Genomic DNA, 115,343 nt, shown 5'->3' on the forward strand with positions numbered 1-115,343 from the left:
GGGTGTCACGCTGGCGCTCCAGCTCGGCGTCGACCGCCGCCGACACCTCCGGGTCCAGCTCGCTGAGGCTCTGGTTGAGCACGGTGTTGTCGGTCGCCATCGGTGGCCTACTCCTCATCCTTGGTCAGAGCCTGGTACTCCTCAGCGGAGAGCAGGTCGGAGGGTTCCTCGGAGACCCGTGCCCGGAACAGCCACCCGTCGCCGTAGGGGGCGGAGTTGACCGTCTCCGGTGCGCCCTCGAGGGCCTCGTTGACCTCGACGACCTCACCGTCAACCGGTGAGTAGATGTCGCTGACGGACTTGGTGGACTCCACCTCGCCGCACGTCTCCCCGGCGGTCACCTCGGTGCCCGCGTCGGGGAGTTCGACGTAGACGATGTCGCCCAGCGACTCGGCGGCGAACTCCGTGATCCCGACGGTGGCGACACCGTCCTCGATCCGGACCCACTCGTGTTTGGCGGTGTAACCCAGCTCCGTGGGAACGCTCACTTCGACTCTCCTTGGAGATATACCTTCATCCTGCCGTGCGCGCGTACGGCGCCCCGGCCCGGCCTACGCCTGGTCACACCCCGTACGTGCCGGTCCCCGGGTCGGGGATCCCGCCGTGGGGGTGGGTGGGCCCCAGGGGTGCGGGGCCCGGGTTGTCACGACTGCCGCTTGTAGAACGGCAGTTCGACCACGTCGACGTCCTCACCGCGTCCGCGCACGTCCACGGTGAACGTGCCGGCCGTGGTGTCGAGGTCGCCGTCCACGTAGGCCATGGCGATGGGGCGGCCCAGGGTGGGCGAGGGCGCGCCACTGGTGATGGTGCCGACGACGGCGCCGTCGCGCAGCACGTCCTGCCCCCTGCGCAGCGGCCGGCGGCCGCGGGAGACGAGGCCGATGAGGCGGCGTTCGCGGGCGGTGCGCGCGGCCTCCTCCAGGGCGGCGCGGCCGACGAAGTCACCCGGCTTGTCGAACTTGACGACGCGGCCGAGTCCGGCGTCGAAGGGGGTGAGGTCGGCGGTGAGCTCCTGCCCGTACAGCGGCATCCCGGCTTCCATCCGCAGGGTGTCGCGCGCGGAGAGTCCGGCGGGGACCAGGCCGTGCTCGGCGCCCGCCGTCATGAGGGCCTTCCACACCTGCGGGGCGCGGTCGGAGGGTCGGACGAAGATCTCGAACCCGTCCTCGCCGGTGTAACCGGTGCGGGCGAGCAGCACGGGCACCCCGGCCACGGTGTGCTCGTAGCCCGCGTAGTAGCGGATCCCGTCGAGGTCGGCGTCGGTGAGCGGGGCCAGGATGTCCACCGCGCGCGGGCCCTGGACGGCGATCAGCGCGTACTCGGCGGACTCGTCGGTGACCTCGACGTCGAAGCCCTTGGCCCGTTCGGTGAGGGCGTCGGCGACCACGGTCACGTTGGCCGCGTTGGCCACGACGAGGTACTCCTCCTCGCCGAGGCGGTAGACGATGAGGTCGTCCAGGACTCCGCCGTCGGCGGCGGTGATCATGGTGTAGCGGGCACGACCGACCTTCACCTTGGACAGGTGACCGACCAGGGCGTGGTCGAGGGCCTCGGCGGCCTGCGGCCCGGTCAGGCGGATCTCGCCCATGTGGGAGAGGTCGAAGAGCCCGGCGGCCTCGCGGACCGCCTTGTGCTCGGCGGTCTCACTGCTGTAGCGCAGGGGCATGAGCCAGCCGGCGAAGTCGACCAGGGTCGCGCCGGACTGTTCGTGGATCTCACGCAGCGCTGTCGCGCGTGGCGCGGACGCGGGCTCTGACATGGGCACTCCCGAGAGGATGGGCGTCTGTCGTGTGTGGCGTTGCCATCCTCCCCCTCTGTCATCTGTGCCTGAGAGCTTCACCGCGCCCTCGGCGTGGCTTGCACCTTCGGCGAGGGACGCGTGTCCCTGCTTTCCAGAGTGGTCTCGCCCGTACGGTCCACTGTGCCTGAGAGGTTGTCATCGGGGAGGGATTGCTCCTTCGGCGGCCCACATTGGCTACGCGGGCGCTCTCCCGTACGGGGTCAGCAACACGATCAGCCTAGCAGTGGCCGCTCCCGGCGCCCAAGGGTGGCCGAGGTCCCACGGCGGCACGCGGGCGAAACCGCCCTACGGCGGGGGCGCAGCCGTTAGCTTGGGTGCGGTGGAACGGGAACCGACGCGTGAGGAGGCGCGCATGGGGGCCGACATCAGGTGGGGGAGACGGACCGCGGTTCCGAGGCGCCGGGCGGTGCTGGCGGTCGCGGCGGGCGCGGTGACCGTTCTGCTGGGGGCCGCGTGCGCCACCCCGGTCCCGGAGACCGCCGGCCACGTCAGCGGCGACGCGCGGCCGGTCGACCGGGCGGGTGGCGACGTCCCGTCGGTGGAGCGTGCGGACCTGGAACGGGTCTTCGAGGAGGCGGGGGTGGCGGGCACCTTCGTCCTCTACGACACGCAGGAGCGGTCGGCGACCGTCGTCGACCCGCGGGAGGCCCACCGCCGCAGTGTGCCCGCGTCCACCTTCAAGCTGGTCAACTCGGTGATCGCGTTGCAGACGGGCGCGGTCGCCGACGTCGACGAGGTCGTCCCCCACGGCGGTGAGCCGCAGCCGGTCCCCGAGTGGGAGCGGGACATGAGCATGCGCGAGGCCCTGCCCGCGTCCAACGTCCCCGTCTACCAGGAGATCGCGCGCCGGGTCGGCCACGACCGGATGGCGACCTGGGTGGACCGGTTCGACTACGGCAACCGCGATATCGGCGGGGCGGAGGCGGTGGACCGGTTCTGGCTGGAGGGGCCGCTGGAGGTCACCCCCATGGAGCAGACCGTGTTCCTGGCGAGCCTGGCTCGGGCGGAGCTGCCGGTGGAGGAGCGGCACCAGCGCGCGGTGCGCGAGATCGCGATGGTCGACGAGATCGGTGACCACTCCCTGTTCGCCAAGACCGGATGGGGCGGGACCGTGGACCCGTCACCGGGCTGGTGGGTCGGCTGGGTCGAGCACGGGGACGATGTGCGCACCTTCGCCCTGCGGATGGACATCGAGGACGAATCCCAGCTGGAGCTGCGTGAGCGGCTCGGCCGGGAGCTTCTGGTCGAACTCGGCGCGCTGCCGCCGGAGGCCGCCGCCTGACGTGTCCGACGGCGGCCCCGTGCCGGAGAGCGGACTCACACGGCGGTCTTGCGGCGCTGGCGCACGGCCTCGGCCAGCTCGGACAGCACGTGCTCGGTGGTCTCCCAGCCCATGCACTTGTCGGTGATCGACTGACCGTAGGTCAGCGCGGCCGGGTCACCCAGCTTCTGGGCGCCCTCCACGATGAAGCTCTCCAACATGACGCCGATGATGCCGGTCTGCCCCCCGGCGACCTGCTCGGCGATGGCGGAGGCGACACCGGGCTGGCGGGTGTGGTCCTTGCCGCTGTTGGCGTGGCTGGCGTCGATCATCAGTCGGCGCGGCAGGCCCGCCCGGCCGATGACGTCGAGCGCGGCCTCGACCGGCTCGGCGGCGAAGTTGGGGCCGCTCCGCCCGCCGCGCAGGATGACGTGGCAGTCGGGGTTGCCGTTGGTGACCACGACCGAGCCGGCGCCGGTCGGGTCGACGCCGAAGAACGTGTGTGAGGCGGCGGCCGCGCCGACGGCGTCCACCGCGACCTGGACGTCGCCGTCGGTGCCGTTCTTGAAGCCGACCGGGGTGCTCAGTCCGCTGCTCAGCTGGCGGTGCACCTGGCTCTCGGTCGTGCGGGCGCCGATCGCGCCCCAGGTCACGGCGTCGGCGATGTACTGCGGTGTGATCGGGTCGAGGAACTCGGTGCCCGCGGGCAGCCCCAGCGAGTTGATGTCCAGCAGGAGCTGACGGGCGGTGCGCAGGCCGTGGTGGACGTCGTAGGTGTCGTTCAGGTGGGGGTCGTTGATCAGGCCCTTCCACCCCACGGTGGTGCGCGGCTTCTCGAAGTACACCCGCATGACCACGCACAGGTCGTCGCGCAGCGAGGGCACGAGTCCGACCAGGCGCCGGGCGTAGTCCATCGCCGACTCGGGGTCGTGGACCGAGCAGGGTCCCACGACCACCAGCAGACGGTCGTCCTCCCCGTCGAGCACGCGCTTGACCTCGGCGCGCGCCTCCTCGACCAGGGAGTTGCGCTCGTGGCCCAGCGGCAGTTCCCTGAGCAGGTCCCCGGGGGCGATGAGTGGCTGGTAACTCGCCACCCGTGTGTCGTTGGTGCTCGGCATCGTGTTCCCCTCGGTCCCTCGGTCGGTGCTGGCTTCGCCGCGACTGACAGTAGCGCGGCCCGGGCCCGGTCGGACGCGCTCGCACGGGGTTCCGGCGTCGATCACGGGATGGGAAACACCACACGGGTGAGACACGAAAAGGTGGTGTCTCATGATGTGGGACGGTAATTCCTGGTCCATTCCGTTCCGGGGGTCGGAGATCAGTCCTTCAGCCCCGGAAGGTCCTCTTCCCAGAACTCGCGCGGGTTGCGCTGGCCGTCGGTGACCGTGCCGCGCTCGGCTTCGGCCTGCCGCAGTTGTACACGTCGGATCTTACCCGAGACGGTCTTCGGCAGATCGGTGAACTCCAGGCGACGCACCCTCTTGTAGGGGGAGAGGCGCTCGCGGGCGTAGGTCAGGATGGCGCGGGCGGTGTCCGCGTCCGGTGGTACGCCCTCGGCCAGGGTGACGTAGGCCTTGGCCACCGACAGACGCAGCGGGTCGGGGGAGGGGACGACCGCCGCCTCGGCGACGAATTCGTGTTCGACGAGCACGCTTTCGAGTTCAAATGGTGAGATGCGGTAATCCGACGCCTTGAACACATCGTCGATCCGGCCGATATAGGTAATGTAGCCGCGGGTGTCCCGGGTGGCGAGGTCACCGGTGTGGTAGAGGCCGAGCCGGGTCACGTCGCGGGTCAGGTCGGTGCCGTCGGCGTACCCCGTCATCACCCCCACCGGATCCCCGGACAGGTCGACGCAGATCTCTCCGGTCTCGGCCCTCTCGTCGGTGGTGGGGTCGGCGAGCACGATGTCGTATCCGGGCAGCGGGCGGCCCATCGACCCCGGTACGACGGACTGCCCCGGAGCGTTGCCGACGAGCATGGTCGTCTCCGTCTGCCCGAACCCGTCGCGGACGGTGATCCCCCAGGCGTCACGCACCCTGTCGACCACCTCCGGGTTGAGCGGCTCGCCCGCGGCGACCGCCTCGCGCAGCCGTACGCGCCAGGAGGCCAGGTCGGTCTGGATGAGCATGCGCCACACCGTGGGCGGCGCGCACATGGTGGTCACGCCGCAGCGGACGACCTGGTCCAGCAGCCGCTCGGCGTCGAACCGGTCCTGGTTCACCACCAGGACGGTCGCCTCGGCGTTCCACGGGGCGAACACGCTGCTGTAGGCGTGCTTGCCCCAGCCGGGCGAGGAGATGTTCAGGTGGATGTCGGCGGGCTGGACGCCGAGCCAGTACATCGTCGACAGGTGACCGACCGGGTAGGAGCGCTGCGAGTGGGAGACCAGTTTGGGCCGGGAGGTCGTGCCGGAGGTGAAGTACAGCAGCAGGGGGTCGTCGGCTCCGGTGGGGTGCGGCGGCGTGAAGTCCAGGGCGGCGTGCTCGGAGTCGGGGTAGCTCAGCCAGCCGTCCATGTACCCGACGCAGATACGCGTCCAGTGGCCGCGCAGGTGCGCGAACTTCTCGGTGTCGGTGGGGGAGCACACCACGTGCGCGACGTCGCCCCGGTCCAGCCGGTCCACGAGGTCGCTCTCGGTGAGCATGGGGGCGGTCGGGCAGACGACGGCGCCGAGTTTGATCGCCGCGAGCGTGGTCTCCCACAGCTCGACCTGGTTGCCGAGCATGAGCATGATCCGGTCACCCGGGTGCACCCCCTGGCCGATCAGCCAGTTGGCCACCTGGTTGGAGCGTTCGGACAGGTGCCGGTAGGTGTACCTGGCCTCGCTCCCGTCCTCCTCGACGATCCACAGCGCGGTGCGGTCGGGGACGGCCTCGGCCAGCGCGTCGAAGTAGTCCAGGGCCCAGTTGAACCGCTCGGACCGGGGCCAGCTGAACTCCCGGTGCGCTCTGGGCTGGTCCTCGCGGTACCGGAGCAGCAGGTCACGGGCGGCCCGGAACTCCGCCGCCCCCGCGGCGGCCCTCTCTTTCGACATCGTCGGCGACCTCCGGTTCGGGAACCACGGACCGGGGCGGGCCCGTCCGCGTGCTCGGCCCGCGTGGGGCGCTGGGAACGCTGTGCCCAGCAGGTCCTACCCGGTAAGCCCGCGGGCGACGCCTGCGGGCAGCGCGCCGTACCATGGGCCGCATGGAGGAACTGCGCGGACACTACGGAACCTGGCGATTCGACGGGGAGACGGTTCGGCTCAGGTTCGACTCGGGGCGCAGGGTCCCCACCCTGCTCAAGCACCTGGGTGAGTGCGCGGTTCCGCTGGCCGCGGTGCGCGAGGTCGAGTTCGACCGGGGCGACCGCAGACGCGGGTGGCGGTTGCGGCTGTGGCTGGTCGACGGCGCCGACCCGTACGCGAACCTGGGCGTGTCCGGCCGGGACGGGACGACCCCGCTGCTGCTCACCGGTCCGCACGACAAGGAGCTGGTCGCCGAGTACGTCGCCGACCAGATCACCTCCGCGGCCGGTCTGGCCCGTGGGACCGCGGACGGTTCCCCCGACCCGCGCGAGGTGGCCCGGGGACTGGTCGCCCGCCTGCCGTTCCAGGCCCGCACGGCCGAGGGCACGGCCACCTTCGACGGCGCCCGCGTCCGGCTCCAGTGGGACGGACTGATGGCCGGTTCGGCCAAGGAGAAGGAGAAGGCGCGGGAGTTCCGGCTCACCGAGATCGCCGAGGCCCGGTGGCTCCCGCCGGTCGACCTGACCGAGGGGCTGCTGCGGATCGACCTGCGCGGCGCGACCGCCCCGGAGGCCACCGACATCGAGCACGACTTGTGCACCCTCGTCTCCCACGGCACCAAGGGCAGTGACGAGACCCTGCTCATGGCGGCGACCATCAACGCCCACCTCGCCCCCTCCCCGGCCCCGGAGGCGGCGGCCCTGCCCGGGGCCGGTCCGGCCCCCTCGGCCGAGCAGGACGTGGAGACGATCCTCGCCACCATCCGCGAACTGGGACGACTCCACGCCGAGGGGCTGCTCACCGACGAGGAGTTCAGCGCCAAGAAGGCCGAACTCCTCGGACGCCTGTGACGGTGCTTCCACAGCCTCCACCACCCGCGACGGAGGGCTCCTTCCGCGGAACCCGGTACGCCCCTCGCCTCTTCGTTCCCGCCGCCGGACGACCGTCCGGCGGCCCGCGACTGGAAAGGTCACCAGCCTTGCGCACCCTGTACCCGCCCATCGAGCCGTACGACTCCGGGATGCTCGACGTCGGCGACGGCAACCGCGTCTACTGGGAGCTGTGCGGCAACCCCGCGGGCAAACCCGCGGTGTTCCTGCACGGCGGCCCCGGCGGCGGCTGCAACCCCGCCCACCGGCGGCTGTTCGATCCGGAGCGGTACCGCGTCCTGCTGTTCGACCAGCGCAACTGCGGCCGGTCCACCCCGCACGCCAGCCGGATGGACTCCGACCTGTCCGCGAACACCACGTGGACGCTGGTCGAGGACATGGAGCGGCTGCGCGAGATGGCCGGCGTGTCGGAGTGGCAGGTGTTCGGCGGGTCCTGGGGCAGCTGCCTGGCGCTGGCCTACGCGCAGACCCACCCCGAACGGGTCAGCGAGCTCGTCCTGCGGGGGATCTTCACCCTGCGCGACGAGGAGCTGCGCTGGTTCTACCAGCAGGGCGCGTCCATGCTGTTCCCGGACCTGTGGGAGTCCTACCTCGCGCCGATCCCCGAGGAGGAGCGCGACGACCTCATCGCGGCCTACGCGCGGCGCCTCAACGACCCCGACCGCGACGTGCGCCTGACGGCCGCCCGCGCCTGGAGTGTGTGGGAGGGCTCCACGGTCACCCTGCTGCCCAACGAGGAGCTCCGGAGCCAGCACGCCGACGAGGACTACGCGCTGGCGTTCGCGCGGATCGAGAACCACTTCTTCTCCAACCGCGGTTTCCTGACCCCGAACCAGCTCATCGACGGGGCGGAGAAGATCCGGCACATCCCCGGGGTGATCGTGCAGGGGCGCTATGACGTCTGCACACCGGTCCACACCGCCTACGACCTGCACAGGGCCTGGCCGGAGGCGGAGTTCCACATCGTCGACGACGCCGGGCACGCCTACAACGAGCCCGGCATCCTCGACCGGCTCATCGAGGCCACGGACCGCTTCGCCGGGTAGCGGACCGGCCGGAGACCGGGGGTTCACCTCCCGGCCCCGGCCGCGGCCGTCAGTACCGGGCGTCGGCGGTGCAGTCCGCCTCCAGGAGGTCGACGGAGTTGAACATGCCCAGCTCCGCCAACTGCTGGCGCCCCTGACGGCGGGACAGGTTCCATGAGGCGAAGCCCCTGCCCTCGGGGGCCTCCAGCCGGTCCCGGAGCCCCAGCAGGGCGCAGTCCCGGTCGTCGCCCGCCAACTCCATGAGCCCGGGGACCGCGTCGGCGGACAGGTCCCCCAGGTACTCGGTGTCCACGGTGGCCAGGTCGAGGTCCTGGTGGCTCTCGGCGATGCGCAGGTCCGGGTTCCCGTAGGCGAACACGGTCAGCGCGACCGCGGAGAGGGCGACGGTGGCGCGCGGGAGCCAGGCGGTGGAGCGGCCGAGCGTGTTGGCCAGACCCGCCACCATGACCAGGACGAACACGGCGCCGCTCCACAGGATCCATGCCTCGGCGCTGGCCCGCATGCGCGTCAGTCCGAAGGTGTCGATGTAGAGCTGGAGCCGCATCATCGCCGAGACGAGGATGACGAGAGTGAGCAGGCACAGCAGACCGAGCAGGGCGTTGCGCACGGTGCGGGCGGTCGCCTCGCGGGCCGGGACCACCGCCGTGACCAGGGCGATGACGCCCAGGACCAGGAAGCTGACCACGACGAGCTGGAAGAACCCCTGCCGTGCGTACTCGGCGTAGACGAGTCCGGTGACCGACTGGACGTAGTCGTCGCCGCCGAACATCACCGCTCCCTGGACCACGACGAACGCCGTGAACAGCGCGATGAGGGAGCCGAGCGGGATGCTCCACACCCAGGTCGGCCAAGTGGGGCCGGAGGAGGCGGTGGTCGCCTCCGGAGGCGCGACCGGTACGTAACGCGGCGTGGGGCGCCGCCGGGCGGCCAGGACGGCCGACCCCGTGAACAGGACGGCCAGGGCGGCGCCGAACAGGTCGGAGACGACCGTTCCGAGGTTCACGTTCTCGAACGGGCGGGCCAGGTAGCTGGCGAACACGGGGTCGGCGAAGGAGAAGAGCACGCCGAAGACGGTCAGCAGCACGGCGGTGACGGCCGTGGTGAGCACGGCGGGACCCACGAGCCCCCGGCCGCGGCCGGAGCGCAGGGGGCCGAGCAGGAAGCGCGGGCTCGCCGGGAGGTGCCGGAGCAGTGCCAGGCTCCCGGCGACCACGCCGACGGGGCCGCGCCGTGCGGCCGGGCTGTGGAGGGCGAAGGCCAGCGAGGCCAGGAGGAAGGCGCCGGTCAGGGTCCAGGCGAGGACCCAGCCCGCGTCGCGGAGGGCGGCGGTGGCCAGCAGGACGGCGGCGAGCACGCCGAAGACCGCCGACCAGGCGCGGCCGTGGCGTTCGGGTTCCGGATCGGGGACCGGCACCAGCACGGGTTGGGGGGCCGGGGCGGCCGCCCGGTGGGGAGGTCGCCCCGGGTGCGGCGGCCAGGGGGTGTGTTCCCGCCCGGAGCCGTGCGTCTGGGGGTGGTGCGGCGGGTTCGTTCGGCCGTCCTCGTCGGCCGTGTCGGGCGCACCGGCCGTCCGGGGACCCTCGGTCTCCTCGGTCCCCGTGCCCGTGTGCTCCGGGGATCCGATGGGCGCCCGCGCTTCGGGGTCGTCGTGGCGGGCGGGCTCCGGCCCCCTCCGTGGCCCGTCGGTCCGGCCCCCCTCGGGGGCGGCGGTCGCGTCCGGCTCCGCGGCCTGTCGGGAGCTGTCCTGTTCACGCTCCTCCCGGGGCTCGGCGGCCCCGTTCGGGTCCCCGGACGCCTCCGTCTCCTCCGGTCCGCTCTCCGTGACGGCGGGCCGCGCCGTGAGGGCGGCCAGCGCCGTCAGCCCCGCCACCACACCGGTGATGACCAGCCCGATCCCCGGGCGGTTCAGCGTGGCCAACAGCGCGGCGACGACACCGACCGCCAGTACCGCGAAGGGCAGCCAGCCCGGTGCCCGGGGCAGCGGGGGCCTCGGTCTGAGGTAGGGCGGATGGACGCTCGGACCGTAGGGCGGGTACTCCGACGGCGGTGTCCCCGGGGGGTGGGGTCCCGGCCGTTGTTCTTCTGCCGTGTCCTTGTGCGCGGTCACCGTGCTCCTCTCCTCGGAACGGGGCTCGGCGGCCTCGTTGGGATCGTCGGAGGTAGGACCACGGAGGCGGCGGGAAGGTTCACACGACACACCGCAGGAGCCCTCCGCGAGGGGCCGCGGGACCCGTGGGCCGGGGCACGGAGCGGCACTAGAGTCGAGGCACCCGCAATCCGCGTGAGGAAGGGACAGCCATGCGAGTCGAGGTCGACTTCGACCAGTGCGAGAGCAACGCCCTGTGCGTGGGGGCGGCCCCCGAGGTCTTCGAGGTACGCGACGACGACTACCTCTACCTGCTGGCCGAGGAGCCGTCCGCCGACCTGCACGAGAAGGTGCGTGAGGCCGCGCGCCTGTGCCCCAAGCAGGCCATCACCGTGAAGGAGTAGCCCCCGCGGCGGTCAGCGCCTCGTCCCACGTCGTGGGCTTCTCCAGCAGGCCCCGGTAGCGCATGGTGCGGGGCGTTGACCGCAGCCCCAGCACCCCGGTGAGCATCCCGCCCCGGCCCAGGAAGGCGACGAACTTCCGGTCCTCCGGGGAGCCGTGCACGAAGGCGACCTCATCGGCGGGCGCTCCCTGGCCCAGGAGCTGGATCTTCATCTTGTATTGGTCCGACCAGAAGTAGGGGACCGGGGTGAAGGGGGTTCGGCCGCCACCCGCGAGGAGGTTGCGCGCCGCCGCCGCGCCCTGCTGGCTGGCGTTCGTCCAGTGCTCCAGCCGGATCCGGCCTCCGTAGCGCGGGTGCGGCCAGTTCGCCAGGTCGCCGACGGCGTACACGCCGGGCACCGACGCGGCGGAGAACTCGTCGCAGACCACCGCGCCGTCGGGGAGCAGCTCCACGCCCGAACCGCGCAGCCACTCGGTGTTCAGCCGGACGCCCAGCCCGGCCACCACGAGGGACGCCTCGATCGACGACCCGTCCGCCAACCGGACGCGTTCGACGCGGTCGGCGCCCTCGAACCCGGTCACGCCGACCCCGAGCCGCACGTCGACCCCGTTCTCCCGGTGCAGTTCGGTCAGGACCCGACCGATCCTCGGGTCGATCACCCGGGTCAGCGGCGTCGGCGCCGCCTCCACCAGGGTCACCTCCATGCCCACGGCGCGGGCGCTGGCCGCCACCTCCGCGCCGACGAACCCCGCCCCGACGACCACGAGGCGGCCACCCGAGTCGAAGGCCGCGCGTACGGCCTCGGCGTCGTCGAGGGTGCGCAGGACGTGCACACCGTCCAGGGCCGTGTCGGGGCGCCGGGCCCGCGCACCGCTGGCGATGACGAGGCCGTCGTAGCGCACGGTCCCGGCGCCCTCCGGCCCGGCCACCTCGACCTCGCGCGTTCGGGTGTCGAGCCCGACCGCGCGGGTGCCCAGGCGAAGGTCCAGGCCCAGGGCGTCCACGTCGGCGTCGTCGCGCAACCGGAGGGCCCGGTGGCCCACGAGCCAGCCGGGTCCGCCGTTGGACGGGTCCATCCCGACCCCGGTCAGGACCTCCTTGGACAGCGGGGGCCGCGAGTAGGGGCGGTACGGTTCCTCGCCGACCAGCGTGAGCCGTCCGTCGAAGCCCTGCTCCCGCAGTGCCTCCGCGGCGTGCAGCCCCGCCATACCGGCGCCGACGATGACGATGTCCTTGAGGGTGTCCGGCACTGTGGTGCCCTTCCGAGGTCGAGTCCCACCGGGGGGTCGGATGTCCGGTCTACAGCGCGCGGACCTCCCCGACGGGCGCGCCGCCGCCGTGGATCTCGACGCGCAGCCGATCCTGGACGGGGGAGACGTCCACGCCGACGGTGCGCAGCGCGTCGAGTGCGACCAGGGTACGCGCCCGCTCCTCGGCGTCGCCGTCGCTGATCTTGACCGCGACGGTCTCTCCGGTGGGCGCGCCGATGAGGTGCACCCCGTCCGCGCCGATCTTTGCCACCATCCCCGGGACCCGGGTCATCAGCTCGGTGTCGATCCGGTCGGCGCCCGACACGTACTCCGGGTGGGCGCTCATGGCGTCGGTGACGGCGCGTTCGAGGCTGCCCTCGGGGGCGGTGCGCATGCGCCACAGGCCACGGGCGAGCCCGACCAGGGAGACGGCGAGCTGGGGCGCTCCGCAGCCGTCGACGGCGGTGTGCGCCACACGCTCCTCGGTCAGCTCCTCGATCGTCTCGCGGACGAGGACCTGGAGGGGGTGCTCCGGGTCGAGGTAGTCGTCGGTGCTCCAGCCCTGTCGGACGCAGGCGGAGAGCATGCCCGCGTGCTTGCCGGAGCAGTTCATCAGGAGGCGTTCGGGTTCGCGGCCCGCCCGCAGGAACGCGTGGCGGGCGGCCCGTCCGCCGGGGATGTCCGCGGGGCACCGCAGCGCGTCGGGGGTGAGCCCGGCCTTGGCGAGGATGCGCTCGGCCTCGGCGGCGTGCAGGTCCTCCCCGCCGTGGCTGCCCGCGGCGATGGCCAGGGAGGGGCCCTCCAGCGGGGCGCCCGCGCGCAGCATGGCCAGGGCCTGGAAGGGCTTGGCGGCGGAGCGGGGGAACATCGGCTGGTGGACGGGGCCGCGCGCGAGCGCGATCCGTCCGGCGGCGGACAGCGCGACCACCGCGCCGTAGTGCACGCTCTCGCGCATGCCGGAACGGATGACCTCGGCGAGGGGCACGTACTCCGGGTGCGGGCTCAGCGTCGGCCGTGGGCTCTGCGCCGAAGGCGTCGGTCGGGGGCCGTGGAGGTCGACGGGCGGTCGGGGCATACGGGCTCTCCTCGCCGTTGAGGTTCGGGTACGCGGGGAGTGTCCATCGGTGGACACGACTAAGAACGTTACATAACGCACCTTTCTTCCGGTTGTGGGGTGGGATCGACCACCCTCATCGGCCCCCTGTCCCCGCTCACCCGGGCGCCCCGGCCGTGTCGGGACCGGGCGGCTCCGCGGACGACCGTGGTACCGGTGCGCACGGGGAGTAAGGTCGGTTCGAGCACGGGCCGGCCCGAACGCCGGTGGGTCGGCGGTGACGAGGAAGTGGAGCACGCGATGGGAACGCTGCGGATGGGCGCGCTGACCCGGAGGCGGGTCGGCCTGCGGGCGGCGGACCTGGAGTACGCGGTGCTCGACACCGAGACGACGGGACTGGACCCGAGCGCGGGCGCCCGCGTCGTCGAGATCGCCGTGGTGCGTATGCGCGGCGACGGAGCGGTGGTCGAGGAGTTCAACACGCTGGTGGACCCGTGCGCGCCGGTGAGCGGGCGTGAGTTCCACGGCATCGGCGACAGCGACACCGTCGGCGCCCCCACCTCGGCCCAACTGGTCCCCAAGCTGACCGGACTCCTCTCCGGCGCGGTCGTGGTCAGCCACAACCTGGACTTCGAACAGCGCTTCCTGGCCTCCGAGCTGGTCCCGGCGGGGCTCCCCGCCGGCCAGTCCGGCCTGTGCACGCTGCGCGCCCTGCGCTCCCAGCTCGACCTGCGCCGGTACTCGCTCGCCCGGGCCTCCCACGCGCTCAGCGGGGACTGGCCGACCGGTCAGCACACCGCCTTGGGGGACGCTCGGGCCTGCGCCAAGCTGCTCGCGGAACTGCTGGCCAACGCCCCCGGTGAACTCCGCTACAGCGGCCCCGAACCGCGGGCCCTCCCGGTCCCCGGGGCGGGGTCCGCCGCCCCGGTGCGGTGGAAACCGCGCACGAACGGGGCGCCCGGCGGGCTCGCGCCGCTGCGCCCCTGGCCGTCGTGCTGGCGGGCGGTGGAGCTGGACGCGAAGCTGTGCGGCGGCGCGTTCGACGTCCGGGCCCGGACGGAGGCGGAGTCGGCCGCCCGTCGTGACAGTCGCCTGCGTGCGCGGCTGGCCACGGTCGCGGCGGTGACGGGCGGGGCGGCCGCCACGGCGGTCGGCGGTCTGCTCGTGCGCATGGCGGGGGAGGCCGGCGGCCTCAGAGGCCGGAGAGGGTGAGGAAGAACGCCACGATCAGCGCGCTGCCTCCGACCGCCGTGCACAGGGCGCGTCCCTGCTCGGTGAGCCGTGCCGAGACCAGCCGGATCCGGGACGCCGCGTAACGGGGCACCTTGTTGAACAGGGCGAGCGACACCAGGACGGCGCCGAACAGGATCAGCACGAGGGACACGTCGGGGAGGGCCTCACGACTCGACGGGGTGGTCGGGCGCCCGGGAGGGGCGGGCAGCCCGATTCTCGCCGAAGACACCGACACGTCGCGACTCGGTCCCTCTGGGCGTGGTTGCCCGATCGGGTTACGGACCCGCCCTTATCGCGCTGTGATCACGAACTCATACCGTGAGTCACGGTGCGTGTGGATTTCGGCAAGATCGTGTCGACGGTTTCGGACGCCACCCCCAGTGCCCGGAGGACGAACCGGGTGACGAGCGCGTGGGTCTCGTCCAGGTCGATCTCACCGCTGACGAGCGGGATCCGTTGGGATCCCACCATGGACAGGGTGAGCCGGGCGGTCGCCTCGGCGGGCAGCGGGTCGAACTCGCCCGCAGCGGCGCCCTCCTCCAGGATTCCGGTGAGCAGGCGCTGCATGGGCGCCACGTGCGCGGCGAGCGCCTGGTAGGCGTCCGGGCCGAGGCTGGCCCCGAGTTCGGCCGCCGGCGGATGCGGATGGGCGACGATGCCTTCGAGCTGGAGGCGGACGAACGCGGAGACCCGGCGCGCCGCCGACACCCCCGAGGGCAGTTCGCGCTCGTACTGCTCGACGAACGCGTTGCTGACCTCCTCGGTGAAGGCCAACAGCAGCGTCGCCTTGTCCGGGAAGTAGTTGTACAGGGCCGTGCGGGTGATGCCTGCGGCGTTGGCCACGTGGGTCATGGAGACGCGGTCGATCCCCTGTGACCGGATCAGCTCGTCGACGGCCGCCATGATGCGCTCCCGCGTGCGGGCACGGTGCGCGGCGATGGTCGGTGCCGTGATCTTGGGCATCCTCCTATGGTGTCACGCGTGGAGGTCACCGCGGTGCGTGCCGCGGGGGCGGTCGGGTGCTCCGGCACGGTCGTCGCAGGGGCGGAGAGGGCGTTCTCCTACCGCGCTCCCCACGTGCGTCCCAGGTCGGCCAGGACCTCGGTGTTGAGCTGGTAGGCCAGGCGGGTCTCGCGGACGAGCCGGTCGGCGGCGGCCGGGTCCAGGCCCAGGGCGTCGAGGCGTTGGCGGTAGTCGGAGCGGAACCGGGGCAGGCTGCCGAGTTCGTCGAAGACGTAGAAGGACAGGCCCTCGTGCGTGAGTCCGTAGGCCCTGGCGGCCACCTGGCGGATGAACTGGCCGCCGGACACGTCGCCCATGTACCGCGTGTAGTGGTGGGCGACGAACCCCTCGGGGTGGTCGGCCATCTGCTCGATGCGGGCCACGTAGGTGCGGGTGGGCGGGCTGGGGGAGATCCGGTCGCGCCACCCGGGGCCGAGGAGGTGTTCCAGGTCGCGCACGAGCGCGGGGACGCGCGGCAGACCGGGCCACTGGAAGCGGCCCGCCACCGGGTCGTCCGCCAGCGCGCGGCCGAGGTCCTCCAGGGCCGCGTAGGCGAAGTAGTGCTGGGCGACCATCGCGGTGTAGCCGTCGATCGGGAGCGTGCCGCCCAGGAGGGCCCGGGTGAACCCGTGGTACTCCGCCGCCTCGTGGTCCTGCCAGGTCGCGGCCTTGAGCCGTTCGGAGAACGGGACCCCGGCGTCCTGGGACGTAGTGGCCTGGACCGTCGTGCTCATCCGGGTCGTCCGCCTTCCGTGTGGAGAATTTCATGACATGATGTCACCAAGATGGGAGGGCGTGTCAAGAGGTATATGACGAGGTGTCAGATAAATTGCCCATACACGCCCGTACCGAGCGGAACATCACATCCGGCACGTTCCCCTGCACGCGCCGATGCGCGTGCCGAAACCCCTTGCAGGCGGGCCTGCACGTGCACCGCCGAGCGGTTTCGGCGGCCGCCGCGTGCGACGCGGGGACGGCCTCCGAACGCGCCTCCGTTGGATGTGTCTCGTCACGCTCGCTGGTCAACAGGTCGCTGTGGCGTTTATCGTTTGGTTGTCGTGCGGGTCCGAACCGCCGGGAAGACCCGAGGTGTCCAACCCCGGGACACGCGGCGCGACAGCGCCCCACGGGCCAGCAGACCAAAGGCGATGAGTGGATACCAGGAGAACAGGGCACGATCCCGTGACGGTGATCGGCGACGAGGCGGCCAGCACCGCCACCACACACGGCGCCGCCGCGCATGACGGCGCCGCCCTCGGTGATGGCACCGCCCCGCCCCACCGTCTGGAGGCGCCGGTCGAATCGGTGGACGTCCTGCTCGTCGAGGACGACCCGGGTGACGCCCTCCTCGCCGAGGAACTGCTCGCCGACACCCCCCTGACCACGCGCATCACGTGGGTCCCCACCCTCGCGGACGCCCGCGCGCCCCTCAAGGACTTCCGCGGCTGCGTCCTGCTCGACCTCAACCTCCCCGACGCCCAGGGCCTGGACCTGCTGCGCGAGGTGCTCCAGAGCGCGCCCTCGGCCGCCGTCGTCGTCCTCACCGGTCTCGACGACGAACACGAGGGCGTGGCCGCAGTCGCCGCCGGTGCCCAGGACTACCTGGTCAAGGGCCAGGTCGACGGTTCCCTCCTCGGTCGCAGCCTGCGCTACTCCCTGGAGCGCCGCCGCGCCGACGAGAACGCCCGGCAACTGCACGAGGCCCGCATGCGCGCCCGTGAGAACACACGCCTCGAACGCGGCCTGCTGCCCCAGGTCCTGCTCCAGAGTTCACCCCTGAGCCACCGCGCCTACTACCGGCCGGGCCGCAAGCGCGCCGTGGTCGGCGGTGACTTCTACGACGCGGTCGAGAAGAACGGCACCACGCACGTCATCATCGGCGACGTCAGCGGCCACGGCCCCGACGAGGCGGCCCTCGGAGTGAGCCTGCGCATCGCCTGGCGCACCCTCGTCATGGCCGGCGTCGCCGAGGAGCGCGTCCTGCCGAACCTGGAGGAGATCCTGGTCAGCGAGCGGGCCCAGGAGGAGATGTACGCGACGCTGTGCATGGCCAGCCTCGACACCGGCACCGACCGCGTCCGGGTCCGCGTTCTCGGCCACCCGCCGCCCCTGGTCGTCCAGGACGGCTCGGTCGTGGAGACCCAGGCCTCCCCGCAGCCGCCGCTGGGCGTCTTCCCCGTCGAACAGGCCGACGTCGACGAGGTCGTCCTGCCGGTGGGCGCGAGCATGCTCTTCTACACCGACGGCCTCGTCGACGCCTACGACGGAGGCCCGCCCGCGCGCCTGGAGGTCGCGGGCCTGCGCCGGATGATCAGCGGCGTCCTCGACCAGGGGGTGCCCCTGAACCTCCTGCCCGAACACGTGGTGGACGAGGCCGAGCGCAGCAACGGCGGACCGCTCCAGGACGACGTGGCGATGCTGCTCATCACGCACGGCGCTGACGGGGCCGCGGAGTGAGCCGTACCGAGGAGGCGGCCGTGGAATCCGAGGGGAACGAGCCCCGCCGCTCCCCGGGAACACCGGTCGGCGGAGTCCTGTTCGTGGACGGCGTACCGCGCGGCCTGGCCGGGCCGCGGGCCTCCTGGAGCCTGCGCCGCCGTGTCACCAGCCTGCTGACCGTGGTCGCGGTCGTGCTGGTCACGGCCGTGTCGGTGATCACGCTGGCCGCGCTCAACGCCCGTGACTCGCTCACGTTGCAGGTGGACTCGCTGACACCGACCGTGAACGCCGTCGAACAGACCCGCTCGGCCTACCTCAGCCAGGACCACGCCCTGCGCGGCTACATCCTCACCCAGGACCGCGAGTTCCTGGAGCCCTACATGGCGGCCAACGTCACCCTGCTGGACAACCGCGCCGACCTCGCCCGCCTGGCCGAGGACAACCCCGCCGTGGCCTCCAACATCGAGGACCTGCTCGCCGCCGGGGAGCAGTGGACCACGGAGTTCGCCGAGCCCGTCCTGGAGCAGGTGAGCAACGGGGAGACACCCTCCCAGGAGGACCTCCAGAACGGCCGGGTGCTCTTCCTGGAGCTCAACCGCGTCAGCGACGCCACCGACCAACAGCTCCGCAGCGAGATCGACGAGGCCCGCACCGGGTTGACGACGGCCACGCAGCAGGTCGTCGCGCTGCTGGTCCTGGTCGGTCTGGTCGTGGTGTTCCTGTCGGTGTTCCTGTGGGTCATGCTCCAGCAATGGGTGCTGCGCCCCCTGGAGGAACTCGCCGGGCACATGCGGCAGGTGTCGGAGGGATACTACGCCCACCGCATCAGCCTGCACGGGCCGCCGGAGATCGTCCGGCTCGGCCAGGACGTGGACGCCATGCGCGAACGCATCGTGCACGACCTCGACGCGGTGGCCAGCGCGCGCCGCGCCCTCCAGGAGCAGTCCACGCTGCTGGAACACCAGGCCGAGGAACTGCGCCGCTCCAACCTGGAACTCGAACAGTTCGCCTACGTCGCCTCCCACGACCTCCAGGAGCCGCTGCGCAAGGTGGCGAGCTTCTGCCAGCTGCTGCAACGCCGCTACCACGGGCAGCTGGACGAGCGCGCCGACTCCTACATCGACTTCGCGGTCGAGGGAGCCAAGCGCATGCAGACCCTGATCAACGACCTGCTGGCCTTCTCCAGGGTCGGCCGGACCAAGGACTTCGCCTCCGTGGACCTGGACGTGGCGCTGGGCGACGCGCTCAGCAGCCTGTCGACCAGGTTGGAGGAGGCGGGAGCCGAGGTCACGAGCGACCCCCTGCCCACGGTCCAGGGCGACCGCACCCTGCTCACCCAGGTGTTCTTCAACCTGGTGGGCAACGCCGTGAAGTTCCGCGCCGAGGAGGACCCGCGGGTCCACATCAGCGTCGAGCGCAGCGGCGACGAGTGGGTGTTCTGCTGCGCCGACAACGGGATCGGGATCGAACCGCAGTACGCCGAGCGCATCTTCGTGATCTTCCAGCGGTTGCATACCCGTGACAAGTACACGGGAACGGGCATCGGCCTGGCGATGTGCAAGAAGATCGTGGAGTTCCACGGCGGTCGGATCTGGTTGGACGTCGACGACGGGTCGCAGGACACCGGTCGGACCGGAACGCGCATATGCTGGTCCCTGCCCGCGGACCCCGACGAGGACGTGACGGCCGACACGGCGGGAACCGTCGAGGACGTCGACGACGATATCGGGGACGAGGGTGCGGAGGACGCCGGAGCCACGACCGCGGACACGGACGTGGACCCGGCGCCGGCGGCCGCGCGGCGGCCCGTGGGTACCGACGCCTCCGGAGCGGGCGGAGCCGGGTCGGGCGCAGAGCCCGGCCGAACGCCGTCCGTCCGGTCCGTCACCGATGGCGGTACGGTTCCCCCCGGTGACGGGGCGGGGCCCTGAGCAGGGGTCTGGAAGCTTGAGCGAGGTCATGTTGGTGCATCCGATAGAGGTGCTGCTGGTCGAGGACGATCCCGGGGACGTCCTCATGACCAAGGAGGCGTTCGAGGAACACAAGCTGGGCAACCGGCTGCACGTGGTCTCGGACGGCGTGGAGGCCCTGCGGTTCCTGCGCCGGGAGGGCGAGTACGCCGACGCACCCCGCCCGCACCTGATCCTGCTCGACCTCAACCTCCCCCGCAAGGACGGCCGCGAGGTCCTGGAGGAGGTCAAGGCCGACGACGCGCTGGCGCACATCCCCATCGTGGTGCTGACGACCTCCGAGGCCGAGGAGGACGTGCTGCGCAGCTACCGCCTGCACGCCAACGCCTACGTGCCCAAGCCGGTGGACTTCGAGCAGTTCATCAAGGTGGTCCGCCAGATCGACGACTTCTTCGTCACCGTGGTGCGCCTGCCCAAGGGGTAGGCGGTGTGCGTCCTGGCCTCCGCTTCGGACCGTGGCCGGGCACCCGAAAGGCCGGGGGTCCTTCATCCTTGGCGGCGCCTGACGCTCGTTCCTCGCCAGCGGCTCGCCTCGTCTCGCGGAACCCGGGCGGCGCCCGGACGACAATCCCCGGGAGCGGCGGAGGCCCACAAGGGCACGGCTTCGGGTCTCCTGGGACGCCAGGCGGGTGAGCTGCGCGGTTTTTCGTTACGGTAAGGGGTATGAGCTTGCCGGAACCGCGTGACCCCGCCGGGCCGTACCGCGTCAGCCTCGTGTGCCTGGGGAACATCTGCCGATCGCCCATGGCCGAGAAGGTCCTGGCCGCCGACCTCGAACGGGCGGGTCTGGGCGACCTCGTCGCCGTGGACAGCTTCGGGACGGGCGACTGGCACGTGGGCGGGGGCATGGACCCGCGCGCCGCCTCCACCCTGCGCGTCCACGGGTACCTGACCGACCACACGGCCAGGCAGTTCACCCCGTCCCTGCTCGCCGAACGGGACCTGGTCCTGGCCCTGGACCTGGACAACCTGGAGGACCTGCGCGCGGTGGTGAGCGAACGGGGTGAGGAGTTCGGCTTCTCCGCCGACCGCCTGCGCCTGTTCCGGTCGTTCACGCCGGGGGCCGGACCCAACCCCGAGGTGCCCGACCCGTACTACGGCGGCGACGACGGCTTCACGGCCGTCCTCAGCATGGTCGAAGCCGCCGCCAAGGGCCTGACCGGTGAACTCGTCGTCCGGCTGCGCGGGTAGCCCGGGTGGACGGAGAGCCGATCGTGTGCCCCGTCGGCGGCGGTGACGGTGACGGGGACCGGGAGGAGCGCCGCCGGGACCCGGTCACCGGAACGATGGCCGAACGCCTGACCGCGCTGCTGGGCCGGGGCGTCCGCCGTGCCGCGCGGGCCGGCAGCAGCCATGACTGGGAGATCTCCTACGCCGAACTCACCGACGGCACCCGGCTGTTCGTCAAGTCCCTGCCGCGGGGGGCGCCGGCCAGCGGGGTGCTCACGGCCGAGGCGCGCGGTCTGGAGTGGTTGGGGCACGGGCCCGGGTCACCCGTGATCGACGTCGTGGCCTGGGACGAGCGCATCCTCGTCCTGCCGTGGGTGGCGGAGCGCGAACCCTCGGCCCCCGCCGCCGAGCGGTTGGGCCGCCAACTCGCCGGGATGCACCTGACCGGCGCCGACCACTTCGGGGCGGCCTGGCCCGGCTACATCGGCCCGCTGCCCATGGACCACACCCCCTCCTCCGACTGGCCGCGCTTCTACGCCGAGCAGCGGCTCCGCCCCTACCTGCGCCGGGCCGTCGACCAGGGAACGCTGACCCCCTCCGACGGCCGGCTCGTCGAGCGGGTGGTCGAGGCCGTCCCCGACCTGGCCGGGACCCCCGAACCCCCCGCCCGCGTGCACGGCGACCTGTGGAACGGCAACGTCATCTGGCGGGACGGGGGAGCGGTGCTGGTCGACCCCGCCGCGCACGGCGGCCACCGGGAGGGCGACCTGGCCATGCTCGCGCTGTTCGGACTGCCCTTCCTGGACCGGGTGCGGGACGCCTACAACGAGGTGGCGCCGCTGGCCGACGGTTGGCGCTCCCGGGTGGCGCTGCACCAGCTCCACCCCCTCCTGGTGCACGTGTGCCTGTTCGGCGCCGCGTACCGGACCACCGTCCTGGAGGCCGCGCGGGCGGCGCTGCGCGGCTGCTGACCGCGCTTGTTCCGGTCCTCCGTGTTTCGCTTCGGACCGTGTTCGGGCGCTCGAAGGGCGGCTCCCCGGGGCTCTCAGCCCTTGACGCTGCCCGCGAGCAGGCCGCGGACGAAGTAGCGCTGGAGGAGGAAGAAGACGGTCAGCGGTACGACCATCGCCACGAAGGCGCCCGCCGTGAGCCGGTGCCAGTCCTCGCCCCGGGTTCCAGCCAGTTCGGCGAGCTGCACGGTGAGCGGGGCGGTGGCGCTGTCGCCCCCGGTGAAGATGAGGGCGACCAGCAGGTCGTTCCACACCCACAGGAACTGGAAGATCCCCAGGGACACCAGGGCCGGGGTGAGCAGGGGCAGCACGATCCGCAGGAAGATCCTGCCGTGCCCGGCTCCGTCCACGCGCGCCGCGTCGAACAGGGAGCGCGGCAGTTGCGCGACGAAGTTGTGCAGCAGGAAGATCCCCAGCGGCAGACCGAAGATCGTGTGCGCCACCCAGACGTTGGTGAACGCCATGGCCCCGGTGAGTTCCCAGGCGGGCAGGACCTGGACCCCGCCCACGCTCACGCCCTGGGAGAAGAACCGCAGGAGCGGCACCAGGGACATCTGGAGCGGGACGATCTGGAGGGCGAAGACGCCCAGGTAGATCCAGTCCCGGCCGCGGAAGTCGATCCAGGCCAGCGCGTAGGCGGCGAGCGCCGCCAGGCCCAGGACGAACAGCGTCGAGGGCAGGGTGATGACGATGGAGTTGACGAGGTGGCTGGCGAGCCGCCCGTCGCCCGCGGACCCGAACAGGACGTCCCGGTAGTTGTCCAGGGTCACCTCAGGGGAGGCCGGGAACGTCCACCAGCCGGTCGTGCGGATCTGTTCGGCGGGCCGGAAGGAGGAGACGAACAGCCCGGCGGTCGGTACGGTCCAGAGCACGGCGATCACCATCGCCGCCGCGCTGGCCGTCGCTCCGCTCAGCCGGGCGCGCACACGGGACGCGGGACCGCCGGTGCGTGAGGCGGCCGTGCGCTTCGGCGCCCGTTCCGCCGTGGGCGAGGCGGTGGGGGTGGTGGCCTGGGTCATGAGAGCTCCCTCGCCTTGCGCGTGCGTCGGATCTGCACGATCACCAGCGGGATGACCAGGAGGAAGAGGAAGACCGCCAGAGCCGAGCCCTGGCCCACCTGCCCCTGCTGGAAGGCCTGGCTGTACATCTCGTTGGCGATCACGCTGGTGCCGTAGTTGCCGCCCGTCATGGTGCGGACGATGTCGAAGATCTTCAGGGTCTGCACCGTGATGGTGACGAGGACGACCAGCAGCGTCGGCCACACGGTCGGCAGGGTGATCCGGGTGAACAGCTGCCAGGGGCCCGCGCCGTCGATCCGGGCCGCCTCGACCATCTCCGCCGGGATCGCCTTGATGGCGGCGGACAGGACCACCATGGCGAACCCCGCCTGGACCCAGATGAGGACCAGGATGAGGAGGAAGGTGTTGACCGGCTGCTCCAGCAGCCACAGCCGCGGCTGCCCGCCGAACCACACGATGATCTGGTTGAACAGCCCGTACTGCTCCTGGTCGGCGGGCCGGTAGGCGAAGACGAACCGCCAGATGATGCCCGCGCCGACGAACGAGATCGCCATCGGCATGAAGACCAGGGACTTGGCGACCGGCTCGAACCGGGAGCGGTCGACCAGGACCGCGTAGACGAGTCCGATGGCGGTGGCCAGGAGGGGGGCGAACAGCACCCAGAGCAGGGTGTTGCGCAGGACCAGCAGGATCTCCGGCCGCTGGAACATCCAGACGTAGTTGGCCAGTCCGACGAACTCCGTTCCGGAGCGGTCGTGGAGGGACAGCACGGTGGTGCGCACCACCGGATAGAGCAGTCCGCCGACGAGCAGGATCAGCGCGGGCGCGAGGAAGACGACGGCCTGCCAGCGGTCGCGTTTGGTGCGGGGGACGTCGAGGAGGACGAGCACCAGGCCGATGACGCCGAGGAAGGCGGCGATCCCGATGAGCATCCACACGATCTTGGGCAGCTCGTCGAGGAGCGAGAACTCCATGAAAGCCTCTTGTCGGTGCCGGGGCCCGGGATCCGGGCGAGGCCGGATCCCGGGCGGGGGAGTGCGGGCGGAGGCGGCCCCGGTGGGCCGTGTCGGGGCGTCCTACCAGGCGGACTCCACGGACTCCAGGACGTCGGAGGTGGGGGTTCCGGTCACCCAGTCGACCATGCCGCCCCAGAACACGTCGGTGCCGACGGCCGAGGGCATGGAGTCGCTGGCGTCGAAGTAGAACACGGTGTCGGGGTCGGTCAGGACCTCCTGGGTGAACCGGTCGGTCGGATCGGTCAGGGTGGCGGGGTCGAGGTCCCGGTGGGCGGACACCCAGGCGCCCTCGGAGGCGCGGCTGTCGGCGTACTCGGCCGTGGACAGGTACTCGTGGACGGCGTTGACCTCGGGGCGGTCGCTGAAGGGGACGGCGAACTCGCCGCCGCCCATGACGGGCACCTCGGCGCCCTCCTCCAGCGGGGGCAGGACGAACCCGTAGACGTCGCCGTCTTCGGCGATCTCGACGTCCTCGTCGAAGTTGGCCGCGTAGAAGGAGCCCATCAGGTAGAGGCCGCACCCTCCGTCGAGCAGCGGGAGCCCGGCCTCCTGGAAGGAGGTGACGGCGATGCTGTCCGGTCCGCCGAAGGTGCCGTTGACGTACTCCTCGTCGAGGAGGATGTCGCCGGTCAGGTCGAAGGCCTCCTCGATCTCGGGGGCGTCGAAGGGGATGTCGTGGGAGATCCAGTCCTCGTACACGTCGCCGCCGGAGGTGCGCAGCAGCACGTTCTCGATCCAGTCGGTGCCGGGCCAGCCGGTGGCGTCCCCGGACTCGAAGCCCACGCACCACGGCTTGGTGCCGGAGGCGGCGATGTCCTCGGTGAGCGCCATCATCTCGTCCCAGGTCCGGGGGACCTCGTAGCCGTTCTCGGCGAAGAACGTGGGGGAGTACCAGACCATCGACTTCATGTTGGCGCCGTAGGGGGAGCCGTACAGCTGCCCGTCGACCGTGGCGTAGCTGCGCCAGTCCTCGCCCCAACCGGCCTCGACGTTGGCGCGAACGCCGTCGGAGACGGGGAGGGCGTGGCCGTCCTCGACCACGCGCTGGAGCAGACCGGGCTGGGGGATGAGCGCGAGGTCGGGGGCGTTGCCGCCGTCCAGGCGGATGGGCAGCTGGGCCTCGAACTCGCCGCTGCCCTCGTAGTCGATGGTGATCCCGGTGCAGGCGGAGAACTCCTCCCAGGAGCGCCGCATCCGCTCGGCCTCCTCGTCCCGGATCGAGGCGTAGATGGTGACCGTGCCGCCGATGTCCGTCCACTGCTCGAAGGGAGAGCAGTCCATACCGGAGGTGTCGACGGTGCCGCCGCCGCCCTCACCGCTGAGGTAGCCGCACCCTGAGGCGAGGAGGACCGCGCAGCCGGCCGCCAGGAGCGCGCGGCCTCTCGGTGTACTGCTCCGTGTGTGTCGCATGGCAACCCTTCCGTCGTCCGCCCGCGGGCGCCCGGTGGCGAACGACCACATCGGTGTGGCGTAGGTCATCTGTTGATGATGAAAGTCCCCTCTTGTCCACATGTCCAGACTTGTCGCAAAAACTTGCGTAACAATACGAAAACTTGCGACCCGATCTTGCTGGATCCCCGCGTGTCACCGGGTCGTAGATTGGGGGCATGTCTGACGCATCCCACCGCCCCGGACCGGGCGCACACGACGGACCCGAGCTGCACGTCGCGCTGGTCGGTTACGGGAAGGGCGGCGAGGTCTTCCACGCGCCGATCATCGATGCGGTCCCGGGGCTGCGCCTGTCCGCCGTGGTCACCAAGGACCCCGGACGCCGCGCGGCCGCCGAGGCCCGCTACCCGGGGGTCACTGTCTACCCGACCGCCGCCGACCTGTGGGCGGACGCGGACCGGTACGAGATCGCGGTCGTGACCACCCCCAACCACACCCACGCCCCGCTGGCGAGGGCCGCTCTGGAGGCGGGGTTGGCGGTGGTGGTCGACAAGCCGTTCGCGCTCACCGCAGGCGAGGCGCGGGAGCTGACCGACCTGGCCGAGCGGCTCGAACAGGTGCTCACCGTGTACCAGAACCGGCGCTGGGACGCCGACTTCCTGACGCTGTGGCGGCTGGTCGAGGAGGGTGCGCTGGGGCGGGTGCACCGGTTCGAGTCGAGGTTCGAGCGCTGGCGTCCCGAGGCCAGGGGAACGTGGCGGGACAGCGGGTCGGTCGCTGACGGCGCCGGGATCCTGTACGACCTGGGGCCGCACCTGATCGACCAGGCGGTCAACCTGTTCGGCCCGGTCGCCTCGGTCTACGCCGAGGTCGACGCCCTGCGCGACGGGGTCGGGGCGGACGACGACGTGTTCCTCGCGCTCACACACGAACGGGGCACCCGCTCCCACCTGTGGATGAGCGCGCTGGCCGCCCAGACCGGGCCGCGTTTCCGGGTGCTCGGGGACGAGGCGGCGTTCACCAGCCACGGGATGGACGGCCAGGAGGACCGTCTGGGAGCGGGTGAGCGCCCGGACGCGCCGGACTGGGGCGTGCAGCCGGAGGAGGCGTGGGGAACCCTCGGGGCGGACGGTCGGGTCCGGCGGGTGCCCGGCGCCAGGGGCGCCTACCCGGAGTTCTACGCGGCGGTGCGGGACGCGGTCGGCGAGGGTGAGCCGCCGCCGGTCGACCCGCACGAGGTGATCCACGGGCTGGAGGTCATCGAGGCGGCCCGGCGCAGCGCCGAGACGGGGGCGGTGGTCGCGCCGAGCTCCGGGTGATCCGGCCGCGGGCGGGGCTCCTCAGCCGCGGCCGTCCGCGCCGAGCGCGGCGTCGACGAACTCGGCGAGGAAGTCCGCCAGGGCCCGCTCGGCCTCCGGATCACCCGGGTCCGTGCCGAGGACCATCCTGGACAGCTGGGGGAGCATGTTCGGCAGGGCGGCGATGCCGATCAGGAGAAGGAGGGTGCGCCGGGTGCGGTCCGAGGGCGGCTCGCCCAGGGCCTCGGCCAGCTGCTCGACCTTGCGGGCGTAGGCGGGCGCGCGCTCGTCCTCCCCGGGCAGTCGGCGGTCACCGTAGTACAGCGACTCCCACAGCAGGAGCCGCAGCAGGTCGGGGTGGTCGCGATGGTACTCGTGGACGTGCCTGACGTACTCGGCGGGGCCGGTGTCGTCCAGGGACACCACCTCGGCGAGCTCTTGGCGGGCCCCCTCGATGACGCGCTCGAAGAGTTTCTCCTTGCTGCCGAAGTACGCGTAGATGCGCTGCTTGTTGACCCCCGCCCGCTCCGCGATCCGATCGACCCGGGCGCCGCTGATGCCATGGGCGGTGAACTCCCGCCGGGCGGCGTTCAGGAGGAGCGCACGGGTGGTTTCGGTGCGTGTCATGCTCCCATGGTAGCCGGGTGCCAACCGGTTGGTTGCCCTCTCGCGGGTCACGGGTCCCCCGTCCGGAGGCGGAGGGCGGGCTTTGGCTCTATGTTGGAGGGAGGTTACCCCAGCGTTTCGTGCGAAGGAGCAGTGCCGTGGCCCAGGTCCTCGTGGTGGCGGACGACCTCACCGGAGCCAACGCCACCGGTGCCCGGTTCGCGCGGACCGGGATGCGCGTGGCCACGGTGACACCCGAGCACGTGAGCCGGGTGGAAGGCGACTACGACGTGGTCGTGGCCAACCTGGACAGCCGCCACGTACCCGCCGAGCAGGCCGCCGACCTGGTGACCGACGTGGTTGAGGCGGTGTGGCCGGTGGGGCTGGTGGTCAAGCGGACCGACAGCACGCTGCGGGGCAACATCGGGGCCGAACTGGAGGCCACCTACGACGCCGTACGCGAGCGGGTGCCCGCCGGGACCCGTGTGCGGGTCCTGTTCACCCCGGCGTTCCCCGGATCCGGGCGGATCACGGAGGACGGGGTGCAGCTGCTCAACGGCCAACCGCTGGAGCGCACCGACCTCGCCCTGGACCCGCTGACCCCGATGACCACCAGCGTGGTGGCCGACATCCTCGCCGCCCAGACCGACCTGCCGGTGCGGCACGTGCCGGTCCGGCAGGTCACGCAGACGATGCTCACCGCCGAGCTCCTCGCGGGCGACGAACCCGTGGTGCTGTGCGACGCGAGCACCGAACAGCACCTGACCGACATCGCCGAGGCCGCCGCCGAGGCGCACCACACAGAGGGCGTCGTGTGGGTGTCGGCCGACCCGGGGCCCACGGGGGCGCTGCTGGCCTACGCCCTGCGGCTGCGCGGGCAGGCGGGGTCGCGCGGGCCGCTGCTCGGGGTGGCGGGCAGCACCACCGACCTGACGCGCCGCCAGCTCGCCACGGTCGCGCGGACCGGCGCGGTGCGGTTCGTCGATCTGGACGCGGTCGCCCTCAGCGACCCCGACGGCGACCACGCCGAGACGGTCGCCGAGGAGCTGGCCGAGCAGCTGTCCTCCTCCGGCTTCCCCGAGCTGTGCGTACTGCGCGTGGTGACGACCGCCGAGCGTGTACGGGAACTGCCGGTCCAGGACCGGGCCGAGTTGCCGGGGCGGATCGCGCGCCTGGTGGCCGGCGTCATCCACGACATCGCCGACACCACGGGAGCCCAGGCACTGCCCAGCGGGCTGTACCTGACCGGGGGCGACTTGACCGCCAGTCTGCTGGACGAGCTGGACGTGCACGCGGTGGACGTGGGCGGTGAGGTGGTGCCGTTGGCGGTGCACGGCCACCTCAGCGGCGGGCCGCTGGACGGGACGCCGCTGGTGGCCAAGGGCGGTCTGGTGGGCGACGACATCACCCTGGTCGAGTGCCTGGCCAAGCTGCGCCGCGCGGTCCAGACGCGCCTGCACCAGGTGCACTCGGAGGTGTCGGAACACGTGGCGCCGATGCTCACGAGGGATCCGGCCTGAGGGGTGGGGCGCGGCGATCCCCCGCGGCCGTTCCCGGGAGGGGGCCTTCGGGACTCCCGGTGCGGATCCGGGAGGCACCCCACGCACCTCCCGGACCCCGCGGCGCCGGAAGGCGGCTCAGGCCCCCTCCGGCGCCGCCTCCAGGTGGTCGGCGACCAGCTTCTCCAAGAGTTCGGCCAGCGCCTCGGGCGCCTCCAGCGGTCCCATGTGGCCGACCCCCGGGATCTCGACCACGGGGCCGTCGGCGCCCGGGATGAGGTCGACCATGTGGTGCGCGTGCCACGGCGGCGTGAACTTGTCCTCGCCCCCGGCCACGACGACGGTCGGGGCGGTGATCCGGCGCGCGGAGTCGTCCAGCTCCAGGGTCGCCAGCACCCTGCCCCAGCGGCCGCGCGCCACGGGCTCGCACGCGTGCACCATCCGGGCGGTCAGCCGCCTGGCGCGGCGGTCCGCGCGCCCTCCCAGGACCAGGTGGGCCAGCGCCGCCGCCGTGACCGGGTTGGCCGGGCCCATGGGCAGCGTCGTGCGCAGGAACGCCTGCGCGCCCAGGTACCCCAGCACACCGGGCAGCGGGAACGCCGTGGAGCGCCTGACCAACTGCGTGCACCCGGTGTTGGTGAGCAGGACGGCCGCCGCCCGGTCCGCGAACGCCGCGCGCGGACCGGCCGCCATGACGGTCATACCGCCGATGCTGTGCCCCGCGACGACCGCTCTGCGCCCCTCCGGGACGGTGGCCTCCAGCACGGCGCACAGGTCGTCGGCGAGCTTGTCCGTGCCGTACCCGGCCTTGGTGAGGGGGGTCTGACTGCGCCCGTGTCCGCGCTGGTCGTACAGCACCACGCGCAGACCGGGGTCCAGCGCGCGCACCACCGGCCCCCAGGACGCCAGCGACGTGGCCCAGCAGTGGGCGAGGACCACGGTCGGGCCGTCCTCGGGACCGCGCACCTCGACGTGCAGTCGGGTGTGGTCGGCGGAGCGCACGGTGAGTTCCCGGGCCTGGCCCGGGTGTCGGGTCGCCATCGGGGGACACCTCTCGATCGGGGGTCGGGGAGGGGGATGTTCCTACGGATGTCAGTCGTCGAGCGTGACGTCCGGAACGGGGAACGGCGGCGTGCCCGCCCCGCTGATCGGATGCCCTCCCCAGAGGTTGGGCTCGTCCAGGTCACCGACGCCCTCGTGGCCGTCCGGGGTCCGGACCCGGACGGTGCGCACCCCGCTCTCGAAGGCCGCGGTCACCCCGGGGTGGGCGGACAGCCGTCCCTTCCAGCGGTAGTCGCCGGTCAGCGGGGAGAAGTGGCCCGCCAGGTGGGCGTCGACCTCGACGGCGGACCCCTCCTCGGAGCCGTCTTCCGTCAGGACGATCGTCACCGGCCCCCGGTACTCCTCTTCCTCGTCGCCGAACCCGCTCATCGTCTCTGCCTCCTCACGCCGGGACGGGGGTCCTGCGGGCCCCGCGTGCGCGGCTCAGCCTCAGGTCGTAGTTGTGGGGGTCGAACCACCGGGTCCGCAGCGCGTAGCTCCAGGTGAAGGACGGCCACAGCGTCGTGTTGCGGCCCTCCTCGTTCAGGTACCAGCTGTCGCAGCCGCCGGACACCCACACGGTGCCCTCCATCGCCTTGGCGACCATGTCGTTGTAGGCGCGCTGGGCCTCGGGGCGCACCTCCATCCGGTCGATCCGGTTGCGGCACGCGTACCTGAGCGCCCGCATCGTGTACCGGATCTGGGCCTCGATCATGAACACCTGGGAGGTGTGACCGAGCCCGGTGTTCGGTCCGGCGAGGATGAAGGCGTTGGGGAACCCGGCGACGGTGGTCCCGCGGAACGCCTGGGCCGTGCTGCCCCAGTGCTCGGCCAGGGAGACCCCGTCGGCGTCGAACATCCGGTGCGCGATCGGGGGGTCGGTGACGTGGAACCCGGTGCCGAGGATGATCGTGTCGACCTCGTGCTCGGTCTCCCGGCCGGAGGTGTCGCGGGTGACGACCGCGTTCGGCCGCACCTCGACGATCCCGTCGGTGACGACGTCCACGTTGGGCTGGGCCAGCGCGGGGTAGTAGTCGTTGGACATGAGGATGCGCTTGCAGCCGGCCCGGAAGTCCGGGGTGAGCTTGGCGCGCAGTTCCGGGTCCTTGACGCTGCGGTTGATGTTGGCCCGGCCGAGCCGTTCCACCAGGCCGAGGAGCCTGGGGTTCTTCGCGAAGCCGAAGACGTAGTTCTCCCGCCCCCAGTAGATGCCCTTGCGTGCGATCTGCTGGGTGAGGGGGATGTTGCGGTACAGCCAGCTCTCCAGTTTGGTGATGTCGCGGTCGTGGCGGAACATCACCCACGGCGCGGTGCGCTGGAAGAGGGAGAGCGCGGCCACCTTCGGCTGGATCCTGGGCACGAACTGGATCGCCGACGCCCCGGTCCCGATCACGGCCACCCGGCGGCCGGTCAGGTCGTGGTCGTGGTCCCAGTCGGCCGAGTGGAACAGGGTCCCCTCGAAGGAGTCCAGGCCCTTGATGTCCGGGAAGGACGGGTCGGCGAGCGGTCCGGCTCCGCTGACCAGGAACTGGGCGGTCACGGTGCCGCCGCTCGTCTCGATCCGCCACCGGTTGCGTCGCGGCTCCCAGTGAGCGGCCTCGACGTCGTGCCCGTAGCGGACGTGGCGGTCGACGCCGTACTCGCCCGCGACCCGCTTCAGGTACTCCCAGATCTCCGGCTGGGGGGAGAACGAGCGGCTCCACCCGGGGTTGGGCGCGAAGGAGAAGGAGTACAGGTGCGAGGGGACGTCGCAGGCGGCACCGGGGTAGGAGTTGTCCCGCCACGTGCCGCCGACGTCGTCGGCGCGTTCCAGGACCACGAAATCGGTCAGGCCCGCCTGCCTGAGGCGGACGGCCATGCCGATCCCGGCGAAGCCGGTCCCGATGACGGCCACCCGGAAGTGCGGTGGTTCTTCGGTCACGTTCTGGTCCCTTCGTGCGAACCGGATCGGTCCTGCTGTCGGGTCGGGGTGGGGGTGCCCCGGGGACGCGGCGCGTTCGTCCCCGGGGCGTCGGTCCCTCGGAGGCGTGGCGCGGTTCGCCTCCGAGGGAGCGCGGCTCCCGGGAGAGGGTCATCGCGCCGCGGGCGTCCGTCGGGGTCCACCCCGCCGCGGAGCGGCTCCTGGGCGGTGGTGGGGTGACGTGCGGGCGCGTGAGTCCCCGGGAGGTGGGAGCCGACGCCGGAGGACGTGGCGCGTTTCGTTCTCCGGCGCCGGCGTTCGCGGGCCCGGTCAGCGACCGAGCAGTCCGGCCTTCCTCCAGAAGTACTTTCCGAGGCCGGAGATGGCGCCGGCGGTGGTCAGGGTTCCGACGACCTTGCGGGCAGCCCAGGTCTTGGTGTCGATCCAGTGCGGGTTGGCCTTGGCGGCCCGGTACGCCTCCTTGGGGTCCAGTCCGACCTGCTCGTAGACCTTCGGGTTGATCAGCCGCGTGGCGGAGTAGTAGGTGACCAGGCCGAGCATGAGACGGCTGTAGGCCCTGTTGAGGGGGCCGCGCCTGGCCCAGTCGCGGGCGAACTCCTCTCGGGCGTAGCGCATGTGCCGCGCCTCCTCCACCACGTGGATCCGGGAGACGGAGCGCACCAGGGGCAGGACCTGCTCGTCCGGGATGGCCTCACGCTGGAGCTGGTCGAGAACCTCCTCGACGAACAGCGCTCCGGCGAAGATCAGCGGCCCGTGCGCGATCGCCTTGAACACCCTCCCGAGGTGGTAGGCGACCGGATCGAGCCGGTAGGTGTGCCAGCCGAGCTTGCCCACCATCTTGGCGAACATGACGGTGTGGCGGCACTCGTCGGCGATCTCGGTGTAGGCGTACTGGACGTGGTTGGTGGTGGGGTCGTTGTGGTAGGCGTGCCGCACCAGCATCTGCATGAGGATGGTCTCGAACCAGATGCCGATGGTGGCGACGGAGGCGATCTCCAGGCGGCTGAGCTCCTTGCGCTTCTCCTCGCTCAGCTGGTCCCACAGGGGCGTGCCGTAGATGGAGATGCGCTCGGGGCGGATGGCCCACATGTCGGGGTCGACGGGGGCGTCCCAGTCGATCTCGACGAGCGGGTCGAACGAAGCCTTGGCCGAACCGCGCAGCAGGCGCTTGGCGATGTCCTCGCGGTCGGTGAGCTTGGGTTTGGCGGGGGTCTGGGTGGTCATCTCGTCCCTCCTCAGGACACGTTCGGCCGGGGGTTGGCACCGTCGTGACGGGCGTGGAGTCCCTGGGCGATCTCCGCGTCGCCGAAGGCCCCGTCCGCGAGGAGCAGGCCCAACTGGAGCGACACGATCCGTTCGGTCGTGCCGGGGAAGTGCCGGGTCAGGTGGAGCGCGACCGCGCCGAGACCGGTGGAGGCCACGTCTCGCGGGGCCCGCCTGGCTCCGGCGGCCCGGACCACCGACATGACGGTGTCCCGTTCCCGTTCGGCGGGGACGAGGCCGTCCAGCGCGACACCGGTGGCCCGGGAGCTGTCGTGGATGGGGGTGTCGACGTAGCCGGGGTAGACGGTGGTGACCCCGACGTGGGTGCCGTACTCCGCGCGGAGGCAGTCGGCGTAGGCGGCGAGGGCCCGCTTGGAGACCGTGTAGGCCCCGGCGAAGGGCAGCTGGAGGTTGGCCAGCAGGGACGAGGTGAGGATGACCCGTCCCCCGCCCTCGACCAGCGCGGGCATCGCGGCGGAGGTGACCCGCCAGGCGCCGAGCAGGTTGACCTCCAGCGCCTGGTGCACGTGGACGTCGGGCTCCCGGCCGATGTCGACCGCCGGGCCGATGCCCGCGTAGTGGATCAGCAGGTCGAGGCGGCCGCCGAGCTGCTCGACGGCCTCGGCGACCGAGGAGCGGACCTGCTCGTCGTCGGTGATGTCGCAGCCGATGACACCGGGGGCGGGCTTGCGGTCGAGGCCGACGACGTTCACCCCGAGGTGACGGAGGACGGCCACGGTGGCGCTGCCGAACGCTCCGGAGGCGCCGGTGACGATGGCGTTCTGGCCGGGGAGCCGTCGCAGGTGGCGCGGCAGGGGGGTCGTCATGTGATCTCCTCCACAGTCATTGCCGGAACGTTACAACGAGCATTGTCACAATGCAATGGGGTGAGACGGGAAATTTACTTGCGAGTAGCTTCGGCGGGTCGCGGGGGAGCCGTGGAGGTGAACGGGACGGCGCGGGGTCGGCGACCCGGGAACGCCCGCCCAGAGGCGCAGTCGTGGCCGGGTGGAGGCGGCAACCGGCCGACAGCGCGTGCGGCGGTCTCTAGGCTTGGACCCATGGCCGAATACCGCATTGACGAACTCGCCCGGCTCGCGGACACGACGGTGCGCAACGTCCGGGTCTACCAGGACCGGGGACTGCTCGCTCCGCCCCGCAAACAGGGACGCGTGGGTATCTACTCGGAGGCGCACCTGGCACGCCTGCGGCTGATCGGCCAGCTACTGCGGCGCGGGTACACGTTCGCCAACATCGGCGAGATGTTCGCGGTCTGGGAGCGCGGCGGCGGCCTCTCCGACATCCTCGGCTTCGAGTCGGCCATCGGGGACGCCTGGAGTGACGAGATCGCCGACTACGTCACCGTGGGCGAGCTGCGCGACCTCTTCGGCAAGGGTGTGACGCCCCGGACGATAAAGCGGGCCATCGACCTGCGGGTGCTCGAACGCGACGGGCTGCGCTTCCGTGTCCCGAGCCCGCGCCTGCTGCACGCCGGGGCCGAGCTGGTCCGGATGGGGATGAGCGTGGACTCGGTCCTCGACATAGCGGAGAACCTGCGCGCCAAGGTCGGCGACGTCGCCGAACACATGGTCCGCCTGGTCGCCGAGCACATCCTGGCCGAGTACGCGCCGCTGACGGTGATACAGACCGGCAGCGAGGAGGTCGCGGAGATCGCCGAACTGATCCGCCGGGTGCGCCCGCTCGCCCAGCAGGCCGTGGACGCGGTCCTGGCCCAGGAGATGGCGGAGAAGATGAACGACGTGATGGGCGAGCACTTCGCCCTGGCGATGGAGCACATGCGCGGAGAGCCGGGCGGCCACCCCAAGGAGGACGGCCCCGCGGGGCCCGCCTGAGCACTCGTGCGCCGGGGCCGCCCGGCCGGTCGGCGCCGGGCGCCTCCTCAGGCGGGTCGGGGCGGAACGGTCCCTCAGGAGCCGCCCCCGCCCTCGGCGGCGGCGCCTTCCCCGGACGCGTCCCGATCGGTCGGGGACCCCTCGCCCCCGTCCGCTCCGCGCACCACCGACAGCGGGAGCGGGGTGGTGTAGCGCAGCTCCGCGAAGGCGCCCGCCGGGACCGCGGGCGCGTGCGGGAACACCGGACGCAGCCGCCGGTACGGCTCCCCCTGCGCGGGTCGGGGGTCCTGCTCACCCTTGTTCGGCCACAGCGACATGGCGCGCTCGGCCTGGGCGGTGATGGTCAGCGACGGGTTCACCCCGAGGTTGGCGGTGACCGCCGCGCCGTCCACGACGTGGATCCCGGGGTGCCCGTACAGCCGGTGGTAGGGGTCGATCACACCGTTGTCCGGACCGTCCCCGATCGGACAGCCGCCCAGGAAGTGCGCGGTCATCGGGATGTTGAACACGTCGCCGACGGTGCCGCCGGGGTAGCCGTCGATCCGCTCGGCGAGCCGGGTGGCGGCCTCCTGGCCCTCCGGGATCCAGGTCGGGTTCGGCTCTCCGTGGCCCTGGCGCGAGGTCAGCTTCTTGCGTCCGCCGAGCAGGCCGCGCCTGACCGAGGTCGTCAGCGAGTTGTCCAGGGACTGCATGACCAGGCCGATGATGATCCGCTCCGACCAGCGCCGGTTGGAGAGGCTGCGGGCGAAGACGTAGGGGTGGCGTGCGGCCCGGCCCAGGAAGCGCAGCCAGCGCGGCGCCCTCCCCCCGCCCGGCACCTGGATCGTGGTGAGCAGGCCCATCGCGTTGGAGCCCTTGCCGTAGCGGACCGGTTCGATGTGGGTGTTCTCGTTGGGGTGGATGGAGGAGGTGATCGCCACCCCCCGGGTCAGGTCCTCGGGCGGCGGCACGTGGCGGCTCATCGCGCCCACGAGCGCCTCGGAGTTGGTCCGGGTCAGCGTTCCGAGCCTGGCGGACAGGCGGGGCAGCAGCCCGGCGTCGCGCATCCGGTGCAGGAGGGTCTGCGTGTTGTACGTCCCGGCGGCCACCACGACCTGCCCGGCGGTGAACGTGCGGGCGTTCTCCCGGCGACGCGGCGCGTCGGTGCGGACGGTGTCGACGGCGAAACCGCCGCCGGGCAGTTCCCGCAGCCGCTCGACGGTGGTCAGCGGGTGGACCTCGGCGCCCGCGCGTTCGGCGAAGTACAGGTAGTTCTCGGTGAGGGTGTTCTTCGCGCCGTGGCGGCAGCCGGTCATGCACTCGCCGCACTCCGTGCACGCCCGCCGCTCGGGGCCCGCGCCGCCGAAGTAGGGGTCGCCGACGGACTCGCCCGGCGCGGCCTCGTTGCCGTCGCCGTCCGCACCGTCGCCGAAGCACACGCCGACGGGGGTCAGGCGGAAGGTGTGACCCACGCCCATCTCCTCGGCGACCGCCTTCAGGTGGACGTCGGAGGGGGTGACGGTCGGGTTGGTGCGGACGCCGAGCATGCGCCGGGCCTGGTCGTAGAAGGGGGCGAGCTCCGACTTCCAGTCGGTGATGTGCCGCCACTGCGGATCCTCGAAGAACGCGTCCATCGGGTGGTAGAGCGTGTTCGCGTAGTTGAGCGAACCGCCGCCGACACCGGCTCCGGCGAGGATCATGACGTCGCGCAGCAGGTGGATGCGTTGGATGCCGTACATACCCAGCCGCGGCGCCCAGAGGAAGTTGCGCACGTCCCAGGAGGACGACGGCAGTGTTTCCGGGGTGAAACGGCGCCCGGCCTCCAGGACGCCGACGCGGTAGCCCTTCTCGGTGAGCCGGAGGGCGCTCACCGAGCCGCCGAAGCCGGAGCCGACCACGATGACGTCGTAGTCATGGGGGTCCGTGGCGTGCTCGGTGGAGCGGGCGGGCGGTGGTGCGTTGCGCTCTGCGGACACTGAGGCCTCTTTCAGTTCGGGTGTCGCGGTCCCGTAGTGCGCCGGATACGAGTCTGCAACATCGAATACGCCATCTAGAAATGTGACATTTTCTATTGTAACGTTCGTCACTACCGCCGAGTAGGTGTGTTCCATGTAACACGCGAGGCGCGCGTCGGCGCAACACACGTTCCCCCTCGCCGCCCCGGGCGGCGAAACCCTGGAGGTTGCAGATGCCCAAGCCTTCCGATGAGGCGCTCCAGGCGTCTCAGGACGCGCCTGAGCAGTACGACGGTGGCGGAGGCACACGGTGGCGGAGGTTCGCCCTCATCGCCGTGCCCGGTCTGACGGCCGCCGCCGTCCTCGGCGGGATGACGACGCAGGGGCTCCTGGCCGCCTCGTTCGCCGTCTCCGGTGACAGCTTCAAGATGTCCGCTGACCAGCTCACCGGACAGGGATTCACCCAGTACGGCGACGTCGCCGAGTCCGTCGACGGCTCCGGCCGCGCCGTCGGACTGTCCACGGTCAACACCGCCGACCTGGAGAACCTGTGCATGTCCTCCCTGTGGGACCTGGGCATCGGCGAGGCCACCCTGGTGATCACCGCCGGTGAGACGGACCCGGTCCACGGCACCGACCTGGTGCTCGACCTCGAACAGCTGCGCGGCAACGCCGAGTTCGACCAGATCGAGATCGGCCGCGACGCCAGCACACTGGACAAGGCCGAGGGCGGCCAGGGCCCGGCGGGCGGGTTCGGCCTCCAGGCGGACGAGATCCGGGTGGCGGACGTGGAGCTGACCACCTGGGCCGTCACCTCCGGCTCCCTGCGGTTGAGCGGCCTCAACCTGGCAGTCCTCCCGGGCAACCACGAGTGCTTCTGATCCCATGGCCCACGCACTCGACGCGCTCGGCACGGTCTGGGGACGGTTCCGTTCCTGGCGGCGCACCCGACCGTTCTGGGGCGGCCTGCTGCTCGTCGCCGCGGGTGCGGAGCTGTTGGTCGCACCCGCCGCGCAGAGCCTGATCCTGCCGATCGACCTGATCATCTACGCCGGCATCGCCGGTGTCTCGGGCACCCTCATCGGTGTCCTGCTGATCGCGATCGGGGTGCTCAGCTGGCTCCAGCCGGTGCAGCACACCTTCTTCGGGCTGGTCGGGCTCCTGCTGGCGCTCGTGTCCTTCGTGACGTCCAACTTCGGTGGGTTCGTCATCGGGATGCTGCTCGGCATCGTCGGCGCCTCGCTCGTCTTCGCGTGGGCACCACGCGTGCGGCGGCGACCACCTGGTCGCCGCCGCACGCGGCCCCGCCGCCGTGCCGACACGCCGACCGGGGAGGAGCCCGGACAGGACATCGCGGACACCGACGCGGAGGACGGGGGTGAGGAGGGCGGTGCCGACGGGGCCGTCTCCCCGGGCGGGACCCGCCCCCTGGCCGCCCTCGCGCTGCCGCTCGTGTTCACCCTGACCGTCACGGCCGCCCAGGCGCCCGCCGACTGGCCCTGGGACTGGTTCCTCCCGTCGGGGGACGAGGAGGAGCAACCCTCCGACCCTCCCGCCGACGGCGCCTCCCCCACGGACACCCCCTCTGGAGACCCCTCCGCGGAGCCGACGGCCGACCCCACCGACGAGGCCCCCGACGGGACACCGGAGGGACCCGGTGACCGCGAGGACCCGGCCGACCCCCCGGCGGAGGACGGGAACGAGGACGAGGCTGAGGAGGAGGAGACCGAGGGCGCTGAGGACGCCGACCCGTCCGACTGCCCGATGGTGACCGGCCGGACCGGTGTGGCCGAGACCGAGGAGCAACTCCTGTCGGCCGTCCGCGCCTGCCAGGCCGCGGCGGAGGAGGGCGACCTCCCGGACGTCGCGGTCGAGGCGGACTACGACTGCTTCTCCGGCGCGACCAGCACCGGCGGCCTGACGGCGGACCGCCTCACGATGAGCGGGGCCAGTTACGAGGGGGTCGTGGAGTGTCCCACCGCGGACGGCCCCCGCCGTTACCTCCGGCTCTCCATGAACCGGGCGAACCTGCGCGGCGCCGAGCTGTGGTTCGAGGACGCCGGGGCCCGGATGAGCCTCGGACTGCCCACCCTGATCATGGAGGGCAGCGTGGAGATGCACGTCACCCGCATGCACGTGCGCATCCTGGGCATCCCGCTCACCTTCACCCCGGACTTCCCGCCCCCGCTGCTGCTCCCGTACATGATCGTCACCGACGTCGACGTGGCCAACCCGATGGCCAGCACCGACCTGATGACCATCCCCGGCTTCGACGGCCGGTACAACGGGGCCTGAGGCCCGGCGTCGACGGGGGCGCCGCGACCGGCGCCCCCGTCGACCACTCACCAGGAGTCGGCGATCAGACGGCTGGGCCGCCCCACGTGCGACACGTACAGCGCGTCCCTGGCGCGCGTCGCGGCGACGAACAGCAGCGTCCGCTCCTGCTGGAAGGTGTGCTCCAGGGCGACCTGGTCGCCGTCGGCCGCCTCGATGGCCGCCTTCGGGGGAAGCAGGTGGTCGCTCACCCCCACCAGGGCCACACAGCGGAACTCCTGTCCCTTGAGCTGGTGCATGGTGCCGACCCGCACCGCCTCGCCGCCGTCAGGACCCTCCAGCGGCGCGGTGCGCACGTCGCGCGCCTCCAGTTCCTTGGTGACGCCGCGCGCCACCCAGTGGTTGCGCCCGGCCACGGCGATCTCGCTCGGGCTGACCCCTGCCTCCAGCCACACCCGGACCCAGTCGCCGAGCGCGGAGAGCTCCTCGGCGCGGTCGGCGCACCCGCGCACCACCGGCGCCGGGCCGCGCAGGAGGGAACGGTAACCGGCCAGGGTGTCGGCGTCGTCGTCCAGCCCGAGGGCGGCGCGGCGGCCCAGGATCGGCATGCTCCAGTCGAGGATCTCCTGGGTCACCCGGTAGCTGACCCGCAGCCGGTGGCCGCGCCCGCGCACGTTGATGCCGAGGGAGGCCAGCGAGACCCGGTTGTCGGACACCCGCTGGTGCGGGTCGCCGACGATGAACAGGTCGTCCGGGCCCTCCGGAACGGCGGCGCGGAGCATCCGCCACTGGGCGGGGTGCAGGTCCTGGGCCTCGTCGACCACGGCGTGCCGGAACAGCGGTCCGCCCCGCTCCAACAGCCGCGCCGCCTCGGCCGCCAGCTGGGGATGGGACCACAGGCCCTCCACGCGCATGGCCCCGGCGTAGCGGCGGACGGTCTCCCACACCTGGCGGCGGTGCTCGGGGGCCAGGTGCTGGATCCGCCCGCTGCGCTCGCAGCGGATGTACTGCGGCAGCAGCTCCAGGTTCTGGGCGAGGATGACCTGCTCCCACTCGTCGACGAGGAAGCGGCCGGAGAAGGGCAGCCCGTCGGCGACCGCCAGGGCGCGCCAGCGCTGGGCCAGCTCGTCCCCGCTGAGAAGGCGGGGCGCCACGCTGGAGTGCGCCTGGACCACGGACCGGGCGAGGCTGTCGATGGTGGCCACCCGCACCCGGGAGCGGGTGCCGGGGTCGGGCAGCAGCTGGTCGAGGCGCTCGGAGAGGGTCTGGGCCAGTGACCGGTTGTAGGTGGTGAGCAGGACCGACTCGCGGGGGTCCTCGGGGCGGGCGGCGGCGTCGCGCAGGGCCAGGTGGGCGGCCCGGTGCAGGGCCAGGACCGTCTTTCCGGTCCCCGGACCGCCGGTGACCTGGGCGGACCCGTTGAAGTGCGCCTCGGCGAGTCGGTGCTGGTCGGGGTGGAGGGTGATCTGCCACTGGTCGAAGGGCGCGCGCAGGGCCCCGGCCAGCTCGGGCGGACCGGTGGGTGTGGGGTCGACACTCCCGGGGCCGGCGACGGTGGGGATGCCGGGGCGCAGCCCGCGGGCGAAGCGGAGCGCCTCGTCGCGGGGGCGCACGGCGATGAGGCGGTACTCGGGGATGTCGCCCTCGGGATGGTCGGCGGAGGAGCGCTCCTCGACCTCGGGGTTGGGCAGGACGACGCCGGACCAGTCGGGGGCGATGCTGACGATCCGGACACGCGGGTCGGCGGCGCCCTCGACGGACTCCAGCGCCGGGTGGTCGCCTGCCTGGTAGGCGCGCATCGCGGTCAGCGCGAGGAGCTGGACGTCGGGCGTGAGGCGGGAGAAGTCGCTGAGAAACGTCGGGGCGATCGCAAGGGCGGACACGTCGTGGTTTCCTCCGGTCTTCGACCAGGTGGTGTCGGGCGGTGCTGGGCGGTCGGAGCGGATGGTGTCGGGCGGGCGGCGGCGTTCGGCGCGCCGTCGCTCTACGTGAATGATGCTCGCGGCGGAATTCCGGCAAACGCCGCGATGAAGGCGATTCTCGGCAGGCTCGGAGAGCGGATGAGGGTTCGTGTCTGTGCAGCTCACAAGGGTATTTGCGGAAACCAGTTCGATGGATTCGGGAAACTTTCCCCGGGCTTGCGGGGGGGTGGCCCCGTGACCTGCGGTTCTTCCTGTGCCTCCTGAGTCCGTAAGTGGCTTATTGTCCTGTCCGAAATCCGACTCCGAAGGGATCGAACCCCTGATCCAAGCCGGAGACGCGGAGAGGCCGAGGCGCCCCCGGACGTGGACGGGGACGACCGAAAACGGGAACGCGCCGTGACGGCCCGGGGGAACCGGGCGGCCGACGCGTCTGGCGGCGCACGACGGGAGAGGACCCCGGGACGGGTCCACCGCCGACGGCGTGGCCGGATCCGGACACGCCCTGTCCGTGCACGCTCCCACACGGGATCGTGTACGGCACGGAGCACGCGGACCACGCGTGGTTCAGGACCCTGCCGGGGTCCGTCCTACCCCGGCAGGGTCCTCAACCACCCTGGAGATCCAGGTACCCGGCACCGGTCGGCGGCAAAGCGCTCCGGGACCGGCGACCTCGCGGCTGGCGGGCTCCGGCGTCGCCCGGCCTCCACCGGACGCACCCATGATGGCTCGGGGGAACGACAAAGCGACGGTCGGTGCTCCGCCCCGTGTCGCGGCGGACCCGGCGTCGGCACTCCACCGGTGCGCCATGATGGGTGTGCGCAGGCGTCGCAGGAGGAGGGTGGCCGGGGTGGCTGTGTGGATCGTGGCGATCGGGGTCGGCGTGCCGGTCCTGGCACTGGCGCCGTTCGCGTGGACGTACCTGGCCAGCGCCGGTCGGCGCAGAAGCCCGCTGACGGTGCCGTACCGGCCCGTCGCCGTCGTCCTGGGCGCCGCGGCCTGGGACGACGGGCCCTGCCCCCTGCTCGCCCGCAGGCTCGACATCGCCGTGCGCCTGTTCGAGGAGGGCCGGGTCGGACGGATCATCGTCTCGGGCGACAACCGCGAGGTCTCCCGTCGGGAGACCGACACCATGACCGAGTACCTGGTCGCCCACGGGGTTCCGGCCGACCGGATCGACGCCGACCGCTACGGGTACCGGACCTGGGACACCTGTGTGCGGGTGCGCGACCTGTTCGGGGTGGCAGAGGCCACGATGGTCACCCAGTCCTTCCACCTGCCCCGCACCGTCGCGCTCGCCCGCGCCGCCGGGATCGACGCCGTCGGGGTCGGGGACCCGAGCCTGGGGGGCCGACGCCGGTCAACGGTCGTCGGCTACGCGCGGGAGGTCGGTGCGGCCGTCAGGGCCCTGCGCGACGCCGTCCGCCGCCCCGCCCCGGCCCACGCGGAGCCCTGACGGCCGACCGTCGGCCGCGAGCCCCCGGTTCGCGCGGCCGACGCTCCGCGTTTCCCACCTTCCAACTGCTTGTTTGTAGGCTCCAGAGCAGGAAGGAGGTGGGTGCCGCCTCCCCGCCGAGGAAGGGCGGTCCACACCCACGAACACCATGAACGCCACCACGGGTAACAGCTCACACGACGGCGCGCGGGAGGTGGACTGGGTCGCTCTGGCCCCCGAGGGGGGCGAGCGCATCCCGGAACTCCTGGAATCCCTCGCCGGAAGCGACGCGGCGCTCTCCGAGCTCCACGACATCATCCACTTCCCCGCACCCGGCCACCGCGCCGCACCCCGGGCGGTCGACTTCCTGGTCGACATCGCCTGCTCACCACAGACGCCGGTCATCGACCGCTGGCGTCCGCTCAGCCTCCTCCTGGAGCTGGTGAGCGGCCACGCCGAGGACCGCTTCCCGCGGCCCCGCGACCTCCAGCAGTGGCGGGACGAGGTCGCCTGGGTGACCTCCAACGACGCGGAGAAAGTACGCGAGCAGTACCGGACCTGGATGGCGGAGGCCCCGGACGAACAGCAGTACCGGCGCATGCGCAACCGGCTGGCCGTCCTGGAGGAACCCGACGGCGCCGCCGTCCTCCAGGCCGAACTGGACACCCACGAGGCGATCCGCGCACGCGTCACCGACCTGGTCACGCTCCTGCGGGGCAGCGGCAACCGGGGCGGCCTGGACCGGGCCGGGGAGTGGGTCAGCTACGTGCTCGCCTTCCTGCACGAGGACGCCGAGTTCATCGCCGCCGAGATCACCGGAGCCTCCCAGTTCCTGCTCGCCAAGGACCTGCGCGGCACGCCACCGGCGCCCACCTCCTACAGCGAACTCAGGAACGGCATCGACAACGGGGAGCCGCTGGCCGCCGAACTCTTCGCCCTCGGCCTGCTCGCCAGCCCCGAGGACACCGACACCACCGTCGCGCTCGCCCACGAGATGGCGGGCGGGAACCTCTACAACGCCTTCGCCGCCTCCGTGGCGATGGTGCTCATCCACGGCGAGAACACCCCACGCGAGGGGCTGCGCCGGATCGGTCGCGGCGGCGGCACCCACGTCGGCTACGAGGGCCTGTTCAACGAGTCCTGGCCGCACTGCGGCACACGCTCCCCGCAGGTCCTCGGGTTCCTGGCGCTCGGCCGGGCCGGCGACCGCGCCCGCCGGCTGCGCCTGGACATGCTGCCGGGGCTGATCAAGGGCGAGCCCGCCTCGCGCGCGCTGGTCACCGGCGTCGGTCTGGAGATGGTGCTGGGTCCCCGCTGCCGGGAGTACTCGGCCGAGGAGCACGCCCGGGCCGACTACGACGAGGAGACGCTCAAGGTCCTGTGGGCGATCGCCGAACTGCCCGCCTCCGCCTGGGAGGACGCGGAGTTCACCGACACCCTGCGCGCCTGGGCGCTGCCGGAGGACCCCCAGGAGTTCTGCGAACTCGTCGGGGTGGAACCCGAGCCCGCCGAGCCGGAGGCCGCCGAGACCCCCGAGGCGGGGCCCGGGAACCGGGCCGCCGAGCGCGGGGGCCTGCTCGGGCGTCTGTTCGGCGGCCGTCAGGGGTGATCCCCCGGAACCGTCAACCCTGGTCGGCCGCCTCGGCGGCGGCCAGGGCCTCGTCCACCCCCGACTCGTACTCGCCGAGGAACACGGGGTCGGGGCGGAACACCATCGTCAGGAACGCGGCCGCGGTCGCGGGGACCTCCCGGACCCAGCCGTAGACGGTGGCCGCGGTGCGCTCGCGCAGACTGGAGTCGGCCACCCCCACCGCGTCGATCCCTGCCGTCCGACACAGGCCCACGGCGCGCGGCAGATGGAAGTCCTGGGTGACGACCGTGGCCTCCTCCACCCCGAACACCTCGCTGGCCCGGGCGCAGGAGTCCCAGGTGGAGAAACCCGCGTAGTCGGTGACGACGCGGTCCCCGGGGATCCCAGCGGCCACCAGGTAGTCGCGCATGGTGTCGGGCTCGTTGTAGTGCTCGACACTGTTGTCCCCGCTGACCAGGATCGCCTGGACACGGCCGTCGAAGTAGAGGTCGGCGGCGGTGTCCAGGCGACGGGCGAGCAGCAGGGTCGGGTGTCCGTCGGGGCGCACCCCCGCGCCGAGCACGAGGGCCACCGGGCGGTCGGGCACGGTCGCGGCGGAGTGGCGGTCGTCGGCGGTGGACACCAGCGACCACACGAACGGCGCGCAGCCCAGCAGGACGGCGGTCACGGCCAGCGCGCCGAGGATCCGCCGCCAGGGACGGCCCCCGGGCGCGCCGGTACCGTCCCCGTCGCGGTCGGCGGACTCCTCGTGGGCGTCGCGGTCGTCGGCGGGCTCGGCGGGCGTGGAGTCAGGGGTCGTCACACCCGGGGAGACGATCCGAGGGGCGGTCGGGTTCCGGGTCGGCTCCGTGTTCGCGTTCCCGCCGCTCCCGGGTCTTGGCCGGACGGGGGGTCGAGGTCCGCCGCGGTGATGGTCTAGGGTCATCGGATGTCTGAGAAACCGCGACACGAACTCTCCCCGCGTCTGCGGGCGCTGGCCGACCTCACCCCCGGCGCCATGCGCGAGGGCGCGGGCATGCACGAGTACGACGGCGTCGTCGCCGACCTGTCCCCCGAGGGCGTCCGCGCGGGCCTGTCCGCCCTCGGCGGAGCCCCCCTCGACGACCCCCACGACGAGGCCCACCTGGCCGCGTTCGAGGACGGACTCCGGGTGGAGCTGGGCGAACTCCAACTGCACCGCGCCAACCCGCTCCACCACCTCGGTGAGCTCGACGTGTCCTGCTACGACCGGGACTACGCCCCCAAGGAGGAGCGCGACCGCGCCAGAACCGCCCACCTGGAACAGTGGCCCGGGGTCGTGGACCACGCGATCGAGGCCCTGGACCGCCTCTCCGCCCCCGTCGCCCGGTCGCTCCTGGGCGCGGTGAAGGGAGTGGCCGAGGGGCTGCCCGACACCGTCCCGGACGAGGTCCGCCGGACCGCCCTGGCCGCCCACTCCCGTCTGGTCGCCCACGTGGAACAGGCCGCCGCCTCCGGCCCCGGCAGCGCCGCGCTGGGCGCGGACGGCCTGAGCAGGCTCATGGGCGTCTCCGAGGCCACCACCGTCGACCTCGCCGACCTGGCGGCCCGGGCCGACGCCGAACGCGACCGTCTGCGCGAGCGGCTGGCCGAGGCCACCGCACGCCTGGCGCCCGGCCGCGACCCGATGGAGGTCAGCCGGGAACTGACGCGCCGGCACCCGGACGCCGAGGGCGTCCTGGACGCCGCGCGCCGCTGGACCCGGATCGCCCTCGACTTCACCGCCGAACGCGGTCTGGCCCCGTACGGCGACGGTGAGTGCAGGGTGGACGTCTCCCCGCCGTCCCAGCGGTGGGCCACCGCGATGATGGCCTGGTCGGGGCCGTGGGAGGCGGACACCCCGTCCTTCTACCACATCACCCCGCCCGACCCCGCCTGGTCGGCGGAGGAGGCCGCGGAGTGGCTGGAGATGTTCAGCCACACCACCCTCCCCGCCGTCAGCGTCCACGAGGTGGCGCCCGGCCACTACTCCCACGGCCGCGCGCTGCGCCGGGCGCCCAGCGCGGTCCGCCGCGCCCTGCACTCGATGACCTTCGCGGAGGGATGGGCGCACTACGCCGAGGAGATGTGCCTGGAGGAGGGCTTCGGGGCCTACGCGGCCGAACGCCTGGGCGACCCGGAGTGGAGCGCCGCCCACTACGAGATCGGGGTGTGGCTGGAGGCCCTGATCCGGGTGACCCGCCTCTCCGTGGCCGTCGGTGTGCACACCGGAGGGATGACCGTGCGGGAGGCGGCCGCCCGCTTCTCGGCGGACACGCCGCTCCAGGGGCCCGCCGCCCTGTCCGAGGCCAACCGGGCCACCTTCGACCCCACCTACGGCCGCTACACCTGGGGCAAGCTGGAGATCCTCGCGCTCCGGGAGCGGGCCCGGGAGCGGTGGGGGGACGGCTTCTCCCTCGCCCGCTTCCACCGGGCCATGCTCGACCTGGGCTCGCCCCCGCTCGGCCTCCTCGACGCGGCCCTGGAGGGCTAAGCTGTGCTTGCTTTGGTCCTCCGCTGCGCTTCGGACCGTGTTCGGGCGCCCTCAAGGCAGGGATTCTTCCTCCTCGGCCGCGCCTGTCGCTCGTTCCTCGCCACGCGGCTCGCCTCGTCGTGCAGAACCCTGCCGGCGCCCGAACGGTAACCCCCTGGGGTGACCGTTCGCAGGACGGGCCCAGAGCAAGCACGCTCACACCGTCTGGTCGGGTACCCCCAGCTCGGCCAGGGCGGCGCGGACACGGCCCCCACCAGTGGACAGTGCCCGCGCCGCCCGCCGCGGGTCCACGTCCGCCAGCAGCGACACCAGCGCCACACGGGTGTCGCCGTCCGCCGCGGCCAACGCCTCCGCGCACGCCCGCTCCTCCAGCCCGGTCGCCTGGGACAGCAGGGTCACCACGCGCCCGCGCAGTTTGCTGTTGCTGGCGTCGACACCGACCATGAGGTTCGAGTAGGTCCGCCCCATCCGCACCATGACGGCGGTCGAGAACGCGTTCAGCGCCAGCTTCTGCGCCGTCCCCGCCTTCATCCGCGTGGATCCGGCGATCACCTCGGCCCCGGTGTCCATCCCCACATGCACGTCCACCCCCGCGGCCAGCGGGGCGTCCGGGTTCGCGCTGATCAGCACCGTCGCCGCCGCCCGCTCCCGGGCCGCGGCCAACGCGCCGCCCACGTAGGGGGTGCGTCCGCTCGCCGCCAGCCCCACCGCGAGCGATCCGGGCGCCACCCCGGCCGCGGCGATCCGTCCGGACTCCCAGTCGTCCTCGGTCCCCTCCACCGCGCGCGCCAGGGCGTCACCGCCCCCCGCGTGGTGGGCGACCACCCAGTCGGCGGGCACCCCGTAGGTGGGTGGCAGTTCGGCGGCGTCCTGGGCCGCGATCCGCCCCGAGGTCCCGGCGCCGAAGTAGTGGATGGCCGCGCCCGACTCCAGCGCCGCCACCCCCAGGTCGACGGCGCGCGCCAGTTCCGGCAGGGCCGCGGCGACGGCGGTCGGCACCGTCATGTCCTCCGCGTTGATCTGCCGCAGGATGTCCAGCGACGGAAGCAGGTCGATGTCGTGGGTCCCCGAGTTGCGGGCCTCGGTGGGCGACCGGACGATCACCGTGTCGCCGCCTTCCCGGGGCCGGGCGGCGCGGTGCTCCCCGGCGCCGCCGTCCGTACCGCTGTGCACAGCGCTCTCCTGTTCGGTCCGCACCGGCAACCGTTCCCTTCCGTCGGTGGTCGCCCCCGCACCGTCACCGCGGCGCCGGGGCGGGGCGGATCACTCGTCGTCCACGCTCGTGGCGTGGGGGGCCGCATCGCTCCTGCGGCGTTTGCGGTCGTCGTTGATGCGCAGGCCCCGGACCGCCTCGTAGGTGGTCTCCAGAGCGGTGCGGCTCTCCGTGTAGCGGCTCTGCGCCAGCCCCACGAAGAGGCAGTCCACGACCGTGAGCTGGGCGAGTCTGCTCGCGGTCGCCCCCGACCGGAACGTGGTCTCGCGGGCCGCCGTGGTGAGCACGTGGTCGGCGAAGCCGACGGGGGAGCGGGGGAAGTTGGTGATGGCCACCGTCCGAGCTCCGCGCCGCCCGGCCTCGGTCAGGGCCTGCACGGTGTCGATCGTGGTGCCGCTGTGGGAGATGCCGATCGCCACGTCGCGCTCGTCGAGCAGGGCCGCGCTGGTCAGCATGACGTGCGCGTCCGACCACGCGAAGGACGTCATCCCGATCCGGTGCAGCTTCTGCTGGAGGTCGGCGCCGACGAAGGCGCTCGCGCCGACCCCGTACACGTCGATCCGGCGGGCCGCGGACATGGCGTCGATGACCGCGCGCAGCACGTCGACGTCGAGCGCCGCTCCGGTCTCCTCGACGGCGCGCGCGTCGGTGTAGGCGATCTTCTGGACCACGGTGACCAGGGTGTCGTCCGGATCGATGTCGCTGGCCATCTCGGGTGCCCCGGAACGAGCCCCGCGCGCCTGACCGGCCTCCGTGGCCAGGGCCAGGCGCAGCTCGCGGTAGCCGCTGAAGTCGATGGTCCGGCAGAAGCGGATCACCGTGGCCTCGGAGGTGGCGCAGTCCTTGGCGAGCTGGGTGATGGACGACGCCGCCGCCCGCTCGGGGTCGTCGACGATGCGTTGGGCGACCCGCCGCTCGGCCGGGGCGAGCGACGGGATCAGCGACCGGATCCGCAGGACCGTGGTGGGAACGGCGGGGGCGGTGGCGTTCCCGGCGGCCTGGTCGCCGGAAGACTTCGGGATTTGCGCCATGGAGGAAAGTTTCTTTCGGTCGTGGTGCAGAGTCAACGCGCGGAAGGGAAAAAGCGGGAGAATCAAGGATGACAAGGCACGCCCTCGGCGGCAAGTACCAGGGTGGCGATTGCGAAATCCCAGTTCAGGGGGCACTCTGGGGGCGGGGCGCCACGGCCCGCCCGCTCACGTCGGCGCTGTTTGGCAGGGGGATGGTGCTGTGTCGCGACGCGACCCGGCAAGACGCCGGTACGCCACGACCACCGACACCCGACCCGTGGAACCGTCCTGGAGGGGACACCCGTCCGCGGGGCTGCGCGTCACGGTCCTGGGTCGCCTCGGCGTCGAGGTCGGCGGGGACGCGCTCCCGTTGCGCGGTGACAGGCGCCGGGCCCTCCTGGCGGCCCTGTTCCTCGGTGCGGGGCGGACCCTGGCCGTGGGCGACCTCGTCACACGCGTGTGGGGGGTGTCGTCGAACCAGGCCAACCGCAGCGCCCTCCAGGTGCACGTGGCGCGCGCCCGCGCCCTGTTCGACGCGCACTGCGGCCGCCCGCTCATCCTGGGCGGCGACGGCGGTTACCGGATCGAGCTCGACGAGACCGAGTCCGACCTGCTCACCTTCCGCTCCCTGGTCCGCCAGGCCGACGCCGCCGACACCCCCGAAGGCCGGACCGACCTGTTGGTCCACGCCCTGGGCCTGTGGCGCGGGCCCGTCCTGGGCGACGTCACCAGCCCCGTTCTGCACGCCCGCGACGTCGCGCCGCTGAACGAGGAGCTGCTGCGCGTCGCCGAGGCGGGGTTCGGGGCCGCACTGGAGCGCGGCGACCACGAGGAGGTCGCGCGCCGGGTCGCCTCCGTCGTCGCCGACCACCCCGAACGCGAACCCCTGGCCCGCATCCACATGGTCGCCCTCTACCGGTCGGGGCGCTCCAGTGAGGCGCTGCGCGTGTACGCGCGCACCCGTGCCGTTCTCGCCGAGCGCCTCGGGGCGGATCCGGGCCGGGAGCTCCGGGAGACCTTCCACGGCATCCTGCGGGGCGACCTCGACCGGGTGCCGCGCGTTCCGCGCCCCCGTGCCCTGGGCGGCCCGGACGCGGCGGGGCGGGAGGGAACCGCCCGCCCGGCTCGGGGGGCCGATCCCCCCGAGCCCGGAGTGGTCCCCGCCGAACTGCCCGCGGCGGTCGTGCCCCTGGTGGGCAGGGACCGGGCGCTGGCCGAACTCGACCGGCTGGTCGATCCCTGCGCTCTGATGCCCGGAAGCGTACTGGTGCGCGGACCGGCGGGGGCGGGGAGCAGCGCCCTCGCCGTGCGCTGGGCGCACGGCGCGGCGGCGCACTTCCCGGACGGCCAGCTCTACGTCAACCTCCGCGGTGAGGACGGGCGGCCGTACGATCCGGCCGAGGCGCTGCGCCGCCTGCTGCGCTCCCTGACCGGGGGCGCCGAGGTCCCGGACGGCCTGGGCACGGACGAGGTGGCGGCTCGGGCACGGACGCTCACCGCCCGCAGGCGCGTGCTGCTCGTCCTGGACAACGCCGTCTCGGCCCGGCAGGTGCGCCCGTTGCTGCCCGGCGGGACGGGGTGCGCGGCGGTGGTCACCAGCCGGCACTGGCTGACCGACCTGCTGGTCCGGGACGGGTTGCGGGTGCTGCCGGTGGGAGCCCTGGCGCGGGAGGAGGCGGTCGCGCTCCTGGAGTCGCTGGTGGCTCCCGAGCGCCGTTCCGGGGAGGGGCTGGAGCGGCTCGCCCAGCTGGCCGGGTGCCTGCCGCTGCCGTTGCGCATGGCGGTCGCGTGGCTGGACACCCGTCCGGACCGGTCGGTGGACGACCTCGTGCGGGCGGTGGAGGGGGTGGACCCGGCACACAGCGGAACGCCCGCGGCCCGGATGGCCGCGGTGTTGCGTGCCGGGCCCGGGGAGGGCCGTCGCGGCCGCGGGGAAGTACCGGCCGGACCCGGCCCACCGGCCACGAGTCTGCGGCCCCCGTCTTACGCTCCGCTTTCGCCCGGGTGAGCGCCGCCGGCCATGGGGGAGAAGAGGGTCTCGGCGGAGCGTGAGAAACCCAGGGGGCGGTTGTGATCTCGGTTCGATCCGTTCTCGGGGGTCCTCACGGTCCACACGAGTCGCTAATGTCGATCACATGACACAGAACAATGATCCCAACAACGACCCGGCGGGTAACACCCAGCACTTCCGCCGCTTCGTCAACGAGAATCCCGTGAGCGACGAGCCCGCGCGCAGACCGATCGTCCCGCTGGTCCTGGCCGGTGTCGGCGTGGTCCTCGTCATCGCGGTGGCCGTCGTCATCTTCCTCGCTCTCACCTAGACCGCCCGTGCTTTCCGTGCCGTCGCCGTGCTTCGGCTCCGAGCACGGGCCGGGGTGCCCCGGGCGGCCGTTCCATCGGTTCGCGGCCGCTCCGAGGTCCTGCTAAGGTTGTCGTTGTCGCCAGGGAGCACGGCCCACCGGCCGCCCTGGAACACGACCAGCGTCGTTAGCTCAGTTGGCAGAGCAGCTGACTCTTAATCAGCGGGTCCGGGGTTCGAGTCCCTGACGACGCACGCCACAACGGTCCCGGTCGGGAGGCATGCCTCCCGACCGGGACCGTTCGTCTTCCCCGCCCTCCATCCGCGTCCACCCTGGTGGTGTGCCCCACACGGGGCGGCTGGCGGTTCGGGGCGGTCCAAGGATCCGGTAGAGTTGAATCCGTTGCCGCGGCGGTCCGACAGGACCTCCGGGACGACGCGCGTCGTTAGCTCAGTTGGCAGAGCAGCTGACTCTTAATCAGCGGGTCCGGGGTTCGAGTCCCTGACGACGCACAGACGAGGCCCCGGTCGCAAGACCGGGGCCTTCGCGTTTGCAGGGGTGTGATCCCGGCCATGCTGCCCCTCGCCCCCTTTCGGCGGGGCGCCGCGCCGCCGGCGAACTCCCCGAAGGCCCACGGTTCAACGGTTTCCCGGTTCCCCGGCCCGCGGAGAATGGCGTTCCGCCGTTCCGGCCGGCCCCCGTCCCGGGCTCTGTCGTGGGTGTGGTCTAGATTGGTCATACCTCTCGCCGAGTGGAAATTCATCCGTCATGACCTGCGGAAACCACGAAGTGTAGTCAACTTTTCGCTATTCGTCGTTTTCTTTATTTCGAATTGACATCCCCCGCCCGGTGGGGAACTCTTACGACTCGCGCCCCCCTTCCGCGCGAGATCACCCCTGAACACACCCGGAGTACCCTCATGTCTTCCCTCTCCCCCGCCGTCCGTGCCGCCCTGGTGTCCGCGACGGCCGTCGGCGCCGCGTTCGGCCTCAGCGGCTGCGGCGCCCTCATCTCCGCGCTCGGCGGGGGCAACACCCTTGAACTCGCCGTCGGCGACTGCTTCATCGAGGACGAGATGTACAGCGTGGGCAGCGACAGCGAGGTGACCGACGTCCCGTTGGTGGACTGCTCCGAGGAGCACGACTCCGAGATCTACTACCTGTACGACCTGGAGGGCGACAGCTTCCCGGGGCTGGAGGCGGCTCGGGCGGACGCTGATGAGACCTGCACGGCCCAGGCCTTCACCGACTTCGTCGGCGTCGAGTACGCGGAGTCGGAGATCTACGCCTCCTACCTCGTCCCGACCGAGCTTTCCTGGAACACGGCAGACGACCGTGAGGTCGTCTGCTACCTGTTCACCGACGAGATGACCACCGGTTCCCTCGAGGGCGCCAACCGCTGACCCCCGCGTCCGCGGACACCCGTGACCGACCCCGGGGTCGGTCACGGGTTCTTCCGTTCCACGGGTGGCGGAAGATCATCGCGGCCCGCGGTTCCGGAGCCCGGGATTCAGCTCGATCGTATCGATTCGGTGACATACCGAACGCCGCGCTCCTTCCGTGCGTCCGCACAGGTGTCGCCGACCCCCGTCGGTGCGAGTACGACGATCCTGTGGGGTGACCGTGGAGTCCGATGCGTGCCGTTCGATACTCGGCCGAACCGCCCTGGGCCTCCTGGCCGTCGGCGTCGCCCTGGCGCTGTCGGCGTGCGGCCCCGTTCCCCTGCTTCCCCCCGCCCTGAGCGCTGGCGAGACCGACGAACCGGAACCCGTCGACCCGCCCGAGCCCACGGGCCCGGAGCCGCGGCCGACCTCGGAGCCCACCCACACGCCCGAACCCCCTGAGCCCTCCGGTCCGGAGAGCGTCAGCGTCTTCGACCTGGAGGAGGGCGACTGCATCACGGACTACACCATCGCGGGCGACGAGAGTATCTCCGAGGTCCCGGTCGTCGACTGCGCCGAACCGCACATCTACGAGATCTACTACGCGGGCGACCTCGACGGCGACGAGTACCCCGGGGAGGAGGAGGTCGTCGAGATGACCTCCGAGCGTTGCGAGGAGGAGTTCGCCGAGTTCGTCGGCGTCCCGTCGGAGCGGTCCGAACTGGATCACAGTTGGCTGTTCCCCACCGAGGACGGCTGGAACGGGGACGATGACCGCGAGATCCTCTGCCTGGTCCACGAGAGGGGCGACGGCCAGGTCAGCGGCAGCCTGGAGGGCGCCCATCGCTGACCCCGGCCGGGGGAACGGCCCGCACCGGGGTTTGGTGCGGGCCGCGTCACGGTCGGGCCGGTTCCCTAACGGAGGGGTGTCGGGATCGGGAGACCGCCCCGCGCGGCCTCCCGCGCCTCGGACAGCAGTGCGGTGATCTCGGCCGCCGCCAACGGTTGATCCGCGGCCGCCGCCGGTCGCGGAAGACCCGCGCACGTGACGTCCTCGGGAGCGGCGCCGTCCACCAGGTAGGCGTCCACCGCGTCGGTCACGCAGGACATGCCGGGCATGCCGTAGAAGGCGTGCCCGCCCTCGTCGGTGACGGTGACCAGACGGTGCCCCAGGCGCTCGGACATGGCCACGCCGCTCGCGTGGGGGGTCTGGGTGTCGAACTCCCCGGCGACGACCAGGCCGACGGGGTACCCGTCGCGCTCCAGTTCCACGAGCGGTTCGACCGGATCGTCGGAGGTGAAGGAGCACGGCGTCGGCGCGTGCCAGGCCGCGCCGACGCCGAACGGGTGCGCCTCGCGGACCTCCCGCATGTCGGCGTAGTAACGGGAGAGGCGGCCGGGCCACTCCGCCTCGCAGATCACGGCGATGGTCAGGCTCGGGTTGGACACCTGGTAGTCGGGCTCCTGCGTGGTGGGGGCCGCCGTCGGGGGGAAGGGGATGTCGTGGGCGAAGTGGGCCAGAAGACCCGTGGTCACGTCCCACTGGCCCTGGAACCGGGCGACCTGGCCGACGAGGAAGTCGAAGTCGTCGTTGGTGAACGCGTATCCGTCGGGGTATCCGGGCACGTCGGTGCGCGGCGCGCGTTCGAGGCTTCGGGACGTCTCCTCGAAGGCGGCCAGGACCTCGGCGGAGGTCGATCCCAGACCGTACACGTCGTCGTGCTGGGCGACCCAGGGCGTGTAGCGCTCGACGTTGCGGGTGTAGGCCGGGGCCATCTGGGTGAAGACACCGCGCCAGAAGCCCTCCGGCCGCACCGCGGAGTCCAGGACGCTGCGGTCCAGCCGGTCGGGGAAGAGGCTGCCGTAGACCGCGCCGAGGTAGGTCCCGTAGGAGTAGCCCAGGTAGTTGAGCCCGTCCTCCCCCAGGGCGGCCCGGATGACGTCCATGTCCCGCGCGGTGTTCGCCGTGGTCATGAACGGTCGGACGTCGCCGTCCGCTCGGTCGCAGGCGCGTTCCGCGGTGATCGCCGCCCGGGTGATGCCGCTGAAGTCCCCGTCGTCCGGGCGGGGCGGGCTCGACAGGCCGATGTCGTCGACGCCGCAGTCCAGGCGCGGCGAGGAGGCGCCGCTGCCGCGCGGGTCCATGCCGATGACGTCGTAGACCTCGGCGATCCGCTCGCCGCCGAGCCCGAAGCCGATGCCGCGGTCCGGATCGGGGGTCACCGGCAGGACGCGGCCCGTGCCGCCGGGACCGCCCGGGTTGGTGAGCAGGATCCCGCGGCGCCGTTCGGGGTCGGTGGCGCGTCTGCGGCTGATCGCGATGGTGACGCGCGCGCCGTCGGGGCGGGCGTAGTCCAGGGGCGCCTCGACCTCGGCGCACTCCAGTCCCGCGAGGATCGGCTCCTCGCACGGCGTCCACACGACCTCCTGGCCGTGGAACTCGGCGAGGGGGTCGGTGGGATCGGCGGCGGCGGGGGAGGCCGCCACGAGGGTGAGGGTCAGGGCGCCCACGAGGACGCTCACGGTTGACGTGGTGATCGTGCGTGCTCCGCGCACGTGTCGCCTCCGCTCTTCGCCCGAGCCGTGGGGGTGCTCGGGTGACTGTCGTCGGAGCGTCACCGTACGAATCGGGAGATGCACGACAACACTGACAAAAGTTGTGTAAGGCGGGTGTTGGCCGGATGCGGACAGTCTGAATTGTGGCTGAACGTCACTGTATGAGTTGTTTGTGGAACTGATCGTGTCGCGCTCCAGACGCCGTTTGGTCACGGGGGTGGCGTGCGACACATCCGGCCGGTTACGGTGATTTTCTATTAGGAAACTTTCCTAATAGATAAACGGACGCCCCCGCACACGGCTCGACCCCCCGCTCGAAGGAGCACCGTGACCACCGACATCGCGGCCTCCCCACCACCCTCGCCGCCCGCCGGGAACGCCTCCGTCCGGAGGCGGGCCGGCTCCCTCTGGCTCCGCGTCTGGCGCCACCACGCCGTCGTCAGGGTCCGCAAGGCCGTGACCGTCGTGTTCGTGGTGGCCAACGTGACCTTCTTCCTCGGCCGCGCCATGCCCGGCGACCCCGTCGACGTCATGGCCGGACGGCTCACCCAGGGCGGGATGAGCATGGAGGAGGCCCGGGCGATCGCCACGTACTCCCTGGCCTACGACGTGGACGCGCCCCTGTACGAGCAGTGGTGGGACTTCCTCGTCGGCCTGGTCACCTTCGACCTGGGCGACACCATCAACCGGCCCGGCGTCACCGTGATGGAGGCCATCAGCGCCTACCTGCCCTGGACGCTGTTCAGCATCGGGACCGGAACCCTCATCGCCATCGCCCTCGGCCTCGCCCTGGGCATGGTCATGGCCTACCGGCGCAATCAGTTCCTGGACCACGTGCTCAGCGTCGTCGCCTCCGTGCTCGGCGCCATCCCCAACTACCTCATCGCCATGCTGCTCGTGGCCGGAGGGGGGATGTACCTGGGCTGGTTCAACCCGATCGCCCTGCGCGGGACGCTCAGCCCCGGGGTCGAACCCGGTTTCACGGCGGAGTTCGTCGGCGACGCCTTCCTCCACGCGCTCCTGCCGATCCTCACCTACGTCCTGGCGATCATCGGCGTCTGGATGCTCATCATGAAGGCCTCCACCACGGAGGTCCTGAGCGAGGACTACGTGACCGTCGCCCGGGCCCGCGGCCTGCGGGACACCCGCATCGCCTCCGCCTACGTCGGGCGCAACGCCGTCCTGCCGCTGGTGGCGCAGATCGCGATCTCCTTCGGGACCCTGGTCGGCGGCGCGATCTTCGTCGAGGAGGTCCTGGTCTACAAGGGCGTGGGCGGTCTCCTGCTGGACGCCGTCAACTACCGCGACTACCCGCTGCTCCAGGGCCTGCTGGTCATCATCACCTCGTGCGTGGTCCTCGCCAACCTCGTCGCGGACCTGCTCTACAGCCGCCTCGACCCGCGCATCCGCGACTAGGGCCGCCGCGTCATGCACCGATCCACGCGCGACACGCGCGCCACACGACCCGGAGGGCCGCGACCATGACCACCGCCACCGCACCGCCCCCCGCCGCCGGTGTCTGGGGGAGCATCTGGCGGGGGCTGACCCACAGCACGAGCGGCTTCGTCGGCCTCTGCCTCGTCATCGGCGTCCTGCTGTTCTCCTTCGTCGGGCCACTGGTCGTCGACACGGACAACCCCACGGACGTCAGCCTCATCTGGGGGCCGGTGAACGCGGAGCACTGGCTCGGCACCAACCACGAGGGCAAGGACACCTTCGTCCAACTCGTGCTGGGCGGACGCGAACCCATCTGGGTCGGCGTCCTGGCCGCCGTCATCACCGTCGCCATCGCCGTCGTCCTCGGCGGGATCGCGGGGTACGTGCGCGGCCGGGTCGACCACCTCCTTCTCCAGCTCACCGACATCACGATGACCATCCCGTTCATCGTGCTGATGCTGGTCGTCGCCTCGTTCTACCGCACCGCCTCGCCGATGGTGGTCGCGCTCATCATCGGCCTGGTCACCTGGCCCCACCTGATGCGCTCCATCCGGGCCCAGGTGCTCAGCCTGCGCGAACGCGAGTTCGTCGAGGCCGCCCGCCTCCAGGACCTCGGAACCGCGCGCATCCTCTTCGTCGAGGTCATGCCCAACATGGCGGGCTACGTCTTCGTCAACTTCATCATCGCGATCACCAACGCGATCTACGCCGTGGTCGGCATGTACCTGCTCGGCCTGCTGCCCAGCACCGCCGACAACTGGGGCCTGATGATCCAGCAGGCATGGAACAACAACGCGTTCCTGCTGCCCACCGCCATGCCCTTCCTGATCGCCCCCATGGTGATGATCATGCTCTTCCAGATCGGCCTGGTCACCATGACCCGGTCCCTGGAACAGGCCCTCAACCCGCGACTCCGGGACAGGTGAGCCACGTGACCGACCACTCCACCACCCCGGAGGACACCGGGGCCCTGCTGTCCGTCAGCGGCGTGGACATCGGCTACCGCACCGGCAGGCGGACCGAGACCACCATCGTCCGCGACGTCTCCCTCGACCTGTACCCCGGGCAGTCCCTGGCCCTGGTGGGGGAGTCGGGCTGCGGCAAGACCACCCTCGGCCTGGGCCTGCTCCGCCTGCTCCCGCGCACCGGCCGGATCAGCGCCGGACGGATCCTCTTCCGCCGCAAGGACGGCCGCCGCGTGGACGTGCGCACCCTCGGCAAGGAGGAGCTGCGCCGGTTCCGCTGGAACGAGGCGGCGATGGTCTTCCAGGGCGCGATGAACGCCTTCAACCCGGTCCTGCGGATCGAGGACCACTTCACCGACACCTTCCGGGCCCACGAGAGCGGGCGCGGACGCCGACCGCGCGCACGGATCCTGGAGCGCTCCGCCGAACTGCTGGAGATGCTCCACCTCGATCCCGCCCGAGTCCTGCGCGCCCACCCGCACGAACTCTCCGGCGGCATGCGCCAGCGCGCCCTCATCGCGCTCGCCCTGGCCCTGGAACCGCAGCTGCTCATCCTCGACGAGCCCACCACCGCGCTGGACGTGCTCACCCAGCGCGCCATCGTCGAGCGCCTGGCCGAACTGCGCGAGCGGCTCGGTTTCTCGATGGTCTTCATCACCCATGACCTCGGTCTGGCCGCGGAGCTGTCCGACCGCGTCGCCACCATGTACGCGGGCCGGCTGATCGAGACCGGGACCACGCGCGACATCTTCCACCGGCCGCGCCACCCCTACACCTCGGCGCTGATCAACTCGGTGCCCTCCGTCTCCGGCGGCCGCACCCTCCCGGAGTCCCTGCCCGGCGGCCCGCCCAGCCTGGCCGCCCTGCCGCCCGGGTGCTCGTTCGCGCCGCGCTGCGCCCACGCGCTCGACCGGTGCTCCCGGACGCGGCCCGAACCGGAGCTGCTCCAGGAACGCGACCGGGGGATGAGCCACGCCGCGGCCTGCCTGCGCTCGACCGACACCGCACTCTTCGCCGAGGGGGCCACCCGTGACTGACCGGACCTTGCGGACCACCCCGCCGCCCGCGCCCGAGACGACCGCCGCCGACGGCGGCCCGGCCGCCGCGCAGCCCGTACTGACCCTGCGCGGCGTCCGACGGGAGTTCGACACCCCGCGCGGTCGGATCAGCGCCGTGGCCGGGGTCGACCTGGACGTGCGCCCCGGCTCCGTGGTGTGCCTGGTCGGCGAGTCCGGCTGTGGGAAGACCACCACCGCCAGGATCGCGGCCGGGCTGACCGCCCCCTCCGGCGGGTCCGTGCTCTTCCGGGGGCGCGACGTCGCCGCGATGGACAAGCGGGAGCGCGCCGGATTCCGCCGCTCCGTCCAGTACATCCACCAGGACCCCTACGCCTCGCTCAACCCGGTGCGCACGGTGTGGTCGACGGTCACGGCCGGGCTCCGCCGCCACCGGATGGTCGGCGGCCGGGCCGAGGCGCGCGGGGCCGCCGCCGAACTCCTGGAACGGGTCGACCTCACCCCGGCCGAGGACTACCTGGACAAGTACCCGCACCAGATGTCCGGCGGGCAGCGCCAGCGGGTCGCCGTGGCGCGCGCCCTGGCGATGAACCCGCAGGTGGTCATCGCCGACGAGTCCACGTCGATGCTGGACGTGTCGATCCGGGTCAGCATGCTCAACACCCTCGGCCGGCTCCGGGACGAGCTCGGCGTCGGGTTCCTCTTCATCACCCACGACCTGGCGGTGGCCAGGTACTTCGCCTGGGAGGGCGAGGTCGCGGTCATGTACCTGGGGCGGGTCGTCGAGCACGGACCCACCCCGCGCGTGGTCGGCGACCCGCGCCATCCCTACACCCGGGCGCTGGTCTCGGCGGTGTGCGAACCCGACCCCGACCTCGCCCGCGGCGGGGAGCGGTTCCGGCTGCGCTCGGCCGACGTCCCCGATCTGACCGACCCGCCCCCCGGATGCGACTTCCACCCGCGGTGCCCGCTCCACGAGGCGGGCGACTGCGACACCGTGCGGCCGCCGCTGGTCCGTCACCGGGACCGGTCGCTGTCCTGTCACGTGGTCACGAGGGGGTGAGCGGATGCTCCTCATCGGCCGCTTCGGCCTGCTCGTCGGCGCCTTCCTCACCCTGGCCAGCACCTTCACGGCCTGCCTCAACCCCCCTGGCACGGCCGAGTTCGTCATCAGCGTCGTCACCGTCGGTGTCGGGCTGCTCGTCGTCGCCCTCGGTCTGCTCGCCGTCCTACTGGAAAGGAAGCGACAAGAATGACCCCCACCCCCTCACCGGAGACGCTCATGCGGGACCTCAGCCGCCGACGGCTGCTCAGAGCGGTCGGCTTCGGCACGGCCGGGGCGGCGGGCGCCGGCGTCCTGGCCGCCTGCTCCGGGGGCGGAGAGGAGTCGGACGTCGCGCGGTTCACCGGGGTCTACGACTACGACCTGGACTCCAACACCCGCAACATGGCGGTCGAGGACGGCGCGCTCCTGCTCAACTCCGTCTACGAGGACCTGTTCCTGACCACCGGCGCCATGTACGACTGGCGCGAGCACACGTGGGAGTACCTCCTGTTGGAGGGCTCGGAGTGGGACGGGGACAACCTCGTCGTGACGCTCCGCCCCGGTCTGAGGTGGAGCGACGGCAGCGATCTGACCGCCGAGGACGTGATCCAGACCTACGCGATGGCGATCCTGGAGACGCCGCCGTGGTCCGTGGGCTTCCCCCAGGTCACCGAGCTCGAGCAGCTCGACGGTCTCAGTGTCCGGCTGGCCTTCGACGACCCCTTCGTCAACATCGAGCGCAGTATCCTCAAACGCCGGTTCGTCAGCAAGACGACCTACGCCGACTTCGGACCGCGCGCGGTCGAACTGGTCAACGCCGGGGTCCGCCAGGGCGACGACGAGCACGGCGAGTTCAACGCCGAGTTCATCGAGTTCAACCCGGACGAGATCATCTGCAGCGGGCCGTACATGTTCGACCGGTCCCGGATGTCGGACGCGAGCATCACGCTGGTGCGCAACGAGAACGGTTTCCGGGGGACCGAGGTGGGCTTCGACGAGGTCCTCATCCACCGGGGTGACAACCGCCAGGCCGCGCTGCTGTTCCAACAGGGCGAGGTGGACTACTCGTCGCTGGCCCCCACCGCCGCCGACCAGCGGGCCTTCCAGAGCGTGGAGGGGTTCCGCTGGGTGGAGCACACCGGTTACGACGGTTGCGGCGTCATGTTCAACTACGCCGCCAGACCCGAGCTCAAGGACGTCCGTGTCCGCCGGGCGCTCGCCCACCTCCTCGACGGCGACACCATCGGCCGGGTGGCGCGCGGTGAGGCCTACGAGGGGGTCCGGTACTACGCGGGGCTCGTGGACGTCCAGGCGGAGGAGATCTTCACCGAGGAGGAGCTGGGCCGGTTCACCCACTACGGGTACGACCCCGAACGCGCCGCCGAACTGCTGGAGGAGGCCGGGTGGACCCTGGAGGACGGGACCTGGCACCTGCCCAACGGCGACGAGGCCAGCTTCGAGGTGATCGGGGTGTCCGGCTGGAGCGACTTCGAACTGACCGCCGTGCAGGTGGAGGAGGCATGGAACGGCTTCGGGATCCCGACCACGGCGACCAACGTGCCCTCGGACAACCCCTGGGGCATCTGGGGCGCGGGTGACTTCGAGGTGGCGGTCCGCCACTGGGGCAACCCCGAGATCCCGGACTACTGGGGCGCCTTCCAGATGAACTTCCTGCTGGAGAACGCCGGTACCGAGGACGCGCCGGGCCAGTCCTTCGACCTGGAGGTCGAGAGTCCGTCGCTGGGCGAGGTCGACCTGGCGGCGCTGGTCGAGGAGGCCAAGCGGGCCGGGTCGCTGGAGGAGCAGCGCGAGACCCTGCTGACGATGGCCACGATCTTCAACGAGCTGCTGCCGCGGATCCCGATCTGGACCTACCGGTACCTGGCCCCCGCGTTGGAGGGGGTGCGGGTCGAGGGCTTCGACGCCGAGCTTCCGTCGGACGCCAACCAGATGTACCAGGACAACCACGTCATGCTGGCGCTGATCCAGGGGAACCTGCGACCGGCGGGGGAGTGATCCGGTCGCCGGTGCGGGCCGGTCTCCGGTGAGGGGTGGGGCCGCGCGGCCCCACCCCTCAGCCGTGCGTAGGGCGGATGCGAGTCGTGTGACCACGGTTGGTCGTGTGACTCGGGACACATGTCCTGGGTTGGGTGGCCAATGTCATGAAGTCGGCAAAACAGACAATCAGGATCTAAGGGATAAAGCGACTTTGTCTGTGTTTTCGCACGTCACCAGTGGTGTGTTGAGGTCCTTTCGGATGCTTCTCGGATTCTCCTGCCAAGCGGGAGGGCCTTTGTTAGTCTGACGATCCGAACGGCGGTTCTCGGCGGATGTACAGGAATTGTGCCGGACGTGGATACTTGTCTCCGGATAGGGCGTTACTCTCCTTGTCCTGGTATCCAATCGTGCGTGCCACCTCCACCGTGGATCCCGTTCCGGCGTTCCCCCGGCGTACGGGACGCCCGTCGCCACGGGGTCCCTGCGCGGTCCTCGCGGCGGCGCCTCCCTGGTCAGGGCGGTGATGCGGGGCCACCGCCGATCCGCCCACCTGATGCGAGGAGACGAGACTGTGGCACAGGCCCCGTCACCGCACGAACGCGATGGCAACCCCCTGGCCGAGATGAAGTCGACGGAGGATGGGCGAGGAGGAAGGTTCCGCCGGGCCATCTCACGGATGGTCAAGTCCCAGAACCCCCCGTCACCGGAGACCGAGCGAGGACATCCCGTGCATCAGCCCGTGCATCCGCACTCGCGGTCCGACGAGCCCCCCAAGGCCCCCAAGGACGGGGGCGGCGACCGGCGCTCCGCCGGTCCCACGCGCTCGGAGGACGACCCGTCCGACCGGCCCGTCGGACCGTTCTCCGCCTCGGCGGAGAAGGGCTACCGCCCCGCGACCCGCACGAGCGTCCCGAATCCCTACACCACCCGGCGCCTGGAGATCGACGACGTCGACACCGGCGCGCGCTCGGTCGGACAGTGGCGGGGCATGGGCCTCGACGAGCCCGACCCGCGCGGCCGACCCAGGACCACCGACTCCCCGGCACACATGAGCGACACCACCCCGAACACGGGCGCCGCGGCGCGGCCCACCACCGGACCACAGCCCCGGACGGCCGAGGGCTCCGCTGAGCAGGACCAGCGGGAACCGGCCGCCCCGGCGCCTCCCGCGGACGACGCGGCGCACAGCACCGACACACCCCGGCACACCTCGGAACCCGCCGCCCACCGGGCCCCCTCCCGGCAGGGGGCCGACGGCACGCGTGCCACCCACACCCCGCGCACCGGCGAGAACGGCCCCGTCCGATCCGCCTCCCCCGAACCCTCGGGCGAGGGGGACCGGCGCACGTCGGCGACCGGCAAGCACGGGGCCGACCCCCTGGAGGGAGGTTCGCGCATGGACGACCAGCCGAACCCGTACGGGACAGCCGAACCCCGGACCACGGATCCGACGACCGGCCAGTACGCCGAACGGAGTGAGACCGCCGATCCCGGTCCGCACGCGCGGGCACGGGAATCCGCGGTGCCGCCCGCCGGAGCGCCCGGACCCGGCCCGGTGCCCCCGGGGCAGGCTCCCGATCCGACCACCGGGACGTGGCCGCAGGCCGTCCACCCCCTGCACCCCCTGCACGCCCCGCAGGGCCACCCGCCCCAGGCCGCCCCCGCCCAGCCCGGGTTCCACGGGCCCGTCGGCGGCCAGGGGTACCCGACGTACGCCGGGTACCCGGGACAGCCCCCGTACCCGGGGCAGGCGGCCCACCACGCCCACCCGCCCCACCAGGGGCCCGGCTACCAGCCCGCGCCGGTCCAGCACCACCCGGCCCCCTACGCGCCGCCGCACCCGATGGTGGCCTACCAGAACCCCTATCCGGTCCCGTACCAGCCGCCCGGCTACGTGTTCCCCGGCCAGCCGGTGGTCCTCCCCGGCCAGTTCCCGGTCTACGGCCAGCCCGTCCACCACGTCATCGTGCTGACCTCCGGGCAGGCCCCGCAGGTGATCACCGCCGAACCGGCCGCCGACCGCGCCGAGCCGGAGCGCGAGGGCCGGACCGAGGCAGGGAGGGGCGAGACCGGGCGGGACGGCGACGAGGACACCCCCCACGCACGGGGGGTCGCCGAGGAGGCCGCCGCCGAACCGGCCGCGGACGACGCCTCCGCCGGTGCGGAGGAGGAGGCCCCCACGGCCGAGCGGGACGACGACGGTGACCGGGACGGGGCCGCCCAGGGCGGCACCGAGGGCGAGTCGGACCGGGAGGGCCTGCTCAACGAGGCGCTGGCCGGTCTGGCCATGCGCGACCTGTCCCTGGTCGACACCCTCCTGGAGACGGTCGAGGAACTGGAGACCGATGCCCAGGACCCCGATCTGCTCGACAAGCTCTTCCAGATCGACAACCTCGCGACCCGCATGCGGCGGAACGGGGAGAACTTCCTGGTGCTGACCGGCCACGACGGCGGCGAGTCCGACGCCCACGACGAGATCGTCCCGCTCCTGGACGTCGCCCGCGCCGCGACCTCCGAGATCAAGGACTACCCCCGTGTCCGGCTGGGCAAGCTCCCCCAGACGTCCATCACCGGTATGGCCGCCGACGACATCAGCCACCTGCTCGCCGAGTTGCTGGACAACGCGACCGCCAACTCCCCCGAGCACTCCCAGGTCGTGGTCAGCGCCCGCGAACTCGACGACGGCCGCCTGATGATCGTGGTCGAGGACGAGGGCGTGGGCATCCCCGAGGCCCAGCTGACCGAGCTCAACCGGAGGCTCGCCGGAGCCCCCGTGCTGGACGACGAGGTGCCGCGGCACATGGGCCTGTACGTCGCCAGCCGGATCGCGCGCAGGCACGGCCTGGAGGCCCGCCTGGAGTCGCGCTCCTTCCGGGGGGTCAACGCCTACGCGATCATCCCCAAGGACCTCCTGCGCGTGGCCACGCCACCGATCCCGGGCCAGGCCCGCACCTCGACGGTGCCCGCCACGTCGGCGTCGCGGCCCCCCGTGGTCCCCCCGCCCGTGACCGGGGCCAACGGTGTGAACGGCAGTGCGTCCGCCCAACCCCTCGGCGGCGGAGACTCCGCCGTCACCTCGGCCGGGCTGCCCCGCCGCAGCGCCACCCCGCACGGTTCGCCCCTGCGGATGATGCCCCCGCCGGACCACTCCTCCGAACCGCCCGCCGACGCGCCGCCGAAGCTGACCGGTGATGCGCGGGCGGAGCAGATCCGCGACGAACTCGGAGACTTCCTCGACGGCGAACGGGAAGCCCTCGAGGACCGGCCGGACGGAGAGGACACGTGATCCCCCTCTCTCCCCGGTCCCTCCCCCGGGTGCCGACACGCACCCCCCGAACCCCCGAACCCGACCCTCGGCCCAGGCAGGTAGAGCGATGACCGAACCCGTTAACGACAGCGTTGAGAACTTCTCCTGGCTCATCGACCGGTTCGTCCGGGACGTCCGCGGAGTCGAGCACGCCGTGGTCGTCTCGTCCGACGGGCTGGTGCTGACCCACTCCAGCGACTTTCCGGAGGAACACGCCGAACAGCTCGCGGCGATCGCCAGCGGCCTGCACAGCCTGGCCGTCGGCGGCGCCGGGCTCTTCCAGCGCGGCGAGTGCGAGCAGCTCCTCGTCCGCTTCAACAAGGGTCACCTGTTCATCATGGCCATCAGCGACGGTTCGTGCATGGCCGTCCTCACCTCCCCGGGCAGCGAGCTCAAACTCATCGGCTTCCAGATGACCAAGCTCGTGGAGAACGTCGCGCACGTGCTCACGCCCCAGCTGCGATCGCAACTGCGCGAGGTCATCCAGAACTGAGCCGGCGACCCGTAGCGGTTCGGCAGGGATCACGAGAAGGTTGCCACTGACATGAGCTTCCGCAGGCGAAGGAGTAACCGCGTCCGCCCGTTCACCTTCACGGGCGGGCGGACGCGGTCGCGGCATCCGCTGATGGTGCAGACCCTGGTCTCGACGTCCGAGCCCGGGAAGGAACCTCCGAGCACCCTCATGCCGGAGTCGATCAACATCTACAGACTGTGCCGGGAGACGCGGTCACTCGCCGAGGTGTCGGCGGAGCTGAACATCCCCCTGGGCGTCACCCAGGTCCTGGTCAGCGACCTGGCCGAGCAGGACATGGTGTACATCCACCCGACCATCACCGGCAGCAGTCCATCGGAAAACCAGGTTCTGGAGAGGGCTCTTCGTGGTCTCGAACGACTTTTCCAGTGACAAACAGGTCGAATCGCAAGAAGATGTCGAGCAAGATCGTCATCGCCGGTGGCTTCGGCGCCGGCAAGACGACCTTGGTGAGCTCGGTCTCGGAGATTCCGCCGGTCACGACAGAGGCGATCATGACCGAGGCGAGCATCGGCCATGACGACACCTCGATCACACCCGACAAGACGACGACCACCGTCGCGATGGACTTCGGTCGCATCACCATCGACGACGAGCTGGTCATGTACATGTTCGGCACGCCGGGACAGGCGCGCTTCTGGTTCATGTGGGACGATCTCGTACGCGGCGCGGTGGGGGCCGTCGTCGTGGTCGACTGCCGGAGGCTCGCGGACTCCTTCGACGCGGTCGACTACTTCGAGACGAACCGGCGCATCCCCTACATCGTGGCGCTGAACAGGTTCGAGGGGCGGCTGGACTACACCGCCGAACAGGTCCGCGAGGCGTTGGAGGTCAGCCCGGAGGTACCGATCATCGACTTCGACGCGCGCCAGCGCAACTCGGGCGGCGACGTCCTCAAGACGCTGCTTCGGTACGCGTTGCAGCACAACCGTGCGAGTGAGCCCGTCGGCTGACGGGCGGGGAGCCGCCGCGCCCTCCCCACCGCCCCCGTAGACTCCCCAGGAAAGTTAGCGACAGATGCGCAAGATCCTTATCGTCGGAGCGGGCCACGCCGGTCTGCACCTGGCTCATGGGCTGCTGACCGAAGGCTACGACGTCACGGTGATCACGGGGCAGTCCTCCATGGAGATCCGCACCGGCAAGCCGGCGATCTCGCAGTTCACCTTCCCGACGGCCCTGAACTACGAGCGCCAACACGACCTCGACCTGTGGAGTGCCCTGTCACCGCAGATCAGGGAACAGAGAGTGCATCTGTATCCGGGCCGGGAACGGCCCGTGGTGACCTTCAAGGGCAAGACGGGCGAGGACAACGACTACATCGTCGCGGTCGACCGCCGTGTCAAGATGGCCGACTGGCTGGAGTACTTCGAGGACCGCGGCGGCAAGGTGGTCATCCACGGGGTCACCGTCACCGATCTCGACTACTTCTCCCGCATGTTCGAGCTCATCATCGTCGCCGTGGGCCACGGTGAGCTGGGTCAGCTCTTCGACTACGACGAGTCCCGGTTCAGCGGAGCCCGACCCCGCTCGATCGCCCAGGCGCAGGTCTACGACGTCTGGCCCGACGAGGACGGTGAGGAGAACATCGGCTGGGCGGCCTCCGCCGCGGAGGCGGGGAACATCATGTTCATCCCCGTCCTGGCCCAGGACGGCCCCTGCCACAACCTGCTGCTGGTCGACAAACGGGGCGGCCCGATGGACGCGTGGCCGGACCGGCCCGGTCCCGAGGAGCAGCTGCGCCGGATGAAGGACCTGCTCCGCCAGTACGCCCCGGACTACTTCGAGCGGGTCAAGGACGCCGTCCTGGTGGACGGACGCCGCAGCACGTTGATCGAGGACCTGACCCCTCAGGTACGCAACCCGGTGGGCGTCCTGCCCTCCGGCGGCCGTGTCCTGGGCATGGCCGACGTCGTCGTGACGATGGATCCCTACGTCGGCCAGAGCTGGAACAACTCCACCCGGTGCGCGAAGGCGTATCTGGAGAGCATCCTCGAACACGGCGACCGCCCCTTCGACGAGGAATTCCTGGTCAGGACCTTCGACCGGTTCTGGGAATTCGGACTGCACAACCAGATGTGGGCGGAGCTGAATTCCACATTGTGGGACGAGGGGGACCTGGCGCCGTTCTTCTACGACCTCCTCGACGGGGCCCGGGCGTACCCGGAGGTGGCGGACCGGTGGATCCGTGGCTGGGACTACCCGCCGGACTACGCGAACTGGCTCCTGGACCCGGATCTGGCCGCGGAGTACCTCAAGGAGGTCCGTGCCCGGCACGGGGACTGATGTCCGCCGCACCCGTACGCGAGCCCGATGTCCCGGCGACATCGGGCTCGTTGGTGTCCGAAAGATGAGATGAATGACCGATTACGTCATTGACCGAATTATCTTCAGGAGAGGCCGAAACCGGAGAGAGCGTTGTCATGCATCGTGAGCGGCGGTTACGATCCTTCGTGTTGGTGTCTGTAAGTGACACATAGCCAAGAGTGAGACTTCTGTACCGCTTGAGTGCTAGGTGTCTGTCGTCAGCGGAGCTGGTCCTCCTCCCCGGGGGGACGACCGTGTTGGAAGGGTGTTCCATGTCCCCCTGCGTGTGTCCCTTTCGTTTTCTCCGGAGCGTCGCAGCCACCGGTCGCACGGATTGACACAACGTGGCCACGAATGACGGCACACCCATCTCTCACCCATTCTGAACTGCGGAAAAGGTTGCTGGGCGCGTGCATCTGCACGGGACGGGACATCCGTCGCCGTGTGCCGTAGAAGCCCTCGTCCACGCGTGACGTGAACGTGGAACGCGATCGGAGGGAACGCGATGATCAGTGACCGCTCGAACACCGACCCCCGGGGCCCCGGCACCCCGGTCGCCGTGGTGGGGCTCGCCTGTCGCCTTCCCGGAGCCTCGACCCCCGAGGCGTTCTGGCGGCTGCTCTGCGAGGGTCGTGAGGCCATCACGGCACCCCCCGAACGGCTCGGCGCCCCCGCCGTCGAACGCGACCACCGCTGGGGCGGCTACCTGGACCGCGCCGAGGACTTCGACGCCGCCTTCTTCGGCGTCTCCCCCCGCGAGGCGCTGGCCATGGACCCCCAGCAGCGGCTCATGCTCGAACTGAGCTGGGAGGCGGTGGAGAACTCCCGCACCGCCCCCGACACCCTGCGCGGCTCCGACACCGGCGTGTTCACCGGGGCCATCGCCTCCGACTACGCGCTCGTCCAACAGCGCGGGGACCGGGCGGAGATCGGTCACCACACCCTGACCGGGACCCAGCGCGGCATGATCGCCAACCGGGTCTCCTACACGCTGGGCCTGTCCGGCCCCAGCCTGACCGTGGACAGCGGCCAGTCCTCGTCCCTGGTCAGCGTGTACATGGCCATGGAGAGCCTGCGCCGCGGGGAGTGCACCACCGCGCTCGCGGGCGGCGTGAACCTCATCCTGGCGCCGGAGAGCACCGAGAGCGTCGAGCGGTTCGGCGGGCTCTCCCCGGACGCCCACTGCTACACCCTCGACGCGCGAGCCAACGGTTACGCGCGGGGCGAGGGCGGAGCCGTGGTCGTCCTCAAGACCCTGGACCGGGCCCTGGCCGACGGAGACCGGATCCACGCGGTCCTGCGCGGGGGCGCGGTCAACAACTCGGGGGACACCGCCTACCTGGCCCGGCCCGACGCCCGGGGGCAGGAGGCGGTGCTGCGCGCCGCGCTGCGACGGGCCTCCGCCGAGCCGGGTCAGGTCGCCTACGTCGAGATGCACGGGACCGGAACCCCGGCGGGGGACCCGGTCGAGGCGGCCGCCCTCGGCGCGGTCTTCGGCCCGGGACGGGAGGAGGCGTTGCGGGTCGGCTCGGCCAAGACCAACATCGGTCACCTGGAGGGTGCGGCGGGCATCGTCGGCCTGGTCAAGACCGTGCTGAGCGTGGCGCACGGCCAACTGCCGCCCACCCGCAACTTCGCCGCCCCCCACCCGGCCATCGACCTCGAACGGCTGCGGCTCTCCCCCCAGCTGCACCGCGAACCCTGGCCCGCCGACGCACCCCTGGCCGGGGTCTCCTCCTTCGGCATGGGCGGTACCAACTGCCATCTGGTCGTGGGGCCCCCGCCTCCGCGCCAGCCCGAACCAGTCGGCAAAGGCAGGGGCGAGAGCGCCCTCGACCCGGTTCCGTGGGTACTCTCCGCCCGTTCCGAGGCGGCGCTGCGGGCCCAGGCATCGGCCCTGCACGCACACGTGTCGGCCCGGCCCGGCCTGCGCGCCGAGGACGTGGGGCTGTCCCTGGCGACCACCCGGACGGTGTTCGAGCACCGGGCGGTGATCCTCGCCTCCGGCGGCAGCGGGGCGCGCGAGCTGGAGTCGGTGCGCCCCGAACGGGCACCCGGAGGCGACGACGCCGGACCGGTCCTGGTCTTCCCCGGTCAGGGCGGCCAGTGGGCGGGTATGGCCCGTGACCTGCTCGACGGAGACGGCCCGCTCGCCCAGGTGTTCACCAAGCGCGTCCTGGAGTGCGAGCGTGCCCTGGACCCGCACGTGGACTGGTCGCTGGTCCAGGTCCTGCGCGGAGACCCGCGCGCCCCCTCCTTCGTCGGCCCCGGGGCCCGGGTGGACGTGGTCCAGCCGGTCCTGTGGGCCGTCATGGTCGCGCTGGCCGAGGTGTGGGCGGCGCTGGGGGTGCGTCCGGCCGCGGTGATCGGCCACTCCCAGGGCGAGATCGCCGCGGCCTGCGTGGCGGGCGCCCTCTCCCTGGAGGAGGCCGCGTGGGTCGTGGCGTTGCGCAGCCGGGCGCTGACCACGCTCTCCGGGACCGGCGGCATGGCCTCGCTCGGCCTGACCCCGCAACGCGCGCGGGAGCTGGTCGACGGGACGGACGACCTGTACCTGGCCGCGGTCAACGGCCCCGACTCCGTGCTGGTCTCCGGCGGTCCCGCCGCGGTGCGCCGCGCGGTGGACGACTGCGTCGACAACGGGGTGCACGGTGCCCTGGTCGACGTCGACTACGCGTCGCACTCCGCGCACGTGGAGCGGATCCGTGACGTCCTGGCCCAGCGGCTGGCCGGGATCGCGCCGCGTCCGGCGCGCGTGCCGTTCTTCTCGACCCTGACCGGCGCCGCCCTGGCCGAGGACGAGACCGCCCTGGACGCCGGGTACTGGTACCGCAACCTGAGCCACACGGTCCGCTTCGCCGAGGCGACCGAGGCCGCCGTCCAGGCCGGTCACAGGACGTTCCTCGAAGTCGGACCGCACCCCGTCCTGTCCTACGCGATCGAGCGCACCCTGGAGGCCGCGGGCACCCGGGGCGCCGTGCTGGAGACGTTGCGCCGCGACCGGGGTGACCAGGCCCAGCTGCTCACGGCGGCGGCCCGGGCCTTCACCCACGGGGTGGACGTGGACTGGGGCGCCCTGTTCGCGCGGACCAACGCGCGCCCGGTCGACCTGCCCACCTACCCGTTCCAGCGCACCCGGTTCTGGCCGCGGACCGCCCCGGCCACCGGTGCCCCGGCCACGGCGGACGCCTCCGCCCGGCGTCCGGGAAGGGGCGTCGGCGGCACGGAGGACACCCGCGCCCTGGTCATGTCGCTGTGCGCGAGGGTGCTCGAACAGGAGGCCCCGGCCGCGGGGGACGAGGGCAGGGCCTTCCGCGACCTGGGCTTCGACTCCGTCATGCTGCTCGAACTCGCCGAGCTGCTGGAGGAGGAGACCGGGGTCCACCTGGACGAGACGGCCCTGTTCGACCTGCCGACCCCCGCCGCGCTCGCGGACCACCTGATCGGCGGCGTCGACGGGAGCCCCACCGCCGACGCGACGTCGCCGAAGCCGACGGTCTCCCCCCACCGGAGCGCGCCGACCGACGACGACCCGATCGCCATCACCGCGATGGCGTGCCGCCTGCCGGGCGGGGCCGACTCCCCCGAACGGCTGTGGCGGCTGGTCGAGGACGGGGTGGACGCGATCGGGGACTTCCCGGACAACCGGGGCTGGGACCTCGACTCCCTCTACGACCCCGAACCGGGCGTCCCGGGACGCACCTACACGCGGTCCGGCGGGTTCCTGTACGACGCCGACATGTTCGACGCCGACTTCTTCGGCATCAGCCCCCGCGAGGCCGACGCCATGGACCCGCAGCAGCGCCTGCTGCTGGAGACCTCCTGGGAGGCGATCCACCGCGCGGGCCTGACCACCGACGACCTGCACGACCAGCAGGTCGGGGTGTTCGTCGGCGCGATGCCCACCGAGTACGGTCCGCGCCTGGCCGATCCGGGCGCGGGCGCCGACGGCGGCTACCGCCTCACGGGCAGCACACTGAGCGTGGCCTCGGGACGCATCGCCTACGTGCTGGGCCTGCGCGGGCCCGCGCTGACCATCGACACCGCGTGCTCGGCCTCCCTCGTGGCGCTGCACCAGGCGGTGGGGGCGATCCAGCGCGGTGAGTGCTCGATGGCCCTGGCCGGGGGCGCCACGGTGATGGCCACCCCCGGGATGTTCCTGGAGTTCGCCGCGCAGCGCGGACTCTCCCCCGACGGGCGCTGCCGCGCGTTCGGCGCCGGAGCGGACGGGACCGCGTGGGCGGAGGGGGCGGGGATGCTCCTGCTGGAGCGCGCCTCCCAGGCACGCCGCCACGGACGGCCCGTGCTGGCCCTGGTCAGGGGCAGCGCCGTCAACTCCGACGGGGCCAGCAACGGGTTGACCGCGCCCAACCGCGAGGCCCAGGAGCGGGTGATCCGGCGGGCGCTGGAGTCCGCCGGGCTGTCCCCGGACGAGGTCGACGCCGTGGAGGCGCACGGCACCGGGACCCGGCTGGGCGATCCGATCGAGGCGCGCGCGCTGAGCTCGGTGTACGGACGGGGGCGCGCGGACGGCCGTGACCTGCGGTTGGGGTCGCTCAAGTCCAACATCGGCCACACCCAGGCCGCCGCCGGGGTGGCCGGGGTGATCAAGACCGTGGAGGCGCTGCGGCACGGGCGTCTGCCCCGCACCCTGCACGTGGACGAGCCCACCGACGGGATCGAGTGGAAGGACAGCGGTCTGCGCCTCCTGCGGGAGGCGGAGCCGTGGCCGGACACCGGGCGTCCCCGCCGGGCCGCCGTGTCCTCCTTCGGTATCAGCGGGACCAACGCGCACGTGGTGCTGGAGGGCGTCGCCGACGAGGGCGCCCCCGTCACCGTCCCGGACCCGCCCTTCCGACGCAGGCGCCACTGGGTCGTGCCGGAGCCGCCGCGTGCCGCCGAGCCGGAGAACGTGGCCCGCCCCCTGCTCGACGACGGCCTGGCCCTCGCGGACGGGCGCACGGTGTTCACCGGCCTCCTCGACCCCGCCCGCCACCCCTGGGTCCGCGACCACGGGCTGCTGGGCAGGGTCGTCCTCCCGGGGACGGTCTTCGTCGACCTGGTCGCGCACGCGGCCCACCGGGTCGGAGCGCGGGCACTGGCCGAGCTGGCGCTGGAGGCGCCGCTGGTCCTGCGGCGGGACCACGCCGTCCACCTCCAGGTCATCGTCGAGCCCGGCGACGAGAGGGGGCGTCGGCGGGTCGGTGTCCACGCACGTGACGAGGGCGCCGACGACGCTTCGTGGACCCGGCACGCCTCGGGCTCCCTGGACGAGACGGAGCCGGAACCGGCGCGGACACCGGCCGGCCCCGAGGGCGGCGAGGCGGTCGTGGAGGCCGACTACGACCGGCTGGAACGGCGCGGCCACACCTACGGCCCCGCCTTCCGGGGGCTGCGCTCGGCACGGTGGGAGGACGGTGAGCTCGTCGCCGAGGTGGTCGCGCCCGACGTCCTGGACACGACCGCGCCCCTCCACGGCCCGCACCCGGCCCTGACGGACGCCGCGCTGCACGCGCTGCTCCTGCGCGAAGACGCAGACGGGGACGCACTCATGGTGCCGTTCACCTGGTCCGGCGTGCGTGTGGGCGCCCAGGGGGCCGATTCCGCGCCCCGCTCACTGCGTGCGCGCTGTACCGAGCTGGGCCCCTGGCGGTACCGGGTCGTGCTCGACGACGGGCACGGCGCCCCGGTCCTCACCGTCGACGAACTCGTCCTGCGCCCCTTCGACGAGAGCGACCTGCCCGCACCGGAGCCCGGAGAGCTGCCGGAACTGTACGAGATCGCATGGCGGCGGGTGGAGGTGCCCGACCCCGAGGTGTCGGCTCCCAGCGGACTGCCCGACCTCGTCTCCCTCGGCCCCGACGACCCGGTGCCGCCGGTCGTCTCCACCGAACTGCCCGCGGCGGTCGTCTACGTGGAGGACGCCCCCGTCACCGAGGCGGTGCGTGAGGGACTCGACTCCGTTCTGCAGACCGTCCGCGACTGGCTGACCGACGAGCGGTTCGCCCACGCGCGCCTGGCCGTCGTGACCTGGAGGGCGGTGCCCACCGGTCCCGGGACCCGGCTGAGCGGCCTGGCGGCGGCACCCGTGTGGGGCCTGCTGCGCGCGGCCCAGAGGGAGCATCCGGGACGGCTCGTGCTCGTGGACTCCGACGGTTCGGAGGACTCGCACCGGATGCTGGCCTCGGCCGTCACCCTGGACGAACCGCAGCTGGCCCTGCGGTCGGGGACGGTTCTGGTGCCCCGGCTCGTCCGTTCGGAGAACGGCCGTGATCGCACGCCTCCGGGGACGCTGTGGCGCCTGGACACCCGCGCCCCCGGGTCCCTCTCCGACATCGAGATGCTGGCGGCGGGTGAGGCCGCCCGCGAGCTCGGGCCGCACGAGGTGCGCCTGGCCGTGCGCGCGGCCGGGGTGAACTTCCGCGATGTGGTCGTGGCGCTCGGCATGGTCGGGAACGAGACCGGCATGGGCATCGAGGGGGCGGGGATCGTCCTGGAGACCGGTGCCGAGGTGTCCGACCTGGCACCGGGCGACCGGGTGTTCGGGATGTTCGACGGCGCCTTCGGGCCGATCGCGGTCGCCGACGCCCGCAGGCTGGCCCGGATGTCCCGGGACTGGACGTTCGAGCAGGCCGCGGCGATCCCCGTCGCCTTCCTCACCGCCTACCACGGACTCGTGGACCTGGCCGCGGTGCGTCCCGGCGAGAGCGTCCTGGTGCACGCCGCCGCCGGTGGGGTGGGGACGGCCGCCGTCCAGTTGGCCCGCCACATGGGCGCGCGGGTGTTCGGGACCGCCAGCCCGCACAAGTGGGCGGCCCTGGAGGAGTACGGGCTCACCGCTGACCGGCTCGCCTCCTCCCGCACCCTGGAGTTCGAGAAACGGCTGCGCGCCGCCAACGACGGCCGCGGTATGGACGTGGTCCTCAACGCGCTCGGCGGCGAGTTCGTCGACGCGTCGCTGCGGCTCCTGCGCTCACCGGGGGACGGGGAGGGGCCCGGCGGACGGTTCGTGGAGATGGGCAAGACCGACATCCGCTCCCGGGACGAGGTCGCCGCCACCCACCCCGGCCGCGACTACCAGGCGTTCAACCTCCCCGACGTCGAGCCGGAGCGGATCGGGCAGATGCTCGCCCGGGTGGTCGAGCTGTTTGACGGCGGTGTCCTGAAGCCGCCGCCGACCACCACCTACGACCTCCGGCGGGCGGGGGACGCCCTGCGCGTCCTGCAACGCGGTGAGAACGTCGGCAAGCTGGTCCTCACCGTCCCGGCACCCTTCCCGCAGGACCGCACGGTCCTGGTCACCGGAGGCACCGGCGTTCTGGGGCACCGCCTGGCCCGTCACCTGGTCGCCGGTTACGGGGCACGCGACCTGCTGCTGGTCAGCCGAAGCGGATCCGGAGCCGAGGGACAGCAGGACCGCACCGCCGAACTGGCCGCCCTGGGCGCCCGGGTGCGCGTCGTCGCCTGCGACGTCGCCGACCGCGACGCCCTCGCCGCGGTCCTGGCGGACCTGGACCGCCCCCTCGGTGCGGTGGTGCACGCCACGGGGCTGCTCGACGACGCCCCCGTCACCGACCTCACCCCGGGACGGGTCGACCGCGTGCTGCGCCCCAAGGTGGACGGGGCGTGGAACCTGCACGAGCTCACGGCCGACACGGACCTGGGCGCGTTCGTCCTGTTCTCCTCCGCCGTCGGGGTGCTGGGCAACCCCGGACAGGCCCACTACGCGGCGGGCAACGTCTTCTGCGACGCCCTGGCCCACCACCGGCGCGAGCGCGGGTTGCCCGCGACCTCCCTCGCGTGGGGGCTGTGGGACGGTCCGACCGGTATGACCGGGCACCTGACCGCGGCGCAGACCAGGGCGATGGGCAGGTCCGGCATGGCGCCGATGCCGCCGGAGGCGGCCCTGCGCCTGTTCGACACGGCACTGTGGCGGGACGTGTCGTACGCCGTTCCCACCTGGATCGACTCCACCGCGGACGCCGACCTCGCCCCGCTGCGGGACCTGGTCACCCGCCGTCCGGCGGGCCGGGAGAGCCCAGGCGCCCCCGGCGCCGCCTCCGAGGCGGCGGGCGGGCGGGCGTCCACCGGTGCCGCCGAACGCGTCGCGGCGCTGCCGGAGGCCGAACGGGAGCGCGCCCTCCTGGCCGAGGTGCGCACCCACCTGGCCGTCGTCCTCGGCCATGATCCGGGCGCGCCCCGCGTGGACGCGGACCGGCCCTTCCGCGAGTTCGGTCTGGACTCCCTGACCGGACTGGAACTGCGCAACCGGCTCGCCGCGGCGCTCGGGGTGCGCGTTCCGGGCACCGCCGTCTTCGACCACCCCACCCCGCGCGCGCTCGCGCGGCTGCTGGCGGACCTCGTGGCCCCCGAAGCGCCGGAGGTCCCCCAGCCCAGGCCCACCGACGTGTCGGGTCCCGAACCCGACACCGGGGCGGAGGGGGAGGGGATCGACGCGATGGACGTCGACGACCTCGTGAACCTCGCCATGCAAGGAGAGGCCCACCGATCCCCACATGGACAGGAGACAGCAGATGACGTCCGATGACCACCGTCTGGTGGCGGCGCTCAGGTCCGCACTCAAGGAGAACGCCCGGCTGCGCGAGCAGCTCGACGACGTCGCGTCCCGTGAACCGATCGCCGTCGTGGGCATGGAGTGCCGCCTCCCGGGCGGCGTCGACTCACCGGAGGACCTGTGGGACCTGCTCGTCGACGGCCGCGAGACGGTGGGACCGCTGCCGGATGACCGCGGATGGGATCTGGCGTCGCTCCTCGGCGAGGGCGGCCGCGAGCCCCGCTCCGCGATGAGACGGGGGTCCTTCCTCGACGGCCCCGGCGACTTCGACCCCGGCCTGTTCGGGATCTCCCCGCGTGAGGCGGAGGCGATGGACCCGCAGCAGCGCCTGCTGCTGGAGGTGGCCTGGACGTCCCTGGAGCGCTCCGGGGTCGCGCCCGACTCGCTCGCGGGCTCGGACACCGGTGTCTACGTCGGCGCGCTGGCCCCCGAGTACGGGCCGAGACTGCCCGAGGCGCCGCCGGACGGGCTGGCGATGACCGGGACGTCGCTCAGCGTGGCCTCGGGCCGGTTGTCGTACACGCTGGGACTGACGGGCCCCGCGTTGACGGTGGACACGGCGTGTTCGTCGTCGTTGGTGGCCGTGCACCTGGCCGTGCGCGCGCTGCGGGCGGGGGAGTGCTCGCTCGCCCTGGCGGGCGGGGTCACCGTCATGTCCTCACCGGGGCCGCTCACCGAGTTCACCACCCTGGGCGGACTGGCGTCGGACGGCCGGTGCAAGGCGTTCGGCGCGGGCGCGGACGGCGCCGCCTTCTCGGAGGGGGCGGGGATGGTCGTCCTGGAGCGGCTGTCCGACGCCCGCCGCAACGGACGCCGCGTCCTGGCGGTGATCCGGGGCAGCGCCGTCAACTCCGACGGCGCCTCCAACGGGCTGACCGCGCCCAACGGCCCCTCCCAGGAGCGGGTGATCCGCCACGCGCTGGCCGACGCCCGCCTGGGACCGGGCGACGTCGACGCGGTGGAGGCGCACGGCACCGGCACCACGCTGGGCGACCCGATCGAGGCCCAGGCGCTGCTGGCCACCTACGGGCGGGACCGCCCCGAGGACCGGCCGCTGTGGCTGGGCTCCCTCAAGTCCAACCTGGGGCACACCCAGGCGGCGGCCGGGGTCGCCGGACTCATCAAACTGGTGCTGTCCCTGCGCCACGGGAGACTGCCCCGGACCCTGCACGCCGACACACCCACCCCCCACGTGGACTGGTCCTCGGGAGCGGTGCGCCTGCTGACCGAGGAGCGGCGCTGGGAGCGGTCGGACCGGCCGCGCAGGGCGGCGGTGTCGTCCTTCGGGATGAGCGGGACCAACGCCCACCTCATCGTGGAACAGGCACCCGACGGCGCCCGGGACCGGGCCGACGGGAACACACCGCGCACCGACCGGCTCCCCGTCCCCCTGCCCTGGACGCTCTCGGCCCGTGACGGCGCCGCCCTGCGCGCACAGGCCGAGCGCCTCCGCGACCACCTTCAGGACCACCCCGAGGCCGACCTCGCCGACGTCGGCTGGTCGTTGGCCACCACCCGGTCCGCGCTGGAGCACCGGGCGGTCGCCGTCGCCCGGGACCGGGCGGGGTACCTGGCGGCCCTCGACGCGGTGGCCGGGGGACGGGCGCACCCGGGCGCGGTGGTCGGCACGGCCCGGGGCGGCCACCAGCCCGTGTTCGTCTTCCCCGGCCAGGGCGGCCAGTGGCCCGGTATGGCCGTCGACCTGCTGGACGCCTCGCCGGTGTTCGCGCGGCACATGGCCGAGTGCGAGTCCGCGCTGGCGCCGCACACCGACGTCTCGCTGACGGAGGTGCTGCGCTCGGGCGGCGCGCTCCTGGACCGGGTGGACGTGGTGCAACCCGTCCTGTGGGCGGTCATGGTCTCGCTCGCGGAGCTGTGGCGCTCCCACGGTGTGCGTCCCTCGGCCGTCGTGGGCCACTCCCAGGGGGAGATCGCCGCCGCCTGCGTGGCCGGGGCGCTCTCCCTGGAGGACGCCGCCCGCGTGGTGGCCCTGCGCAGCCGTGCGATCCTGGCGCTGTCGGGCACGGGCGCGATGGCCTCGGTCGGCCTACCCGAGCGGGAGGTGCGCGCGCACCTGGCCGGACTCGCCGCGGACGCGCACGTGGCCGCGGTCAACTCCCCGGAGTCGACCGTGGTCGCGGGCGAGCCCGCGGCGGTGCGCGGCCTGGTCGAGGAGTACGGGGCCCGGGGCGTCCACGCGCGGATGATCGCGGTGGACTACGCCTCGCACACCCCGCACGTGGAACGGCTGCGCGCACGGATCACCGAGGAGCTGGCCGGGATCACGCCCCGGCGGCCCGACGTGCCGATGTACTCCACCGTCACCGGCGGCCGCCTGGACGGGACCGCCCTGGACGCCGACTACTGGTACCGGGGGCTGGCGAGCCCGGTCGAGTTCGAGGCCGCCGCCCGCGAGCTGCTGGAGCACGGCCACGACGCGTTCGTCGAGGTCGGGCCGCACCCCGTCCTGGGCGCGGCCCTGCGGGAGACCGCCGAGGCGGCCGGAGCCCGCGACACGGTCGTCCTGGGCACGCTCCGCCGAGGCGAGGGCGGCCCCTCCCGGTTCGCCACCTCCCTGGCCGAGGCGCACGCGCACGGCGTCGACCCCGACTGGGAACGGGTGTTCGGCGGCGGTCGCCGCGTCGTCGACCTGCCCACCTACCCCTTCCAGCACCAGCGCTTCTGGCGGCCGGGCGGGCCGGACGGCTCCGCCCCGGGCACGGCCGGGTCCGCCTCCGGGGCGACCGACTCCCTGGACGAGTGGGTCTACGAGGAGGACTGGACTCCGGTCCAGGGGCACCCGGCGCGGACCACCCCCTCGGGGACCTGGCTGCTCTTCCGCCGGGGGGAGCTGGACGGGACGGTCGCCGCCTGCGTCTCGGCCCTGGACGCCCGCGGCCACCGGACCCGGGTCGTGGACCTGCCCCCGACCACCGACCGCCGCGGTCTGGCCGACCTCGTCGCCGACGCCCGCCGGGGGGCCGAGCCGATCGTCGGGGTGCTGTCCCTGGCCGCCCTGGGCGACGCCGAGGCGGGCATCACCCGGCCCACCCGTGCGTGGGGGCACCGCCACACCGTCCTGCTCGTCCAGGCGCTCGGCGACGCCGGGATCACCGCGCCGCTGTGGTGCCTCACCCGGGGCGCGGTTCCGGCCGACGGGGGAGTGACCGACCCGACCGCCGCGCTCGTGTGGGGGTTCGGCCGCGTGGCCGCCCAGGAGCACACCGACCGCTGGGGCGGGCTCGTCGACCTCCCCGACCCGCCCACCCGGGGAACCGGGGAACTGCTCGCCCGGGTCCTCACCGGGGAGACCGCCGGGGGCGAGGACCAGGTGGCGATCCGGGGCGGCCGCGTCCTCGCGCGCCGACTGGGCCGCGCACCGCTCGGCCGGGTCAGGGCCACCCGCCGCTGGGCACCCTCCGGAACCGTCCTGGTCACGGGGGGAACCGGGGCGCTGGGTTCGCACACCGCCCGCTGGCTGGCCCGGCGGGGCGCCGAGCACCTCCTCCTGGTCAGCCGCCGGGGAGGGGACTCGCCCGGGGCCGGGGAACTGGTCGAGGAGCTGCGCGCGGCCGGGCCCGAGGTGACCGTCGCCGCGTGCGACGTCGCCGACCGCGCCGCGTTGGCCGGTGTCCTGGCCGACATCCCCGAGGAGTATCCGCTGCGCGCGGTCGTCCACACGGCCGCCGCCCTGGACGACGGCTCCGTCGACTCGCTCACCCCCGACCAGGTGGCCTGCGCCCTGCGGGCCAAGGCGGACGGGGCGGTGCACCTGCACGAGCTGACGCGGGGCCTGGACCTGTCGGCCTTCGTCCTGTACTCCTCGGTCTCCGCCGTGTTCGGCGTGGCCGGGCAGGGCAACTACGCCCCGGGCAACGCGTTCTGCGAGGCGCTGGCCCACCACCGGCGCGCCCTCGGCCTCCCGGCCACCTCGGTGGCCTGGGGCGCGTGGTCGGGGCGGGGCATGGCCGAGGACGGGGCGGTCGCCGACCTGCTGCGCCGCCACGGCCTGCCGACGATGGACCCCGACGCGGCCGTCGGCGCGCTCGGGCACGCCCTCGACCGCGACCTGACCGCGCTGGCGATCGCCGACGTCGACTGGCCGCGGTTCCGCGCCGCGCTGACCGCCAACCGCCCCAGCCCCTTCGTCGGCGACCTGGGCCGAACGGCCGCCGAGAGCACCGGGACGGGCGGGGGCGCGGAGGGCGGCCTGGTGGAACGGCTGTCCGGGGCGGGGCGCGCCGAGCGGCGCCGAACCCTCACCGACCGCGTGTGCGAGACGGTCGCCGCGCTGCTCGGCTACCCGTCGGGTGAGGCGCTGGACGCCGACCGGGGGCTGAAGGACCTGGGCCTGGACTCGGTGACCGCGATCGAGCTGCGCAACCGCCTCTCCGCCCTCACCGGGCTGCGGCTGCCCTCGGGGCTGGCCTACTCCCACCCGACGTGCACGGCGCTCGGCCACCACCTGGAGGAGCGGCTGTTCGGGGACACCGAACGGATCGTCATGGCGCGCATCGACGGCATCGAGGCGGCCCTGGCCGAGCACGACGGCTCCGACCTGGACCGCGAAGCCGTCGCCCGCCGACTGCGCGGGCTGCTGGAGCGCCTGTCCCCGCCGGCCCCGCGCGACACCGGGGACGGCCACGACCTGGAGTCCGCCTCCAGGGAGGAGCTGTTCGCCTTCATCGACGAGGCCCTGCGCGACTGAGGGCCACCTCCACCCATCCGACCCGTTTCTCCCGATCCACCCCGCTCCCCGACCCGCGTCCGCCTCCCCCGGCCGCGGACGACACGAACGGTGAGGCCACGCCCATGTCCGATGACGCCAAGCTCCTCGACTACCTCAAACGGGTGACAGCCGACCTGCGCCGCGCCCGCGCCGAACTGGAGGACCTGCGTTCACGCGACCGCGAACCGGTCGCGATCGTGGGCATGGGCTGTCGGCTGCCGGGCGGCGTGGACTCCCCGGAGGCGCTGTGGCGTCTGCTGGAGGACCAGGTGGACGCGGTCGGTGAGCCGCCCGCCGACCGCGGGTGGGACCTGGACTCACTGACGGACCGGCTGGGAAGGACGCACTGGGGCGGCTTCCTGGACGACGTGGCCGGTTTCGACGCCGACTTCTTCGGGGTCTCGCCGCGTGAGGCCGCCGCGATGGACCCCCAGCAGCGCCTCATGCTGGAGGTGTCGTGGGAGGCGATCGAGCGCGCCGGGATCGACCCCGTCTCCCTCGCGGGCAGCCCCACCGGCGTGTTCACGGGGATCAGCACCAACGACTACGCGGCGGGCTCGGCGGCGGGTTCGCTCCCCGTCCCGGAGGAGGCCGAGGGGTACCTGCTGACGGGCACCGCCACGAGCGTCGCCTCCGGCCGGGTGGCCTACACCCTGGGGCTGGCGGGTCCGGCGCTGACGGTGGACACGGCGTGTTCGTCGTCGTCGGTGGCCGTGCACCTGGCCGTCGGCGCCCTGCGCCGGGGCGAGTGCTCCCTGGCGCTGGCGGGCGGAGCCACGGTCATGACCGGACCGGCGCTGTTCACGGAGCTGGCCAAGCAGGGCGGACTGGCGTCGGACGGCCGGTGCAGGGCGTTCGGCGCGGGCGCGGACGGCGCGGGGTTCTCCGAGGGCGCGGGCGTGGTGCTCCTGGAGCGGCTGTCCGACGCCCGCCGCAACGGACGCCGCGTCCTGGCGGTGATCCGCGGGACGGCGGTCAACTCCGACGGCGCCTCCAACGGGCTGACCGCGCCCAGCGGTCCGGCCCAGGTGCGGGTGGTGCGCGCGGCGCTGGCCGACGCCGGCCTGGCGCCGGGCGACATCGACGCCGTGGAGGCGCACGGAACCGGAACCGAGCTGGGCGACCCGATCGAGGCCCAGGCCCTGATGGACGTGTTCGGGCCGGGGCGGGGGGCCGGGACGGTGGGCGTCGGTTCACTGAAGTCGAACATCGGTCACACCCAGGCGGCCGCGGGCGTGGCGGGTCTGATGAAGATGGTGCTGGCGCTGCGGCACGGGATGCTGCCGCGGACCCTGCACGCCGAGGAGCCCACCCCGCACGTGGACTGGGAGTCGGGGCGGCTGCGGGTGCTGTCCGAGGCGAGGCGGTGGGAGCGGGGCGAGCGTCCCCGCCGGGCCGGGGTGTCCTCGTTCGGTATCAGCGGGACCAATGCGCACCTGATCGTGGAGGAGGCCCCCGCCGAGCCCCCGGCGCCGACGTTCGCGACCTCCGCGGCCCCCGCCCGGAGCGAGGAGCCCCGACCGCTGGTGGACGGGCCGGTGCCGTGGCTGCTGTCCGCGCGCACCGGGCCGGCCCTGGCGGAGCAGGCCGCGCGTCTGCGCGCCCGCCTGGCGGACGACACCGCCCCGGGCGCCGCCGAGGTCGCCCGGGCGCTCGCCACCACGCGGACCGCCTTCACCCGCCGGGCCGCGGTCGTCGGCGCCGACCGCGCGGAGCTCATGGACGGCTTGGCGGCGCTGGCCGACGGGCACCGCACCGAAGGCGTGGTCACGGGCACGGCCGCCGGGTCCGGCCGCCTGGCCGGACCCGTGTTCGTCTTCCCGGGACAGGGCGGACAGTGGCCGGCGATGGCGAGGGGGCTGCTGGCGTCGTCGCGGGTGTTCGCCGACACGGTGGCCGAGTGCGAGGCGGCACTGGCCCCGTTCACCGACTGGTCCCTGGGGGCGGTGCTGCGCGGCGAGCCCGGGGCCCCCGGGTTCGCGGGACCGGACGCCCGCGCGGACGTGGTGCAGCCGGTGCTGTGGGCGGTCACGGTGTCGCTGGCGCGGCTGTGGCGCGCCGCCGGGGTGGAACCCGCCGCCGTGGTGGGCCACTCCCAGGGGGAGATCGCCGCGGCGTGCGTGGCCGGCGCGCTGTCCCTGGAGGAGGGGGCCCGGGTCAGCGCGCTCCGCAGCCGGGTCTTCGAGGACCTGATCGGCCGCTGCCGTATGGCGGCGGTCAGGGTCGGCCCCGAACGCCTGGCGGAGCTCGTCGCGCCGTGGCGGGGCCGGGTCGCCGTGGGCGGGGTCAGCGGCCCCGAGTCGACGATCGTGTCGGGCGACGGGGCGGCGGTCGCGGAGTTCGTCGCCGCCTGCGAACGCGACGGTGTGCGGGTGCGGCCCTTCGACTTCGACTACGGCTCGCACTCGTTCCCCATCGACCGGGTCAGGGACCGGCTGCTGTCGGACCTGGCCGGGATCCGGCCGCGTGCGGGCGACGTCCCCTTCTACTCCACGGTCTCGACCACCCCCGAGTGGTCGCCGGAGTCCGCGCCGCCGCTCACCCCCCTGGACGGTGCCGGGCTCGACGCGCACTACTGGTACCGGAACCTGCGCCACCCCGTGCTGCTCGCCCCGGTGATCGCCGGGCTCGCCCGCCGGCACGGTGCGTTCGTCGAGGTCGGTCCGCACCAGGTGCTGTCACCCGCGATGGCCGAGACCCTGGAGGCCGCCGGCGCGGACCGGCCGGTCATCGGCACGCTGCGGCGGGACGAGGACGGGCCCACACGGTTCGTGACGGCCCTCGCCGAGGCCCACTGCCAGGGGGTCGGCGTCGACTGGGAACGGGTGACCGCGGACCCCGGTCGGGCGCCCGTGGAGCTGCCCACCTACCCGTTCCAGCGCCGTCGTCACTGGCTGTCGGATCCCCGGCCCTCCGGTGACCCCGCGGCCCTGGGCGTGCGGGACGCCGGGCACCCCCTCCTGGGCGCGCGGATCCCCCTCGCCGAGACCGGGCAGACGATGTTCACCGGTCTGCTCGACACCGGTCGGCACCCGTGGCTCGCCGACCACGTGTTCGGCGACCGGCCCCTGCTGCCCGGTACCGCCGTGGTGGAACTCCTGCTCCACGCGGGACGCGAGTGCGCCTGCCCCGAGATCGCCGACCTCACACTGCGGGCGCCGGTGGAGCTGCCCTCCGACGACGCCGAGGGAGGGCTCCGCATCCAGGTCGTGGTCGACCCCCCGGGTGACGGCGGGACCCGCGGCGTGCGCGTGCTGTCACTCCCCCCCGACGGCCACGACTGGATCCTGCACGCCGAGGGAGAGCTCGTCCCGGAGAGCGGAGAGCGACCGCCCGCCGCCGGGGCGCCCCGAGCGGACGCCGTGCCGCTGCCCGTGACGGGCGCCTACGAGCGGTTCGCCGCGCACGGCTACGGCTACGGGCCGGCCTTCCGGAACCTGCGCGCCGCGTGGGAGGACGACACCGGCGTGGGAGGTGAGGCCGTACTCGACACCCCGCCGGGCGACGCCCCCGACATGGTGGGCCCCCACCCCGCGCTGACCGACGCCGGACTGCACGCCCTGTTGCTGCACCACCTCGAAGGAAACGGGGAGCGGCGGTCCCCGATGCCGTTCGCCTGGCACGGGGTCCGCCTCCACGCGGCCGACACCGTCCCACGGCTGCGTACCAGGGCCACCAGGACCGGCCCCGACACGTGGTCGGTCGCCTACACGACCCCCGACGGCACACCGGTCCTGTCGATCGACCGCCTGACCGTGCGCGAGGCCCCGGCCGCCGCCGAGCCGCCCGCCCTCTTCCACCAGGACTGGACGGCACTGGCGGACCCCGGCGACGGTGCTCGCGCGCTCCGCCCCCACACCTGGGTGGCCGTCGGCGCCCAGGGGCCGGAGGGCGTGGCACACCACCCCGACCCGGCCGCTCTGCGGCAGGCGCTCGACGCGGGCGCTCCCGTGCCGGAACTGATCGTGGTGCCCGCCGGAGGAGGCACCGGCCCCGTCCCCGACCGGGTCCGCGCCGAACTGCTCCGCGTCCTGGACCTGGTCCAACCCTGGCTGGACGACGAACGCCTCGGCGCGACCAGGATCGCCGTCGCCACCGACGGCGCGGTGCGGCTCCCGCACGACTCCGCCGGAGCCGAGCCGGCCGACCTGGCCGGGGCCGCCGTGTGGGGACTCCTGGCGTCGGCCGAGACCGAGAACCCCGGCCGCTTCCTCCTCCTGGACACCGACCGGCTCGACACCGCCGTCGTCGCGGCCGCCGCCGCGACCGGGGAACCGCGTGTGGCCGTCCGCGAGGGCCGCCTGTACGCCCCCCGCCTGGCCGAGGCCCGCGCCGACCGCGACGGCATCCACCCGCCGCGGCGCCGCACCGACTGGCGGCTGGACGCGCGCGTCCCGGGACGGGTCGACGGGCTCGCCCCCGTCCCCGACCCCGACCAGCGCCGCTCCCTGGAACCGGACGAGATCCGCGTCGCGGTCCGCGCCGCCGGGATCAACTTCCGCGACGTCCTGATCACCGTGGGCACGTACCCCGAACCCGGGAGCATCGGGAACGAGGGCGCCGGCGTCGTCCTGGAGGTCGGCCCGGGCGTGACCGACCTCGTCCCGGGCGACCGGGTGATGGGCCTCTTCCCCGGCGCGTTCGGCCCGGTCGCCGTCGCCCGCCGCGACCTCGTGGCTCCGGTGCCACCGGGGTGGGACGACGCCTCGGCCGCCGCCGTGCCCGCCGCCTACCTGACCGCCTACCTCGCCCTGGTGGAGGACGCCGGGCTCAGGGCCGGTGAGACGGTGCTCGTCCACTCGGCCGCCGGAGGCGTGGGCCAGGCGGCCGTGCACCTGGCCCGACACCTGGGCGCCAGGGTCCTGGCGACAGCGAGCCCCGAGAAGTGGAAGGTGCTGCGGGAGCAGGGGATCGAGGAGGACCACCTCGCGCACTCGCGCCGACTCGACTTCGAGGACCGCTTCCGCGCGTCGGCCCCGCCCGTGGACGTCGTCCTCAACTCCCTCACCGGTGCGGCGGTCGACGCGTCGCTGCGGCTGACGGCGCCCGGCGGCCGCTTCGTGGAGCTGGGCCGCAGCGAACTCCGCGACCCCGCGCGCGTCGCGGCCGACCACGACGGTGTCCGCTACCTCCCGTTCACCCTGAGGCTGACGGACTCCGCCCGCGTCCGGCGCGCCTTCGCCGCCCTCGCACCCCTGCTGGAGAAGGGGGAGTTGCCCGGCGTACGGGTCACCCGATACCCCGTCGAACGGGCGGTCGACGCCTTCCGCCACATGCAGCGGGGACACAACGTCGGCAAACTCGTCCTGGACATGTCCACACGGCTGCGGCCCGGCGGCACGGTCCTGGTCACCGGCGGGACCGGCACCCTCGGCGCCCACGTCGCCCGCCACCTGGTCGTCCGGCACGGTGTCACCCGCCTGCTGCTGGTCGGGCGCCGCGGCGCCGACGCCCCCGGCACGGCCCGACTCGTGGCCGGACTCGGCGCTCTGGGCGCCCACGTGACCGTCGCCGCCTGCGACGTCGCCGACCCCGCGCAGGTGCGGGCCCTCCTGGACACGGTGCCCGACGACCACCCGCTCGTCGGTGTGGTCCACGCCGCGGGTGTGGTCGACGACGCCACCGCCGCCCGGCTCGACCCCCCGACCCTGGAGCGGGTCCTGCGGCCCAAGGTCGACGGGGCGTGGAACCTGCATCTGGCCACCGCCGATCTCGACCTGGACGCCTTCGTGCTGTTCTCCTCGGCCGCCGGGGTGTTCGGCGCGGCCGGCCAGGCGGGATACGCGGCGGCCAACTCCTTCCTGGACGCCCTCGCCCACCACCGCCGTTCCCTGGGGCTGCCCGCGCAGTCCCTGGCCTGGGGGTGGTGGGCTGACCAGAGCGAGTCCACCGCCCACCTCGGCGACGTCGACACCGCCCGGATGGTCCGGACCTGGGGGGTGGAGGCCATCGGCGCCGACGAGGGCCTGGCGCTCATGGACGCCGCCGCGGACACCGGAGACGCCCACCTGTTGCCCGTACCGATGGACCTGGCCGGGCTGCGCGCGCGTGCGACCTCTGCCGAGGACGTCCCGCCGCTGCTGCGCGACCTCGTCCGGGTCCGGGACTCGGGCCGCTCCGCCCCCGGACCGGACGCGGCCGCCCGGCTGAGGGACAGCGCCCCCGGAACCGAGCGCCGCGCACTGCTGGCGGATCTCATCGGGGAGCGCGCCGCCGAGATCCTCGGCCACCCCGCGGGCCACCGGGTGGCGGCCGACCAGGACTTCCTGGAGGCGGGTTTCGACTCCCTCACCGCCGTCGAACTCCGCAACCACCTGCGCGAGGCCACCGGACTGCGGCTGCCCGCCGCCGTGGTGTTCGCGCACCGGACCCCGGAGTCGCTGGCCGCCCACGTGGACGCGGAGATGGGCGTCGGGACACCGGACACGCCGACCGGGTCGACGCCGCCGGACACCCCGGCCGGGGCGACCGGAACCGCCGACAGCGACGGCGCCGCCGACGGTCTGGTCGGGCGCTTCCGGGCCGCCTGCCGGGACGGGCGGCCGGAGGAGGCGGTCGCGCTGGTCCGCGCCCAGGCGCGCGACCGGTCGGTGCTCACCGGCGACGACCCCTGGCCGGTCGGGCCCGTGCCGCTCGCCACCGGCCCCGCGCACCCGGTCCTGGTCTGCCTGCCGTCCCTCGTCATGACCTCGGGCGCGCAGGAGTTCGCCCGGTTCGCGGCCCGGTCCCGCGGACACCGCCGGGTCCTGGTCCTCCCGGCGCCCGGGTTCGTGGCGGGCGAGCGCCTGCCCGCCGACCGCGCGGTCCTGGCCGCCGGCCAGGCCGACGCCGCGCTCCGGGCAGCGGACGGAGCACCGTTCGTCCTGGTGGGGCGTTCGTCGGGCGGGTGGGCGGCACACGCGGTCGCCGGGGAACTGCACCGTCGCGGCCGTCCGCCCCAGGGGCTCGTGCTGCTCGACACACCCCTGCCGGACGAGCCGGGCGTGCTGCCGATCGTCACCGAGTCGGTGACCGCGCGGGCCGGTGAGTTCGAACTCCTGGACACGACGCGGTTGACCGCGATGGGCGGCTACCTCGACCTGTTCGCCGACTGGCGTCCCGACCCCCTGCCGGTCCCGACCGTCCAGATCCGCCCGCGCCATCCGGTCCGCACCGCGTCGGGCGCGGAACTCGGGGTCGGGTGGCGGTGGCCGGTGGAGCACACCAGCGTCGAGGTCCCCGGCGACCACCTCACCATGTTGGAGGAGCACGCCGGGACCACGGCGGAGGCGGTCGAGGACGCGGTCGGTCAGATCGTGGCGGTGTCGATGACGAACCGGTAGCGCACGTCGCTGTCGACCACGCGCCGCCACGCCTCGTTGACCTCCTCGGCGCGGATCACCTCGATCTCCGCGCCGAGGCCGTGCTCGGCGCAGAAGTCCAGCATCTCCTGGGTCTGTGGGATGCCGCCGATCATCGACCCCACCAGGCTGCGACCGCCCGTCAACAGGGAGAAGAGGTTCAACGAGATCGGGTCGTCCGGGGCGCCGACGTTGGCCAGCACGCCCCCCGGCCGCAGCAGGCCGAGGTACCGGTCGAAGTCGAGCGCCACCGACACCGTCGACAGGATCAGGTCGAAGGTCGCGGCCAGGGAGTCGAAGGTCGCCGGGTCGCTGGTCGCGTGGTAGTGGTCGGCGCCCATGCGCAGGCCGTCGTCGCGCTTGCGCAGGGACTGGCTGAGCACGGTGACCTCGGCGCCCATGGCGTGCGCCAGCTTCACCCCCATGTGGCCCAGGCCGCCCAAGCCCAGGACGGCGACCCTCGAACCGGGGCCGACCCCGAAGCGCCGCAGTGGCGAGTAGGAGGTGATGCCCGCGCACAGCAGGGGGGTGGCCCGGTCCAGGGGCAGGGAGTCGGGGACGCGCAGCACGTACCTCTCGTCCACCACGATGCCGGTGGAGTAGCCGCCGTAGGTGGGCTCCCCCCGCCGGTCGAGGCCGTTGTAGGTCACGGTCATGCCCTCGGCGCAGTACTGCTCCAGCCCCTTCTCGCAGTAGGCGCACTCGCGGCAGGAGTCGACGAAGCAGCCGACCCCCACGCGGTCGCCGACCCGGTACCGGGTCACCGCCGAGCCGACCTCGGCGACCACGCCCGTGATCTCGTGGCCGGGGACCATGGGGAAGATCGACTCTCCCCACCCCTCGTTGGCCTGGTGGATGTCGGAGTGGCAGATGCCGGCGTACCTGATGTCGATCCGGACGTCGGACTCGCCGACGGGACGCCGCTCGATCGTGGTGCGCTCCAACGGTGCCTTGGCGGCGGGTGCGGCGTAGGCGGCGACAGTGGTCATCGAAGGGATTCTCCTCGGGTTCGTCCTCGCGTCCGCCGCTCCCTGACGGGCGGACGCGAGGACGAGTGTGCCGAACGGGCCGGGGCGCACCCAGCCCCCCGCCCGACGTAAGACGGGCGTGCCTACCACCACTGGGAACAGCCTCAGGGACGGGAGGTCGGGAATACTGGCGGGTATGGACGAGCAACCAGACGGGGGGAGCACGGCCCCCCGCGAGGACACCGCCCCCCAATCCGAGACCGACCCCCTCCCGGAGGCCGACCCGCCGCTCGACCGGCGCGCCGAGCTCAGCGAGTTCCTGCGCTCCCGACGCGCACGCCTGAAACCCGAGGACGTCGGCCTGCCCGACGTCGGCCGCTACCGGCGTGTGCCGGGGCTGCGCCGGGAGGAACTGGCCCAGCTCGCCGGGGTCTCCGTCGCCTACTACACCCGTCTGGAGCAGGGCCGGGGGCAGGGCGTGTCCTCGGAGGTGCTCGACGCGATCGCGCGGACCCTCCGGTTGACGGCCGCCGAACACGCCCACCTGACCCACCTGGCCCAGCCGAAGCGGCACAGGAGGAAGCCCGCCGCGCGTACGCAGCAGGTGCGCTCCTCCCTGCGGCAGTTGCTGGACAGCCTGACCGGGGTGCCCGCGTACGTGATCGGTCGCCGCCTGGACATCCTCGCCTGGAACCGGATGGCGACGGCGCTGTTCGGGGACTGGGGCGCGCTGCCGCCACGGGAGCGCAACTGGGCACGCCTGGTGTTCCTGCGCCCGGACTACCGCGAGGTGTTCGCGGAGTGGGAGACCAAGGCCTCCGACACGGTCAGTCAGCTGCGCATGGACGCCGGGTACCACGTGGACGACGCCCAGTTGGCGGCCCTGGTCGGTGAGCTGTCGATGAAGAGCGACGTGTTCCGGCGACTGTGGGCGGCGCACGACGTGAAGGACCGCGGACACGGGGTCAAGCGGATCCGGCACCCGGTGGCGGGGGAGCTGACGCTGTCCTTCGAGACGTTCGCCCTGCCGCACGACCCCCACCAGTTCCTGGTGACCTACCACGCCGAACCCGGATCACCGTCGGAGGAGGCCCTGAGGCTGGTCGGCAGCTGGGGCGCGGACCCGTCCTACCTGGACACGCCGGCGCCTCCGTCGTGAGGGGCGGCGCGCGCCGGGGCCTCAGTCCCCCGGGAGGCTGATGTGGTAGGTCTTGCGGAGCGTCTCGTGGACGGTCCAGGTGGTGCGGTCGCCCTCGCGCAGGACGCAGGCGTCGCCGGGGCCGACCTCCAGGGTGGGGCCGCCGTCCACCTCGATGGTGGCGCGTCCGCTCACCACCACGAAGAGCTCGTCGGCCTCGGTGTCGGTGACCACGCCCGGCGTGATCTGCCACAGTCCGCGGATCTGGGTCCCGTCGGCGGACTCCCACAGCACCCTGCCGGTCACCACGGGGTCTCCGGAGACGATCTGTTCGGGGTCGAGCGGCTCCGGCTCCAGGTCGGCGTCGGCGATGTGGAGGGAGAAGGGGGCACTGGCCTGGTCGTTCGTCGTCATGGCAGGAAACCCTAGCCCGACGGTCGCCGCCCGGAGGAGGACATGGTGTCAACGATCCGCCACGGTGTGGGACACCCCGTCAACGCCCGGCCGGGATCAGCCGGCGGCTGCGCCCAGCAGGTCGAGCAGGTCGTCGACGAGGTCGTCCGGTCCCGCCCGTCCCCCGCCGCCTGGGAGCAGATGTCCGGCCAGGTGCAGGTCGACCGCCCCGTGCACCACGGCCAGCAGGAGCGCGGTGCGCCGTTCCGGGTCGCCGCCGGGGACGACGCCGTCGCGCTGGCACTGGGCGACCACGGCCGTCAGCGCGGCCCGGGCCCGACCGGCCGCGCGGTCGAGGTCCTCCCGGGGACGGGGCCGGGAGCCGAAGACCAGCCGGAACCGCGTCGGGTGCTCCAGGGCCCAGGCGGTGTAGGAGCGCAGCACGGTCCGCAGGGCGTCCTGGGAGCTGAGGGACTGGCGGGCGGCGCCGTCGACGATCTCGCCCAGCCGTTCGAGCTCGCGGACGGCCACGGCGGCGAGCAGCGCCTCCCTGTCGGCGAAGTGCTCGTGGGGTGCCGTGTGGGACACCCCGGCCAGCCGTCCGACCTCCCGCAGCGTGACCGCGTCGATCCCGCCCGAGTCCAGCAGGGCGCTGGCCGAGGCCACCAGGGCGGCGCGCGTGTCCTTGGGCTCCTTGGGCATGCTCCATCCTGGCACAGGGCGGAGGGGGACGGCCGCTGCCAGGGGCCGGGCCGACCGGGTGGGACTCCCCCCCGCGGACAGACGGGGTCCCGGAACAATCGGGGAGGGTCCGGTGTTCGCTCCAACGGTCCTCCCGACCCCGCCCGCCCGCGCCGCGCACCGCCTCGGGGCCGAGCCGGGTGAAAAACCGATTGCCCGCCCTCATAACCTTGATGACTGATGAGCACCACCACGCCCGCGCCCGGCGCGGACACACTGCGATCCCGGCTGCGCGACCTCATGCCGACGGACCGGCACCGGATCCGCCGCCGTATCGACGGCCTGGCCAAGATCCGCGACGAGCGGCGCCGCGCCTCCGTGACCGAGCAGATCGGCCGGGACATCGACGAGGCCGCCCTGCGCGTGGACCTGCGCCGCGAGGCCGTGCCCGAGCTGACCTACCCCGAGTCCCTCCCGGTCAGCGCCCGTCGCGAGGACATCGCCGAGGCCATCCGCGACCACCAGGTCGTCATCGTCGCCGGTGAGACCGGTTCCGGCAAGACCACGCAGCTGCCCAAGATCTGCCTGGAGCTGGGCCGCGGCGTCATGGGCACCATCGGCCACACCCAGCCCCGCCGTCTGGCCGCCCGCACGGTCGCCGAGCGCATCGCCGACGAGGTCGGCACCCCGCTCGGCGAGACCGTCGGCTACAAGGTGCGCTTCACCGACTCCTCCAGCGACAGCACGCTGGTCAAGCTGATGACCGACGGCATCCTGCTCGCCGAGATCCAGCACGACCGCATGCTGCGCGCCTACGACACGCTCATCATCGACGAGGCCCACGAACGCAGCCTCAACATCGACTTCCTCCTCGGCTACCTCAAGCAGCTGCTGCCCAAGCGCCCCGACCTCAAGGTCGTCATCACCTCGGCGACCATCGACCCCGAACGCTTCTCCCGCCACTTCGACGACGCTCCCATCGTCGAGGTCTCCGGCCGCACCTACCCGGTCGAGGTCCGCTACCGGCCCATCTCCGACGAGATCCTCGACCCCGAGGAGCGCAACCCCGGCGGCGGCACCGACCGCGACCAGACCCAGGCGATCCTCGACGCCGTCGACGAGCTGGGCCGCGAGGCCCCCGGCGACGTCCTCGTCTTCCTCAGCGGTGAACGCGAGATCCGCGACACCGCAGAGGCCCTGGAGAGGAAGAAACTCCCGAACACCGAGATCCTCCCGCTCTACGCCCGCCTGTCCGTGGCCGAGCAGAAACGCGTGTGGACCTCCCACCGCGGCCGCCGCATCGTGCTGGCCACCAACGTCGCCGAGACCTCGCTGACCGTCCCCGGCATCAAGTACGTCATCGACCCCGGCACGGCGCGTATCTCCCGCTACAGCCACCGCACCAAGGTGCAGCGCCTGCCGATCGAGGCGATCTCCCAGGCCTCGGCCAACCAGCGCAAGGGCCGCTGCGGCCGCGTGTCCGAGGGCATCTGCATCCGGCTGTACTCGGAGGAGGACTTCCTCTCCCGCCCCGAGTACACCGACCCCGAGATCCTGCGCACCAACCTCGCCTCGGTCATCCTCCAGATGGCCTCCCTCGGGCTGGGCGACGTGGCCGCCTTCCCGTTCGTGGACGGCCCCGACCACCGCCAGATCAAGGACGGCGTCAACCTCCTCACCGAACTCGGCGCGCTCCATCCGGACCCCTCCGGCAAGAAGCGGCGCCTGACCCCGATGGGCCGCCGCCTGGCCCAGCTGCCGATCGACCCCCGGCTGGGCCGCATGGTGCTGGAGGCCCAGGAGCGCGACTGCCTGGCCGAGGTGCTGGTCATCACCTCCGCGCTGTCCATCCAGGACCCGCGTGAGCGCCCCACCGACAGGCAGCAGCAGGCCCAGGCCGCGCACGCCAGGTTCGCCGACAAGGAGTCGGATTTCCTGGCCTTCCTCAACCTCTGGAACCACCTGCGCGACCGCCAGCGCGAGCTGTCGGGCAACCAGTTCCGCAAGCTGTGCCGCGAGGAGTTCCTCAACTACCTGCGTGTCCGCGAGTGGCAGGACATCCACGGCCAGCTCAAGCAGGTGCTGCGGTCCATGGGCGTGGAGGTGCCGCGCCTGCGCGAGGAGGCCGTCGACACCCGTTCCGTGCACATGTCCCTGCTGGCCGGACTGCTGTCGCACGTCGGCCTCAAGGACCCCGACAAACACGAGTACCTGGGCGGGCGCGGCGCGCGGTTCGCGATCTTCCCCGGTTCGTCGCTGTTCAAGAAGCAGCCGCGCTTCGTCATGGCCGCCGAGCTGGTGGAGACCTCCAAGCTCTGGGGCCGCATGGTGGGCAGGATCGAACCGGAGTGGGCCGAGGAGCTCGCCGGGGACATCGTCAAGCGCAACTACAGCGAACCGCACTGGGAGCGCAAGCGCGGCGCGGTCATGGCCTTCGAGCGCGTCACCCTCTACGGCGTGCCGATCGTCGTGCAGCGCAAGGTGCAGTACGGGCGGATCGACCCGGTGCTCTCCCGCGAGCTGTTCATCCGGCGTGCGCTGGTCGAGGGCGACTGGGACACCCGACACCACTTCTTCCACGACAACCGCAGGCTCCTGGAGGAGGTCGAGGACCTCGAACACCGGGCCCGTCGCCGCGACATCGTCGTCGACGACGAGACGCTGTTCGCCTTCTACGACCGCCGTATCCCCGAGCACGTCGTCTCGGCCGCGCACTTCGACTCCTGGTGGAAGAAGGAGCGCCGGACCAACCCCACCCTGCTCGACTTCACCCGCGACGAGCTGATCAACGACGGCGCGGGCGAGGTCAGCGAGGACGACTACCCCGACGTGTGGCGCCAGGGGCCCTTCACCTTCCCGCTCACCTACCAGTTCGAGCCGGGCAGCGCCGCCGACGGCGTCACCGCGCACATCCCGCTCAAGGTGCTCAACCAGGTCGAGGCCGAGGGGTTCGACTGGCAGATCCCCGGCCTGCGCGACGAGCTGGTCACCGCGCTGATCCGTTCGCTGCCCAAGCCGCTGCGCCGCAACTTCGTCCCGGTCCCGGACCACGCCGCCCGGGCCCTCGCCGGGCTCGTCCCCTACCAGGGCTCCCTCGTGGACGCGCTGGCCGACGAGCTGACCCGGATGGCGGGGGAGAAGGTGCCCGCGAGCGCCTTCCAGCTGGACCGGGTGCCCGACCACCTGCGCATCACCTTCCGCGCGGTGGACGGCAGGAACCGTTCCCTGGCCGAGGACAAGGACCTGGAGCGACTCCGCGCCAAGCTCAAGCCCAGACTCCGGGAGGCGATCTCGGCCGAGGCCAAGGGCGTGGAGAGGAAGGGCGTCACCTCCTGGGACTTCGGCCCGCTGGAGCGGACCCTGGAACGCAAGGCGCTCGGCCCCAAGGTCAAGGGGTACCCGGCCCTGGTGGACGAGGGCGACAGCGTGGCGGTGCGGATCTTCGACACCCAGCCCGAGCAGCGCGCCGCCATGTGGGCGGGCACACGCAGACTCCTCCTGCTCACCGTCCCCTCCCCGGCGCTCGTGGTGAGCAAGGGACTGAACAACCCGGACAAGCTCGCCCTCGCCGACAACCCGCACGGGTCGGTCAAGAAGCTCATGGCCGACTGCGAGTCCGCCGCCGTCGACCACCTGCTGGCCCGCGAGGGCGGTCCGGTGTGGAACGCCGAGGACTTCGCCAAGCTCGCCGACCGGGTCCGGGCCGACCTGGCCGACGTCCTGGCCGAGCTGCTCGGCAGGGTGGCCCGCGTCCTCGTGCTGTGGCGCAAGGTGTCCAAGAAGGTCAAGGGCACCACGTCCCTGGCCGTGCTGCCGTCCCTCAACGACGTGCAGGGTCAGGTGGGCGACCTGGTCTGCGAGGGCTTCGTCACCCGGACCGGCCTGTCCCGTATGGACGATCTGCACCGGTACCTGCGCGGTGTGGAGTACCGGCTGAACAAGCTGCCGGAGAACCCGCGCCGCGACCAGGTGAACATGGCCAAGGTCGAGCAGATGCGCCAGGCCGTGCACAGGGCGGTCGGGACGCTCCCGGCCGGGCGCGCCGCCGACGCGGACGTGGTCGAACTGCGGTGGATGCTGGAGGAGTACCGGATCAGCCTGTTCGCGCAGGAGCTGCGGACCGCCTACCCGGTGTCGGACAAGCGCATCATGAAGGCCCTGGAGGCGGTCAAGACGGCGCGGGGCTGACGGGCACCCTCACTGAAAACATCCCTTCCAGTACTCGATAGCATGCGCCCGACGGATCGACGCGCGGGAAACGAGGTTGCTCGGTGGACAAGCGGTGGCGTCTCCTCCTCGTGGGTACCTACACCCCCGACTCCGATCCGCCCGGCAAGGGTGAGGGCGTCCACCGGGTCTGGTTCGACCCGGTCACGGGCGAGCTGATCGACGGCGGGGTGGCCGCGCGCACGCCCGGCCCCTCCTTCCTGGCGCTCAACACCCGTCACGAGGCCGCCGAGGGGTACGCGGTCTACGCGGTCAACGAGCGCGCCCAGGGTACGGTCACCGCCTTCCGGGTGTCGGGCGAGGCCACGCTCGCCGAGACGGGCTCCGTGCCCTCGGGTGGCGGGTCGCCGTGCCACGTGCTCGCGCGGGGCTCGGAACTCGCGGTGAGCAACTACGCCGACGGCGTCGTGGTCCTCCACGACCTGTCGCCGGACGGCTCGCTCGGGAAGCGCACGGCGCGGTTCGCGCACCGTGGCGGCGGCCCGGTCGCCGACCGCCAGGAGGGGCCGCACGCGCACAGCGCGGCACGGGTGGGCGATCACGTGCTGGTGGCCGACCTCGGTACCGACGAGCTGCGCGTGTACTCGCGGGAGGGTGCCGCCGGGGCCGTCGGGATGCCGCCGGGTACCGGCCCCCGGCACATGGCGGCTGACCCTTCGGGCACCCACGTCTACGTGTCCGGCGAGCTGGACTCGCGGGTGCACGTCGTGCGGTGGGACCCGACCACGGGCACGGGTGAGCACGTCGGGTCGGTCCCCGCCACCGCCGAGGAGTCCGCCGGGACCAACTTCCCGGCCGAGATCGCTGTGCACGGCGATCGCGTGTACGTGTCCAACCGGGGCGCGGACGTGCTGTCCACCTTCGCCGTCCGTGGCGGGGGCGCCCGTGTGGAGCACCTGGCCGACACGCCGGTGGGCGCGTGGCCGCGCCACTTCACCGTCGTGCGCGGCCACCACGGCGATCCCGACCACATCGTGGCCGCCGCCCAGAACGGGGACGAGCTCATGTCGCTGCGGGTGGATCCCCGGACCGGGATCCCCGGGGACACGGGTCGCCGCCTGGCGGTTCCCGACCCGGTCTGCGTGCTCCCCGTTCCGATCAAGCGCGTCCGGCGGGCCGAAGGCCAGGACGTGTAGCGGCTTTCGCGGGTGTCCTCCTCCGGTGAACCGGGGCCGCCTCTGGGGCGGTTCCGTGGCTCGGCCTCCGTGGCGTTCCGTGGGGTATGCGGCTTTTTCGCTACTATGTGTACATGCTTAAACACGAAAAGCGATCAAGGCGGTTGTCCACCCGCCGTTCCCTGGTCACCGCCGCGTCGCTGGTGCTGGCTGCGGGCGCCATCTCGGCGGCGCCGGGCTTCCAGGGCTGGTGGCCCGCGTCCCACGCCGTCGGCGCCGTCACGGTCAACCCCGTCGCGCCCGCACGCGGCTTCAACGCCATATCCGAGGGCGACACCTACCTGTCCGGCACCGAGTCCGAGGGGCCGATCGCGGTCGGCGGCGACCTGTCGTTCGGATCGCAGTACAGGGTGCGCATCCACGAGGAGGGGACCGTCCAGGGCGCGGGGGAGACGAACCCGGTGGCGCTGCTGGTGCGCGGCGGACTGGACTTCGCCGCCAGCGGGCCCACCGCCGAACTCAGCGTCCCCACGAGCGGCTACGTCAAGATCGGCTCGCTGGACAACGCCGAGGTGCACACCACCGACCCCAACGGAGCCCAGGTCAACACCCGGATCACCCCGGAGGGGACCGGTTACGACGGCACGCCGCGGGTCCAGCTGAGCACCCAGCAGCCTGCGGCCTCGGTCGGCGCCGACACCGGCCTCATCGACTTCGACCAGGCCTTCGCCGATTTCCGTTCCTATTCCTCGGGACTCTCCGCGTGCGTCACCACGGTCCGCCTGACCGACGCCAACGGTGACGTCGAGTACGCCCCGAACGACATCCCGTCCGGCGCCGACGTGCACGTCCACCTCACGCCGGGAGAGCAGAACGTCCTCAACATCACCGGGGAGACCTTCAACTCCCTGGCCCAGCTCACCTTCGACGACCCGCCGACCGCGGACACACCGCTGATCATCAACGTCGACACCTCGGGTACGGGTGGCGTCTTCACCTGGGAGGGGCCGACCCCGGCCGGAGCGAGCGGGGCGACCGCTCCCTACACGCTGTGGAACTTCAGCGGGGCCACGGCGGTCACGATCCCCCAGGGCGTCGACACCGTCGAGGGCACCGTCTACGCCCCGGACGCCGACGTCGCACACTACTCGGCCGCCAACATCGAGGGCACCGTGGTCGCCGCGACCTTCACCCAGGACCTGGGGGGCTCCCCTGCGGCCATGCGTCTGCTGGAACTGCACTACCACCCGTTCGACACCGAGGTGACCACCTGCGACGCGGTCGGTGGACCCACGCCGACGCCGTCCCCGACGGAGTCGCCGAGCCCGGAGCCGAGTCCCACCCCGTCGCCGAGTCCGGAACCGTCACCGACGCCCTCGCCGACGTATCCCTACTACCGTCGGTGACGATCGCCCTCCTGTGCCCCCGACCGGGCGGCACAGGACGGGCGCCGGTCGCTCCGGCGGGTTCCGCCGAAGCCGGGGGTGTCGCCGTCCGCTCAGCCTCTCACCAAGAGTGACGCGCGTCTCAGTCGGACCCCCACAAGGCCGGGGCACACGCTTCTGTGCGCCCCGGCCTACACCAGCGAACTGGGCATATCGGACAATGGTGGTGATCCATGACCGACGACCTCCCCGAGGGGAACCCCGCATGTCCACCCCCACGACCACACACGTCCGCTACAAGGGTCTGACCGCCCGCGACCTGTCGCTCATCGCCGTCTTCGCCGCCCTCATCGCGGCCCTGAGCGTCTCCGTGGCCATCCCCATCCCCTTCTCCCCCGTGCCGATCACCCTCCAGACCCTCGGCATCATGCTCACCCCCACCCTCCTGGGCTGGAAGCGCGGCACCCTCGCCGTCGCCGCCTTCCTCGCCCTCGGTCTGGCCGGGCTCCCGCTCTTCGCGGGCGGTCGCGGCGGTCTGGCCGTCCTGGCCGGCCCCTCCGCCGGGTTCATCGTCAGCTGGACCCTCGCCGCCCTCGTCATCGGCGTCCTCACCGACCTCATGATCCGCGGAGGGAAGTACTCCTTCTGGAAGGGCCTGGGGATCAACCTGGTCGGCGGCATCCTGGTCATCTACGCGATCGGCGTGCCGTGGATGGCCCTCGCCCTCGGCGACGGCGTCCTGGCCGCCGGGTACTCGATGCTCGCCTACCTGCCCGGCGACGCGGTCAAGGCGGTGGTCACCGCGCTCATCGCCACCGCGGTCTACCGCGCCTACCCGATCCCGCCCGCCGGGCGCCCGGTGCTCGAAGAGGTCGCCTGATGCTCCGACTGGAGGGGGTGTCCCACTCCTACGCCGGCCGCGCGGTGCTGCGCGACGTCACCCTCGATCTCGCCGAGTACCGCATCGGCGTGATCGGGGCCAACGGGTCCGGCAAGTCCACGCTCGCCCGCACCCTCAACGGCCTCGTCGTCCCGGACACGGGCACGGTGTCCCTGGGGGAGTGGAACACCCGCCGGCACGCCCAGCAGATCCGCCGCCAGGTGGGGTTCGTCTTCTCGGACGCGGCCAACCAGATCATCATGCCGACGGTCGCCGAGGACGTGGCGATCGGGCTGAGCTTCGGATGGATGAAGGCCGAGGAGATCGCGCGCCGGGTCGACGCGATCCTGGAGCGGTTCGGCCTGGACGGGCACCGCGACCATCCCGGGCACCTGCTCTCGGGCGGCCAGAAGCAGCTCCTGGCCCTGGCCTCGGTCCTGGTCACCGAACCCGCCGTGCTGGTCTGCGACGAGCCCACCACCCTGCTCGACCTGCGCAACACCCGGATGGTGCGCCGCGTCCTGGACTCCGTCGTCCAGCAGGTCATCCTGTTCACCCACGACCTGGACCTGATCGCCGACTACGAGCGCGTGCTCGTCATCGACGAGGGCCGCGTGGTCTTCGACGGCGTGCCGGGAGAGGCGGTGCCCTTCTACACCGACCTGATGGAGCGGACGGAACGGGAGGGGACCGACCGGTGATCGGCCTGTACGTGCCGGGGTCGGGGCCGCTGCACCGGGTTCCGGCCGGGCCCAAGCTGCTGGCCCTGCTGGTCGTCGGCGCCGCCCTGATCGTGGCGGCCCACCACTGGCTGGCGGTCGGTGTGCTGGTCGGCGCACTGGTGCTCTACCCGGTGGTCGGCCTGTCCCCGCGCCACGCCCTGGCGGCGCTGCGCGTGCTGTGGCCGTTCCTGCTGGCGATCGGGGTGTCCCAGACGCTGTTCGGGGACTGGCAGACGGCTCTGCGGCTCTGCGCCCAGCTGGCCGCCCTCGTCCTGCTCGCCAACGCCGTCACCCTCACCACGCGGGTCCGCGAGATGCTCGATCTCTTCACGCGCCTGGCGCGTCCACTGGCCCGGGTGGGCGTCAACCCCGACCGCGTCGCCCTGGTCCTGGCGCTGACCATCCGCTCCGTGCCGATGGTCCAGGCGGCGTGGCGGTCCGCCCAGGAGAGCTACCGGGCCCGGAACCTGTCCGGCCGTCCCCACCTGCTCGTGGTGCCGATGATCGTCCAGCTGCTCAGGATGGCCGACGCGACCGGCGAGGCGCTCGTGGCACGCGGCATCGACGAGGAGACGCGCCGCCAGGGGTGACCGGGAGCCGCACGTTCCGAAACGTGGCCGTGTCCGGTCATACCGATTCAATATCGGCTAAGTCCGGTGTCCACCTGTGGGTAGATAATGGGCAAAACAGCCTATTCCTCCCAGTCAATGGACCGGTGATAGCGTGCCCCGGTGCCCTCCAGCCGACTCGCGCACCTGGCCGTACGCGCTCGCCGCGGTCACGGTGGCCGTGGCCCTCGCCCTGTCGGGTTCGGGTTCCGCCGCGCGTGGGGACCCCGCTCCGGCCCACCTCGGCGCCGTGGTCACCGAGGACATCGGGCCCCTCTCGGCGCCGGCACCGCGGGACGCCCCGCAACCCGTGGCGGGGAGCGCCGTGCTCACCCCCGAACGACGCGAGGAGCTCTCCGAACGGGTCGCGGCGATCATCGAGGAACACGGTGTGCGGTGCGCCATCGCCGTGCAGGACCTGCGTACGGGAACCACCTTCAGCCACGCCGCGCACGAACGGTTCCCCACGGCCAGCACCGTCAAGCTGACCATCCTCACCATGCTGCTCCTCCGCGCCGACGAGCGGGGGACCGGGTTGACCGCCTCCGAGTACGCCCGGGCGGAGCGGATGATCCGCTACAGCGACAACGGGGTCACCGACGGCCTCTACGCGCGCCTCGGCTTCACCGAGGGCTTCGAGGAAGGGGCCCGAACGCTCGGCTTCACGGAGACCGAACCGCACCCGCGCGGCGTGTGGGGAGCCACCCGCACCACCGCCTCCGACCAGATCCGCCTGCTGCGCGCCCTGTACACGGACACGAGCCCGCTCGCCGAGGAGGACCGCGCGTACGTGCGCGGTCTCATGGAGTCCGTCGCCCCCGAACAGGCGTGGGGGATCAGCGCCGCGGCCGGACCAGGCGACACGGTGGGGCTCAAGAACGGCTGGGTCCCGCGTCAGAGCAACGGCGGGCTGTGGAACATCAACAGCGTCGGCTACGTGGCGGGACCCGACCGCGAGTACCTCATCGCGGTGCTCTCCGATGATCATCCCGGCTACGTCGGCGGGGTCGACCTGGTCGAGGAGCTGGTGTCCGTGGTGATCGGGGAGATCGAGTCCCCCGGGGGCCGGACGGCACCCGGGGGGGTGGGGGCGACCCTCAGGTGAGGCGCCTGCGGGCCGACGTCAGTCGAGCGGCCCGCCGCTGGTGCACTGTTCGCTGACCTGGATGTGTCGCGGCCGAACACGGTTACAGCGCCTATGCTTCAGCCCTCGACGGAACTGCGGGGGCTTACCGCCGCCCTCGGGTACCGCTGACCTGCCCCCGACGGATCCAGGGATTCTGCGAGGAGAGTGTGACCGCGGGTGATCGGACGCTAGTGTTGGCGCAGTTCTGACACGGCGGGAGCCCAGGGTGCGTGAACTGCACGACTTCGAGATAGAGCCAGAGGTACGTGACTGGCTTGACAGTCTGAGCGACAGTGACTTCAAGCGCGTGGACGAGGTGGCCGGAATGCTGGCCGAGCGGGGGCCCGGACTGGGTGGTCCCTGGTCAGACCATCTGGAGGGACCGGTATGGGAGCTGCGCCTTCGATTGCGAGGAGTGGCCGCCCGTGTAACGTACTGGTGCAGGCCGGACGGCAGGATCGTGCTGCTCACAGTCTTTCGCAAAACGAAACAGCATGATCAACGGCAGATCGACAGAGCTGTCCGGGCGCAGAAGACCTGCGCTGACGAGCATGACGGGCCGGTCGTTGAGAGCTACGAGAGGCGGGTGTGATGACTGGTTACCACACGCGTTGGGTGCGTCCGGATCCTTGGCCCGAAGACCCGGAGCGGATCGCGATCCGGGAGGCCCTTGCCTTCGGCAAGGCACTGTATGACCGGCGGACGACTCTGGGACTCTCCGTCGAGGAACTGGCTGACAGGGCGGCCATGACCGTCGACGAAGTCGAGTGCATCGAGGAGGGCGGTACCGCTCCGACCGTTGCCCTGCTGCGCCGACTCGCGGCAGCGCTCAACGCGGATGTCAGGCTGAGGGCCGGACACGACATCGACTCGGTCTGGTTCGAGCCGCACGCGGCCTGACACATTCGGGACAAGCCAGGGAAGTGGGAGGGATACTGAACCCCTCCCACTCGGCTTTCAAGCCGCACGGCCCGCCGCTGACGCACTATGTGCTAACCGAACGGCTGTACTCTCCTCATGAGAGCGGCCCGCCGGTTGTGCACTATGTACTAACCTGGCGGCTCCCTGGTTAGGTCATCCTAGAGGGCCGCCCGCGACATAGATGACCTGGCCGGACACGAAACCGGCCGCCTCACCGGTGAGGAAGGCGATCGTGTTGGCGATGTCGTCCGGCTCGCCCACCCGGCGCACCGGGATCTCGGCGGCCTTGAACTCCTTCATCGCGTCGTAGTCGACGCCGACGCGTTCGGCCGTGGCCCGGGTCATGTCGGTCTCGACGAACCCGGGCGCCACCGCGTTGCAGGTGACGCCGAACTTGCCCAGTTCGATCGCGAGGGTCTTGGTGAAACCCTGGAGACCGGCCTTGGCCGCGGAGTAGTTGGCCTGGCCGCGGTTGCCCTGCGCGGAGGAGCTGGACAGGTTGACGATCCGGCCCCACTTGTGCTCGGTCATGTGCGCCTGGGCGGCCCGGCTCATGAGGAACGCGCCCCGCAGGTGCACGTTCATCACGGTGTCCCAGTCCTCCACCGACATCTTGAACAGCAGGTTGTCACGCAGGACACCGGCGTTGTTCACCAGGATCTGCGGCGGTCCCAGCCGCTCGGCGACGGTGTCGACCGCGGCGGCCACCTGGTCGGCGTCGGACACGTCGCAGCCCACCGCGAGCGCCCGGCCGCCCTCGGCGGCGATGCGGTCCACGACCTGCTGGGCGTCGGACTCCTTCAGGTCCAGCACGGCCACGGACCGGCCCTCACGCGCCAGCCGCTCGGCGGTGGCCGCGCCGATGCCTCGGGCGGCGCCGGTCACGATGGCCACACGGGATGTTGGGGACATGTGTTACCTCCAAGGTTCACGAGGTGGGCGCGAGGGAATCCTATCTCCATCCCTACCGGTCGGTAGGTGGCCGGGGTACGTGAACGGGGTTGCGCGGAAGCCCCTGACATGCGCCGGAATCCTCACCGGGGATTGGTGTCCCCGTTTCCCTGCACATTGTCAGGGCTTGGCCTACGATTGCCTCCAAGGCCAGGGTGCACGTGCATTCGAACCGTGCAGCGGCACGCGCCGAACGGAGTGGGTGCCGTTCCCCGAGCGCGGGGAGAGGGTTTCACGACGATATCCGTAAGCGCCGGGTGAACGGGTTCGGGGCACACGCACCGGGGAGGAGTGGAAGGCATGGAATGCGCGGAGGCGGTGGCGGAACCGGCCGGCGGCTGGTGGTTCAGGGTCCTGAAGCACGGTTCCAGCCGGTGGAACACGCCGGTGTGCGGTGACCGGCACGACGCCGTCACGTGGGGCTTCGAGCCCCGGCCGTACGCCGTGGGCGCCGCGCGCGAGATATCCGAGGCCCTTCTCCGTGAATGGGAGATGGGGTACTTGTCCGACGATGTCTCGGTCGTTGTTTCCGAATTGGTGACCAATGCGGTCCGGCACGGCGGTCCTCTGCCGGTGTCGCGGCCGGGCGAGGGCGGTATTCAGCTCTCTCTCATGCGCAGCGGACGCGAATTCATCTGCGCGGTCCGCGACGGCGGGGAACGGTGGCCGAGGAGAAGGCATCCGGACCTGACCCTCGAAGGAGGGCGGGGGCTTGCACTCGTCAGTGCTTTCGCGCGAGAGTGGGGAGTGATTCCGACACCCCCCAGCGGAAAGTTCGTTTGGGCGCAATTCGTCTGACGCGCCGACCGGTGCCGGTGGGCGGCCACCCCGCCGCCGTCCGTGGCCGCGACCGGTCGAGGGGCGGTCGGACACGGGCCCCGACCGGATGTGGCTCCGTGCGTACGGACACTGTGGCTATATCGTGTACCTGTAGTGTCCTGCCCGCACGGCAAAGGACCACCACCGGTCGGGATACCCTTGTTCGGGGAATGACAGAGAGGCGGCGAACGTGGATATCGCTCGATTGCGCAAGGGGAGTGGCCCCACCGTGCGTCGCATGCTCCTCGGGCACGAGCTACGGCAGTACCGCGAACAGCGCGGTATCAGCCGTGAGGACGCGGGGAACCGGATTCGCGCCTCCGCGTCCAAGATCAGTCGGATGGAACTCGGCCGGGTCGGTTTCAAGCTCCGTGATATCGAGGACCTCCTCAAGATGTACGGGGTCACCGACCGTAAGGTCATCAAGCAATTCCTCGAAGTGGCCCGCGAATCCAACAAGCCGGGCTGGTGGAAGGAGTACGGCGACTCCCTGCACAAGTGGTTCGTCCGCTACGTGGGTTTCGAGGAGGCCGCCGACCACATCCGGATCTACGAGTCCCAGTTCGTGCCGGGTCTGCTCCAGACAGAGGAGTACGCGCGCGAGATCATCTCCGGTGGCGTGGAGACCGACATGGTCACCGAGCAGCGGATCGAGGCCAGGCTGCGCAGACAGCAGCGGCTCGACCGCGACAAGGACATGCGCATGTGGGTCATCCTCGACGAGGCCGCGGTCCGTCGGCCGATCGGGGGCAAGCCGCGCGGACGGGAGATCATGCGCGGCCAGCTCCGCCGGCTGATCGAGTTCTGCAAGGACTACGACAACATCACCCTCCAGATCGTCCCCTTCGAGGTCGGCGCGCACGCCGCCGAGGCGGGATCGTTCACCCTGCTCCGCTACTCCGACTTCGAACTCGCGGACCTGCTCTACCTGGAGCAGCTGACCGACGGGGAGATCGTCGACCGTCGGAACGTGGTGGAGGCCTACACCAAGGCGATGACCAGGCTGAGTGTCGCGGCGGCCACCCCGGACGAGACGCTGGAGATGCTTGAGGAGATGCTGGCCGACCTGGAGAGGGACTGATCGCCAGCCGTGTGTCGACGGGGGCGGTGCCCGCACCCCGGGACCGCCGCGAGACCGTGTGGCCCCACCGGATCCCGGGGGCTCCACCGCCGCGGTGGAGCCCCCGGGTGTCGCGGCCGCCCGACCGGGGTGAGAGAGCCCCGGTGCCGCCGCTCGGGAGGGACGGGCGTCCGGAGTCGGAGCCTTGCGAGGCGCGCCGTCGGATCGCTTCGTCCTCGGGGTCAGCTCAGCAGGTTGTCGAAGTCACCGTCCTTGGCGCCCAGGATCATGCAGTCGATCTCCTCCTGGGTGTAGACCAGTGCGGGACCCGCGGGGAAACGGGAGTTGCGCACGGCGATCGACCCGTCGCCCAGTCGTGCCATCTCCACGCAGGCGCCCTGGGAATTGCTGCGCTTCGCCTTCTGCCACGCCACACCGGTGAGCTCGGTCGCGGAGATGCCATTGTGTGCGGTCATGCTGTGCTCCTTCGTCGCTTGAGGGGAAGTGCTGTGCTGATGCACTGACATATGCACGTGCATCAGCACTGTCACGTTCACAAGACTAGCGTGACGGCGGCCACTTGTCCCCGGCTTTCGCATGATGTAAGCGCCATGTAATCGAAGGGGCGTGTACGGGCGCGAATGCACCCGACAAAGGATCAAAAAGACGGATGAAACACTCAGAGGAAAGGTGTCGGGAGCATGGGAGAGCCCCGCCGGTCGGGTGACCGGCGGGGCTCGGGGAGGGGGAGGATGGCTCAGCGCCCCCAGGTGGGTCGGGGGCGGCGGTCAGGAGCACTCCAGGGCCGTCGTCAGGGCTGCCAGGTTCCCGCGCATGATCGAGGGGTAGTCGTCGCCGGGGGACTGGTCGGTCACCCCCTCCAGGGGGTCGAGTACGGCGACCTCGGCCCCGGACTCGGCGGCGATGGTGTCGGCGGTCGCGGCGGGCATCAGCGGTTCGGTGAAGACCGTGGTGATGCCCCGCTCCTCCACGATGTCCGCGATCGCCGCGATCTGGGAGGGGGAGGGCTCGGTGTCGGGGTCGACCCCGCTGACGCCGATCTGCTCCAGGCCGTACTCCTCGGTGAGGTAGGCGAAGGCCGTGTGCCCGACGACCACCTCGCGGTGCGCGCAGTCTGCCAGGCCCTCGTCGTACTCCTGGCCGATCGCCTCCAGTTCGGCGGTGACGGCCTCGGCGTTGTCCTCGTAGGTCTGGGCGCCGTCCGGGTCCAGCTCGGCCATCCGGTCCGCGAGGGCGTGCGCGGTCTCCGCCATCAGATCGAGGTCGAGCCAGAAGTGGGGGTCGAGGTCACCGTGGTCGTGTCCGTCGCCCTCCTCGTGGCCCTCCTCCTCGGCGTGCTCCTCGTGCCCGTGCTCCTCCTCGGAGTGGCCGTCCTCGTGGGCGTGGTCGTCCTCGCCCTCGTGGTCGTGCCCGCCGTCGTCGCCGATGGGGTGGAGTTCGACCACGTCGGCGACGTCGAGCGCCGCGTCCGACGCCTCCTGCTCGACCGCCTCGTCCACGGCGGGCTGGAGGCCCGAGACGTAGAAGGCGATGTCCGCCTCGCTGACCTCGCCGATCTGGCGGCCGGTCAGTTCGAGGTCGTGGGGTTCGGCGCCCGGCTCGGTGAGCTGTGTGACGGCCACACGGTCGCCGCCGACCTGTCCGGCCAGCCACTCCAGGGGGTAGACGCCGGTGACGAGGGTCAGCGCGGCGTCCTCCGTGCCGTCGGCCCCGCCCTCGCCGCCGCACGCGGTGATCATCATGAGTGTCGCGGCGCCGAGGGCGGCGGCCCGCACGGTGGTCCCAGTTCGCATGGGATCCATCATGAGGGAAAATGAAAACGGTTGTCAATTTGCCCGGATGGTGGTGAAGATCCCAGGCCGACGGCCGCGGGGCGGCCGGACCGCCCGGACTCAGTCCGCCTCGGCGAACCGCTCCACGTCCTCGGTGCGACCGGCGACCACGATCACGTCCCCCTTGCTCAGCACGGTCTCCCGGCTCGCGTACGTGAACGCCGCGCCGCGGTGCTTGACCGACACCACCGTGATCCCGTACTTCTGCCGGACCCTGGTCTCGGCCAGGGGGAGGCCGATCAGCTCCTTGGGAGCCTTGGTCTTGCCGAGCGAGAACCCCTCCTCCATCTCGACATAGTCCAGCATCCGCCCCGACACCAGGTGCGCGACCCGCTCACCCATGTCGTGCTCGGGCAGGACCACGTGGTGGGCGCCCACCTGTTCGAGGATGCGGCCGTGACGTCGGCTGACCGCCTTGGCCCAGATGTCGGGGACGCCCAGGTCGACCAGCTGCGACGTGGCGAGGATGCTCTCCTCCAGGTGCGACCCGATCGCGACGACGGCGTGGGTGAACTGCGCCGCGCCGATCTGCCGGAGCGCCTCGTCGTCCGTGGCGTCCGCGATCACCGTGTGGGTGAGGGCGTCGGCGAACATCTGGACCAGGCGCGGGCTGGAGTCCATGCCCAGCACCTCCCAGCCGTGGTTGATCAGCTCCAGCGCCATGGAGCTGCCGAACCGGCCCAGCCCGATGATCAGGATGCGTTTGTCGGATTCCTTCTTGGCGTATGGCACGGGGTCTTCCTTCGGTGACTGCGGGTGGGTGGTGTTCAACCGATCATCGTCCTGCCCTCGGCCAGGTCGTACCGGCGCTTGCGCTCACGGAAGGCGATGGCGGTGACGAACGTGACCGGACCGATGCGGCCCGCGATCATCAGCACCGCGAGCAGCAGTTGCGCCCACGGCGGAAGGTCCGGGGTGATGCCCGTGGACAGACCCACCACGCCCACCGCGGAGACCACCTCGAAGAGGGTCTCCATGAACGAGAACTGGGTCGTGTGCAGGAAGAACACGGTCGTTCCCGCCACCGTCGTCATGGACAGGAAGGTCAGGCTGAGGGCCTGGCGGATGATGTCGGGAGGAAGGCGGCGGCCGAAGACGTGCACGTGGTCGTGGGCGCGCACCTCCGACCACAGGACGAGGAAGAGCACCGCGAGCGTGGCGACCTTGATGCCGCCCGCCGTTCCGGCGCTGCCGTTGCCCACGAACATCATCATGATGGTGAGCAACAGCGTGGAGTCGTGCATCCGCCCGGTGTCGGTGACGTTGAAGCCGCCGCTGCGCGGCATGACCCCGTGGAAGAACCCGTCGGTGATCCGCGCCCACCAGTGCAGACCGCCCAACGTGTCCGGGTTGCCCCACTCCATCGCGATCACGAGGAGACCGGTGACCACGAACAGCACGGAGCTCGTGACGACGGTCAGCCGCGTGTGCAGGCTCCAGTGCTTCGGCACGCGCCAGTGGCGGCGCAGTTCGAGCAGGACGGGGAAGCCGATGCCGCCGAGGATGACGGCCACGGCCACCGTCCCGAGGATGACGAGGTCCCCGGAGAACCGGGTGAGGCTGTCGTCGTACAGCGACAGTCCCGCGTTGTTGAACGCCGACACCGAGTGGAAGAAGGCCGAGTACGCCGCCTCCCCGAAACCCATCCCGTGGCCCAGCCACATCCGCGGCATGATGACCACGAACGTCGCGGCCTCGACCACCAGGCAGACCAGGGCCACCCGGCTGACGATCCCCCGGACGTCCCCGACCGCCAGCGCCCGGTTCTCCGCCTGCACGTTGAGCTGCATGCGCAGGCTGAAACGCTGCACGAGCGCCGAGCCGAGCAGGGAGGCCAGCGTCATGATGCCGATCCCGCCGACCTGGATCAGCGCGGTGACCACCAGTTGGCCGAAGACCGACAGGTCGTGCCCGATGGAGATGACCGAGAGTCCGCACACGGCCAGGGACGTGGTCGAGGTGAACACCGCCTCGACGAAGTCCAGCCCCTCACCGTCGGTCGAGGCCGCGGGTGTCATCAGCAGCCCGGCGCCCAGGAGGTCGGCCGCGAGGAACATCAGGAGGAAGGCGCGGGCGGGCTTGCCCCACGCGCTGCGCGGCCGGTACGTCGGCCGTTCGGCGGACCAGCGCCGGGCGATCGGGGGAATTCGGTTCAAGAGGCGGGCGACGTGCCGCCGCGTGGCACTGGCCGTCTGAGCGGCGCGAGCGCGCGCCGCGTCGGGAACCCACCCCATGATCCCGTTTCCACCCGAGTTTCCACGTGCGTCTTGTCCGGACCCGAACGATTCTGCCATCAGGGCGGGACCGAACGGGCCACCGAACCCGACTCGTCCGTGGTGGTCAGGCGTGTCGCGCGCCCTCGTGGGCGGCGTGGCCCGGCGGCTCCAGTTGCAGGGTCGAGTGTTCGACGTCGAAGTGTCCGGCCAGGCAGGTGTGGAGCTCGTCCAGCATCCGCCCGCTGTCCCGGAGGTGCTCCTCGCCCACGACCACGTGGGCCGACATCACGGGCACGCCGGAGGTGATGGTCCACGCGTGGAGGTCGTGCACGTCGACGACGGCGGGGTGGCCGAGGAGGTGGTCGCGGACCTCGCCGAGGTCCATGTCCTTGGGGGTGGCCTCCAGCAGGATGTGCACGGCCTCCTTGAGCAGCGCCCACGCGCGGGGGACGATGATGGCGGCGATGGCGAGGGAGATGAGCGTGTCGACCCGGTTCCACCCGGTCAGCCACAGCACGACACCCCCGACGATGACGCCGACTGAGGCGAGGGCGTCGCTCAACACCTCCACGTAGGCGCCGCGGACGTTGAGGCTCTCCCTGGCCCCCGACCGCAGGACGAACAGCGCCACGACGTTGGCGACCAGGCCGACGCCGGCCACGAGCACGACGCCGGGGCCGGACACCTCGGCCGGTGAGCGCAGTCGGTCGACCGCCTCGATGACGATGAATCCGCACAGGCCGAACAGCGCGAGCGCGTTGACGGCCGCGGCGAGGATCTCGGCGCGCTGGAAGCCGAAGGTCCGCCTGCTGGTGGCGGGTCGGGCGGCGATCCACACGGCGGCCAGCGCCAGGCCCACCCCGAAGGAGTCGGTGGCGGTGTGGCCGGCGTCGGCGAGCAGGGCGAGGCTGCCGCTGAGCAGGGCGCCGCTCACCTGGACGACGGCGACGGTGAGCATGAGTCCCAGGGCGAGCGTCAACCGCCCCTTGTTGGCGGCCCCGGCGGTCATCGCGCCGTGCCCGTGCCCGTGTCCGGCACCCATCGAGGACCTCCTCCGTGGACGGCCGTGCCGGAGGTCACGCTCCGGCGCCGACAAACAATTCAGCCATCACTGTTTATACAGTCTAAGCTGTCTATACAGCAACCTATGTACAATGATTTTCATGTTGACCTCCGAGCAGCGCCTGTCCGCCATCCACCGCCTGGGGCGCGCCCTGTCCGACCCCACCCGCAGCCGCCTGCTGCTGGCCCTCCTCGACGGCCCCAACTACCCGGCGGGCCTCGCCGACCAGCTGGGGCTCACCCGTCAGAACGTCTCCAACCACCTGGCCTGCCTGCGGGACTGCGGTCTGGTCCGGACCCAGGCGCGCGGGCGTCAGGTCAGCTACGAGCTCGTCGACGACTCCCTCGCCCACGCGCTGGACGACCTGCTGCGCGTCGTGTGGGGGACGACGCAGCCACACGTGCCGGCGGACGATCGCTCCTCCGTGGCCTGAGCCGACCCGCGGTCCACGGCGCGGCCCCGGTGTCGGCGCCGCGGCCCCGGTGTGCCGACACCGCGCGCTCCGCGCGCGTGCGGCGCGACTTCCGCCTCCCTGCCCCCCGTCCCCCGAGTGGCCGTGAAGCGGCGGTGAACCGCCCGTTGCGCCCGGGCGTCCTCGGGACGTGTGTCGGAGCCCACGTCAGCCCGGACGCCTCGACCTTTCGGATGACGTCCCCGACTTTGGTCAGGTGTCGACCCTGACGTAAGGCTGACGTCTCCCTGAGAGATCCCTGAACCGGGCCGGAGGGGCGGAAGACCCGATATAACGCGACGTATGGTGAGTGGTGTGCCCGACGGAAGCGGCGCCCGACGACCCGGGCCCGCCCTCGGAAGACCACCACGCCCCCGTGACATCCACGACGCCCGCGAGAACCGGCGGACGGTCCGCGAGAACGACGCCGTCCGCGCGCCCCGGCGCGCGCTTCCTCACGGGACGGCACACCACCACACGGCAGCGAACTAGGAGCGACAACCCCTCATGTCCAGATCGGCGACGACGATCCGTGCCGCGGATCGATCCCCCACGGGGATCCCGGCCCACGGAGCGGAAGGGACGCACGCGTGAACCGCCTGTCGAACATCTCCCTCGGCAACCGGGCGCTCATCCTCCTCATCACCCTCGCGGTCATGTTCTTCGGCGGGCTCGCCGCGACGAGTGCCAAGCGTGAGCTCTTCCCCGAGTTCTCACTACCGATGGTGACCGTCACCGCGTCCTACGAGGGGGCCACCCCCCAGGTCGTGGAGGGTCAGGTCGTCGAACCCCTGGAGCAGGCCATCCAGGGGATCGAGGGCGTCACCGCCGTCACCGCCACCAGCAGCACGGGGACCGCGACGATCCAGGCCGAGTTCGACTACGGGCTCGAACAGGGCGACCTGGTCCGCGAGACCCAGGTCGCGGTCGACCAGGTCGCGGGGTTCCTGCCCGACGGCGTGGACACCAACGTCATGTCCATGAACACGAACATGCTGCCCGCCCAGGTCCTCGCGGTCAGCAGCGACACCCTGGAACAGCGGGACATGGCCTCCACCGTGGAGACCGTCCTCCTCCCGGAGATCGAGTCGGTCCCCGGCGTGCGCTCCGCCGTCCTCCTCGGCGTCGACGAGGAGCGGGTCGAGATCACCCCGGACGAGGACGAACTGGAGTCGGCCGGTCTCACCCCGCAGGACATCGCCCAGGCACTGGAGGGCAGCGGCCTGCTCATGGCCGGCGGCACCCTCGACGAGGACGACCGCACGCTCAGCGTCACCACCGGTGAACGGCACACCGACCTCGAACAGATCGAGGACGTGTGGATCCGGCCCGCCCAGAACGGTGCGGCGATCCCCGGTGCCCCGACGGTCACCGCCGAGCCGGTCCAGCTCTCCGAGGTCGCCGACGTGGCGCTGGTACCGCAGGAGTCAGGCGAGATCTCCCGGGTGAACGGCGAACCGGCCGTCATGCTCATGGTCATGTCCACGCCCGACGGCAACACCGTGGACATCTCCGCGGGAGTGGAGTCCGTCCTGGACGAGCAGGCCGACCTGCTCGGGGACGACATCCACATCACCCCGGTCTTCGACCAGGCCCCGTTCATCAACGAGTCGATCTCGGACATGTTCAACGCGGGCTGGATGGGCCTGGCCGCCGCCGTGGTCGTGATCCTGGTCTTCCTGCTGTCGATCCGCTCCACGATCGTGGTCGCCGTGTCGATCCCGGTGTCCATCCTGGTCACCTTCCTGGGGATGCAGGCGTTCGGGTTCACCCTGAACATGCTCACCCTGGCGGCCCTGACCATCGCGATCGGCCGGGTAGTCGACGACTCGATCGTGGTGCTGGAGAACATCCGCCGCCACATGGGCTACGGCAAGGAGCGCATGACGGCGGTCAGGGACGGCGTCCGCGAGGTCGCCACCGCCGTGGCCTCCTCCTCGTTCGCCACCATCGCCGTGTTCCTGCCGATGGCCTTCGTCGGCGGCCAGGTCGGCGAGATCTTCACACCGTTCGCCGTGACCAGCTCGATCGCGCTGGGCGCCTCGCTGCTGGTCGCGCTGACCCTCACCCCGGTCCTGTGCTACTGGTTCATGCGGCCCAGGGAGGTCGGTGACGCCACGCAGGAGGAGATCGAGCGCGAGCAGAACCGGGCGGAGCTGCGCACGCCGCTCCAGCGGGTCTACGTCCCGATCATCTGGTGGATCACCACCAGGCGCAAGAGCGCCACCGCCGTCATCCTGGTGGCCGCCTCGACCATCTTCGGCGGCACGGTGTACATGGCGACCACGATGGAGACCGACTGGCTCGGCGAGGCCGAGCAGAACACCTACATGGCCGTGCAGGACCTGGAGCCCGGCACCTCCCTGGAGACCGCCGACGCCGAGGCCGCCAAGGTCGAGGAGCTGCTCGCGGGGCTGGCCTGGGTGGACGACTACCAGGTCAGCGTCGGCGGCGGCAGCAACCCGATGGTGGCCGCCGGCACCGACCAGATCAGCTACACCATCACCGCCGACCCCGACACCGACCAGCTGCGCAACCGCGAGGTGCTGCGGGAGGAGTTCGCCGCCCTCGACACCGAGTACGAGCCCAGGCTCGACGCCTCGGGCGGCATGGGCGGCTCGGGCATCGAGGTCCGGGTCACGGCCGAGGACCAGGAGACCCTGACCGCGGCCGCCGACATGGTCGAGGAGGCCCTGCTCGACATCGACGGCGCCGATGACGTCGTCAACGGGGTGTCCGCCTCCCAGACCGCGCTGGAGGTGCACGTCGACGGTGAGGAGGCCGCGGAGCTCGGGCTGAACGAGGCCCTGGTCGGCCAGGCGGTCGCCGCCGCCTTCAACGGGCGGGGCGTCGGCTCCGCGACCATCGACGACGTCCGCCGCGACGTGGTCGTGCTCACCGACGAGGCCCCGCAGACCCGTGAGGAGCTGGAGGACCTCACGCTCACCACACCCACCGGGCGGGAGGTGAGCCTGGACCGCGTCGCCGACGTCGAGGAGGTCACGCAGCCTCCGCAGCTGACCCGGATCGACGGTGTCACCAGCACCACGGTGTCGGCCAGCCCGACCGCCTCCGACCTGGGCGCGGTGAGCACCGAGATCGGCCGGGCCCTGGACGAGCTGGACCTGCCCTCGGGCGCCACCGCCACACTGGCCGGGGTCAGCCAGGACCAGGCCGAGGGCCTGCTCCAGCTGCTCACGGCGCTGCTCGCGGCGATCGTCATCTGCTACCTGATCATGGTGGCGACGTTCAAGAGCCTCATCCAGCCGCTCATCCTGCTGGTGTCGGTGCCCTTCGCGGCGACTGGTTCGCTGGGCCTGCTCATGCTGACCGGCACCCCGCTCGGGGCGGCGGCGATGATCGGCATGCTCATGCTGATCGGTGTGGTGATCACCAACGCCATCGTGCTGATGGACCTGATCAACCAGAACCGCGCGGGCGGCATGCCGCTGGGCGAGGCGATCGTCGAGGGCACCCGGCACCGTCTGCGGCCGATCCTCATGACCGCTGCGGGAACCATCGCCGCGCTGGTGCCGCTGGCCACCGGTCTCACCGGCGGCGGGGCGTTCGTCTCCGGTCCGGTCGCGATCGTGGTGATCGGCGGACTGGTCTCGTCCACCCTGCTCACGCTGATCCTGGTTCCCGTGCTCTACCAGTTGGTCGAGGCGGGCAAGGAGCGCCGTGCGCGCAGGCGGGCGGCCCGTCGCGAGCGCCGTCACGGCAAGGGCGCGGCCGAGAGGGGCGGCGAGGGAGCCGACCGCCGGTCCGTACCGGGGATGAACGGCTCCGGCGGACCGCACGGAACCAGCGGATCGGACGAGCCCACGGGCGAGCCCGTCGGACGCTGATTCCTCCGGGCGACCGGAATCCGTTGACCGGGGGGCGTTCCGCACACGGTGCGGGACGCCCCCGCCGTCCTGGGCGGCGTGACGTGTGCCGGTTTCCCGGGATCATCGGGGCGTTGATGTGCGTCGTCTCTTCGCCGGGAGCGGTTCGGGCGGGTCGGGGCCGCCTGAAAGCGGATCGCCTGGGACTCCGTGAAGTATTCACACGCGCCACATGGATACCCTACGGAATTAATTTTTCATCTGCACCGCCTGGCTAACGGGCGAGACCGCAGAGGATGCCTTCGTTTATTTAAGATCACGTTTTTCTGACCATCGGGCTAGCCTGTCCTTGCTTCGTGGTTGCACTTGGAACAAAAGCGTCCAGATCCGTTAATCGGATACCTGCCAGGGCATCTAGCAGAGTGGAAGAGCAAGGATGGCATGGGCGGTCCCACGTGGTTGACGCGCCCCACATGGTGATCCATCCGCTCAGGGGGCGCGGGTGCGCCGGTGACGTGAACCTTGTCGTTCGCAGCGCGGCGGCCGCACCGCGATACCGATTCAACAGGGCGCGACGAGCCGTTCTCGCTTGTTCGCGGCTCCTTCATATGTTTCCTGGGCGCACTCTTCTTCAGTATGACGCGCGTACGGTGCGCGATCCGCGCCGCACCACGTATCTGAGACGAAAGGCGTATCAGTGAAGACGATTGATGCAATGGTGGCGAGAGCCCGGGCGTCCGTGGCCGAGTTCGAGTCCTTCGGGCAGGAGGAGGTCGACCGGATCGTCAGCGCCGCCTCGAGGGCGGCCCTCGCCGAGCACACGGATCTGGCCAGGCAC

General features: G+C 72.2%; 84 protein-coding genes, 2 tRNA genes, 1 pseudogene and 1 riboswitch (1 of these 88 running past the window's edge). Of the genes and pseudogenes, 53 read left to right on the forward strand and 34 right to left on the reverse strand.

Annotated elements, in window-relative coordinates:
• Positions 1–107: 107 nt before the first annotated feature.
• Positions 108–488: a glycine cleavage system protein GcvH gene (gene gcvH / locus DVR05_RS02635; protein WP_116244193.1), complete on the reverse strand. Its 381-nt coding sequence runs from the start codon at positions 486–488 to the stop codon at positions 108–110.
• Positions 489–643: 155 nt separating this feature from the next.
• Positions 644–1,759, reverse strand: a complete 1,116-nt coding sequence (gcvT, locus tag DVR05_RS02640) for a glycine cleavage system aminomethyltransferase GcvT (RefSeq protein ID WP_116244194.1) — start codon at positions 1,757–1,759, stop codon at positions 644–646.
• A 143-nt stretch (positions 1,760–1,902) separates the two neighbouring features.
• Positions 1,903–2,004, reverse strand: a riboswitch (glycine riboswitch).
• A gap of 149 nt (positions 2,005–2,153) precedes the next feature.
• Between gcvT and blaOXA the strand changes: the two genes are divergently transcribed.
• Complete coding sequence (gene blaOXA, locus DVR05_RS02645; protein WP_116244195.1) at positions 2,154–3,083, forward strand: class D beta-lactamase; 930 nt, start codon at positions 2,154–2,156, stop codon at positions 3,081–3,083.
• Between the two features lie 35 nt (positions 3,084–3,118).
• Here blaOXA and DVR05_RS02650 read toward each other — a convergent pair whose 3' ends face one another.
• Together DVR05_RS02650 and DVR05_RS02655 are read right to left on the reverse strand one after the other, a co-directional pair.
• The gene (locus DVR05_RS02650) at positions 3,119–4,180 is read right to left on the reverse strand and encodes a 3-deoxy-7-phosphoheptulonate synthase (protein WP_116244196.1); all 1,062 of its coding nucleotides are present in this window, start codon (positions 4,178–4,180) and stop codon (positions 3,119–3,121) included.
• Positions 4,181–4,380: 200 nt separating this feature from the next.
• On the reverse strand, positions 4,381–6,099 hold the full coding sequence (locus tag DVR05_RS02655) for an AMP-binding protein (protein ID WP_116244197.1): 1,719 nt from the start codon (positions 6,097–6,099) through the stop codon (positions 4,381–4,383).
• Positions 6,100–6,251: 152 nt separating this feature from the next.
• On the opposite strand from DVR05_RS02655, the gene DVR05_RS02660 reads away from it, so the two are divergent.
• Together DVR05_RS02660 and pip are read left to right on the forward strand one after the other, a co-directional pair.
• Positions 6,252–7,142, forward strand: a complete 891-nt coding sequence (locus DVR05_RS02660) for a DUF4429 domain-containing protein (RefSeq protein WP_116244198.1) — start codon at positions 6,252–6,254, stop codon at positions 7,140–7,142.
• Between the two features lie 128 nt (positions 7,143–7,270).
• The gene (gene pip, locus DVR05_RS02665) at positions 7,271–8,227 is read left to right on the forward strand and encodes a prolyl aminopeptidase (RefSeq protein ID WP_116244199.1); all 957 of its coding nucleotides are present in this window, start codon (positions 7,271–7,273) and stop codon (positions 8,225–8,227) included.
• A 49-nt stretch (positions 8,228–8,276) separates the two neighbouring features.
• Here the strand turns inward: pip and DVR05_RS02670 are convergent, their stop codons facing one another.
• A complete protein-coding gene (locus DVR05_RS02670) occupies positions 8,277–10,334 on the reverse strand; it encodes a DUF4153 domain-containing protein (protein ID WP_232831946.1) in 2,058 nt (685 codons plus the stop codon).
• Positions 10,335–10,525: 191 nt separating this feature from the next.
• Here DVR05_RS02670 and DVR05_RS02680 point away from each other — a divergent pair, with 191 nt between their 5' ends.
• Entirely contained in the window at positions 10,526–10,717 is a 192-nt protein-coding gene (locus tag DVR05_RS02680) for a ferredoxin (protein WP_116244200.1), read from the forward strand.
• Here the strand turns inward: DVR05_RS02680 and DVR05_RS02685 are convergent.
• Together DVR05_RS02685 and DVR05_RS02690 are read right to left on the reverse strand one after the other, a co-directional pair.
• Positions 10,701–11,966: an NAD(P)/FAD-dependent oxidoreductase gene (locus DVR05_RS02685; protein ID WP_116244201.1), complete on the reverse strand. Its 1,266-nt coding sequence runs from the start codon at positions 11,964–11,966 to the stop codon at positions 10,701–10,703. The two genes, DVR05_RS02680 and DVR05_RS02685, sit on opposite strands and share 17 nt — an antisense overlap.
• Before the next feature lie 49 nt (positions 11,967–12,015).
• Positions 12,016–12,921, reverse strand: coding sequence for an asparaginase (locus tag DVR05_RS02690; RefSeq protein ID WP_232831955.1), 906 nt, complete (start codon positions 12,919–12,921; stop codon positions 12,016–12,018).
• 399 nt (positions 12,922–13,320) lie between these two features.
• Here DVR05_RS02690 and DVR05_RS02695 point away from each other — a divergent pair, with 399 nt between their 5' ends.
• A complete protein-coding gene (locus DVR05_RS02695; RefSeq protein ID WP_116244203.1) occupies positions 13,321–14,232 on the forward strand; it encodes a PolC-type DNA polymerase III in 912 nt (303 codons plus the stop codon).
• Here the strand turns inward: DVR05_RS02695 and DVR05_RS02700 are convergent.
• The 3 genes from DVR05_RS02700 to DVR05_RS02710 all read right to left on the reverse strand — a co-directional run bounded on the left by DVR05_RS02700 (position 14,213) and on the right by DVR05_RS02710 (position 15,989).
• A complete protein-coding gene (locus DVR05_RS02700; protein WP_116244204.1) occupies positions 14,213–14,404 on the reverse strand; it encodes a hypothetical protein in 192 nt (63 codons plus the stop codon). The genes DVR05_RS02695 and DVR05_RS02700 overlap by 20 nt on opposite strands.
• Before the next feature lie 152 nt (positions 14,405–14,556).
• Positions 14,557–15,216 carry a TetR/AcrR family transcriptional regulator gene (locus DVR05_RS02705; RefSeq protein ID WP_116244205.1) on the reverse strand — a complete coding sequence of 220 codons (660 nt, stop codon included), beginning with the start codon at positions 15,214–15,216 and terminating at the stop codon, positions 14,557–14,559.
• Between the two features lie 98 nt (positions 15,217–15,314).
• Entirely contained in the window at positions 15,315–15,989 is a 675-nt protein-coding gene (locus DVR05_RS02710; protein WP_116244206.1) for a heme oxygenase (biliverdin-producing), read from the reverse strand.
• Positions 15,990–16,437: 448 nt separating this feature from the next.
• Between DVR05_RS02710 and DVR05_RS02715 the strand changes: the two genes are divergently transcribed.
• The 5 genes from DVR05_RS02715 (at position 16,438) to DVR05_RS02735 (ending at position 21,805) form a co-directional block, all read left to right on the forward strand.
• The gene (locus tag DVR05_RS02715) at positions 16,438–17,712 is read left to right on the forward strand and encodes a PP2C family protein-serine/threonine phosphatase (RefSeq protein WP_116244207.1); all 1,275 of its coding nucleotides are present in this window, start codon (positions 16,438–16,440) and stop codon (positions 17,710–17,712) included.
• A 20-nt stretch (positions 17,713–17,732) separates the two neighbouring features.
• Positions 17,733–19,625 carry a sensor histidine kinase gene (locus DVR05_RS02720; protein WP_116244208.1) on the forward strand — a complete coding sequence of 631 codons (1,893 nt, stop codon included), beginning with the start codon at positions 17,733–17,735 and terminating at the stop codon, positions 19,623–19,625.
• A gap of 28 nt (positions 19,626–19,653) precedes the next feature.
• Positions 19,654–20,088 carry a response regulator gene (locus DVR05_RS02725; RefSeq protein ID WP_116244209.1) on the forward strand — a complete coding sequence of 145 codons (435 nt, stop codon included), beginning with the start codon at positions 19,654–19,656 and terminating at the stop codon, positions 20,086–20,088.
• Positions 20,089–20,327: 239 nt separating this feature from the next.
• Positions 20,328–20,855 carry a low molecular weight protein-tyrosine-phosphatase gene (locus tag DVR05_RS02730; protein WP_116244210.1) on the forward strand — a complete coding sequence of 176 codons (528 nt, stop codon included), beginning with the start codon at positions 20,328–20,330 and terminating at the stop codon, positions 20,853–20,855.
• A 5-nt stretch (positions 20,856–20,860) separates the two neighbouring features.
• Positions 20,861–21,805, forward strand: coding sequence for a fructosamine kinase family protein (locus DVR05_RS02735; protein WP_198659014.1), 945 nt, complete (start codon positions 20,861–20,863; stop codon positions 21,803–21,805).
• A gap of 74 nt (positions 21,806–21,879) precedes the next feature.
• Here DVR05_RS02735 and DVR05_RS02740 read toward each other — a convergent pair whose 3' ends face one another.
• The 3 genes from DVR05_RS02740 to DVR05_RS02750 form a co-directional block, all read right to left on the reverse strand.
• A complete protein-coding gene (locus DVR05_RS02740) occupies positions 21,880–22,863 on the reverse strand; it encodes a carbohydrate ABC transporter permease (protein WP_198659015.1) in 984 nt (327 codons plus the stop codon).
• On the reverse strand, positions 22,860–23,837 hold the full coding sequence (locus DVR05_RS02745; RefSeq protein WP_116244211.1) for a carbohydrate ABC transporter permease: 978 nt from the start codon (positions 23,835–23,837) through the stop codon (positions 22,860–22,862). The genes DVR05_RS02740 and DVR05_RS02745 overlap by 4 nt, the downstream gene beginning before the upstream one ends.
• 102 nt (positions 23,838–23,939) lie before the next feature.
• The gene (locus DVR05_RS02750) at positions 23,940–25,289 is read right to left on the reverse strand and encodes an ABC transporter substrate-binding protein (RefSeq protein WP_116244314.1); all 1,350 of its coding nucleotides are present in this window, start codon (positions 25,287–25,289) and stop codon (positions 23,940–23,942) included.
• A 197-nt stretch (positions 25,290–25,486) separates the two neighbouring features.
• On the opposite strand from DVR05_RS02750, the gene DVR05_RS02755 reads away from it, so the two are divergent.
• On the forward strand, positions 25,487–26,587 hold the full coding sequence (locus tag DVR05_RS02755; protein ID WP_116244212.1) for a Gfo/Idh/MocA family oxidoreductase: 1,101 nt from the start codon (positions 25,487–25,489) through the stop codon (positions 26,585–26,587).
• A gap of 21 nt (positions 26,588–26,608) precedes the next feature.
• Here DVR05_RS02755 and DVR05_RS02760 read toward each other — a convergent pair whose 3' ends face one another.
• Positions 26,609–27,193, reverse strand: coding sequence for a TetR/AcrR family transcriptional regulator (locus DVR05_RS02760; RefSeq protein WP_116244213.1), 585 nt, complete (start codon positions 27,191–27,193; stop codon positions 26,609–26,611).
• A 137-nt stretch (positions 27,194–27,330) separates the two neighbouring features.
• On the opposite strand from DVR05_RS02760, the gene DVR05_RS02765 reads away from it, so the two are divergent.
• A complete protein-coding gene (locus DVR05_RS02765; protein WP_116244214.1) occupies positions 27,331–28,692 on the forward strand; it encodes a four-carbon acid sugar kinase family protein in 1,362 nt (453 codons plus the stop codon).
• A gap of 117 nt (positions 28,693–28,809) precedes the next feature.
• Here the strand turns inward: DVR05_RS02765 and DVR05_RS02770 are convergent, their stop codons facing one another.
• The 5 genes from DVR05_RS02770 to DVR05_RS02790 form a co-directional block, all read right to left on the reverse strand.
• Complete coding sequence (locus tag DVR05_RS02770; RefSeq protein WP_116244215.1) at positions 28,810–29,712, reverse strand: alpha/beta fold hydrolase; 903 nt, start codon at positions 29,710–29,712, stop codon at positions 28,810–28,812.
• Between the two features lie 51 nt (positions 29,713–29,763).
• Positions 29,764–30,102 (reverse strand): DUF4873 domain-containing protein, encoded by a 339-nt coding sequence (locus DVR05_RS02775; protein ID WP_116244216.1) that lies wholly within the window; start codon positions 30,100–30,102, stop codon positions 29,764–29,766.
• 13 nt (positions 30,103–30,115) lie between these two features.
• Positions 30,116–31,633 carry an NAD(P)/FAD-dependent oxidoreductase gene (locus DVR05_RS02780; RefSeq protein WP_198659016.1) on the reverse strand — a complete coding sequence of 506 codons (1,518 nt, stop codon included), beginning with the start codon at positions 31,631–31,633 and terminating at the stop codon, positions 30,116–30,118.
• 309 nt (positions 31,634–31,942) lie between these two features.
• Complete coding sequence (locus DVR05_RS02785; RefSeq protein ID WP_116244217.1) at positions 31,943–32,857, reverse strand: diiron oxygenase; 915 nt, start codon at positions 32,855–32,857, stop codon at positions 31,943–31,945.
• 11 nt (positions 32,858–32,868) lie between these two features.
• Positions 32,869–33,723, reverse strand: coding sequence for an SDR family oxidoreductase (locus DVR05_RS02790; protein ID WP_116244218.1), 855 nt, complete (start codon positions 33,721–33,723; stop codon positions 32,869–32,871).
• A gap of 234 nt (positions 33,724–33,957) precedes the next feature.
• On the opposite strand from DVR05_RS02790, the gene DVR05_RS02795 reads away from it, so the two are divergent.
• Positions 33,958–34,749, forward strand: a complete 792-nt coding sequence (locus DVR05_RS02795; RefSeq protein WP_116244219.1) for a MerR family transcriptional regulator — start codon at positions 33,958–33,960, stop codon at positions 34,747–34,749.
• A gap of 74 nt (positions 34,750–34,823) precedes the next feature.
• Here DVR05_RS02795 and DVR05_RS02800 read toward each other — a convergent pair whose 3' ends face one another.
• Positions 34,824–36,704 (reverse strand): GMC family oxidoreductase, encoded by a 1,881-nt coding sequence (locus DVR05_RS02800; protein WP_116244220.1) that lies wholly within the window; start codon positions 36,702–36,704, stop codon positions 34,824–34,826.
• A gap of 212 nt (positions 36,705–36,916) precedes the next feature.
• Here DVR05_RS02800 and DVR05_RS02805 point away from each other — a divergent pair, with 212 nt between their 5' ends.
• Both DVR05_RS02805 and DVR05_RS02810 read left to right on the forward strand, forming a co-directional pair.
• The gene (locus DVR05_RS02805) at positions 36,917–37,564 is read left to right on the forward strand and encodes a DUF6230 family protein (protein ID WP_116244221.1); all 648 of its coding nucleotides are present in this window, start codon (positions 36,917–36,919) and stop codon (positions 37,562–37,564) included.
• A gap of 4 nt (positions 37,565–37,568) precedes the next feature.
• The gene (locus DVR05_RS02810) at positions 37,569–38,978 is read left to right on the forward strand and encodes a DUF6114 domain-containing protein (RefSeq protein ID WP_116244222.1); all 1,410 of its coding nucleotides are present in this window, start codon (positions 37,569–37,571) and stop codon (positions 38,976–38,978) included.
• Positions 38,979–39,025: 47 nt separating this feature from the next.
• On the opposite strand, the gene DVR05_RS02815 is transcribed toward DVR05_RS02810, so the two are convergent.
• Positions 39,026–40,840 carry a UvrD-helicase domain-containing protein gene (locus tag DVR05_RS02815; RefSeq protein ID WP_116244223.1) on the reverse strand — a complete coding sequence of 605 codons (1,815 nt, stop codon included), beginning with the start codon at positions 40,838–40,840 and terminating at the stop codon, positions 39,026–39,028.
• An 886-nt stretch (positions 40,841–41,726) separates the two neighbouring features.
• Here DVR05_RS02815 and DVR05_RS02820 point away from each other — a divergent pair.
• Together DVR05_RS02820 and DVR05_RS02825 are read left to right on the forward strand one after the other, a co-directional pair.
• Positions 41,727–42,332: a vancomycin high temperature exclusion protein gene (locus DVR05_RS02820; RefSeq protein ID WP_116244224.1), complete on the forward strand. Its 606-nt coding sequence runs from the start codon at positions 41,727–41,729 to the stop codon at positions 42,330–42,332.
• Between the two features lie 148 nt (positions 42,333–42,480).
• A complete protein-coding gene (locus DVR05_RS02825) occupies positions 42,481–43,920 on the forward strand; it encodes a hypothetical protein (protein ID WP_116244225.1) in 1,440 nt (479 codons plus the stop codon).
• 13 nt (positions 43,921–43,933) lie between these two features.
• Here DVR05_RS02825 and DVR05_RS02830 read toward each other — a convergent pair whose 3' ends face one another.
• Positions 43,934–44,704 (reverse strand): vancomycin high temperature exclusion protein, encoded by a 771-nt coding sequence (locus DVR05_RS02830; RefSeq protein WP_369974488.1) that lies wholly within the window; start codon positions 44,702–44,704, stop codon positions 43,934–43,936.
• A 126-nt stretch (positions 44,705–44,830) separates the two neighbouring features.
• Here DVR05_RS02830 and DVR05_RS02835 point away from each other — a divergent pair, with 126 nt between their 5' ends.
• On the forward strand, positions 44,831–46,393 hold the full coding sequence (locus tag DVR05_RS02835; protein ID WP_116244227.1) for a DUF885 family protein: 1,563 nt from the start codon (positions 44,831–44,833) through the stop codon (positions 46,391–46,393).
• Between the two features lie 195 nt (positions 46,394–46,588).
• Here DVR05_RS02835 and DVR05_RS02840 read toward each other — a convergent pair whose 3' ends face one another.
• Positions 46,589–47,590: an N-acetylmuramic acid 6-phosphate etherase gene (locus DVR05_RS02840; RefSeq protein WP_116244228.1), complete on the reverse strand. Its 1,002-nt coding sequence runs from the start codon at positions 47,588–47,590 to the stop codon at positions 46,589–46,591.
• 66 nt (positions 47,591–47,656) lie between these two features.
• Positions 47,657–48,637 (reverse strand): MurR/RpiR family transcriptional regulator, encoded by a 981-nt coding sequence (locus DVR05_RS02845; protein ID WP_116244229.1) that lies wholly within the window; start codon positions 48,635–48,637, stop codon positions 47,657–47,659.
• A 256-nt stretch (positions 48,638–48,893) separates the two neighbouring features.
• Between DVR05_RS02845 and DVR05_RS02850 the strand changes: the two genes are divergently transcribed.
• The 6 genes from DVR05_RS02850 to DVR05_RS02875 all read left to right on the forward strand — a co-directional run bounded on the left by DVR05_RS02850 (position 48,894) and on the right by DVR05_RS02875 (position 53,147).
• A complete protein-coding gene (locus DVR05_RS02850; RefSeq protein ID WP_232831947.1) occupies positions 48,894–50,624 on the forward strand; it encodes an AfsR/SARP family transcriptional regulator in 1,731 nt (576 codons plus the stop codon).
• A gap of 127 nt (positions 50,625–50,751) precedes the next feature.
• On the forward strand, positions 50,752–50,937 hold the full coding sequence (locus tag DVR05_RS02855; protein ID WP_116244231.1) for a hypothetical protein: 186 nt from the start codon (positions 50,752–50,754) through the stop codon (positions 50,935–50,937).
• A gap of 160 nt (positions 50,938–51,097) precedes the next feature.
• Positions 51,098–51,170 (forward strand) — tRNA-Lys (locus DVR05_RS02860).
• Positions 51,171–51,355: 185 nt separating this feature from the next.
• Positions 51,356–51,428, forward strand: a tRNA-Lys gene (locus DVR05_RS02865).
• Between the two features lie 407 nt (positions 51,429–51,835).
• Complete coding sequence (locus tag DVR05_RS02870; protein WP_116244232.1) at positions 51,836–52,318, forward strand: septum formation family protein; 483 nt, start codon at positions 51,836–51,838, stop codon at positions 52,316–52,318.
• A 214-nt stretch (positions 52,319–52,532) separates the two neighbouring features.
• On the forward strand, positions 52,533–53,147 hold the full coding sequence (locus tag DVR05_RS02875; protein WP_232831948.1) for a septum formation family protein: 615 nt from the start codon (positions 52,533–52,535) through the stop codon (positions 53,145–53,147).
• A 65-nt stretch (positions 53,148–53,212) separates the two neighbouring features.
• Here the strand turns inward: DVR05_RS02875 and DVR05_RS02880 are convergent, their stop codons facing one another.
• On the reverse strand, positions 53,213–54,820 hold the full coding sequence (locus DVR05_RS02880) for an alpha/beta fold hydrolase (protein ID WP_232831949.1): 1,608 nt from the start codon (positions 54,818–54,820) through the stop codon (positions 53,213–53,215).
• 360 nt (positions 54,821–55,180) lie between these two features.
• Here DVR05_RS02880 and DVR05_RS02885 point away from each other — a divergent pair, with 360 nt between their 5' ends.
• The 14 genes from DVR05_RS02885 (at position 55,181) to DVR05_RS02950 (ending at position 88,083) form a co-directional block, all read left to right on the forward strand.
• Positions 55,181–56,269 carry an ABC transporter permease gene (locus DVR05_RS02885; protein WP_116244234.1) on the forward strand — a complete coding sequence of 363 codons (1,089 nt, stop codon included), beginning with the start codon at positions 55,181–55,183 and terminating at the stop codon, positions 56,267–56,269.
• Between the two features lie 65 nt (positions 56,270–56,334).
• Positions 56,335–57,216 (forward strand): ABC transporter permease, encoded by an 882-nt coding sequence (locus tag DVR05_RS02890; RefSeq protein WP_116244235.1) that lies wholly within the window; start codon positions 56,335–56,337, stop codon positions 57,214–57,216.
• Between the two features lie 5 nt (positions 57,217–57,221).
• Positions 57,222–58,292 carry an ABC transporter ATP-binding protein gene (locus tag DVR05_RS02895; protein ID WP_116244317.1) on the forward strand — a complete coding sequence of 357 codons (1,071 nt, stop codon included), beginning with the start codon at positions 57,222–57,224 and terminating at the stop codon, positions 58,290–58,292.
• Between the two features lie 7 nt (positions 58,293–58,299).
• Entirely contained in the window at positions 58,300–59,334 is a 1,035-nt protein-coding gene (locus DVR05_RS02900; RefSeq protein WP_369974490.1) for an ABC transporter ATP-binding protein, read from the forward strand.
• Between the two features lie 4 nt (positions 59,335–59,338).
• A complete protein-coding gene (locus tag DVR05_RS02905) occupies positions 59,339–59,527 on the forward strand; it encodes a hypothetical protein (protein WP_116244237.1) in 189 nt (62 codons plus the stop codon).
• Entirely contained in the window at positions 59,524–61,332 is a 1,809-nt protein-coding gene (locus DVR05_RS02910; RefSeq protein ID WP_116244238.1) for an ABC transporter substrate-binding protein, read from the forward strand. The genes DVR05_RS02905 and DVR05_RS02910 overlap by 4 nt, the downstream gene beginning before the upstream one ends.
• 709 nt (positions 61,333–62,041) lie before the next feature.
• Positions 62,042–64,600, forward strand: coding sequence for a sensor histidine kinase KdpD (locus DVR05_RS02915; RefSeq protein ID WP_232831950.1), 2,559 nt, complete (start codon positions 62,042–62,044; stop codon positions 64,598–64,600).
• Between the two features lie 88 nt (positions 64,601–64,688).
• Positions 64,689–65,114 carry a roadblock/LC7 domain-containing protein gene (locus DVR05_RS02920; RefSeq protein WP_116244239.1) on the forward strand — a complete coding sequence of 142 codons (426 nt, stop codon included), beginning with the start codon at positions 64,689–64,691 and terminating at the stop codon, positions 65,112–65,114.
• A 51-nt stretch (positions 65,115–65,165) separates the two neighbouring features.
• Positions 65,166–65,525: a DUF742 domain-containing protein gene (locus DVR05_RS02925; RefSeq protein WP_017599750.1), complete on the forward strand. Its 360-nt coding sequence runs from the start codon at positions 65,166–65,168 to the stop codon at positions 65,523–65,525.
• A gap of 23 nt (positions 65,526–65,548) precedes the next feature.
• Positions 65,549–66,106: an ATP/GTP-binding protein gene (locus tag DVR05_RS02930; protein WP_116244240.1), complete on the forward strand. Its 558-nt coding sequence runs from the start codon at positions 65,549–65,551 to the stop codon at positions 66,104–66,106.
• Positions 66,107–66,170: 64 nt separating this feature from the next.
• Positions 66,171–67,436 carry a styrene monooxygenase/indole monooxygenase family protein gene (locus tag DVR05_RS02935; protein ID WP_116244241.1) on the forward strand — a complete coding sequence of 422 codons (1,266 nt, stop codon included), beginning with the start codon at positions 66,171–66,173 and terminating at the stop codon, positions 67,434–67,436.
• A gap of 526 nt (positions 67,437–67,962) precedes the next feature.
• Complete coding sequence (locus tag DVR05_RS02940; RefSeq protein ID WP_116244242.1) at positions 67,963–76,005, forward strand: type I polyketide synthase; 8,043 nt, start codon at positions 67,963–67,965, stop codon at positions 76,003–76,005.
• Positions 75,992–80,740: a type I polyketide synthase gene (locus DVR05_RS02945; RefSeq protein WP_116244243.1), complete on the forward strand. Its 4,749-nt coding sequence runs from the start codon at positions 75,992–75,994 to the stop codon at positions 80,738–80,740. The genes DVR05_RS02940 and DVR05_RS02945 overlap by 14 nt, the downstream gene beginning before the upstream one ends.
• 104 nt (positions 80,741–80,844) lie before the next feature.
• Entirely contained in the window at positions 80,845–88,083 is a 7,239-nt protein-coding gene (locus DVR05_RS02950) for a type I polyketide synthase (protein ID WP_116244244.1), read from the forward strand.
• On the opposite strand, the gene DVR05_RS02955 is transcribed toward DVR05_RS02950, so the two are convergent.
• Positions 88,050–89,090 (reverse strand): NAD(P)-dependent alcohol dehydrogenase, encoded by a 1,041-nt coding sequence (locus tag DVR05_RS02955; RefSeq protein WP_116244245.1) that lies wholly within the window; start codon positions 89,088–89,090, stop codon positions 88,050–88,052. The two genes, DVR05_RS02950 and DVR05_RS02955, sit on opposite strands and share 34 nt — an antisense overlap.
• 175 nt (positions 89,091–89,265) lie before the next feature.
• On the opposite strand from DVR05_RS02955, the gene DVR05_RS02960 reads away from it, so the two are divergent.
• The gene (locus DVR05_RS02960; protein ID WP_116244246.1) at positions 89,266–90,228 is read left to right on the forward strand and encodes a helix-turn-helix domain-containing protein; all 963 of its coding nucleotides are present in this window, start codon (positions 89,266–89,268) and stop codon (positions 90,226–90,228) included.
• 21 nt (positions 90,229–90,249) lie between these two features.
• On the opposite strand, the gene DVR05_RS02965 is transcribed toward DVR05_RS02960, so the two are convergent.
• Positions 90,250–90,621, reverse strand: coding sequence for a cupin domain-containing protein (locus tag DVR05_RS02965; protein WP_116244247.1), 372 nt, complete (start codon positions 90,619–90,621; stop codon positions 90,250–90,252).
• 96 nt (positions 90,622–90,717) lie between these two features.
• Entirely contained in the window at positions 90,718–91,302 is a 585-nt protein-coding gene (locus DVR05_RS02970; protein ID WP_116244248.1) for a TetR/AcrR family transcriptional regulator, read from the reverse strand.
• Positions 91,303–91,521: 219 nt separating this feature from the next.
• Here DVR05_RS02970 and hrpA point away from each other — a divergent pair, with 219 nt between their 5' ends.
• The 9 genes from hrpA to DVR05_RS03015 all read left to right on the forward strand — a co-directional run bounded on the left by hrpA (position 91,522) and on the right by DVR05_RS03015 (position 102,244).
• Positions 91,522–95,469 carry an ATP-dependent RNA helicase HrpA gene (hrpA, locus tag DVR05_RS02975; RefSeq protein ID WP_116244249.1) on the forward strand — a complete coding sequence of 1,316 codons (3,948 nt, stop codon included), beginning with the start codon at positions 91,522–91,524 and terminating at the stop codon, positions 95,467–95,469.
• Between the two features lie 83 nt (positions 95,470–95,552).
• A complete protein-coding gene (locus tag DVR05_RS02980; protein WP_116244250.1) occupies positions 95,553–96,644 on the forward strand; it encodes a lactonase family protein in 1,092 nt (363 codons plus the stop codon).
• Between the two features lie 113 nt (positions 96,645–96,757).
• A complete protein-coding gene (locus DVR05_RS02985) occupies positions 96,758–98,029 on the forward strand; it encodes a choice-of-anchor A family protein (protein WP_198659017.1) in 1,272 nt (423 codons plus the stop codon).
• A 244-nt stretch (positions 98,030–98,273) separates the two neighbouring features.
• On the forward strand, positions 98,274–98,888 hold the full coding sequence (locus DVR05_RS02990; RefSeq protein ID WP_116244252.1) for a biotin transporter BioY: 615 nt from the start codon (positions 98,274–98,276) through the stop codon (positions 98,886–98,888).
• On the forward strand, positions 98,888–99,589 hold the full coding sequence (locus tag DVR05_RS02995) for an energy-coupling factor ABC transporter ATP-binding protein (RefSeq protein WP_116244253.1): 702 nt from the start codon (positions 98,888–98,890) through the stop codon (positions 99,587–99,589). Before DVR05_RS02990 ends, DVR05_RS02995 begins: the two co-directional genes overlap by 1 nt.
• Positions 99,586–100,200, forward strand: coding sequence for an energy-coupling factor transporter transmembrane protein EcfT (locus DVR05_RS03000; RefSeq protein ID WP_116244254.1), 615 nt, complete (start codon positions 99,586–99,588; stop codon positions 100,198–100,200). Before DVR05_RS02995 ends, DVR05_RS03000 begins: the two co-directional genes overlap by 4 nt.
• Before the next feature lie 133 nt (positions 100,201–100,333).
• Positions 100,334–101,323, forward strand: a complete 990-nt coding sequence (locus tag DVR05_RS03005) for a serine hydrolase (protein ID WP_116244255.1) — start codon at positions 100,334–100,336, stop codon at positions 101,321–101,323.
• Between the two features lie 247 nt (positions 101,324–101,570).
• The gene (locus DVR05_RS03010) at positions 101,571–101,936 is read left to right on the forward strand and encodes a type II toxin-antitoxin system RelE/ParE family toxin (protein ID WP_116244256.1); all 366 of its coding nucleotides are present in this window, start codon (positions 101,571–101,573) and stop codon (positions 101,934–101,936) included.
• Positions 101,936–102,244 carry a helix-turn-helix domain-containing protein gene (locus DVR05_RS03015; RefSeq protein ID WP_116244319.1) on the forward strand — a complete coding sequence of 103 codons (309 nt, stop codon included), beginning with the start codon at positions 101,936–101,938 and terminating at the stop codon, positions 102,242–102,244. The genes DVR05_RS03010 and DVR05_RS03015 overlap by 1 nt, the downstream gene beginning before the upstream one ends.
• Positions 102,245–102,418: 174 nt before the next feature.
• On the opposite strand, the gene DVR05_RS03020 is transcribed toward DVR05_RS03015, so the two are convergent.
• A complete protein-coding gene (locus DVR05_RS03020; protein ID WP_116244257.1) occupies positions 102,419–103,177 on the reverse strand; it encodes an SDR family NAD(P)-dependent oxidoreductase in 759 nt (252 codons plus the stop codon).
• Positions 103,178–103,516: 339 nt separating this feature from the next.
• Between DVR05_RS03020 and DVR05_RS03025 the strand changes: the two genes are divergently transcribed.
• Both DVR05_RS03025 and DVR05_RS03030 read left to right on the forward strand, forming a co-directional pair.
• Positions 103,517–104,014 carry an ATP-binding protein gene (locus DVR05_RS03025; RefSeq protein ID WP_116244258.1) on the forward strand — a complete coding sequence of 166 codons (498 nt, stop codon included), beginning with the start codon at positions 103,517–103,519 and terminating at the stop codon, positions 104,012–104,014.
• Between the two features lie 259 nt (positions 104,015–104,273).
• Positions 104,274–105,116: a helix-turn-helix transcriptional regulator gene (locus tag DVR05_RS03030; protein ID WP_116244259.1), complete on the forward strand. Its 843-nt coding sequence runs from the start codon at positions 104,274–104,276 to the stop codon at positions 105,114–105,116.
• Between the two features lie 221 nt (positions 105,117–105,337).
• Here the strand turns inward: DVR05_RS03030 and DVR05_RS03035 are convergent, their stop codons facing one another.
• The 5 genes from DVR05_RS03035 to DVR05_RS03055 form a co-directional block, all read right to left on the reverse strand.
• Positions 105,338–105,571: a DUF397 domain-containing protein gene (locus DVR05_RS03035; protein WP_116244260.1), complete on the reverse strand. Its 234-nt coding sequence runs from the start codon at positions 105,569–105,571 to the stop codon at positions 105,338–105,340.
• Positions 105,572–105,883: 312 nt separating this feature from the next.
• Positions 105,884–106,909: a metal ABC transporter substrate-binding protein gene (locus tag DVR05_RS03040; protein ID WP_116244261.1), complete on the reverse strand. Its 1,026-nt coding sequence runs from the start codon at positions 106,907–106,909 to the stop codon at positions 105,884–105,886.
• Between the two features lie 99 nt (positions 106,910–107,008).
• The gene (locus tag DVR05_RS03045; protein WP_116244262.1) at positions 107,009–107,680 is read right to left on the reverse strand and encodes a TrkA family potassium uptake protein; all 672 of its coding nucleotides are present in this window, start codon (positions 107,678–107,680) and stop codon (positions 107,009–107,011) included.
• A gap of 35 nt (positions 107,681–107,715) precedes the next feature.
• Entirely contained in the window at positions 107,716–109,005 is a 1,290-nt protein-coding gene (locus tag DVR05_RS03050) for a TrkH family potassium uptake protein (protein WP_232831960.1), read from the reverse strand.
• A 283-nt stretch (positions 109,006–109,288) separates the two neighbouring features.
• Positions 109,289–110,206 carry a cation diffusion facilitator family transporter gene (locus DVR05_RS03055; RefSeq protein ID WP_116244264.1) on the reverse strand — a complete coding sequence of 306 codons (918 nt, stop codon included), beginning with the start codon at positions 110,204–110,206 and terminating at the stop codon, positions 109,289–109,291.
• Between the two features lie 121 nt (positions 110,207–110,327).
• Here DVR05_RS03055 and DVR05_RS03060 point away from each other — a divergent pair, with 121 nt between their 5' ends.
• From DVR05_RS03060 to adhE, 3 genes and pseudogenes are all read left to right on the forward strand, one after another.
• Positions 110,328–110,660: a helix-turn-helix transcriptional regulator gene (locus DVR05_RS03060; RefSeq protein WP_198659018.1), complete on the forward strand. Its 333-nt coding sequence runs from the start codon at positions 110,328–110,330 to the stop codon at positions 110,658–110,660.
• A 608-nt stretch (positions 110,661–111,268) separates the two neighbouring features.
• Entirely contained in the window at positions 111,269–114,526 is a 3,258-nt protein-coding gene (locus tag DVR05_RS03065; protein WP_116244266.1) for an efflux RND transporter permease subunit, read from the forward strand.
• Between the two features lie 670 nt (positions 114,527–115,196).
• A pseudogene (gene adhE, locus DVR05_RS03070) lies at positions 115,197–115,343 on the forward strand (bifunctional acetaldehyde-CoA/alcohol dehydrogenase) (its annotated part continues 2,445 nt past the right edge of the window); the annotation flags it as partial.

The organism is Nocardiopsis sp. FIRDI 009 (assembly GCF_003386285.1).
Classification (GTDB): domain Bacteria; phylum Actinomycetota; class Actinomycetes; order Streptosporangiales; family Streptosporangiaceae; genus Nocardiopsis.

Excerpts from the sequence above, each read along its gene's own strand:
- DVR05_RS03030 (WP_116244259.1), top strand. The coding sequence starts at position 104,274 with ATGCTCCTCGGGCACGAGCTACGGCAGTACCGCGAACAGCGCGGTATC.
- DVR05_RS02730 (WP_116244210.1), top strand. The coding sequence starts at position 20,328 with ATGAGCTTGCCGGAACCGCGTGACCCCGCCGGGCCGTACCGCGTCAGC.
- DVR05_RS02705 (WP_116244205.1), bottom strand. The coding sequence starts at position 15,216 with ATGCCCAAGATCACGGCACCGACCATCGCCGCGCACCGTGCCCGCACG.
- DVR05_RS03015 (WP_116244319.1), top strand. The coding sequence starts at position 101,936 with ATGACTGGTTACCACACGCGTTGGGTGCGTCCGGATCCTTGGCCCGAA.
- DVR05_RS03040 (WP_116244261.1), bottom strand. The coding sequence starts at position 106,909 with ATGCGAACTGGGACCACCGTGCGGGCCGCCGCCCTCGGCGCCGCGACA.
- DVR05_RS02760 (WP_116244213.1), bottom strand. The coding sequence starts at position 27,193 with ATGACACGCACCGAAACCACCCGTGCGCTCCTCCTGAACGCCGCCCGG.
- DVR05_RS02795 (WP_116244219.1), top strand. The coding sequence starts at position 33,958 with ATGGCCGAATACCGCATTGACGAACTCGCCCGGCTCGCGGACACGACG.
- DVR05_RS02725 (WP_116244209.1), top strand. The coding sequence starts at position 19,654 with ATGTTGGTGCATCCGATAGAGGTGCTGCTGGTCGAGGACGATCCCGGG.
- DVR05_RS02930 (WP_116244240.1), top strand. The coding sequence starts at position 65,549 with ATGTCGAGCAAGATCGTCATCGCCGGTGGCTTCGGCGCCGGCAAGACG.
- DVR05_RS02805 (WP_116244221.1), top strand. The coding sequence starts at position 36,917 with ATGCCCAAGCCTTCCGATGAGGCGCTCCAGGCGTCTCAGGACGCGCCT.
- DVR05_RS02955 (WP_116244245.1), bottom strand. The coding sequence starts at position 89,090 with ATGACCACTGTCGCCGCCTACGCCGCACCCGCCGCCAAGGCACCGTTG.
- DVR05_RS02655 (WP_116244197.1), bottom strand. The coding sequence starts at position 6,099 with ATGTCGAAAGAGAGGGCCGCCGCGGGGGCGGCGGAGTTCCGGGCCGCC.
- DVR05_RS02855 (WP_116244231.1), top strand. The coding sequence starts at position 50,752 with ATGACACAGAACAATGATCCCAACAACGACCCGGCGGGTAACACCCAG.
- DVR05_RS02710 (WP_116244206.1), bottom strand. The coding sequence starts at position 15,989 with ATGAGCACGACGGTCCAGGCCACTACGTCCCAGGACGCCGGGGTCCCG.
- DVR05_RS02960 (WP_116244246.1), top strand. The coding sequence starts at position 89,266 with ATGGACGAGCAACCAGACGGGGGGAGCACGGCCCCCCGCGAGGACACC.
- DVR05_RS02920 (WP_116244239.1), top strand. The coding sequence starts at position 64,689 with ATGACCGAACCCGTTAACGACAGCGTTGAGAACTTCTCCTGGCTCATC.
- DVR05_RS02660 (WP_116244198.1), top strand. The coding sequence starts at position 6,252 with ATGGAGGAACTGCGCGGACACTACGGAACCTGGCGATTCGACGGGGAG.
- DVR05_RS02770 (WP_116244215.1), bottom strand. The coding sequence starts at position 29,712 with ATGGCGACCCGACACCCGGGCCAGGCCCGGGAACTCACCGTGCGCTCC.
- DVR05_RS02945 (WP_116244243.1), top strand. The coding sequence starts at position 75,992 with ATGACGTCCGATGACCACCGTCTGGTGGCGGCGCTCAGGTCCGCACTC.
- DVR05_RS02810 (WP_116244222.1), top strand. The coding sequence starts at position 37,569 with ATGGCCCACGCACTCGACGCGCTCGGCACGGTCTGGGGACGGTTCCGT.
- DVR05_RS03050 (WP_232831960.1), bottom strand. The coding sequence starts at position 109,005 with ATGTTCCTCGCGGCCGACCTCCTGGGCGCCGGGCTGCTGATGACACCC.
- DVR05_RS02970 (WP_116244248.1), bottom strand. The coding sequence starts at position 91,302 with ATGCCCAAGGAGCCCAAGGACACGCGCGCCGCCCTGGTGGCCTCGGCC.
- DVR05_RS02910 (WP_116244238.1), top strand. The coding sequence starts at position 59,524 with ATGACCCCCACCCCCTCACCGGAGACGCTCATGCGGGACCTCAGCCGC.
- hrpA (WP_116244249.1), top strand. The coding sequence starts at position 91,522 with ATGAGCACCACCACGCCCGCGCCCGGCGCGGACACACTGCGATCCCGG.
- blaOXA (WP_116244195.1), top strand. The coding sequence starts at position 2,154 with ATGGGGGCCGACATCAGGTGGGGGAGACGGACCGCGGTTCCGAGGCGC.
- DVR05_RS02990 (WP_116244252.1), top strand. The coding sequence starts at position 98,274 with ATGTCCACCCCCACGACCACACACGTCCGCTACAAGGGTCTGACCGCC.
- DVR05_RS03060 (WP_198659018.1), top strand. The coding sequence starts at position 110,328 with ATGTTGACCTCCGAGCAGCGCCTGTCCGCCATCCACCGCCTGGGGCGC.
- DVR05_RS02775 (WP_116244216.1), bottom strand. The coding sequence starts at position 30,102 with ATGAGCGGGTTCGGCGACGAGGAAGAGGAGTACCGGGGGCCGGTGACG.
- DVR05_RS02995 (WP_116244253.1), top strand. The coding sequence starts at position 98,888 with ATGCTCCGACTGGAGGGGGTGTCCCACTCCTACGCCGGCCGCGCGGTG.
- DVR05_RS02835 (WP_116244227.1), top strand. The coding sequence starts at position 44,831 with ATGTCTGAGAAACCGCGACACGAACTCTCCCCGCGTCTGCGGGCGCTG.
- DVR05_RS02755 (WP_116244212.1), top strand. The coding sequence starts at position 25,487 with ATGTCTGACGCATCCCACCGCCCCGGACCGGGCGCACACGACGGACCC.
- DVR05_RS02690 (WP_232831955.1), bottom strand. The coding sequence starts at position 12,921 with ATGCGCGAGAGCGTGCACTACGGCGCGGTGGTCGCGCTGTCCGCCGCC.
- DVR05_RS03035 (WP_116244260.1), bottom strand. The coding sequence starts at position 105,571 with ATGACCGCACACAATGGCATCTCCGCGACCGAGCTCACCGGTGTGGCG.
- DVR05_RS02785 (WP_116244217.1), bottom strand. The coding sequence starts at position 32,857 with ATGACCACCCAGACCCCCGCCAAACCCAAGCTCACCGACCGCGAGGAC.
- DVR05_RS02695 (WP_116244203.1), top strand. The coding sequence starts at position 13,321 with ATGGGAACGCTGCGGATGGGCGCGCTGACCCGGAGGCGGGTCGGCCTG.
- DVR05_RS02950 (WP_116244244.1), top strand. The coding sequence starts at position 80,845 with ATGTCCGATGACGCCAAGCTCCTCGACTACCTCAAACGGGTGACAGCC.
- DVR05_RS02925 (WP_017599750.1), top strand. The coding sequence starts at position 65,166 with ATGAGCTTCCGCAGGCGAAGGAGTAACCGCGTCCGCCCGTTCACCTTC.
- DVR05_RS03020 (WP_116244257.1), bottom strand. The coding sequence starts at position 103,177 with ATGTCCCCAACATCCCGTGTGGCCATCGTGACCGGCGCCGCCCGAGGC.
- DVR05_RS02985 (WP_198659017.1), top strand. The coding sequence starts at position 96,758 with ATGCTTAAACACGAAAAGCGATCAAGGCGGTTGTCCACCCGCCGTTCC.
- DVR05_RS02890 (WP_116244235.1), top strand. The coding sequence starts at position 56,335 with ATGACCACCGCCACCGCACCGCCCCCCGCCGCCGGTGTCTGGGGGAGC.
- DVR05_RS02825 (WP_116244225.1), top strand. The coding sequence starts at position 42,481 with ATGAACGCCACCACGGGTAACAGCTCACACGACGGCGCGCGGGAGGTG.
- DVR05_RS02790 (WP_116244218.1), bottom strand. The coding sequence starts at position 33,723 with ATGACGACCCCCCTGCCGCGCCACCTGCGACGGCTCCCCGGCCAGAAC.
- DVR05_RS02905 (WP_116244237.1), top strand. The coding sequence starts at position 59,339 with ATGCTCCTCATCGGCCGCTTCGGCCTGCTCGTCGGCGCCTTCCTCACC.
- DVR05_RS02935 (WP_116244241.1), top strand. The coding sequence starts at position 66,171 with ATGCGCAAGATCCTTATCGTCGGAGCGGGCCACGCCGGTCTGCACCTG.
- DVR05_RS02965 (WP_116244247.1), bottom strand. The coding sequence starts at position 90,621 with ATGACGACGAACGACCAGGCCAGTGCCCCCTTCTCCCTCCACATCGCC.
- gcvT (WP_116244194.1), bottom strand. The coding sequence starts at position 1,759 with ATGTCAGAGCCCGCGTCCGCGCCACGCGCGACAGCGCTGCGTGAGATC.
- DVR05_RS03025 (WP_116244258.1), top strand. The coding sequence starts at position 103,517 with ATGGAATGCGCGGAGGCGGTGGCGGAACCGGCCGGCGGCTGGTGGTTC.
- DVR05_RS03055 (WP_116244264.1), bottom strand. The coding sequence starts at position 110,206 with ATGGGTGCCGGACACGGGCACGGGCACGGCGCGATGACCGCCGGGGCC.
- DVR05_RS02680 (WP_116244200.1), top strand. The coding sequence starts at position 10,526 with ATGCGAGTCGAGGTCGACTTCGACCAGTGCGAGAGCAACGCCCTGTGC.
- DVR05_RS02745 (WP_116244211.1), bottom strand. The coding sequence starts at position 23,837 with ATGGAGTTCTCGCTCCTCGACGAGCTGCCCAAGATCGTGTGGATGCTC.
- DVR05_RS02845 (WP_116244229.1), bottom strand. The coding sequence starts at position 48,637 with ATGGCGCAAATCCCGAAGTCTTCCGGCGACCAGGCCGCCGGGAACGCC.
- DVR05_RS02740 (WP_198659015.1), bottom strand. The coding sequence starts at position 22,863 with ATGACCCAGGCCACCACCCCCACCGCCTCGCCCACGGCGGAACGGGCG.
- DVR05_RS02750 (WP_116244314.1), bottom strand. The coding sequence starts at position 25,289 with ATGCGACACACACGGAGCAGTACACCGAGAGGCCGCGCGCTCCTGGCG.
- DVR05_RS02940 (WP_116244242.1), top strand. The coding sequence starts at position 67,963 with ATGATCAGTGACCGCTCGAACACCGACCCCCGGGGCCCCGGCACCCCG.
- DVR05_RS02870 (WP_116244232.1), top strand. The coding sequence starts at position 51,836 with ATGTCTTCCCTCTCCCCCGCCGTCCGTGCCGCCCTGGTGTCCGCGACG.
- DVR05_RS02650 (WP_116244196.1), bottom strand. The coding sequence starts at position 4,180 with ATGCCGAGCACCAACGACACACGGGTGGCGAGTTACCAGCCACTCATC.